This is a genomic window from Bacillus sp. FDAARGOS_527 (assembly GCF_003812125.1).
Lineage (GTDB): Bacteria > Bacillota > Bacilli > Bacillales > Bacillaceae_G > Bacillus_A > Bacillus_A paranthracis.
Genome location: NZ_CP033795.1, coordinates 1,138,260 through 1,253,602 on the forward strand (window position 1 = coordinate 1,138,260; position 115,343 = coordinate 1,253,602).

The window sequence follows — 115,343 nt, forward strand, 5'->3', positions numbered from 1 at the left end:
GTTTAATCGGGAATTGTTTGAAGGGAAGTTTGGGTATTTTAAAGGGAAGGCTTATTCTGCTATTAATGACATTGCAACTTGGCTAGACATGATGAGGAAAGGAAAAGTAGTTTATATACAAGAACCTCTTAGTTATTTTAGACAACATAGTGGACAAAATCAAAAACAAATGCATTTTATTTTAATGACAATTGAAGAATGGATTGAATTAATTATTGATGCATATAATAGTGGGTTTTTAAGTTCTGAAAGAGATTATAAAGAGAGCTTATCCTATTGTTTAGAGAATGCGGGATTTATAGTTAAGGATGCAGTAAGAAATGGAGAACTAGATCAAATTTATAATGAAAAGATTAAAAAGGGGTTAAACAAACTAGTTGCCCATATGTTTGAGAAAGAATGTTGTTATTGTCAATATTGCAATCAACAATTTGAAAAATTTTCACCTTGGCCGGCAGATTATGATTTTCCAAAATATAAATTTGAGATGTGGAATAAAGATACAGGGATATGTCCAGTTTGTAGTTCGATGGATCGTGAAAGGTTGTATCGTGTGTACATTGAAACGGAAACGGACTTGTTAAGTAGAAAATATACTATGCTTCATATTGCACCTGAAGCGAATGTAAGAGATTGGTTTAACGAGTATAAAAATATTACGTATGTATGTGGGGATTTAGAGCCAAAGGATCCATTAATGAAGGAAATTGATGTTACAAGCATTACATATGATAGTAATACTTTTGATGTAATTTTATGCAGCCACGTATTAGAACATGTTCTTGATGATGGCAAAGCAATGCAAGAGTTATATAGGGTTTTAAAACCAAATGGATGGGGAATTATTCAAGTACCCATCGTAATGAATGTGGATTCTATTATAGAGAATGAATTAATTGTAACTCCACAATTGAGGAAATTAGCTTTTGGTCAAGAAGATCATGTGAGAATTTATAATCAATCAGGGTTCATTCAACGATTAATGAATGCGGGATTTAAGGTGGAATTATATAACATAGCTGAAAAACAAGGGATGAAAAGTGCTAGGAAATTTGGCTTATCTGAAACAGATATGCTCTATATTGTCCGAAAATGATAGGAAGGAATAGATAGATATGGAGAATATTCCTTTTTTACGTGCTTCAACTGTACCTGTAATTGAGTATTTGGATGAATTGAAGGAAATTGATACATCTCACATATATACGAATTACGGACCTATAAATCAACGTTTTGAACAAACAATTATGTCGGGATTTTTTCAGAACAGGGGAGCTGTTACAACAGTAGCAAACGCAACGTTAGGGTTAATGGCGGCCATTCAACTTAAGAAAAGAAAAAAAGGAAAGTATGCCCTCATGCCTAGTTTTACATTCCCTGCGACTCCATTAGCAGCTATTTGGTGTGGATTGGAACCTTATTTTATTGATATTTCAATAGATGATTGGTATATGGATAAAACAGTACTTTTGGATAAGATTGAAGAATTAAAAGAAGAGGTTGCGATTGTTGTCCCGTACGCAACGTTTGGATCATGGATGAACTTAGAAGAATATGAAGAATTAGAAAAGAGGGGTGTTCCGGTTGTCGTAGATGCGGCACCGGGATTCGGATTAATGAATGGAAGTGTGCATTATGGACAGGGTTTTAGTGGAATGATCGTATATAGTTTTCATGCAACAAAGCCTTTTGGGATTGGTGAAGGAGGGCTTATATATAGTAAAAACGAAGAAGATATACAATGTATTAAAAGGATGGGTAATTTCGGATTTGATACAAACCGTGAATGTACGATGATGGGGTTTAATTGTAAAATGTCTGAATATGCAGCCGCTATTGGGATTGCAACTATGAAAAAATGGGATGACAAATTAAAAGAACGCACCCGTATTTCTGAATGGTATAAACAATTGTTACAAAGTAATGGATTCATAAAAAAAGGGTGGCAACTCCAAAAGACAGAAGCAGTTATTCAGCAATTTATGCCTATTCTTTGTCCAGAAGAAGTTCGCAACAAACAAGTAATAGAAGACCTGAAAAAACAGAAAATAGAAGCTAGATTATACTTTTCGCCCTCTTGCCATCAACAAGTTCTTTTTAAAAATTATAAGTCTACAGATTTAACAACAACGAATAAAATAGCAAAACGAATAGTAAGTTTACCTTTATGGGAAGGAATGACGAAAGAAATAGTAGAACAAATTGTAAGATGTTTAGGTCAGAGGGCGGTGTTGGCAGATGAATAGTTTTTATAGTCAAGAAGAGCTAAAGAAAATTGGATTTTTATCAATTGGGAAGAATGTATTGATTAGTAAAAAAGCAAGTATATATAATCCAGGTGTTATATCAGTAGGTAATCATGTAAGGATTGATGATTTTTGCATTTTAAGTGGCAAAATTACAATTGGAAGTTATTCGCATATATCAGCGTATACAGCGTTATATGGAGGGGAAGTTGGGATTGAAATGCATGACTTTGCAAATATCTCAGCTAAAACCTTAGTATATGCGGTACTTGATGATTTCAGTGGAAATACTTTAATGGGGCCAACTGTCCCGAATCAATATAGGAATGTGGAAACAGAAAAAGTTATTTTTAAAAAACATGCGATTATTGGTGCTGATTCTATTATTTTTCCAAATGTAACTATAGGAGAAGGTACGGCAGTCGGTGCGATGAGTATGGTGAAAGAGAGTTTAGAAGATTGGTATATTTATGCTGGAGTTCCCGTAAGAAAAATAAAACCTCGTCAAAGAAAGATGCTAGAGTTAGAAATTGATTTTTTAAAAAACATTCATTCTTAACAAAAAGAATGAATGTTTTTTATTTTTATGGTGCAGCAGAGTGTGTATCTTAACTTATTATGTTTTAAATTTTGCTGACCAAGGCAATACTGAGCCATAGTGAATGTAAAGTTGGAGGGCGAGCGTATATGTTTGATGAGGATGGGATTGTTTTAATTATGGAACCGGCTGATGAAAGAAATTTGAGGAGATTTATTTTTTCAGTACCAAAGTCAGTGTATGAAAAGAAGGGGCTTACATTACACTATGGAACAGCTATAGGACAAGGATATACGGATATAATTGAAGATATTATTAGCATACATATAGAAGTAGATGTTGTAACAGTAATCGGGCATGTAAGAGGGTAAATAGCTATTTGAAAAAAGGTTATAAGTAATGTAGCTAGAAGTTAGGATAGAGAAACTTACAGACAATTATAAAGACGAAGGGAGCCTAAAATGAAAATAAAATCAACTTTAGTAGTATTTATAGTTACAATTGGTTTAATGGGATGTTCACTAGTAGAACAAGGAAAGAACTCCATAGATTATGCTCAAAAAGCGACAGACTATATAAATGAAATAAGTGCGTTTGCAAATGATGCACCAGCATTAGCTGAAAAGGCTGTTAATGATAGTGAAGCTCGAAAAGAATTAGAAGCGAAGCTTAGTGAAATTAAACAAGATATACCCGCTTTCAATGAATTAACACCGCCTGATGTAGCAAAGGATCTTCATCAGCAAATCGTCGGATATAACGAAAAGTTAAATACGTTAATTGATACGGCAATGACAAAGATAGAAGAAGGGAAAGTGAATGTAGAAGAGTTTAAAAACTCGGAGCTTATGCAGACGGTAGATCAAGTTCGAGATTTGAAAGAGAAGGTGCAAAATTTAGGTCAATAGTAAAAGGCTCCGTTTGTGATAAACGGAGCCTTTTACTATTGGATACAATAAACGATTACACCAACGATAATAATCATGTTGCCGATGAGTTTACGTTTCGTTATTTTTTCTCCTAGGAAATACCAACCGAAAATTAATATGATGATATAACTTAAGGATTCTAATGCTGATGCTTGTTTTAATGCCATGCCCTTCATGGCGATAACATTTAATCCAGCGTTAATTACAAATAAAGAGTAGCCGATAATAACATAAGGATTCACATATTCTTTTATTCTAGAATCGTATTGTTGCAAAGTAGCTTTTTTTAATAATATTTGTGAGTAATTAGCTAAAATTATCCCGAAAATAAATAATAACATATAACTATTCATCTTTTGTCACCACCACAATTCCGACGATAATAATAGCTGCACCAAGTAAATGATTCCACTGAATCGTATCTCCAAATAGAAATACTGACCAAAGCATTGACCATAGTATAATAATCCCGCGATGTGAATATGCTTTTGATATTTCGAAATGTTTAATTACTTGTTGCCATAAAATTGCATATCCAAATAAAAGTATAACTAGTCCGAAATAAGCAATAAAAAATGAGATGGAAGCAATGGGAAATTTAGCTGCCCATTTCATGTAAACCATAATGATAGAATATATCAAAAAAGCTACATGTAAAAATAAGTAATTTTTAATAGTTGGTTTCATTTATTCACTCTCTTTTGCATATAAATATAATATTTATACCTAATTTTTCTAATGATAGATATTGGAACGTATTTAGTTTAATCTTTCACATTCCAAATTATATAGTATCATGGCTTTTATTGTAAAACAATAAAAGCCATGTATTCATTTTTTCCAAGGTTCTACAATATGTATCGTTTTATTTGTTGCATCTGAATACCCAATCATTATTTTAGGGTTATTTAGAAAAGCATCATAATCAATATAAGGCAATAAGGAATTTGAATTCATGCCACCAATTGTTGACATGATACAAGAAACATTAGGGTTTCTTATTAAAGCATTTAGTTCCTCAGCACGCTCTTGTATACTACCCGAACGATAATAATCATATCGACCTGTTAGTGAACCTTCTAATATATGAAATCCTTTCTGTTGTAAGTAAGATTTCGCTCGTTCAAATCTTTTAGGAGAAGTGTAGGTTACTGGAGAAGAAGGTGAGTAAATCCCAATTGTGTCTCCGTATTTTAATGATTTTGGAAGTGGCATTTGTATGAATCCCTTCTATTAATAGTTTTATTCATAAGGTTTATCATTGAATATTCTTATATTTCGGTATTGTTATTGTAACATACATGCATTGAAATAATAATTGCTGTAGATGAATAAATATGCTTTTTACCTTGACGATATAAAGGGAAAGTTGTTATGGTTAAATGTGAGTGTATAAAAGGTTTGTTAAAGGAGTTTTGAAATGAAGCGGTTAAAATGGGGAAGGCTGACAGTCCTATTAGTCATTGTTTTAGGGATATGTTGGTTCTTATTCCAAGGAACTCAAAAGAGTGCAACAAGTATAGAGGGACAACCTTTACAAGTGGCAGAACTACCTAAAACAGGATTAGTTGAAAAAGTAGTCCCACCAAAGTACATACCACCGGAAATTGATGCAAAAGCAGCTATGATTATTGATGCGAGTAATGGAGATATTATTTATCAACATAATGAAAATGAGGCTTTTGCGCCAGCAAGTATGTCTAAGATGATGACAGCATATCTTCTATTAGAAAATGTACATAATGGGAAAGTTCGCTGGGAAGATCCGGTGAAAATGAGTGCGAAAGCGGCACAAACAGAGGGAGCGAGAATCCCAGTACAAGTTAATGACACATTAACTGTTAAAGATTTATATCATGCATTAATGATTGAGTCAGCTAATAATTCAGCTGTGGCTTTAGCAGAACATATGGCAAAATCGGAGAAAGATTTCGTTCAGCTTATGAATGCAAAAGCGAAACAGTTAAAAATGTCGGAACATGCTAAATTTGCAAATGCTTCTGGATTACAAGAGCCCGATGGAAGTGAAACAAAAATGACGGCTGGTGATGTAGCAAACTTGGCGTATCATCTTATAAAAGATTACCCAGAAATATTAGAAGTGACTCACTTACGTCAAAGTCAGTTAGCATTTAATAATATTAATGTTATAAGTACAAATGATATGTTAAACAAAAATAATAAAGCTTTATATATAGAAGGAATAGACGGATTAAAAACAGGATTTACAGATAGCGCAGGGTATTGTTTTACGGGTACAGCAAAACAAGGTGATACTCGTATTATTACAGTTGTTATGGGGACAAAAGGTAAAACAAAGCGTTTTACAGAGACGAATAAGCTAATGTCTTATGCATTTGGCTTAGTTAATTAAGTGAAATACTGAGTTGGATCATCATATAAGAAAGGCAATTTGTTGTTACGTACTATCGGTAACAACAAATTGCCTTTTATTTTTTAGCACTAATAAAGTAAAAAGGTAAAAAATGTGAGTGTTATTATTTGAGTTTATTATTGTTTGTTTATATTATAAAGTTAGAAACTTATTAATGATAAGTTTTGAGGGGCATATGATGTGTACATAGGAAAAAGCCTCAAATGAAAATTGGAGGGAATTATGATGGCAAAAGATTTTTACTCAGCAATTGAAGACAGAAGATCTATTTACGCAATTAGTAAAGAACAAGTAGTTTCTGATGAAAAAATTCAAGAAGTGATTTATCATGCTGTAAAACATACACCTTCAGCTTTTAACTCTCAGAGTGCTCGCGTTGTCGTCTTGCTTGGAGAACAACACGATAAGTTATGGGATATTACGAAAGAAACGTTACGAAAAATTGTACCTGAAAATAACTTCGCTTCTACGGAAGAAAAAATGAATGCATTTAAAAGTGGTTATGGAACAGTTCTATACTTCGAAGATAGTGAAGTGGTGGAAGAACTGCAAGAAAAATTTGCATTATACAAAGAGAACTTTCCAATTTGGTCTCAGCAATCCTCTGGAATGTTACAATTTGCAATTTGGACAGCTTTGGAAATTGAAGGGTTTGGTGCTACATTGCAACATTACAATCCATTAATTGATGAAGAAGTGAGAAAAGAATGGGGAGTTCCAGAAAATTGGAAGCTTATTGCGCAAATGCCGTTTGGTAAACCGGTTGTACCTGCAGGTGAAAAAGAATACCAGCCTTTAGAAAACCGTGTAAAAATTTATAAATAATGTAGGAACGAGTGGGGGGATTGTTTATCCCCCACTAATTATTATTTGAACCAATCGGGGTTTTGCTACTTATAAAAAGGTGAACAGGGATACAACCTGTTCACCTTTTTATAAGTAGTAAGGATTTTTTTGATAGGAATTTTTCATCTGATTTTTTAATTCGTTTTTACGTGTTTCAATAGTTGATATTTTTTGTAAGGTAATAATTGAAACGAATTGAAAAAAAGCATAGTACAGTTCTATATTTTTATTTATAGGATCATCTATTATGTTATTCATAAATATACCTCCCTTTTGATTCCACTATTTGCAAGCAATAAAACGCTCATCTTAAAATTCAATTGCTTTCCGTGTAGGGTAAATAAAATGTGTATAGATTAAGACGCTACTATATATATGATAATATAAATACCCTATAAATTCCATAGACGGTTAAAAATGGGTAGCGGAATGTGTACTTTCGTCAAATTAGAACAGAATTTTTGAAGTTAAATCTTACAAATCGTCAAATCTTTTAAAAGTGATAGATAGTATCAAAAATAGTTTTCTAAAAATATTATACTATTGATAAAAAAAGTGTTTTTTGTCATGATAAGAGTATACTTCATAGGAGGAGCTATACTAGGAAATACATTCTTTGCATTGTGTTAGATGAATAGAATTTTTTTAAGTGGATAGAAAATATATACTAAGATAATGAATGGTATGTCGAATTTTCAATAAAATACATAAGAAATATAAAAAAAGCATTGCAAAAAGAGTAAGTTTAATGGTAAAGTTCACATGAAGTTCACACGGATTTCACTTCGCTTGTTTAAAATGAACTCTGTGTGAAAAATAAAACTCTTGTTAAAAAATGGAACTTAATGAATATTTTACTTTGATAATATTGTAAAGTATTAAGTTTATAAGTTTTTTTTAAGAGGATAGTAGGGAAAGGAAGTAAAGACAACTTATGAAAAAAGTAATTGCAGGTTTAGCAGTAGCTTCAGTAGCAGGTGTTGCAGTTCCAGGTATGGATTCTGCTCATGCACAAGTTTCAAACGAAGCGCTAAAAGAAATTAATGGACAAACTCAAACACAAACGACTGTAACTGAAACAAAAACTGTAGAAACAAAATCCGACTTAAAATACACAGTAACTGCTGATGTATTAAATGTTCGTTCAGGTGCTGGTACAGGACATAGCGTTATTTCTAAAGTAAAACAAGGTCAAGTACTACAAGTAATTGGACAAGAAAACGGTTGGTTCAAAGTAACTGTAAACGGTCAAACTGGTTATGTAAGTGGTGACTTCGTAACGACTGGTGGTAAAACAGGAACTACTGTTCAACAAGGAACTGGTACTTACACAGTAAACGTTTCTTCACTTAACGTACGTACAGGCCCAAGTACATCTCATACAGTATTAGGCTCTGTAAATAAAGGTAAAACAGTACAAGTTGTTGGTGAAGTACAAGATTGGTTTAAAATCAACTTCAATGGTGGAACTGGATACGTAAGCAAAGACTTCGTAACAAAAGGTGGTTCTGCTGTATCTAACCAAACACAACAACCAACTACAAACAACAATACTACTACAGTTCAAACTGGTGGTTCTTATGTTGTTAACACTGGTGCTTTAAAAGTACGTACAGGCCCAGCTACATACAACGCTGTAATCGGTGGTGTAACAAACGGTACAGTATTAAACGTTACTGGCGCTGAAAATGGTTGGTACAAAATTAACCATAACGGCCGCACAGGTTACGTAAGTGCAGACTTCGTTAAGTTTGTAAAAGGCGGAGTAAACAACGTTACAAATAACAATAACGTTACAAATAACGTTCAACAACCAGGTAAAGACGTACAAAAACCAACAACTGGTGGAGATACATCTTCAATCGCTGGATTCGCTAGATCATTAAATGGTTCACCATACAGAACAGCTGGTACAACACCTGCTGGTTTTGATTGCAGTGGATTCATTCACTACGTATTAAATCAAACTGGTCATAAAGGCGCTCGTCAAACAGTTGCTGGATACTGGAGTTCTAAAACAAAAACTAGCAATCCACAACCAGGTGATTTAGTATACTTCCAAAACACTTATAAATCAGGTCCTTCTCACATGGGTGTTTACTTAGGAAACGGTCAGTTCATTAGTGCAGAAACTGATGCAACTGGTGTACGTATTAGTTCTGTAAGTAACTCTTACTGGAGCAAGCACCTATTAGGTTACACAAAAGCATACTAAGAAAAAGTAAATTATATACTTTTCGTATAGAGAAAAGGCTTTCCAGGGAAACTTGGGAAGCCTTTTTATAGTTTAATAAATTGGGATGTAATAGTTTTTACTGTAACTTCCCGTTTAAAAATCGAGCGTATAGATCATGAAAGTAGTTGGGGCGGAATAAGTTTGCTGCATGTCCTGCTAACGGTATTTCTTTATATAAAACGTTAGGAAGAATGGACTTTAAATCAAAAAGACAAGATTTATAGAGATGATCATGTTCGCCCATTACCCATAGAATAGGGTGGGGAAGTGATTTTAATTTAGATTTTAAATCGAATTCTAACCGATGACGTAATGATTGAGCAATAATTGATGAATGTAATTGCAATCCGAACCGATAATAAATATTTCTTGAAATGACTGCGAACGGACTTGCCTTTAGTATGCCACTTGGAAAAATGGTATTTGCGTATTGAGAGAGCCATTTAGAGTAATCGTCTCCTCGCTTCTCCCAAAACTTTTGAAATACGTTATATAAAAGGGAAGGGTTATTATAATGTCCACCAATATGACAAATGCTCAAAACTTTTTCTGGATGCATTTGTGCAAAAATGGTAGAGATATAGCAGCCGTAGCTTAAAGCGCAAATATGAGCTTTTTGAATGCCTTCTTTTTCGTATAAATTCAATAATTGATCAACGAGACGCTGTAATGAAAATTCGATAGCTTCTCCTTTATCATCGCCGTGACCTAATAAGTCATAAGTGATAATGTTGTAAGAGGCGGAAAATCGTTTATGTTCTTTTTTGAAAGCACGACGATTGCCGACTAAACCATGAATAAAAATAATTGTTTCCTTTTTAGAATGTATATTTGTTTGCAAAAAGGATACTCCTTTCAATAACTGGAGATTTATATAGTATTGTAAATTAGTTATTTATCATTCACATAGAATAATATTAAGTACCAGGTAATAATATCAGATGTTTATATCTGTTGTAAAGATGAGTTTTTATGTATATTTTGTAAAAACAGAAAAAGTGTGTTTACATTCAGTTTACATTCGTATTGTATTCTATTTTTAGAAAGAACAGTTTTGTTTAACACGAGGAGATGACAGAAATGGAAGTTAGAAATGAAATAAAGAAAAAAGGGAGTTGGAGGCAGTTTTTACGCCTTATTCAAGATACAAATCCTCCGAAAGGGATTCTTGTTTTTGCGTTATTCATGAGTTTGCTTTCTACGGGAGCGAGTTTATTTATTCCGATGTTAACAAAAGGATTAGTAGATAATTTTTCACTTTCGTCAATTAGTACAGGACAAATTGTTGGGCTAGTCGCATTCTTTATTATGCAAACTATAGCTGCAGGATTATCTATATATTTACTAAATTATATCGGGCAGAAGATTGTAGCCGGACTGAGAGAACGTTTGTGGAAAAAGGTACTTATATTGCCAGTATCTTATTATGATCAAAATAGAACAGGCGATACAATTAGCCGAATGACAAATGATACAGGTGTTGTGAAGACATTAATTTCTGAGCATTTGTCAAATTTATTAACAGGCGGTATTTCAATTGTCGGATCATTAATCGTATTATTTGTTTTAGATTGGAAAATGACACTTTTACTTTTAACGGTTATTCCATTATCAGTACTGATCTTAGTTCCACTAGGACGAAAAATGTATAAGATTTCAAAAGCACTTCAAGATGAAACAGCTTCTTTTACAAGTGTGCTAACGCAAGTATTATCAGAAATTCGTTTAGTGAAATCTTCGAACACAGAAAAAAGAGAATATGAAACTGGAAATAAAGGTATCGAGAAGTTATTGCAATTTGGTTTGAAAGAGGGAAAAGTGCAAGCGTTAATTTCACCAGTTATGTCGTTTGTTTTAATGGCATTGCTTGTTATTATCGTAGGATATGGTGGGATGCGAGTTTCTAGCGGTGCATTAACAACTGGGGAACTAGTAGCGTTTATTTTATATTTAGTTCAAATTATAATGCCGATGAGTCAATTATCTATGTTCTTTACACAATTCCAAAAGGCAATTGGTGCAACGGAAAGAATTAATACAATTTTAGAATATGAAGTAGAAGACCATGAAACTGGTGTGAAAGTCACAAATGCTAAGCAACCAATTGTTCTTGAAAATGTACATTTCGAGTATAACGAAGAAGAGCAAGTGTTAAAGAATATTGATTTCACAATTGAATCAGGAAAAGTAACAGCGATCGTAGGGCCAAGTGGTAGCGGGAAAACGACATTATTTTCACTATTAGAACGTTTTTATGAGCCAACTAGCGGTGCTATTAAATTAGGGAAAGATACAATTACGAACTATTCATTACAGTCATGGCGACGTCAAATTGGTTACGTTTCACAAGATAGTCCGTTAATTGATGGAACGATTCGGGATAACATTTGTTACGGCGTTGAGGGAGAAGTGACAGATGAAGAAATTGAAAAAGTAGCGGCGATGGCATATGTGGATGCATTTATTCATGATTTGCCAAATGGATATGCAACAGAAGTTGGAGAACGTGGTGTGAAACTTTCTGGAGGACAAAGACAGCGAATTGCTATTGCCCGAGCGTTACTTCGAAATCCACAAATTCTTATGTTAGATGAAGCAACTTCTAGTTTAGATAGTAAATCAGAGTCTGTCGTTCAAAAGGCATTAAATAACTTAATGAAAGGCAGAACAACGTTAGTTATTGCACATAGACTTTCTACTGTAGTAGATGCAGATAAAATTATCTTTATAGAAAAAGGGAATCTTACAGGTAGTGGTACACATGATGAATTGTTACGCACACATGACATGTATCGTGAATTTGCAACGCAACAATTGAAAATTAAAGAGGGCGTATTATAAAATGAATCATCAGTGGGGCTTATACTCCGCTGGTGATTCATTTTTAAAAGTTATATAAAAGATGCTACGTAGAAAGGAGAGGTTTTCTTTGCTACCAAAAATTTTAATAGTAGATGACGATCCACATATTAGAGAACTTGTTTCTGTATTTTTAGAGCGGGAAGGATTTCAAACATATGAAGCAATTGATGGTCTAGATGCACTTCAAAAAATAGATGAAGTGAAAGTTGATATGGTTATTCTTGATATCATGATGCCGAATATGGATGGATTTGATGTATGTTTTGAATTAAGGAAATACTATGATATTCCGATTTTGATGTTAACTGCTAAAGGAGAAACGTCTCAAAAAGTAAAAGGATTTCATCTTGGAACGGATGATTATCTTGTAAAACCATTTGATCCGATAGAACTAGTAGTGAGAGTTAAGGCGTTATTGAAACGTTACCAAATTACAGTATCGCAATCAATTCAAGTTGGAAATGTACTGTTAAATCGTAAAACATTTGAAGTTACAATTGGAGAACAAACAGTTACGTTACCACTAAAAGAATTCGAATTGCTCTTTACTTTAGGCTCTAAAACGGGGAGAACTTGTTCGAGAGAGCAATTAATTGAAGATGTATGGGGATATGATTTTGAAGGGAATGAGCGTACACTAGACGTTCATATAAATCGGTTACGTGAGAAGTTCCAAGAAGAGAAGTCGAAATTTAGTATTAAAACGATAAGAGGCTTAGGATATCGCTTAGAGGTAAGTAAATGAGAAGAAGAGAGCGAATGAATAAGGTGAAGATACTGAAAGTGATTGGAGCGGTACTAGCTCTCTTTTCTTTTCTCACAATAATTTGGTCTATAGCCTTTTATGTATCATCAAGTGTAATAAATGCTCTTGAAATACGAGTATCACCTTTTGTTACTTTTTTAATTAGTGATATGGTCGGCTTTGTATTTATTGTTCTTATTTGGGTGTTGATTGGAGTATTAATGAGACCGAAGCGAGAGGCGATGATTTGGACTATTATTGAACCGATACAAAAAATTGCAAAAGGGGACTTCTCCGTAAAAATACGAAATGAAGAGAAATATAATGGAGAAATTGGTGTGCTCGTAAAAAGTATAAATGATATGACAGATGAACTAAATGCGATGGAGAAAATGCGCCAGGAATTTGTATCGAATGTTTCTCATGAAATACAGTCACCATTAACTTCTATAAAAGGATTTGCTAGAGCGCTACAAGATAACAATCTTTCCGAGGAAAAGAGAGAGCATTACCTGACCATTATTGAAACGGAAACGACGAGATTATCTAAACTAAGTCAAAATTTACTGAAGCTTACCCTTTTAGAGTCGGAAGAATATACACCAGAAAGAGTAACTTATCGATTAGATCAACAGTTAAAACAAATTGTATTAAATAGTGAACCGCTTTGGGCTGAGAAAGAAATTGAATTAGACCTTGATTTAGAAAAAGTGCATATAACTGCTGACCAAGAAAGTATGAGTCAAGTTTGGATTAATTTAATTCATAATAGTATTAAATTTACTCCAAGTAGCGGTACGATTTCAATCAAGCTAAAAGAATATGAGACATTAGTAGAAGTACGTATACGTGATACGGGAATTGGTATATCCGAAGAACAGAAGCAACATATTTTTGAGCGTTTTTATAAAGCAGACTCTTCACGAAATCGTGCTTATGGAGGGAGTGGCTTAGGTTTGGCTATCGTAAAAAAAGTACTCGACCTTCATCAAGGAGAAATAAAAGTCGAGAGTGAGGAAGGCAGTGGTACGGAATTTATTGTACGTATTCCGAATCATGAAGAGAAATAGTGTTAGAAGGGGGAACCTTCTAACACTATTTTTCTTTAAAAATACATTTCCCATTACTGCAACTATATTGATAAGCTTTTCCTTCATTATTCATACCGTATGAATAATCTGATTTTTTATCTTTCTTAAAGTCAACGCATGCTTCTGCACCGTTTTTATCATCATCTATATCAATGAAATGAACGTGTCGTATAGAATAATCCTTTTTTCACTTAAACCTCTTTCTTGTAAGTTCGTATGAATCCCTTGTATTAGTTGATCGAACAGTGACCAATTTAAATTAAGATGCTCAAATGATTCAGTATGTCTTCCTAAAATGCCATTGTCTCGTATTATTTTTTTATTATTATTGTATGTATAAGGGTATGTAAAATAAGGTTCGTCTTTATATACTACCTTTGCATAATAGTCGATATTATAAAGGTAAGTATATTTTCCGGTTATGCTTTGTATTTCTTTTTGCTTATATCCTTTTATAGTATGGAGATATTCGTTAGTTTCTTTTTCTATTACTTTATAATATAGTGGATTACCAAATATAAAGTACATAGCCAAAAATATGATACATAGTCCGACTGCAGTTAGTAGCAAGTATCATTTTTTTCTTTTCATACATAAACACTCTCCTGTGTGGAATTTATTTCTATTTTACATTAATTATGGAAAAAGTATGAGGATTATAAATAAAAACTTTTATAGTTACCTAGAAGTAACCTACGCACATGAAAGTGCATCATTGCCTTTTTACATAAACATAGATACAATTTTAATATAATACATAACAGAGATGATTAAGGAGTGTTATACTTGGCAGAATTATTACAAGGCAAAAATGCTTTAATTACAGGAGCAGGTAGAGGGATTGGTCGCGCTGTAGCGATCGCATTAGCGAAAGAGGGCGTAAATGTAGGTCTTTTAGCTCGCTCAGAAGAAAACTTAAAAGCTGTAGCGAAAGAAGTAGAAGCAGAAGGCGTAAAAGCAGTTATTGCGACTGCTGATGTTTCTTCATATGAAGAAGTGACTACTGCAATTGAGACGTTAAAAAACGGTTTAGGATCTATCGATATTTTAATTAATAACGCTGGTATTTCTAAGTTCGGTAAGTTTTTAGAACTAGACGTTGCTGATTGGGAAAAAATCATTCAAGTAAACTTAATGGGTGTATACTATGCAACTCGTGCAGCTTTACCAAGCATGATTGAACAACAATCTGGTGATATCATTAACATTTCATCTACAGCGGGACAAAAAGGTGCACCTGTAACAAGTGCATATAGTGCTTCTAAATTTGGTGTTCTTGGCTTAACAGAATCGTTAGCGATGGAAGTTCGTAAACATAATATTCGCGTAACAGCTTTAACACCAAGTACAGTAGCAACAGATATGGCTGTAGATTTAGGATTAACTGACGGAAATCCTGATAAAGTAATGCAAGCAGAAGATATTGCAGAGTTTATCGTAGCGCAGCTGAAATTAAATAAACGTACATTTATTAAATCAGCTGGACTTTGGTCTACTAATCCATAGGAATTAAATTTATATTTAAAAGAAGGGATATCTATTCTGTAAGGAGTAGATATCCCTTCTTTATATTTGTGTATAAAACAGAATTTTCGGTATAATCAAAAGTGAATGGTAGAAAAGCATTGAGAAATTGAAGGGGATGGTATTTCCATGAGTATGATTGAGAAGTGGACGGCTGTTGATCAATATATGAGTGATGTATTAATACCGAAAGATTCTACATTAGAAGAAGTTCTTCAAGAAAATGCTACAGCTAATTTACCGGCACATGACGTATCACCGACGCAAGGTAAGTTTTTACAATTATTAGTACAAATTCAAGGAGCTCGAAATATTTTAGAGATTGGTACTCTAGGTGGATATAGCACCATATGGCTTGCAAGGGCATTGCCATATGGTGGTCGGATTGTTACATTGGAAGCGAGTGAAAAACATGCTGAAATTGCACGTAGCAATATTGAACGTGCCAATTTGACTGATAAAATTGAAATACGAGTAGGATTAGCTTTAGATTCTTTACAGCAAATAGAAAATGAGAAGTATGAACCATTTGACTTTATCTTTATAGACGCTGATAAACAAAATAATCCTGCTTATTTTGAATGGGCGCTGAAACTATCACGTCCAGGGACTGTAATTATTGGGGATAACGTAGTACGTGAAGGAGAAGTTATTGACAATACGAGTAATGACCCTCGCGTACAAGGAATACGTCGTTTCTATGAGCTAATAGCTGCTGAGCCGCGTGTAAGTGCTACAGCGCTTCAAACAGTCGGAAGTAAAGGGTACGATGGATTTGTAATGGCAGTCGTAAAAGAATAACGAAAGGAGATAAATAGAATGAAAAAGATGTTTGAAAAATTATAACATGTATCGTATACAACACAGTTAGCCCGTGGACCTCCAACATACTTAAAAATATAAGTTTATATAAAAATTGGAGGTTAGGAATAGATGAGAACTGAAAAAGAAATGTTAGACTTAATTATAAATACAGCAAAAGAGGATGAAAGAATTCGAGCTGTCATTATGAATGGATCGCGTGTAAATCCACATGTGAAAAGAGATTGTTTTCAAGACTTTGATATTATGTATGTTGTAAAAGATATACAATCCTTTACGTCTAATCATAATTGGATTCATAGGTTTGGAGAAATAATGATTGTACAAATGCCAGAAGAAATGTCATTAGTTCCACCAGATGGAGACGGGAAGTTTCCGTATTTAATGCAGTTCATGGATGGAAATCGGATTGATTTAACATTAGTTCCGGTTGATTTAACAAAAAAGTTCGTTGGACAAGATAGTTTAAGTAAATTACTTCTCGATAAAGATAATTGTATGGAAGAATTCCCGCCAGCAAGCGATAAAGATTACTTAATAAAAAAGCCTACAGAAAAAGAGTTTTTAGGTTGCTGTAATGAATTTTGGTGGTGTAGTACGAATGTGGCAAAAGGGTTATGGCGAGAGGAACTTTCTTATGTGAAATGGATGCTTGATGGCCCAGTGCGAGATATGTTCATCATAATGCTAGAATGGCATATTGGTATGAAAACAGACTTTACAGTTAATGCAGGTAAATTTGGAAAGCATTTTGAGCAATATTTTGAAGGGGAAATGTGGGAGCAATTTAAACAGACATTTTCTAATGCAGAATATGAAAACATATGGGAATCATTCTTTGTCATGGGTGATTTATTTAGGGAAGTGGCGAATGAAATTGCTAACACATATGGGTATCGATATCCGCAAGATGATGATGATAAAGTGACGAACTATTTAAAACACGTGAAAGCTTTGCCGAAAGGTAGTACATCAATTTATTAATAATAGTAAGCAGTAAGACTGTCCAAATTACGGACAGTCTTATTTTTGTTTATGAATAACAATTTCTCTAACAAAGTGTAGAGGAATCACATATGAAATTTTAGGGAGGTTTTTATCATGTATTATTTTTATTCGCCACAAATGTTTGCTCCATATCAATGGGGACTAGAACGAGATGTTTCGTATGCTTATATGCCATATAACTCATTTTACTATGGAGACTATATAAACTCATTGCCATACGCATATATCCCTCAAAATTATGAAGTACAAATGAAAGCAGATGAGCGTGGATCGTGGACGCCATTTTCTTGGGTTGAAAAATATGCGTACGCATTTTCAGGACCGTACAATAAAGCGGAAGTTGCTCTTACATTTGATGATGGACCGGATTTAGAATTCACGCCAAAAATATTAGATAAGTTAAAACAACATAATGTAAAAGCGACTTTTTTCCTGCTTGGTGAAAATGCTGAAAAGTTTCCAAATGTAGTAAAGCGTATTGCGAATGAAGGGCATGTAATTGGTAATCATACGTATAGCCATCCTAATTTAGCGAAAGTAAATGAGGGTGAGTACCGTAATCAAATTATAAAAACGGAAGAAATATTAAAACGTATAGCCGGCTATGCTCCTAAATTTATACGCCCGCCGTATGGTGAAATACTTGAAAATCAATTGAAGTGGGCAACTGAGCAAAATTTTATGATTGTACAGTGGAGTGTTGATACGGTTGATTGGAAAGGGGTAAGTGCTGATACGATTACAAATAATGTGTTAGGGAACTCATTCCCTGGTAGTATCATACTTCAACATTCAACTCCAGGTGGACATTTGCAAGGATCTGTAGAGGCGCTAGACAAAATGATTCCGCAGTTAAAAACGAAAGGAGCACGTTTTGTAACACTTCCAAGCATGTTTCAGACATCGAAAGAGCGAAAGTGAATGCGTTGTAGAATTGGAAAAAACAGGATTGCATCGTATAATGAAGCTGTTAGGAGGGGATATAATTGATGTATACACTAATAAACATAGGAATGAGTATTTTAATAGGTATTATATTTATACTAGCGGCAATTGTCCTTCAAAAAAATCCACCGACAGATATTAATGCGGCATATGGTTATCGTACGAAACGATCTATGAAAAATAAAGAATTATGGGATGCAGGTAATAGGTATAGCGCAGAAGTGATGAAACAAAATGGATTCATTATGATGTTGATAGGAAGTTTTATTAGTATACTGTTTAAATATCCCCATACAACGTTAGCGATAATGATCTTTATGCTAGTACTAATCATTCGCTTATTCATACGAGTAGAGAAAACGTTGAAGACACTTGAGCAATAATGAAAAATAGGACTCCCGACCGATATTAGTAGGGAGTCCCATTCTATTTACAAATCATTATTTTTTAGTAATTCTTTTCCTTGCTCTATAACAAATTCATAGTATGCAATATCATATGGATAAATATCTTCAAATGTTATCGTTATCGGCTTATTGTTTAAAACAGAAATAGCTGTAAAAGATGAAATCTCTCTTTTTAATAGCTGTAGAAAAGAAGTTGCATGTATTTTCATCACATCGTCTACTTCTTCACCTGGTGCGAATGGAAGTGGGTTAATGACATTGTGGAAATACATATGGCAAAACTCGCGATCTGTAAGATTTGAAATTTCATAATTTATTGTAAAGATTCCTGTATATGCTAGATCAGTAGTTTGAAAGGAAAGCCCTAATTCTTCCTCGATTTCACGAAGACCGCCAATTTGTACATCTTCATCATGCATTATATGTCCAGCTGAAGTAATATCCCATATAAGTGGAGCTTCTTTCTTATTTTTAGAGCGTAATTGGAAATATAAAAACATATCTTCAGCATCTTTTTCTACAAACCAACAATGAAATGTTTCGTGCCAATCACCGTCACGATGCACTTCATCACGTAATTTCTTCCCAAGTGTATTTCTTTCAGAATCAAATATCGTTAACCACTCTGTCATTTTAATTCCCCTTTCTGCAAACTTTATTATACAATATTTGTATTGAATTTTGGGAAAATAAAGAAAAGAGAGGTCGGTATTAGTGGGAATAGAGAGTAAGGAAATAAAATCGATTATTTCAACTGAGGTAGAATTACGGAAAATATTAGGGGAACCAAGTGAGCGAGCTTTGAAAAAGGTTATTTCATCATTAGACTACCATTGCGTAGATTTTCTGTCTAAATCTCCTTTTCTAGTATTATCTACAGCAAATAAATTAGGAGAGTGTGACGCTTCGCCGAGAGGAGATGCAGCTGGATTTGTATACGTATTCAATCATAATAAAATTATCATTCCAGAAAGACCAGGCAATCGTCGTATAGACTCCATTTTAAATATTATTTCCAATCCACGTGTAGGATTAATCTTTTTTATCCCAGGCCTTGGGGAGACACTCAGAATAAATGGCCGAGCGTATATAACAAACGACGAAGAAATTTTGCAAGAAATGCAGGTAAATGGACGCAATCCGCTACTTGGAATTGTTGTTGAAATAGAAGAGTGTTATATTCATTGTGCAAAAGCTTTTATTCGTTCTAAAATGTGGGATCCGGAATCTTGGTTACATAAAAAAGAGTTACCTTCAGCAGCAAAAATGTTGCTGGAGCATGCGAAAGTGAATGCTTCAGAAGAAGATGTTGCACGTTCTTTAGAAGAAAGTTATAGGGAAAGATTATATTAAAAAAATACTTTTTAAATATAGTGTTGAGGTGTGAAACTCTAAACGTTTTAGAATGAGACTTTAATATCAATCTTGTTAGTTTGTAAGTGATGAATACATGTGCAAGAGTAGAAATCTATATTAGATGATTTGTTATTTTAAAATAAAATGATTCGTATTTTTAAAAATAATGAACAAAAATAGGCTTGCTTTTTAAAAGATTGATAACTATAATAAGTTAACAAATAGACATGAACGAAAAAGTAATGATAAGGACACGAAATCATTTTTACGGTTTACAGAGAGGGAAGTCAAGGGTGTGAGCTTCCTAACACGAGAAATGATTTTACCACCTTTGAACTTCAATAGTGAACGAGTAATCTAGTAATTATTGACGGTATCAGCCGTTATCTGAGCTTGAGCAATCTAGGAGGAAATATGTCTGGATTGGAACAAGGGTGGAACCACGAAAACACATTCGTCCCTTTCCTAGGGATGAGTGTGTTTTTTTATGGCTTGCAGATTGAAAATTTAAAATAATTAAAAAATGGTATTGATTTTGTTTTTTATGCGAGTATAATGAGTTAACAAATAAACATGAACGAAAAAGTAACGATAAGGACACGAAATCATTTTTACGGTTTACAGAGAGGGAAGTCAAGGGTGTGAGCTTCCTAACACGAGAAATGGTTTTACCACCTTTGAACTTCAATAGTGAACGAGTAATCTAGTAATTATTGACGGTATCAGCCGTTATCTGAACTTGAGCAATCTAGGAGGAGATACGTCTAGATTGGAACAAGGGTGGAACCACGAAAACACATTCGTCCCTTTCCTAGGGATGAGTGTGTTTTTTTACTTTGAAAGGAGGTGCTGTAACATGAAACGATTTGTACGTACGGAAATAAACACCACCTGCATGATTGAAAAGCAGAGTAAGGTGATTGATAAAGATAAAAAATAAAATTGTAGGAGGAGATTAGAAGATGAATAATGTTGTTAATGTAGGGGTGTTAGGATTAGGTACGGTCGGAAGTGGTGTTGTCCATATTTTGAAAGAACATTATAAAAAAATTACCCTTGATACAGGGTATGAAGTGAAGGTGAAGACAGTCGCCGTACGTGATGTAGAAAAAGAACGTGATGTTTGTATTGATGGAATCGTAGTAACAAGTCATGTTGATGAAGTTCTAAATGATTCAAATATTGATATTGTAGTAGAGGTAATGGGCGGAATTGAAGAAGCGAAGCAGCATATTGTTAAAGCTTTACGAAATAAGAAACATGTCGTAACAGCAAATAAAGATTTAATGGCTGTTTACGGTGCAGAACTTCTTCAACTGGCGAACGATAATGATTGTGATTTATGTTATGAGGCAAGTGTAGCGGGCGGTATTCCGGTGTTAAGAGGGTTAACAGACGGATTAGCATCAGATCAAATTGAAAAAATAATGGGAATTGTAAATGGTACAACAAATTATATGTTAACAAAGATGAGTCAAAATGGATGGTCATATGAAGAGGCTTTACAGGAAGCACAAAAATTAGGTTTCGCAGAATCAGATCCGACAGCGGATGTAGATGGGCTAGATGCGGCAAGAAAGGTAGCTATTCTTGCAAACTTAGGTTTTTCGATGAATGTTTCTTTAGATGATGTGCAAGTAAGAGGGATTCGAAAGGTTGAAAAAGAAGATTTACAAATGGCCGAAAAGTTAGGGTTTACTATGAAATTAATTGGGAAAGCGGAGAAACAAGGATCAGCCATTCATTTAAGTGTAGAACCTACTCTATTACCAAGTCATCATCCATTGTCGAATGTAAATAATGAATTTAATGCGGTATATGTTCACGGTCAAGCAGTTGGAGAAGTAATGTTTTACGGACCTGGAGCTGGGAAGTTACCGACTGGTTCTGCTGTAGTAAGTGATATTATTTCAATCGTTAAAAATATGAATCAAGTTCAGAAAAATAAAAGTGCGTTAAAAGAACCGGAACCGTATGAATTACAAAGGGATGAAGAAGTCGTTTCGAAATATTTCTTACGTATCTCATTACGAGATGAACCTGGGATGTTGCAAAAAATAACAGAATGTTTCGTTAATTATTCTGTAAGTTTAAAAGAAGTGATTCAATTACCTTTAAATCGTGAACTTGCAGAAGTCGTTGTTGTGACACATCAAACTTCAAAGTATCAATTCGAACGAGTTTTAGGAGCGATAGAAGATGTCGCAAGTGAAATAAACAGTTACTACATTATTGAGGAGGAAAAACAATATGTATAAAGGACTATTAAACGAATATGCTTCTTATTTACCGGTAAATGAAAACACACCTGATGTGAGCTTAATGGAAGGAAATACACCCCTTATTCCGTTATTAAATATATCAAAACAATTAGGGATTCAGTTATATGGTAAGTACGAAGGAGCGAATCCGACAGGTTCCTTTAAAGATCGTGGTATGGTAATGGCAGTCGCAAAGGCAAAAGAAGAAGGTTCGGAGGCCATTATTTGCGCATCGACAGGCAATACATCAGCATCGGCTGCCGCATACGCGGCACGCCTTGGAATGAAATGTATTATCGTAATACCGGAAGGAAAGATTGCACATGGGAAATTAGCGCAAGCAGTTGCCTATGGTGCTGAAATCATTTCAATAGAAGGAAATTTTGATGATGCACTAAAGGCTGTAAGAAATATTGCTGCAGAAGAGCCGATTACGTTAGTAAACTCTGTAAATCCTTATCGAATTGAAGGGCAAAAAACAGCAGCATTTGAAATTTGTGACCAGTTGCAACGTGCACCAGATGTATTAGCGATCCCTGTTGGGAATGCCGGGAATATTACAGCATACTGGAAAGGGTTCTGTGAATATGAGAAAGAAAAAGGCTATAAGAAGCCAAGAATTCATGGATTTGAAGCGGAAGGAGCAGCTGCTATTGTAAAAGGACACGTCATTGAAGAACCTGAAACAATTGCAACTGCGATTCGCATCGGTAACCCAGCAAGTTGGTCATATGCAGTAGAGGCTGCTGAGCAATCTCACGGCGAAATAGATATGGTATCAGATGAAGAGATTTTACATGCATATAGATTATTAGCAAAATCGGAAGGGGTTTTCGCTGAGCCAGGATCAAATGCTTCATTAGCTGGCGTAATGAAACATGTTCAATCTGGAAAAATCAAAAAAGGAGAAACAGTTGTTGCAGTTTTAACTGGAAACGGCTTGAAAGATCCTGATATCGCAATCTCTTCTAATACATTAGATATTGCAAGTGTTTCAAATAATATAGAACAAATTAAAGAGCATATTAAAGGGGTGATTATGTCGTGATACCATTAAGTATTCGTGTTCCTGCTAGTACAGCGAATGTTGGACCTGGATTTGATTCAGTAGGAATAGCTTTGTCATTGTATTTACATGTAGTAGTAAAAGAGGAGTCTGATAAATGGCAAGTGATCCATTCCTTTGAAGATTCAATTCCGACAGACGATAAAAATTTAATTGTGAGCACGGCATGTAAAGTATGTCCTTCTTTATCACCCCATATAATAGAAGTTACTAGTAACATCCCGCTAACAAGAGGGCTAGGAAGTAGCGCATCAGCAATTGTAGCAGGAATAGAGCTTGCAAATCAACTTGGCAATTTGAACTTAACGACTGATCAAAAAGTTCAAATTGCTACAAATTTTGAAGGACATCCAGATAATGTTGCTGCTTCTATATTAGGAGGAACTGTAATCGGAGCACTTGATGGAAAAAATGTTTCGGTTGTAAGAATTGAAAGTAAGGAATTAGGTGTAATTTCTCTTATTCCAAATGAAGAGTTAAATACAGAGGAAAGCCGATCTGTATTACCAGATGTGTTTCCGTTTCATGAAGCAGTTAAGGCTAGTGCAATCAGCAACGTATTAGTAGCTGCGTTGTGTCAAAAGAAGTGGGAAGTTGTAGGGGAAATGATGGAAAGAGATCATTTTCACGAGCCATTTCGTTTAGAACTGGTCCCGTTATTACCATCTATTCGTAAATGTGCAAAAGAATTCGGTGCATACGGTACAGCGCTTAGCGGTGCAGGGCCGTCTATTTTTATATTAACGCCGTATGAGAAACGTCAAGAAATTGCTGAGCAATTAGCAAGAGTATTTACGTCTATGAAGGTGTGTGAGCTAGAAATTGATCATAGAGGGATTACTGTAAATAAGGAAGAACATATTGGATTATAAAAAAAGCTAGCATCGCTAGCTTTTTTTATGTTGTAAATATGTTTGCGTATAAAAGAAAAATATTAATGTATAATTTAGTAAAGAGTGTATTCATTTGGAGGTGATCGTATGAAGAAAGAGTCACCGGAAGAAAAAAGAGAACGTATAAGGCAAAGTGAATTGAAAAACAATCCTACCGGTTCTTTACATGATGGCCTCAACAAAGCTGAAACGGGAAGTCCAGTTGATATGACGGGTGGTATGAATTGGAAAGGTACAGCGCTAGTAATTTTATTGCTAGTTTTAGCGTATATTATATACACTTATTTTTTTAGTTAAGAAATGCATGTTAAAGCTTTGAATGATTTGTTTTTATAATTAGTGAGGATGAAAAAAACACGGTTATTGTACTACATATATTAAGCAGATTATAGTTGTCCATATATATTTATTTTTAATACCCAAAATAGAGCTAGCATTATGCTGGTTCTATTTTTTTGCCACATTCCTGTAACAAAGCCTCTGTATATTCAGTGGTGGAGGTGCAGAAGATGAAAAAAATGATAGCAATATGTCTTCTTACAACGATATCATTGTCGACTTTAGTCGGGTGTGATGTAAAAGGTAGCAATACTGTTCAAGAGTCTAAAATAAAGAAAGCGACGTATAAAGAGTTTACTTATGATGTAAATCCAGAGACTTTCACGTTAATTGTAGAACATGATGGCGTAAAGGAACTGGCATCACAGCCTTTGCCGAAAATGAAGGTGGCGAATGTAAAAAAAGATAAGGATCGTACATCTTGGGAATATCCAGATCAAAAAGTAAAAGTGAATCTAGAGAAGAAAAAAGATCACTTAAATATTGAAGTGGAATCGACTGGTGCAGAAAGCTTTACTTGGCCGAAAGTACAAGCTGAAAATTATACACTTCCGTTATGGGAAGGGAAACAAATTCCGAGTAATGATGAAAATTGGAAGAAGTTTTTAAAGGATGATGCCTATTCATTTGCTGAATCATTTTCTATGAAGTTTTTCGCGTTAAATGGTTCGAAATATTCGATTGTATATATTTCGAACAATATGTTTAATAATGAATTGAAATTTCATTCCGATCCGAAAATAGGATTTGATTTTATACATGAATTTCCGCGTATAAATAAAAATAAAACATATGGATTTCAAGTATATGTGACAAATAATGATGCAGTAAGTATTGCTAAACTGTATAAAGACAATATCGCTCGAAAAGGTGAATTTAAAACATTAAAAGAAAAGGCTAGAAAAAATAAAGAGATAGAAAAGCTTTACGGTGCAGCTCATTTTTATTTTTGGAATCAAAATGGCTTATCAGAAAGTAATGTAAATTGGCCAAAGCTAAGCGAGAAAATAAATAGCCCTTTGTTTAGCCATATAAAAGAGCTTATTCAAAAATATAGTTCAGAGCCTGGGGAATTGAATGTATTAGATCAAGTAAGTAAACAAGATTTCATTGATAAGTATCAAAAAAATGTTATTTTACGTTATATAAACGAAGTGTTATCAATGAAAGAATTTTATAAAGATGATATTTTTCAAAACGTTAATCAGGAAGCTAGTGTGCTATTAAAGAAAGGTGTAGGTCACTTAACGAATACAGAATTGTATAGCTTAAATAAGCATTTATTAAAGTCGCTACTTGGTGATGTGGTTGAAGAGGTAAGTAAATGGGGTAATGCAGATGGAACGGACATACTAAAGGAAATGAAAGAGGCAGGAATAGAAAAAGCGTGGATTGGTCTGCCAAACTGGGAACAAGGATTTATGCAACCTAATTTCGTGACAGAAGCTAAGGAAATGGGGTATTTAGTTGGTCCGTATGACTCATATCATTCTATTCACGAAAAAAGTGATAAAAATTGGAACACAGCATCCTTTAATGACCCATCATTATACGAAGAGGCTACTGTAACGAAGAAAAATGGAGAAAAGGTGCAAGGGTTTTTAGGTAGAGGGCGAAAATTAAATCCAACTTTATCTCTGCCTAGTGTAAAAGAACGCATGAATGATATATTACAAAATGGTCCTAAATATAATTCATGGTTTATTGATTGTGATGCGACAGGTGAAATTTACGATGACTATTCAGCGAAACATATAACGACACAAGAGCAAGATTTAAAAGCACGTTTAAAACGAATGGACTACATTGCGCAAGAAAAGGGTATGGTAGTTGGTTCTGAAGGCGGAAATGATTTTGCTAGTAGTACGATTGCATTTGCTCATGGTATTGAAACGCCTGTAATTAAATGGGACGATGAAGATATGAGGAAAAACAAAACAAGTCCGTATTATGTAGGCGGATATTGGTCACCGAATCAAAATGTTCCAGAAAAATATGCGAAACAAGTACCGTTAAAAGAAGAGTATAAACAAGTATATTTAAATCCTGCATATTCAGTACCATTATATAAATTAGTATACAATGATTCTGTAATTACAACGCACCACTGGGAATGGGGAAGTTTGAAAATAAAAGATGAGGTTGGAAACCGTATGTTATACGAATTATTGTATAACGTTCCGCCGTTGTACCATTTAGATGAAGTAGAGTGGAATAAGCATAAACAAGAAATTACGCAGCACCTGAAAGTTTGGAATGAAGTTCATGAAAAGGCAGTAAAAGAAGAAATGACGAACTTTGCATATTTGTCAGAAGATAAGTTAGTACAATCAGCTTCGTATGGAAAAAACATTGAAATTATTGTGAATTTCTCAAATGAAGAGATAGAAACACAAAAGACGAAAATAAAAGCAAAATCAGCTTTCATTATTAATAATGGAAAGCAAACTATGTATACACCAAACTAATAAAATTATAATATATGAATTTAAAAATAATTTTATATAAATAGTGACTTGCCAAAAATAAGCACGAGAGTATAATGTGAAATGGAGTACATATTGGATTTGCGCAGTAACCTTACAAAATTGTAAGGTAATTGAAAGGAAATTCAATATGAAGGTTAATAGACTTGCATTATAATTAGGAAAGAGAAAGAGAGGCGAATGGATATGAGCTCTGAATTAGAACAGAATACGAGAAGCAGTAAAAAACGTTCTAAAAGAAAGTCAATAAAATGGTTCATTTTAATTCCGTTTTTCCTACTTATTTTTGGTGGAGTAGGATATGGATCGTTAATATATAATAAAGCAAAAGCAGTAGTAAGTGATGCATATGCACAAATTGATAAATCATCGAAGCGTGATAAAGAAGTTGAACCTTTAAAGGATAACATTTCAATTCTAATCATGGGTGTTGATGGTAGTGAAATGAGAAAAAGTCAATACGGAGAAGCTGTTCGAACAGATGCACTTTTATTAGCAACAATTAATAAAGATGATAAATCAGTTAAATTAGTAAGTATTCCGCGTGATTCACGTGTATATATTCCATCTAGAAAGAAATTAGATAAAATTACACATGCACACGTATTTGGTGGTGTTGAAAGTACACGCGATACAGTGGAAAGATTTTTAAATGTTCCTGTTGATTATTATGTGAAGTTTAACTTTGAATCATTCGTACAAATTGTCGATTCACTTGGTGGTATTGATATTGATGTACCAGTTACTTTCACTGAACAAGATAGTAAAGACCAAGCAGGTATGATTCATTTAGAGAAAGGCTACCAACATTTAAATGGAGAACAAGCACTTGCGCTTGCAAGAACGCGTAAAATTGACAGTGATGCAATGCGTGGTCAAAGACAACAACTTGTAATTGAAACAATTGCTAAAAAAGCGATGTCTGTTCAATCTATTAGCAAAATGGGCTCTTTACTTGATGCGGTTGATAAAAATATGAAAACGAACTTAACTTTCGATGATATGCTTGCTATTACGAAAAATATGGCAGGATCTAATTTGGAAATGGAAAAAATGCAAGTGGAAGGTACAGATAAACGTATCGGCGGTATTTATTATTACATTCCAAATGAAAAAAATGTGAAAGATATTTCGAAAAAATTAAATGAACATTTAGGTGTAACACCAAAGCCAGTTCGAAATGAATAATAAAAAAAGATTGGCCTTTGCCAATCTTTTTTTATCGAGATGGATTTGTAACTTTTCTGTAACGATTTTTTTATACTTAAATCATTTCAATTTATATAAACAAAAGGTGCAATTATACGATATACTAGAGGAGAAGATTTGGCAATTAACTCCTAATGCTGAAGAGAAGCAAATGCAATTCATCAAAACTATAGAACGAATCGAATTGATAGGAGATCGAAATAGACTAAAGCAAATTTTCTTGAATATTGTTCAAAATGCCATTAAATATTCACATAAAAATGGTAAAGTATATATTGAAGTGACTAAAAATAAAGGACAAGCAGTGATAAAGGTGAAAGACGAAGGGATTGGAATTGCTAAAGAGCATTTACCGCATATAGAACAGTCATTTTACCAGATTAATAATTATGCTACAGGTGCGGGTCTTGGTTTAGCCATCGTTAAAAAAATGGTGGAGCTTCATGGAGGTACAATAAATATTATAAGTAAAGAAGGAATAGGAACGACCATTTTGATAAAACTCCCATTATAATACATATAAAATCTGTTTATATAGTGTAATAAAATAAATAGATGTATAATTATATTGGGTGATTTATATATAAGATTAATAGGGAGAGGAATTCGATAGAATGGAAAAAGCTTTTAAAATTAAACGAGTAGTATTCGTTTTAATAGCGATTGCAGCAGTAGCTATTGGGTATTTCATGTTTCAATCCATTACTTCACCAGCAAAGGCTGTTGCAAAACAAGAAAATGTAGTACAACTCGCAAGTGAACAACCGAAAGTAGAAATGAATAAAACGGCACCAAGTCGTTTTAATGGCAAGGAAAGAAAAGTTGCTTATCTTACATTTGATGATGGCCCGGGGAAATATACGGCTGAATTATTAAATACGTTAAAACAACATGATGCGAAGGCGACATTCTTTTTAATTGGAGCGAATGTAAAAGAGTTTCCAGATTTAGTGAAACGAGAAAATGCAGAAGGTCATTATGTAGGAATGCATAGTATGACGCATAATTTTGCAAAGTTATATAAAAATGGCGAGTATGTAAATGAGATGAAAGAAGATCAAAGCTTAATCGCCAATATTATTGGGAAATCACCTAAATTAACACGTCCACCATACGGTTCAATGCCTGGATTAAATGAAAGTCTTCGAAATAAAGTGGTAGAGGGCGGCTTTAAAGTGTGGGATTGGACAATTGATTCATTAGATTGGAAATATAATAAAATGCAAGTTGATGCAGCTGCAGCACAAATTGCTCAAAATGTATTAACAAATGCAACAAAACCACAAGAAGTCATTTTAATGCATGATATTCATCCGCAATCAGTTGCTGCTGTGCCAGCAATTTTAAAAGGGTTAAAAGAAAAGGGTTATGAGTTTGAAGCATATCATGAAGAGAGTCACTTCCCAGTGAATTTCTGGCATGATAACCGTATGTAATGGAGGAATGAACGTTGAAGTATGGAAAAGTAGCAGTAGTTGGAGCACTATCAGTAGGACTATTAACAGGTTGTTTCGGTGAAAAACCAGAAGAAAACCTATATACAGCTTTTGAAACAGCGGCGACACAAGAGAAATCATTAGTTGATGAAGCGAAAAAATTAGAGAAGTTAGAGAAGGAAGGCCAAGAACTATATTCTCAAATTTTACAAGAAGGTAAAGATCATAATGACGCTGTTATGAAGAAAATAGAGCAGGCTACTGCCAATGTAGATGATCGTGAAAAAACTTTGAAAAATGAGAAAGAAATGCTAGAAAAAGCTCAGAAAGAAACGAAATCTGTTCAAGGAAATATAGAGAAGCTTGAAGATAAAAAGTTACAAAAACAAGCGAAAGCAGTAGAAGAGTCGTATAAAAATCGTTATGATGCATTCCAAAAGATGAATGAAAATTATACGAAGGCGTTAGCGACCGAAAAAGAATTGTATGAAAAATTAAAAGTAAAAGAAACGAAATTAAAAGAGATTGGTGAAAAAGTTAAGGCTGTTAATGAATTAACTATGGAAGCACAAAAATCAAAAGAGCAATTTAACAATTTTACAAAAGAGTATAATGACAGTAAATTAGCATTCTACAAAGATGCAGAGATTAAGATTAAAGATAAGAAATAAAGAAGAGTTTTAAGCGTAATAAAAAGCCGGAGAAACATCGTCACAAATGTTTTTTCGGTTTTTTACGTTAAATGAATAGAAAAGACTGGAATTGATATCATAAAAGAGTTATAGTGAATTATTCCAAGGGAAACATTGTAAAGTAAGGAGACTGGAAATATGTCATATGAATTTTTACTCAAATTAGGTTTAGCACTCTTTTTAGGATTATTCATCGGGATAGATAGGCAGCTAAAGAATAAACCACTTGGTGTGAAAACAAGTATGGTTATTTCTGTAGCAAGTTGTTTAATTACGATGGTTTCAATTGAATCTGTACATGTATATTCTGTTCCAGGGCATACAAATATGGATCCCATGCGTTTAGCTGCTCAAATTGTGAGTGGAATTGGTTTTCTTGGAGCAGGTGTTATTTTACGAAGAAGTAATGACGTTATTTCTGGATTAACGACCGCCTCTATGGTGTGGGCTGCTTCAGCTTTAGGTATTGCGATTGGAGCAGGATTTTATTTACAAGCGACGGTTGCTATGATTTTAATTATTTTAGCAATTAATGTACTTCCGCAACTTGTGAAAATTGCAGGACCGTATTCATTAAGACAAAAGGACTTGTCTATTAAAATTACTGTAAAAGAGCATCATGAGTTAGATGGTATATTTAAGCAGATTAAAAATTTAGGAATGCATGTAAAACGCGTGAAGATTAAAGATATAGATAGTGGAGCATTTCAGCAATTAGAGATGGTTATTTTAGCTCCAGAAGATTTATATACAACTGAGCTATATAGTTCACTAAAAGAGATAGATCGTGTTGTTTCAGTTGAAGTGGAAAGTAGATAATTGTAAGAAAAAAGAGTGAAGTTGAAGTGAATTCACTCTTTTTTTGTTTGGATTTTTAAGGAAGTAAATTGATATAATGATGAGTAAGCAAGGGGGGAGAAATGATGGAAATACATATTAGAAGAGCGATAAAAGATGATATACCAGGTATAGCAAAGGTACACGCTGATAGTTGGAAAACGACATATAAAGGCATATTCCCTAACGAGATTTTAGAAAATATAACATATGAGAAACGGGAAAAACAATGGGAAAACATTTTTCAAAAAGAAAGTAACCATCAATTTAGATTTGTAGCAGAGACGTTAAATGGAGAAATAGTTGGATTCATCGATGGAGGAGTAGAAAGAACTGGTACATACAATTGGGAGGGAGAATTATATGCGATTTACCTTTTACAAGAGTATCAAGGAATGAAAATAGGACAAAAGTTATTTCAAGCTTTCTTATCGGATTGTAAAAACAATGATATGCAATCGCTATTAGTTTGGGTTGTTACGAATAATCCTTCTAAAAAGTTTTATGAAAAATTTAATCCAGAAAAAATGGATACGAAATTTTTAGAGCGAGTACAGGTGGAAGAGACAGCGTATTATTGGAAAGATATTAATAATATTATTATGTAAAGTGTATGTTTGAAAGAGGTATACCAATTAAAGTATACCTCTTTTGTTTCACTCGAATGGTTTGGACATAATGCGAAAGATATATGAAAAGAAGAAATGAAAGTACTAACAAATAGAAATTTAGAAGTAGTAACTTCTTAGTATAAAATGATGTAAGAGTCTCTCATTGTAGAGACTCTTTTTTAAAAATAAAAATAACCAAAAATTACCATGTATTTAAATTAAAATTTAACACAATTTATATATAAATAAGGAGGTGATTGGTAATGGCTAGAAATCGTAATTCTAATCAATTAGCATCACATGGAGCACAAGCGGCTTTAGATCAAATGAAATATGAAATTGCACAAGAGTTTGGTGTACAACTTGGCGCTGATACTTCTTCACGTGCAAACGGTTCTGTAGGCGGTGAAATTACAAAACGCCTTGTAGCGATGGCAGAACAACAACTTGGTGGCGGATATACTCGCTAATTGTAGAAGGTTATAGGAGAAAGGAAGGATTCTTCCTTTCTTTTTTTTCAATTAATTGGTATGGATATATTGTGAACTGGATTCAAAGAATAGGAATAATACTATATTTTCCCCAATTTCTTTTGTTGTGAATGGGAAGTAGTAAAAATGTAATAGCCCTGGTGGAATGAAAAGTTACGTTCCAGCAGGGCTATTATATGGTAAGAAATATATGATGAAAGGTTTCGAAGCCAACATGTTAAAAAAAGAAAACTGTTGTTTGATTGCGCTTGCATCAGTTCCACTTGTTATGACATTAGGGAATTCAATGCTCATTCCAATTCTGCCGACTATTGAAAAGAAATTACATATTTCATCGTTTCAAGTATCCATGATTATTACCATTTATTCTATCGTAGCCATTCTACTTATACCGATTGCTGGTTATTTATCAGATAGATGGGGACGAAAGATGGTAATGGTTCCGAGTTTGCTGATTGCGGCTATAGGAGGAGCGATAACTGGTTGGGTATCTTGGAAAGTTGATAATCCCTACACTTGGATATTGATCGGTAGAGCGATTCAAGGTATTGGTGCTGCTGGTGCAATGCCAGTTGTTATACCGTGTGTTGGTGATTTATACAAAGATGAAAAACAAGTTAGTACAGGTTTAGGAATCATCGAAACATCCAATACATTTGGGAAAGTGTTGAGCCCTATTTTAGGGTCTGCTCTGGCTGCCATTGTATGGTTCTTGCCGTTTTGGGCGATTCCAGTTTTATGCGTAGTATCAATTGTTTTATTACTTGTTCTAGTAAAGGCAAAGAAACAAGAAGGAGAAGTACCACCGCTTAAAGAGTTTATAAAATCAATTCTTGCTACGTTTCGAGAAAAAGGAAGATGGTTAATTGCCATTTTTGCATTAGGTGCAATTATTATGCTTATTTTATTCGGAATTCTCTTTTATTTGTCAACTATACTGGAATCAAAGTATGACATTCATGGTATTTGGAAAGGGTGTGTACTTGCAATCCCGTTACTTGTACTGTCACTTAGTTCATATATGGCTGGCAAAAAAATTGGAGATAACCAAAATGTGATGAAGAAGTGTATTTACATTGGTTTTTTAATGGCTGCTGCATCAGTCATCATTCCTTTATTTATAAAAGGAATTTATTTACTACTCCTTTGTCTCGTTATTATGGGGGTAGGAATTGGTATGGCACTCCCATGTTTAGATGCTCTCATTACACAAGGAATTGAAAAGGAGCAAAGGGGGACGGTTACGTCATTTTATAGTTCTATGCGATTTATCGGTGTAGCAGCTGGACCACCTCTCTACTCTTTTTTCATGAAAGGTGCTGACCATGAAGTGTTTTATGTAACAAGTATTCTCGCTGGGATTGGTGCTGCTATAGCAATCATTTGGATTAAACCAGCAAAAGATGCAAAGAACGTAAAAAAGAAACCAGAACCTACTTCATAATTTGTAAGAGAATTGCATGATGTTTTCAGTAACATGCAATTCTCTTTCGTTCATTAGGAATAAATAACTTGTTTTAACATATAAAGTGCGACACTCCATATGATGAGACCAGAAAATTTATTTAATAATACGATTGTCTTTCCGGTTGAGTCTAGCCTTTTTAGAAATTTCCCCGCTAAAGCTAAGCTTATAAACCAAATCCAAGAAACGATAATAGTTGCAAGTGTGAAAGCCCATTTTTCACTTCCTATGTATTGAATCGAATTTGTTCCAATTACACCGATCGTATCTAAAATTGCATGTGGATTTAATAATGAAACCGATGCAGCGAAAAGTATTTGTTTTTTTACTGGCATACTTTTTTCTTGTTTTACATCGTTGGAAGGGTTACTTCTCCAAATAACAAAGCCCATGTATAGGAGAAAGAAAAATCCAATTATATATAACGAGTTAGTTAGCCAAGAAAAAGTAAGGAGTACAAGGGAGACACCTTGTACCGCTATCAATATGAGTAACGTATCACATATAGAGGCAGTTAATACGACAGGGGCTGCCCTCCAAATGTTTGGTTGGCTCGCACCTTGGTTAAAGACGAAAACATTTTGGACGCCTAATGGAATGATAAGACCAAATGCAAGAATGATACCATGAATAATTGCTTCACTCATCATATTTCCTCCTATTTAAATTTATTATGATAGTGTATATTGTATAGAAGAAATGAAAATTTGTATCCATCCATATGGTTGGGGAGGTTACCAACCAAAAAGAATATAAGGTGATATGATGGAAAGATTCGTTTGGAAACCGAATATGTCTCTAGCGACTCCTCTATATAAACAAATAGAAACGTATATTAAGGAAAGAATCGTTAATGGTGAATGGACTGTTGGAACGAAATTACCTTCGCAAAGAGATTTGGCACATATATTTGGTGTGAACCGGAGTACAATTGTAATGGCTTTCGATGAACTAGCCGCAAAGGGGTATATTGAAGGGAATGGCAGAAAAGGAACAATTGTTGTAAATAATAATGAGAATGCTTCAATATACGCACCCCCGCCTAATTGGCAGTCTTATGTAGAAAAAGGACTTCATTATCCAAATCTGCCTGCTATTCAAGAAATTAATCAAGCTGAATTTTATCCGCATGTAATTCGTTTAGGAACAGGTGAACTCGCGCCAAGTCTTTTACCTGAAAAAAAGATGAAAGATATTATGAATAAGCTTTTAAAGTCGAACATGATACTTGGATATGAAGAACCGAAAGGGAATTTTTATTTAAGGAAGAAAATTGCGGACTATTTAAAAGGACATGGTGTATATGTAACTCCTGATTCTATATTAATTGTTTCAGGGGCAATTCAAGCGTTGCAACTTATTTCTATGGGGCTTCTACCAAAAGGGGCATCTATCTTATTAGAAAAACCATCTTATTTATATTCTCTTAATGTTTTTCAATCAGCAGGAATGCGATTAATTGGTATGCCGATGGATGAAAACGGTTTACATGCATCATATATTCCAAAATATAAGAAGCAATTTAATGCATCTATTTTATATACAATCCCGTCTTTTCATAATCCGACGAACTTTAGTATGAATGCGAAGAAACGGATAGAAGTAATGGAAATATGTAATGAAATTGGATTGCCTATTATAGAGGACGCGGTATATCAAGACTTATGGTTTGATAAGCCTATTTCAAAGCCTTTAAAGGCATATGATAAAAACGGAATTGTACTACATATTGGGAGTATGTCTAAAGTCATTAGTCCAGGATTAAGAATCGGATGGATTGTTGGATCAGAGCCAGTCATTCAAAGATTGGCGGATATAAAAATGCAAACGGATTATGGCTCGAGTTCAATCTCCCAGCAAATTGCAGCGGAATGGTTTACAAATGGATTGTATGATGAACATTTACTGTTTGTAAGAACTCAGTTGAAAAAACGTAGAGATTTTATGTTAAAAATGTTAGAGGAATATTTTTGTGATATAGCAACTTGGTATGAACCAGTAGGTGGTTTTTATATTTGGTTACATATGAATGTACCCGTTTCAAACCGTAGCTTATTTGACAAAGCTTTGAAAGAAAAGATTTTATTAAATCTAGGTACTTTGTATGATAGAAGTGCAAATCAATTTTTGCGCTTATCATATTCATATGCAACATTAGAAGAAATTGAAATAGGTATAAAAAAACTTGCACAACTAATGAAAAAGTAAGAGGAGAAAGTAATGAAACAATATGTAATTTGCCAAATTATCAATGGAGAAAAATATTTAGCTGCTTATGCGGAGACGAAGCAGGAAGCAATTGAAAAAGCAGAATTGTTAGGATTACGAACGGGAAATCGATACACCGTTATTGCTGCAGAGGAAGCAGAAGGGTTAACTTATCCTTAAACAACGTATAATAATGATGCAGAAAGTAAATAAGCTTAGTAATATATTATATTACTAAGCTTATTTTTTGAAAGCGTTACGTGTTCTCGTATAAAAGATAATAATATTATGAGTCAAGTTGACGGAAATAACGATTTGATTTTCGATCCTGATTTCCGTTTCTATAGTTATCAATATATTGTCTGAAATTCCACGATTGTAAAAACTTATTTGCGGCGTTATAACCAGAATTGTATAGCCACTCTTTTTCTTCCATTGTTAACTCAAAGTTTGTACTAGTAATGGATCCTGTTGGGATTGTAATTGTTCTTGCTTTTGATTCCTTGTCTAAATGACGTAAATCATGGGCTTGCATCATTGTTTTAAAAAGTCCTTTGAACATGGAGATAGGCTCGTTGTAGTGGGCTGGGTCAGCTTGAATCTCATCTTTTACGAAATGAAACCCAAAAGTCGGCCAGCGGGGAGAGGTAGGGGAGTCGAAAATCCAAATTGGATAATTGCTTAAAATTCCTCCATCAACCATATAACAAGGCTGCTTCCATTTTGGGGTTCTCCATTTTACCGGTTCAAAAAAGAAGGGGATTGTACTACTCATTCGTACAGCCTTCGCAATAGAGAAGCGATAATTTAAAAATCCGTAGTTCGGTAAGTCATCAGGAAAGATAACCATTTTACCATTACTTATATCAGAAGCGATAATTTTAAGCTTATTTAAATCAGGTAAATCTGTAAATAAATGAACTCCTTTTTTTCGAAGTAATTCTTCAATCCATTCTTCTATAAAAATATTAGAGTAAATACCAAGAGTAGTCCATGCGCTTAATCCTTTTCCAATAAACGGGATTCTGTCAATAAAGGTTCTCTTCGTAAATTTATCATAATCAATATTTGTTATAATCGTTTTTAGCTCTGAGCAAGAGTATCCTGCTGCTAGGAGCGCAGCGATAATCGAACCAGCTGATGTTCCAGCTACACGTTCCCATTCATAGCCTTTTTCAGCTAACGCGCAAATTGCCCCTACATGCGCAATTCCGCGTACACCGCCTCCTTCAAAAACACCATCAATCTTCATAAAGTCATACTTCCTTTCACATAAAATATTTGAAAATGGCAAAAAAGCACGTATTATACGTGCTTTTTTACAATAGTTTTTAAATTTACTAGCAGCCTACAAAGCCGCCCCAACAGCTAGCTCCGATGATGATTAGAAGGATAAATAAAACGATTAATAAAGCGAAGCCTCCATAACCACATCCACCACAACTACCGCCGCAACTATATCCGTAACCCATGTGGAATTCCTCCTTAAATTAAAAATAAAAATGAACGAGGGGAAAATGTACTGGAAGAAATAATGAACTATCGTGTTTGTAGGAACAATGTATACTATGCTTTTTTTAACTTGTTCGCGTATGGAGGATGAGCCCGTTTTTTTGAAGGCTTGTTGTTTTTGCAAAGAATGGAGTATAATTTTTGTGCGATGATACAAATAAGTATGTAAATATAAGGAGAATGTATGAATAAACAAATTGAAGTTTTAATTGATAAATATGGGCTGACGCATTTAAAAGAGGAACTTATTAACACTGTATTTCCTTGTGTGAAAGTTGTGCCAAAGCAGGAGGAAACAGTAGCGATAGGTAGTTCGAAAATGGGAGGGGTTCCTGACTTGCCATTTACATTTGAATATCCAACGCATAAAGGAAATCCGCTACAGTTTATCGCTCAATTTAATTTAAATGATTTACAAAATATTGGTATGAATCACGATCTTCCTAAGACGGGGATGTTATATTTCTTTACCGTGGAAAATTACTTTGAAGAAGATGTGAATCCAACTGGAGCGGGGCGTGTGCTTTATTATGATGTTCCTGTAGAGCAATTACGAAGAGGAGATGAATTGCAAACGAATTATAACCAGTGTGCAATTACTTTTGAATTAACGTATAAATTGCCAGAGCTTTTCATTGAAGATGAGGCTGATTCGGACCGTTTCTTGCAATTACTTGAAGAGCTAATCCCAGACAACTATGATAACCATCAAATATTTGGTGAGCCATTTTCTGTACAAGATGAGGTATTATACGAGACTGGACAATATATGGACATAGATCCGCAGCAAATGACGCTTTTATTCCAAATTGATTCAGATACTAAAAATTGTAATATGATGTGGGGAGATTTAGGGATGCTTTATTTCTGTATAGGAAATGAAGACTTGAAAAATCGACGTTTTGAAAATGCATGTTGTGTATTACAAACTTGTTAATGAAAAGGGTTGTTCTTGTAAAAAGAACACCCCTTTTACAATGTTAAATATGCATAATCTCATATGACCTATACGAAAAAGTATTGTATACTCTGAAACTATACGATACTTTTTCGTATAGTTATAGAATGTAAGGAGTGACGAGATGGGAAAGACAAGTAAGTATGTGACAGCTGCCGCACTTTGTTCAACTATAGTAATGGGGGGCTTACACGCGTCATCTGTATCTTATGCAGCTACAAATCAAACTGTAGCGACATCGCAATCAGATACAAAGTTGTTAAATGATTTCAAAAAAGAATTAAAAAAACAGATTGATAATCGAGAAGAAAATATTACAATCACATATAAAACAAAAGATAGAAATGCTAGAAGTATTATGGATCAATTGTATGGCGAGTTTAATAAAATTGTAGATGCAGATGAGTATGTAAAATATAATGTAGCGTCTACTAGATATTCCATTAAAGGGTTACCAGGAAACTATACATTTACACTGCAAGTGAAGTACCGTGAATCGAAAGAGCAAACACAATATGTAAAATCTCAGGCAAAAGCGATTATCGGCTCGATTGTAAAATCAGGGATGGATGATCATGAGAAAGTAAAAGCTATTCATGATTACGTTGTAAAACATGTATCATATGATAAGTCTTATCAAGCGTATACAGCATATGAAGCATTAGCGAATCGCTCTGCTGTTTGCCAAGGATATACGTTATTAACATATGAATTGCTAAAAGAAGCAGGTATCCAAAACCATATTGTAACAGGTACAGGAAATGGACAAGCTCACGCATGGAATTTAGTGAACATTGAAAACAAATGGTATCATCTTGATACAACATTCGATGATCCAGTACCAGATAAAGCTGGGCGCGTAACATATTCATATTTTAATATGTCTGATGAACAATTAAGTAAAGACCACGATTGGGATCGTAGTAAATATCCAGCAGCAACTACAAGTTACTTTGGGGAATTAACAAACAAAATAAAAACGGGTAGTCAAAAAACTGCTGCATATGAACAAATATTAAAAGAAACAAACTTAAAATATTTATCTGCACAATACGGGGCAGAAAATTACAGTGAATTTAAGAAAAAACTACAGCAACAGTTTGCAGCTAAACCAGAAAAAGTAGAAGTGCGATATAAGCAGTCTATGGATGGGACGATGCAAGATATAAAGAAAGTATTAAATGAAATAAATTGGCCAAAGGGTGCAAAGCGTGTATCTTATCAAGTAGCACCTTATAGTGCGATGGCAGATTATTCATTAGCGACAATTACATTTACGTATTAAGCAATGAAAAAGAGCATCTGTAAAAAGGTGCTCTTTTTATATTTGTTTACCACTTTAAAATATTGGGAATTATGTGATAAAATAACTGGGAGAGGATGTGAATGCTGAATGAACTTCTTCGAAAGTAATATATTTACATTGATATATACTTGTTTAGTAATCGGACTTATCGTTTTGTTTTTCCTATCATTTACTTTGTTTATTAGAAGAGTATTACAAAGCAGTGCTGCAAAGAAACACCACGCGATTAATATGAACCAGAAGCTAGATCGAATTATTGAATTGCTTGAAAAAGATAGGAAATAGCAATAGAAGAAGTATGAAAAGGGGAAAGAGAATGGCCAATTATATAAAAGAATTACGTGAAAAAGTAGGACATGATTATGTTTTCTTAAACTTTGCCGGTGGTTGTGTATTTAATAAAGAAGGAGAAGTATTACTGCAAAAAAGAGGAGACTTTAACGCTTGGGGCTTTCCAGGTGGCGCAATGGAGATAGGAGAATCGGCTGCGGAAACTGCAATTCGAGAAATAAAAGAAGAAACCGGGTATGATGTAGAAATAAATGAGCTTATTGGAGTGTATACAAAATATTTTCAATCATATCCAAATGGAGACAAGGCGCAGTCAATTGTGATGTGTTTTTCATGCTCAATAGTTGGAGGCGACAAAAAAGTAGATGGTAATGAAACATTGGATTTGAAGTTTTTCCCGTTGGACGACATGCCACCGTTGTTTTGTAAACAGCATGAAGATTGCCTGCAAGATTTATTGGAGAAAAGAGTAGGGGTATATCGTTAACATATAAAAAAGAAGCTAAATGAGATTAGCTTCTTTTTTATGTTTTACTTACTTCCACCAATCATCAAACATTGATGCTGGTACTTGTCTTTTATGCTCACTCACTGTGTAACGTTTTTCAATTTTTTCTGCAACGTCAGTTGGAACTGCTTTACCTTCTAAATAGTCATCAAGTTGATCGTACGTAATACCTAACTCTGTTTCATCAGCTTGACCTGGTTTTTCATCTAATAAATCAGCTGTTGGCATTTTTAAGTAAAGTCGCTCATCCGCACCTAATTCTTGTAATAAGGCACGTCCTTGACGTTTCGTTAGTCCCGTTAATGGTAATAGGTCTGCACCACCATCTCCGAATTTTGTAAAGAATCCTGTGACAGCTTCTGCAGCGTGATCTGTTCCGATAACAAGGAGACCGTTTTGTCCACCGATTGCATATTGTGTAACCATGCGGATACGTGCTTTCACGTTACCTTTATTGAAATCTGTTAATGATTCACCTAATAAGTTTTCGTATTGATTTGAGAAAGCATCAACTGTTGACGCGATATCAAATGCAACAGATTGATCAGCTTGAATAAATTGTAATGCTAATTGTGCATCGTCTTCGTCTTTTTGCACTTTATAAGGAAGGCGCACGGCGATAAACGTTGCGTTACCACCTTCATTACGAATTTCCTCCACTGCAAGCTGAGCTAAACGTCCAGCTAATGTAGAGTCTTGTCCGCCACTAATTCCAAGTACAAATCCTTTCGCACCTGTTTTTTTTACATAATCTTTTAAGAAATCAACACGTTTACGGATTTCTGCTTTCGGATCAATTACAGGTTGAACGTGTAATGCTTTCATAATCTGTTCTTGCAATGTCATTATGTTTTCCTCCTATTCATATTAAAGCGGTAAATAAGTTTATATGTATATTGGTACATACTTCTATCCTTTATTATTTCGCAAAATTAACGAATATACAATAGGATGTGTGTATGAATATGAATGTAGTCATTATAATGAAACTGCATCGTTTAAGCAATTTTTTTGAAACCTTTCAATAATGTAAGGTTTTTGTCATTTGAATCGATGGAAGGGATTTCCGTACTTTACTAATATAAGAACATAGTTAGTAGAAGGGCGGAGAAGTAATATGAATATTAGAGAACTCGCATATCGGAATGTGACGCGAAATAGACGAACATATTCAGCATATTTTTTAAGTAGTGCATTTGCTATTATGGCCTTTTTTGTTTATTCGTTTTTTGCGTTTCATCCGGCATTAAGTGCTGGAGAATTGGGACGATATGTGTTCGTAAGTATGTCTTTTGCACAGTCCATTATTTACTTATTTACATTTTTCTTTATTTTATATTCGATGGGAATGTTTTTAAAAACGAGAAAGCGTGAACTAGGAATTTTAATGATGTTAGGTATGACGAAATATCAATTAAAGCGTCTTATCTTTTTTGAAAATATTATGATTGGAATAGGGGCAATTATTTTTGGGATACTTGCTGGAATGCTATTTTCCGGAATATTACTATTTATAGCTCCAATGATATTAAAGTTAGATATTTCCTTACCTTATTACATTCCAATGAAAGCCATTGTTGTAACGAGTATTATGTTTTTCGTATTATTTATGATCATTTCATTGTTTAGTGCAGGAATGATTCGAAAAAATAAAATTATGAAATTGTTTAGAGGATCGGCAGAAGCGAAGCCGGAACCGAAAGCATCCATTATTTCTTCTATATTAGCAGTTATATTGCTTAGTGCCGGATATGCAGGAGCGCTTATGTCACACGGTGCAATGGTATTTATCATGATGATTCCTGTTACAACGGTAGTCATTATTGGTACGTATTTGCTGTACAAGCAGTTGAGTGTTTTTATTATTAGACTATGTAAAAAAAGTAAACGTTTTTATTGGACACAGACAAATATTATTACGTTGTCAGATTTAGCTTATCGTATGAGAGATAACGCAAGAATGTTCTTTATTGTAACGATAATTTCAACTGTAGCATTTTCAGCAATAGGTACATTAGTTGGCTTTACATCAATGACAAAGGCGGTTATGGAGAGACCAATTGCGTTTCACTATCATTCTAAGCAAGGAAATAGTAATGAATCACAGCATTTGAAGATGATTGACGAAGGGTTAAAGAAGCATAGTATAGCAGCTTCAAAAACTAATATTTCAACGAAGAAAACGGAGGAGCAGTCGTTAAGAAGCGCCACGTTTATAAAGGAATCAGACTATAAGGAATATGCGAAGTTAACAGGAGAACCCTTTCATGAGGGATCCAAAAAAGAAGTTTTATTTTTGGCAGTTGATATACCAGGACCACCGATGAAAGAAAGAAAAGAAATTACGTTGCCACATTTGAATGAACCTTTAAAAGTGAAAAAAATTAATACGTCTTCATTAAGTAAAATAATAAGAGGTAACGTTTATGTAATCTCTAACAAGCAGTATGATGCATTACAAGATGGATTTAAAGAGGAAAAAAATTATGTATACAAAACAGAGGGAACGAAAGATGAAATTGAGGTTGGGAAAGAACTAACGCATCAGATGAAACCTTATGAAGAACATGCAACGTTTAGTGCAGAAGAGTACGCACAAAACCAAAGTTTACAAATTGCAGGACCAATTCTATTTGTAGGTTTCTTTATCGGTATTGTATTTTTCGTATGTGCAGGAAGCTTCCTTTATTTCCGTTTGTTTTCTGACTTGGAGGATGATACTCGTTTGTTTGAAATGATTCGAAAAGTAGGCTTAACAAGTGGAGAATTATCGAAAGTAGTTACAATTCGATTGGCGCTTTTATTCTTTGTTCCAATAGGTGTTGCAACATTACATGGGGCAGTAGCGTTAACTGCACTCGGACAGATGTTTGAGTACTCACTATTTAAAGAAAATGCGATTGTATTAAGTATTTTCGTAGGAATTCAAGTTGTATATTTCTTACTGATTCGATCTCGTTATTTAAAACAATTGAAAGAGAGATTACGTATTCGTTAAATGTGTTTTTTTAACTTGAGTACAAAATTTTCTAAAAAGAGGCAGGTATTACCAAAAAGTGATAAAATGGAAAAAGCGAGGTGAAAAAATTAATAAATAGTAAGGGAGGAAGTAATATGAAAGCAACAGGAGTTATTCGAAAAGTAGACGAATTAGGACGAATTGTAATTCCTAAAGAATTACGTGATGTATTGGGAATACAAATTAAATCACCGCTTGAAATTTTCGTAGAAGAAGACAAAGTCATTTTACAAAAATATCAACCTTACAATGCTTGTCAAATAACAGGTGATGTTTCAAATCAAAACATATCATTAGCAAATGGAAACATTACTGTTAGTATAGATGGAGCGAAATATTTAATAAAAGAAATAGAGAAGTTTTTAAACAAGAGTGAGGCTTAGTCTTAATTTATATTATTTTAAAAATTTCATATCATTCTTGAAAGACAATAAAAGGACCAATTTAGTGGTCCTTTTATTTTGGTTATTGGTTGTACCAATCGGATTTTTAATGTCTACAAATTACGAGATAAATAAAAGAGTAGTATAAATTTCGTAAGCCTTATTGAGAAATATTTTTAAGGAAGGAAAACGAAACAACTAAAACGAATGTTACATGTAAGTGTTTTCAAAAGTGGTCTGAAATGAAAATAATATATTTTCAGGAGGGATTACGATGAACAGTAGTACAGCGAATAAACAAAAAGGTATACAATTGATTCCTTTTACAGTAGATAAGGTAGTTGAACAAGTAAATGAAATTCCACCAGGTGTACAACTCATTCATGCTCCACAAGTATGGGAGAAGAGTGCAAAAGGAAAAGATATTGTTGTTGCCGTATTAGATACAGGGTGTGATATGAATCATATAGATTTAAAGGATCGTATTATCGGTGGAAGAAATTTCACGAAAGATTACGAAGGAGATCCAAATATATATCTTGATAATAACGGACACGGTACTCATGTAGCTGGGACAATTGCAGCGACTGAAAATGGTGTCGGTGTTTTAGGGGTCGCACCACTCGCTAAAATGTTAGTGTTAAAGGTTTTAGCAGGAGATGGTTCTGGAAGTTATGAGCAAATTATTGAGGCAATTCATTATGCTGTAAATTGGAGAGGGCCTAATAAAGAAAGAGTTAGAGTCATTTCCATGTCACTTGGTGGCCCACAAGATGTTCCGGAATTACATGAAGCAATTCAAAATGCGGTAAAGCAAGATGTTCTCGTCGTATGTGCTGCTGGGAATAATGGAGATTGTAATGATAATACGGAGGAACTAGATTTCCCAGGTGCATACTCAGAAGTAATTGAAGTCGGTGCCGTCAATTTAGAGCGGAAAATCGCATGTTTTAGTAATTCAAATCAAGAAATTGATTTAGTGGCACCAGGCGATGGAATATTATCTACGTATCCTGAGGGGAAATATGCGGTATTAAGTGGAACTTCTATGGCCACACCGCATGTCGCTGGAGCGCTGGCATTGCTCATAAAGCAGTGTGAAAGGGAATATGGTAGAAAGTTATCAGAACCAGAAATATATGCACAACTTATTAAAAGAACTGTACCTTTAGGATATGAACGTACATCTGAAGGGAATGGTTTATTAGATTTATTAAAAGAATAGAAAATACTAAAAAACATTTCATATTCATATGAGATGTTTTTTAGTATGATTCTGTCGCATGTAACGGGAAATCTAGTCTTGCATTCTTTTTCAAGAAATGTTTGTCGCAGCTACATCTATTTTTTTTGAAGTAGAAGTTATGCATACATTAAAAAGGAAAAGATTAATTTACTTACGGGACAATTCTATCCGGATTTTTTAAAAGACATTCGTCAATTATTACGTATACGTTGTTCAGTAGTGATATCGAAAAAGTGTGCTTTCGCTAAACTAAAAGCTAATGGGAGTGTATCGTTAGTTTTAATCTCGGAACGAGCGTTAATTCGCGCAATAAAGTTTTGGTTTGAAAGTTTTCCATGAATCATCGTTTCAGCACCTAATAATTCAGCAACTTCTACTGTAATTTCGACTGTGGATTCAGGAGAAGATTGAAGAACGATAGGTTCATCATGAATGTCTTCAGGACGAATACCGAGTATGATTTTTTTTCCATTATACCCTTTTTGCTTTAATGTCTTTAGTTGACCATCTGGTACTTTGAAGCGTATATTTTCCATGTGAAAATAGCTATCTTGTAATGTCCCGGTAAAGAAATTCATAGCTGGAGAACCAATGAATCCGCCAACAAATATGTTCTCAGGAGTATCATATACTTCTTTTGGAGTTCCAACTTGCTGGATGAGCCCATCCTTCATAACAACAAGGCGTGATGCCATTGTCATTGCCTCTGTTTGATCATGTGTCACATATATAGTGGTCGTATTTAAACGGCGGTGAAGTTTAGAAATTTCTGAACGCATACTTACGCGTAATTTTGCGTCTAAATTCGATAGAGGCTCGTCCATTAAAAATACTTTTGCATCCCGGACTATAGCTCTTCCTAGTGCAACCCGTTGGCGTTGTCCACCTGATAATGCCTTTGGTTTTCGTTGTAAGTAATCTTCTAGCCCTAAGATTTTTGCCGCCTCCGTTACCCGGCGATTAATTTCATCTTTTGGAAGTTTGCGTAACTTTAAGCCAAACGCCATATTATCATACACAGTCATATGCGGATAGAGTGCGTAATTTTGAAATACCATCGCAATGTTGCGATCTTTTGGAGCGACATCATTCATACGATCCCCATCAATATAAAACGAACCATCAGAAATGTCTTCTAGCCCTGCAATCATACGTAGAGTTGTTGATTTTCCGCACCCAGAAGGACCGACAAATACAATAAACTCTTTATCTTTAATATGTAAATTAAAGTCAGAAACGGCAGTGATTTTATTATCATAAACTTTAAAAATATGATCTAATACAAGTTCGGCCATAAATATCCACTCCTTTTTGTAATTGATAGAATTATAAGATTATTAAAGGCGTAAGTAAATTGGCATTGTGCACAAAAGAATGAGGAGCTTTTATGCAAGTTTACACATTTAAGATACGAGAAAGCTCCTGTAGAACTTAAGTTCATCTATAGATATGGGAAGAAAGTATTCTTTTCTCGTAGAAAAATAAGTTTATAGAGTTTCCCAGTCACACAAGAGACTATAAAACGATGATGATATAAGAGAAATGAATATTGTATCGTCTTTCACGAGATATCTAAAGAAAGAAACGCCATATAAACTGCTACTGCACCCTCAAAGGTTTTTATATTAATCCCTGTTTTTTCAATGAATTTATCAATTCGATACTGCAAAGTATTACGATGTAAATATAATTGCTTAGCTGCAAGAGAGACATTTAAGTTACACTGGAAGAATACTTTAACGCTATCTATTAGTTCTTTATCTTTTGAAATATTTTCTAATAATTGATTCGTGTATTTTTTTCTTTCTTCTTTTGGTAATGAAATCATTAATTGATAAGGGAGAAGTTGTTCAATGTATGTAATTTTTTTTGATAAATAGGGAGAAAGAACAGAAAATAATGTTCGTTCCCATTGATACAGGTAAGTAAATTCAGTTGTTTGCGAATAACGTCTTCCAACAAAGAAAGATAGGGATATAAAAAAATCTGTTTCTAGTGTATCTAAGGCTGTTTGCAATACAGATTCCGTTATGTTTTCTTCTAAGATGAGGACACCGGCTTGCGAAGTTTCCCATAACATTGTAGTAGTAAAAGAAAACATAGACTGTAAAGCATCTTGAAATTCTTCTCTTTCTACAATAGATTGTGTTGTGAAGAAGTGTAAAAAACGAACTGATCGTATAGGGATATTGTTATTTCTGTATAATGCTTCGTACCATGATTTTTCTTTTTCCGTTTTATAAAATGTATCAGCATGAATGGGTGTTAAGATGGATGAAAGCAATTGATGTTCCTTTTGATGTAATCGAATTTTTCGAATCCCGACTTTATTTCCTTCAACTAAAAACCAGCTATAATCTTTTGACAACACAGCTTCATTGATTTTTATATCCTCACCATAATATGTTTTTAATTGTTGAATCATAGGAACACTCTCTTTCCAAAATAGTAGTAACAATATATTAAAGAAGTATAGATTCATTGCATTTATCTTTAAATTTTTGCACTAGAATCTAGTTTGTTTTTGCTAGAATTTATAGCGTTTCTGTATTGTGAAGGAGATAGATTCGTTTCTCGTTTAAATGATTGTGCAAAGAATGATTGTGAAGAAAAACCGGTAATGGTTGAAATATTAGAAATCGAATAGTTAGTAGTTTCTAACAAAATTTTACTTTCTCTAATACGAGTTTGAATTAAATATTCAATAGGCGACACACCGACGAATTTTCTAAAGGAATGGGATAGATAATATTTATTAATATGACTAATGCTTGCTAATGTATCTAGGCTGATATTTTCGTGAAAATGCTGCTTAATATAGTTTTTAATAAATTCAATATCTTTATTAATTTTTTGAGTAGATGTTTTCTCTACATTAAAAGATTTTTTTCGCATCATCTTAAGTAATAAAATTTCCAGAATATTTTGTATAATTAAATCATAATCTTCTTGATGGTTTTCCACTTCTTCGACCAATTGCTGAAGGTAGAAGAGGAAGTTTTTTTGATCCTGTTTATAGTTATGAATAGTGACAGGACTAGGATTTTCTATGGATGAAAAGGACAGGCCTTGAATACCAAGTGCAATATATTCGAGTGGATGATTTGTATCAGACTTTTCCGTGTGTTCGATATTTGGATTGACGATAATCAAATTGTGTTCTTGAACAGGGATTTCTTCTTTGTAAAATATAAAAGTGCCTTTGCCCTTAGTAATATACAATAGCTCTGTAAAGTGGTGAGCATGAATGGTACTATGCCAATCTTTATCGTATTTTGATTTTGTTATATAAAGAAGTTTTACTGGAAGATGGTTTCGTTGAAATTGTGGAATCTCATATACTTCATTGGACAAATGAATCCCTCCTTCTTAGAATTTTTATCTATTTTATAAAGATTTTAGTGGGATATTCAGTAAAAAGCAAGATATCTAAAAAACAGAACAAGATGTTTATTGTGAAAGCGTTATCTATTTTGTATTCTTTAATTATGAAAGGAAGATTAGGAGATGGGGGTAAGATAAAGATGAAAAAAAAGTTATTGTTGTCTGGAATGACAGCTTTGTTATCTTTTAGTTTAATAGCTTGCCAAAGTAATACTACAAAAGTTGATAACGCTAAGGATGGTAAAGGCTCCAGTGAAAAACAAACCCTTCATGTGGCAACACTTGAATCGGCTTATGGTAAAGAGATGTGGAACAAAGTGATTGACGCATATGAAGCTGCTAATCCAAAAGTTGATGTTAAATTGACAGTGGACAAAAATCTTGAGGATGTCATAGGCTCAAATATGAAAGCAGGAAAGTATCCGGATGTTGTGTTGTTGGCAACTGGGAGAAAACAGGCGCTAACAGAAACTTTGATTAAAGATAAAGCATTAGAAGACATTACTGATGTTTTTGATAAAAATGTTTATGGTGAAGATGTTAAAGTCAAAGATAAGTTAGTACCAGGGCTTACTGGTACACCTGCAACTAATCCTTATAATGACGGTAAAATTTATATGGCACCGATGTTCTATAGTCCAACTGGATTATTTTATAATGCTAGTTTATTAAAAGAAAAAGGTTGGGAAGTGCCGAAGACTTGGGACGAAATGTGGGCTTTAGGAGATAAAGCGAAAGCAGAAGGGATTTCATTATTTACTTATCCTACTACAGGCTACTTTGATACATTCTTCTATTCTTTACTACTAGGGGTGGGCGGGCCTGAGTTATTTAATAAAGCTATGAAATATACAGATGGTGTTTGGGTAACTTCTGAAGCAACAAAATCTTTTGAAATTATCGGAAAATTAGCAAAATATACAGAACCAACTACTGTTGCGAATGCAAATGATAAAGACTACAAGAAAAATCAACAGTTGATTCTCGATAACAAAGCTTTGTTTATGCCAAATGGTACGTGGGTAGTTGGTGAAATGAAAGAAGCTCCTCGATCTAAAGGGTTTGAATGGGGCATGATGGCTTTACCAACACTTGATGCTAATAGGGACCGTTATGCATTTACTTTCTTTGAACAAATGTGGATTCCATCGGCAGCTAAAAATAAACAACTTGCTAAAGACTTCATGACGTTTGTTTATTCGGATAAGGCAGCTGAAATTTTTGCTGAGTCGAGTGCGATCCAGCCTATTAAAGGTCTTTCTAATAAACTGACAGGTGAAAATAAATCATTCTATAGTATCTATGATAATGGAGTGAAAGTGGGAATAGGTGGATTTGCTGCAACGAAAGCTGTTGAAGGTGTAAGTATGCCAGATACATTATTTAGAACGATTGACAGTGTTGTTTCTGGTGATAAAAAGGTGAAAGATTGGCAAAGCTCTGTTGAAAAAGTGAGTGACCAATTACGGTCTGCATTAAAATAAATTCGTTTTCACTATGTACAATGGTGAGTCGCCTAGTCTCACCGTTGTACTTATTAATTGAGGTGATGGCATGAATAAGACGACAGAAAAAAGAATTTTTATTTTTGTTTGTACTGCACCAGCACTAATCCTGTTAGCCATTTTTATGATTGTTCCTACGATTGAGGTATTCAGGATGTCCTTATATAAGTGGGGAGGATTTTCTAATAATAAGGTATTTGTTGGGCTCGAAAACTTCAAGATTTTATGGAATGATATGAACTTCTTTCGGTCTCTCCAAAACAGTATAGTTTTGATTGTTATCGTCACACTCATCACGATGGTGATGGCGATCTTGTTTGCCACTTTGTTAACAAGAGAAAAAATAAAAGGAAAAAGCTTCTTTCGAATTATTTTTTATATCCCTAATATTTTATCGGTTGTAGTTATCGCGGGAATATTCTCTGCAGTTTATGACCCAACTACAGGGTTGTTAAATAATTTACTTGCTTTATTTAACCTGGAACACCTACAAAAGATGTGGCTCGGAAATCAGAAAATTGCCATTTACAGCATTGGCGGGGCGCTCATTTGGCAAGCAATTGGCTACTATATGGTCATGTATATGGCGGCAATGGCAAGTATCCCGGAAAGTTTTTATGAAGCATCTGCTTTGGAAGGTGCTGGACGGTTCAGACAATTTTTTAGTATTACTTTACCGTTAATTTGGAACAACATTCGGACGACGTTAACTTTCTTCGTTATTAGTACGATTAATTTAAGTTTTCTTCTCGTTCAAGCAATGACTGGCGGCGGACCTGATGGATCGACGGAAGTGTTTTTAAGCTACATGTATAAGCAGGCTTACACGAATTCTTCTTACGGTTACGGTATGGCTATTGGGGTGGTCATTTTCTTATTCTCATTCGCATTATCTGCAATTATCAGTGGTGTTACTAAAAGGGAAGTGTTGGAGTATTAAGGAGGTCCAAAAACGATGGAAACACAAAAAAGAATGACTACAGAAACAGCTTATCGAGATCCAAAAACGATAGAAACACAAAAAGAAGTGACTGTAGAATCAGCTTATCCAGCCCCAAAAACAATGAAAACACAAAAAGGAATGACTACAGAAGCAATGTATCGCTGCTTTATCTACGTAGCACTTATTACGTTAGCAATTTCAATTGTTATTCCTGTTGCATGGGTTTTCTTAGCCTCAGTGAAGCAAAATTCGGAGTTTTATGGAAGCCCTTGGGCCATGCCGAAAAGTTTCTATTTTCAAAACTTTATCGATGCTTTCCAAAAGGCAAACATGGGTACCTATATGTTGAATTCAGTCATGGTAACTGCGTTGGCCCTTCTTATTTTATTGATTGTGGCTTTACCAGCAGCTTATGTGTTGGCAAGATATACCTTTAGAGGAAGTAAATTAATAAATACTTTTTTTAAAGCTGGATTATTCATCAATGTGAACTACATTGTTGTGCCAATTTTCTTGATGTTATTGGACGGAGATAACTTTTTACGAGGCCAACTAGGTGATGGATTGCTATTAGACAATTTATTTATTTTAGCTGTGGTATATGCGGCGACGGCGTTACCATTCACGATTTACTTGCTGTCTAGTTTTTTTCAATCGCTTCCATCCACGTATGAGGAAGCGGCGTTGGTCGATGGTGCCGGATATTTCAAAACAATGATTTCAGTTATGATTCCGATAGCTCGTCCAAGTATTATTGCCGTCATTTTATTTAATTTTCTTGCCTTTTGGAACGAATACATTATAGCTTTAACATTAATTCCAGGGCCGAATAAGACGTTACCTGTTGGGTTAATGAACTTGATGGCAGCTCAAAAATCTGCTGCAAACTATGGTCAAATGTATGCAGGAATGGTTCTTGTCATGCTGCCAACTTTGATTTTATATATCATTGTTCAAAAAAAATTAACACAAGGAATGACCCTTGGTGGTTTAAAGGATTAGAGGAGGATTTACATGAAAAGGAAAACAGGTCGAGTTACTTTACCGAGTGAAGAAAATTTTCTTAAGGAAACGAAAGAATTAATGGAACGATGGGGTGCGGATGCGATTCGCGATAGTGATGGAACGAAACTAGATAATGATATTAAACAATTGGATGCGAAAATTTATACGACCTATTTTGTTGCTCGAGCTCACAATGAGTTCGCAGAGAAGCATATGGATGAATGCCAGCAACTTTATTTAATGAGCTTGTTCAATACTGCGATTACTGACACCCTCGAAATTGATTTTATGAAAGGCTACTTTGAGGAACAATTAAAACCGGATTACGTTCACAGTCCAAAAAAATACTGGGAGGTTATTGATCGGACAACAGGAGAAGTTGTTGACGTTAATGATTGGGAAGTAAACGAAGATCAAAATCGTGTTTTGATTACGAAGGCGATTCCTTGGCATGAATATACGGTTTCATTCCTAGTCTATGCGATTTGGGATCCAACCCAAATGTACAATCATATTACTAATAATTGGGGAGATAAGCCACATGATATTCCTTTTGATGTCAGGCAGCCACATTCTAATGAATTTATGAAAACCTATTTAAAACAATGGCTGACAGAAAATCCGGATACAGATGTGGTCAGGTTTACAACGTTTTTCTATCATTTTACCCTTGTATTCAATAATCTTGGCAAAGAGAAGTTTGTCGATTGGTTCGGATATGGTGCTAGTGTTTCAGTTGCTGCTTTGGATGCTTTTCAAAAAGAAAAAGGCTATCGCTTAAGACCAGAGGATATTGTTGATCAAGGTTATTATAATACTTCGTTTCGAATTCCAACCCCAGCTTTTTTAGATTATATAGATTTTGTTCATAAGTTCGTTGCTGAAGAAGCAAAGAAACTTGTGGATATTGTCCATGAAAGTGGAAAAGAAGCAATGATGTTCCTTGGTGATAACTGGATTGGTACAGAACCATATGGAAAATACTTTAAAAATATCGGATTGGATGCAGTTGTAGGCAGTGTGGGCGGTGGAGCCACATTGCGTATGATTGCAGATATACCACATGTTCGATATACGGAAGGGCGGTTCTTACCTTATTTCTTTCCAGATACTTTTTACGAAGGTAACAACCCGACGATTGAAGCGAATGAAAATTGGCTAACGGCGCGTAGAGCTATACTGCGTAATCCTGTTGATCGTATCGGATATGGGGGGTATTTAAGTCTAGCGTATCAATTTCCAGAATTCATCTCCTATATTGAAAAAGTTACTGAGGAATTTCGTGAAATTCATGACACAATCAAAGGTGTGAAACCATATAGCGGTCTTAAAGTTGCGATTTTGAATTCTTGGGGCAAGTTGAGAACTTGGCAAACACATATGGTTGCTCATGCACTATGGTATAAACAAATTTATTCTTATTTAGGCGTTTTAGAGTCCTTGAGTGGGGCTGCCGTGGAGGTTTCGTTCATTAGTTTTGATGATGTCATGAATGATGGGATACCAGAGGATATTGATGTAATCATTAATGCCGGAGATGTGGGCACAGCTTTTTCAGGGGGGGCTAATTGGATTAATGAAAAGTTAGTCACTACAATCAGAGCTTGGATGTATAATGGCGGAGGATTCATAGGTATTGGGGAACCTACAGCTTATCAGCATGAAGGACATTATTTTCAATTGGCAAATGTCTTAGGCGTTGACAAGGAACTCGGATTCAGCTTATCAACAGATAAATATTTTATTAATCCTGTTGAAAATCACTTTATTTCTGCTGACAGCACCCAATTTAATTTTGGTGAAGGAATGAAAAATATTTATGCGTTATCAGAAGAAACCGAAATAATCGAATATTCAAATGGAGAAGTTCATCTTTCTGCTCATCCGTTTGGAGAAGGCAGAGCTGTCTATATAGCAGGGCTTCCATACAGCGAAGAAAATACACGTCTGCTGATGCGTGCGTTATACTATGCTGCCCATAAAGAAGAAGAATTTCAAAAGTATCATGCGAGCAACATTTATTGTGAAGTTCATGCATATCCATCCATCCGAAAAATGGCGATTGTTAACAATTCGATGGTCGAACAAATGACGTTTGTCTACGATGGACAAGGAAACAGGATAGAAGTGACGTTGGCACCTAGTGAAATCAGGTGGGAGGATTTTTCAAATGAAGGCTAATATCGTATTCGTTATTAAAATTGTTGTGTTTATCGTATGCCTGTCTTTAATTATCATCTACCAAAAGACAGCTGGTAAATTTGAATTAGGTATGATGTTGATTGGATTAGCTGGTCTCTTAGGGCTACTTTATGACTACAATCGGAAATATGTATAAATCAATCAGGACAAGTGAATTGATCAAGGAATCACACATATATGTTCAACGATAACAATGATAGAAAATTACTCAATACTTCAAATATAAACCTAGGGGTGCGGACAAATGAAAAAGGCAGTCGGCATTGATATTGGGGGAACGAAGATTGCGGCGGGAGTCATTTCGGAGACGGGCGAGCTGCTTGAACGTGCGGAAATAAAAAGCGATCCTTCAGATCGAGAAAAAATGTTTGGTAAAGTTGTAGAAGCTATGGAGCAAGTTCTCAGAAAATCATCGATTTCCATCGCTGATATCGAGGGTATTGGAGTTGGGGTACCGGGAAAAGTAGATTTCGAGAAGGGAATTGCCGTTTTTCAAAACAATTTACCTTGGAGGCAGTTTCCTATTTCGGTCCGTTTGCAAGAGCAATTTGGTATTCAGCGGATTAAGATTGACAATGATGTCTATATGGCGGCTTATGCTGAATGGAGAGCAACACATGTAAAAGAGGATAAAACCTTTGTCTACGTGACTATAAGTACGGGAATATCTTGTTCTATCATTCATAGAGGCTCATTTTTTAGGGGGGCAGGATTTGCTGGAGAACTGGGTTTGATTCCTGTCCTCACGAGAGGGGGCAATGAACGATTAGAAAAAATTGCTGCTGGGCCAGGGATCCAGAGAATAGCCGAAAGAGATTTACAGGTAGGTACGATTTCAACAAAAGATGTTTTTGCTAGTTATATAAATGGGGTACCAGAATATCAGTCCATTATCAATGAGGTAACTGATTATTTAGCTCAAGGTCTTTATAAGATTTCCTGTTTATTAGATCCACATAGAATGGTTTTTGGTGGCAGTGTCATTGTGAAAAATCCATTTCTACTGGAGTTGATCAAAGTGAAGCTAAAGAGTTTTCAGCTTCCTGAGCAACAACATCTTTTGGAGCAGATGAGCATCAGTACATTGGCACAAAATAATGGAGTTGTTGGTGCGGGATTACGAGTATTTGAAGGTATGTAATGAGGCGGTGCTGGTCTTCTTTTCTTTTATGGAGAGAATGATGGCAAATAGGTAGAGGAGTGACGAATATGTTTACATTAAGTCAAGAAAAATTAGTTTCGTTAGGCGCATCGATAACAACGGCGGAAATAAGACGGCAGCCTGATTTATGGATTGAAACCTTTGCTTTGTATATGGAGAAGAGCGAGAGAATTGCTGCGTTTTTGCAAAAAATAGTAACGAAACATAATCGGGTTCGAGTTATTTTTACAGGCGCTGGAACGTCTGCTTATGTCGGTGATACAGTCACACCTTATGTAATAGAAAAAGTAGATGAACAACAGTGGGAAGTACTAAGTATCCCGACAACTACGTTAGTTTCAAATCCTTACCAATTTTTCAAAAAGGATTTTCCAACCTTACTCGTTTCATTTGCTAGAAGCGGGAACAGCCCAGAAAGTGTCGCTTCCGTACAATTAGCTGAGCAAATAGTAAGCGATTTGTATCAAATAACAATTACTTGTGCGAAAGATGGAAAATTAGCTAAACAGGCTGTGAATAATGACAAAAACTTATTGCTATTGATGCCCGAAAAATCAAATGACCATGGTTTTGCAATGACAGGGAGTTATACTTGCATGGCGTTAACGGCATTACTTGTTTTTGATTCTATATCGACTGAAGAAAAATCAAAGATAGTGAAAGAAATTTATCAAATGGGTGAAAGTGTCATTCAAAGAGAAGACGCTATCCAAAAGATAGTAGATTTGCATTTTGACCGAATTATTTACTTAGGTTCTGGTAGTTTAGAAGGTTTAGCGAAAGAATCACAATTAAAAATATTAGAACTGACAGCTGGAAAAATTGTCACCGCTTTTGATTCACCACTAGGATTCCGGCACGGTCCAAAATCATTTGTAAACGAAAAATCATTAGTTTTTGTGTTTGTTTCTAACAATCCGTATACACGTCAATATGATTTAGATATGTTAAACGAAATGCAACAAGACAACATTGCCAGCTATATATGTGCCATCGAGGTTAATGGAGAAACGAATTACGCTGGGAATAGGTTTGTATTTGGTAGCGAGGCACAGTCTGTACCAGATGCTTACTTAGCATTACCTTTTGTTATGATTGGGCAAACAATATCACTGTTAGCCTCCGTGAAAGTAGGTAATACACCAGATACACCTTCACCGACAGGAACGGTGAACCGTGTCGTTAAAGGTGTTACTATCTACGAATATGAGTAACTAGGGTAGGGGAAACATACATGTCTATTTTTATCTTTGCAGATAAGTTTTTTCTTGAGGGGAAGGTCGTAGGTCCTGGTTTTTTGGAGATAAAAGATGGAAAATTCGGTATCTTTTTAGAGAACAGGCCAGAAGAAGTGGAAGAAATCATTGATTATGCAGGATATTGGATTGCTCCTGGTCTAGTGGATACACATATTCATGGTTTTAGAAATCACGACGTTATGGACAATAATTTTGAAGGACTAAATCAAATATCGGTAGGACTCCTTTCTTGCGGCGTTACATCCTTTTTACCGACAACTTTAACATCCTCAATAGAATCGTTGAATAATGTCGTTGAAATGATTGGTGCCAATTACAAGAAAGTACAGGGCGCAAAAATTAAAGGGATCTTTTTAGAAGGGCCGTTTTTTACTGAAAAGCATAAAGGAGCACAAAACACGAAATATTTTTGTGACCCATCAGTTGATATGTTGAAAGGTTGGCAGAAATTATCAAATGATTCTATTAAAAAAATTGCGATTGCACCTGAAAGAAAAGGAGCAGCGGAATTCATTGAATATGCTGTAGGAGAAGAGATTATAGTAGCATTGGCCCATAGTGATGCAACTTATGAAGAAGCCAAGCAAGCTAGTGAAAAAGGCGCATCCGTTTTTGTTCATACTTTCAATGGTATGAGTCCGCTGCACCATCGTGAGCCAGGGATGGTTGGAGCAGCCATGAATTTAAAAGATGTTTTTACCGAAATCATATGTGATGGACATCATGTTCATCCTGTTGCTTTAAATATTTTAATGAATGTCCGTGGCAGAGAAGAGGTTGTAATGGTATCCGATTGTATGATGGCCGGAGGTATGACTGAAGGAACGTATCAACTTGGAGAATTTCCTGTGAAAGTAAAAGGTGGGATGGCTCGTTTGGAAAGCGGAAGTTTAGCAGGTAGCATTTTGCAATTAAAAGATGCTGTCAAAAATGTCGTCGATTGGGGAATTGCCGCGCCCGAGCAAGCAATTTACATGGCGAGTACTGCACCAGCTAAAAGTATTCAACTAGATGGCGAATGTGGGAAAATCGCTGAGGGGTATGCTGCTGACTTTATAGTACTGACGCCAGCGATGGATTTAGCAGCTACCTATCTTGATGGTGTGTGCCGTTTTCAAGCTTAAATATTTTTCTGAAAGAGGGATTTCAAATGATTTTATCTGTCACCATGAATCCATCTGTCGATATTTCCTATTCGACTCATGAATTAAAGTTAGATGTTGTTAACCGTGTGGAAACAGTTCACAAAACTGCTGGTGGAAAGGGATTGAATGTGGCGCGAGTGATTGCTCAAATGGAAGAAGCTGTTCTAGCGACAGGTGTGATTGGTGGTACGATTGGCGAATACATTATTCAAGAATTAAATAAAAACAATATTCCAAATGACTTTTTAAAAATTAAAAAAGAATCAAGAAATTGTATTGCCATTCTTCATGAAGGGATGCAAACAGAGATTTTAGAATCAGGGCCGACATTATCCAATGAAGAAGGGATAACTTTTTTAGAAAAATTTGAATGTTTGCTTACAACAGCTTCACTTGTGACAATTTCAGGTAGTTTGCCGAAAGGGTTACCGACTAACTTTTATTATCAAATGTTAGAAATCTGTAATAACAATGGAATTCCAGTGATTATAGATTCATCAGGGAAATCTTTGAAAAACGCCTTGGTGCATAAAGAAAAACCATTTGCCATCAAACCAAATAAAGCAGAATTATCTCAGTTGTTGGGCATTAACATGGAAATGGGAATCATAGATTTGAAGCAAGCATTAAACCATGAACTATTTACTGGAATTGAGTGGATTATCGTGTCATTGGGTAGTGAAGGTGCCTTTGTCAGGAATGGTGAGGACTATTACCAAGTTACGGTTCCAAAAATAGAAGTGGTCAATCCGGTTGGATCTGGTGATGCGACAGTTGCAGGGCTAGCTGTGGCATTATATCAAAATCAAACGGTTGAGACTGTTCTTAAAACGGCGATGACTACAGGAATATTAAATACGATGGAAGTTGGTACTGGTTATATTAATATAAATAAGTTTAAACAATACTTTGATCTCATTAAAATTGAAAAAATAGATTAGTAGAGGAGAATGTTGATGTTAGAACTAACCAAGAATAAATTGGAAGCTCTAAAACGTTTATCTGCTGAAAATGGCATAATTGGAGCATTGGCTATTGATCAACGCGGTTCATTGAAAAAAATGATTGCGTCTGGCGGTGCAAGTCATGTTGGAGATGAGGGCATTATCCGTTTCAAAGAATTGGTTTCTGAGGAATTAACACCATTTGCAACAGCAATTCTTTTGGACCCGGAATACGGACTGCCAGCGGCAAAGGTCCGACATAAAGAATCAGGCTTAATAGTAGCGTATGAAAAAACCGGATACGATGCGTCAGAAGTAGGACGGTTACCAGATTTATTATCGGAATGGTCAGTGAAACGATTAAAGGCAGCAGGTGCCGATGCTATTAAATTCTTACTCTACTATGATTTCGATGAAGATGAAAAAATTAATAACTATAAACATGTCTATATGGAACGTATCGGATCTGAGTGTGCTGCTGAAGATATTCCATTTTTCTTGGAGATTGTTACTTATGATGCTGAAAATGATGATGCGAAAAGTAAAGAGTACGCAAAAATAAAACCACATAAAGTGATTGAGGCTATGAAGGAGTTCTCGAAATCTCAATACCAAGTAGATGTTTTAAAAGTAGAGGTTCCGGTGGATATGAATTTTGTGGAAGGGTATACGACAGGTGAATTCGTTTACAGAAAAGAAGAAGCTGCTTCTTTTTTCAAAGAACAAAGTGAAGTAACTGAGCTGCCGTTTATCTTCTTAAGTGCAGGTGTAAGTGCTAAATTATTCCAAGAAACATTGAAATTTGCTAAAGAATCCGGTTCTACCTTTAACGGAGTGTTATGTGGTCGGGCAACCTGGAAGGACGGTGTGGCACCTTTTGCTATAAGCGGTGAACAAGCAGGTCGTGATTGGTTAAAAGATACTGGTAAAAGGAACGCTGAAGAACTAAATCTCGTGTTGAAAGAGACAGCCAACTCATGGTTTGCTAAAGTAAAACAAACAGCGGATCTTCAAAGTTAGTACGATATCTTTCCTTCTATATGTCCTTTATTTCTTTCTAGCTTTAAGTGATAATTGCATCAGAATCAATTTTTAAACGGAATGACAAATTAAGAGCAGACATTCGTCTGCTCTTTTTTTAGTGTGTCCAACATGGTGAAAACCCTAGAATGAAAATCGAGAACAGCAAGGGCAGTAGTAACTATAGCTTCGGGTAAAGGTATATGGGGACCCTTTATATATAAAGAAAATGGTAAGTACTAATAGCCATGTACAATCAAACTAATTGAATTTTAGTGGGGTTTTGCCAAAAAATACACTTGAAAAAGCTAACAATATCTTTGTATTGTAAGCGTTTTTAAAAAGACAATATACCTAAAAAAAGAAACAATATCTTTATTGTGTAGGCACTTTAAAAAAACTATTCTAAACATAAGTGAAAGCGGTGCCTTTCAGGTTTTTGTTTATTTAAAAATTAATGTGCAGGTATCGTCTTTAACCAAAATTTTAAATTCAAGGGAGGAAAAGAATTGGAAAATAAGCATTTCAAGAGAGTTTTTAATACCCTTCTTGCATGTATGTTGATTGTGCCAACACTTTTAGCAAGCATGATTGTGCCGCGGCATGTAGGGGCAAATACGTCTAATCCATGGGTTACAATTTCATCTGTTGGAAACGAAATCAATGCATTAATAGAACAAAATGGTAAGTCATATGCAAGGCTTGGAGCAGGTGCTGGCAACGATAATGGGGCTAAAGCTGCAGTTTTTCAAGAGCAGAATAAAGTCGCTAAAGAATCAGGAACGATGGAATATAGTTTTATTCCAGAAACAAAGGGACAAGATACTAGATTCGGTTTCTATCCTCATTATATTGACAATAATAATTTCGTTTTTGTAGGCTACGACTCACTTGGATGGTTCTACGAATACAAATATCAAGGGAAAGGTGAATGGCTAAAAACTAGACCTAATGTTCCACTTCCAGAGGCTGGAACTTCGCACTCTATTAAAATTGATTATAATAAAACCACTTTGAATATTACGTTAGATGGAAAAGATTTATTTGGACCGGTTACCTTATCTAATGATGTAAATAACCTTCTTACAGGTAAGGAAGCGATTAAACTTGGGGCTTATGGAGATAAAAATAGTCAAGTACTCATTGAATTAGGAAAGGCGCCTGGGGATGGAGGCACAGATCCAGGAAATGAAAAACTTGTCGACATTACGGATAATAAATTGGAAGAAGGTGATTTGAAAATTATCTCAGGTGACGGAAAAGTTACCTATAATGAAGATGGTTCAGCCACTTTCGGTGTTACATCTACCCAAAAGAATCGAATTGTCTACAACCAAATGAAGGCGATTAAAAATGGTGTTTTTGAAGCGGATGTTACTACTAATACTGATAAGATGAATCGTTTTGGATTTATCTATCGTGTTCAAAATTCATCTACATACACATATGTAGGAACAGGGGATACGAACGATCAGTATTTTGGAGAAACTTTTGGCCCTATAAACAATTGGACGTCGATGACTTCAAACGTGCCGTTAAAAGCAAAACAAACATACCATTTACGTTTAGTATTCATGGACGATGTTGCGACGTTATACATTGATGATAAAAAGGTAGATTCTTGGACTTTAACAGGTGGTGTAGATCAAGCTGGCTTACTAGGATTTGAAAAAAGCCGAGGTGCTGCCGATATTACGATTTCAAATGTCAAAATAAAGGAATATAGTGCACCAAAGCCTCCAGATACTCAACCAGTAGAAAATATAATAAAGTCAAAGTATATGGACGTCACAATTGACCAAGTATTCCCGCGGATTGTGAAATACAAAGTGGGCGATAAAGTAATGAGCGGACAGGAAGCTCCTGTTTACGGATTGAAAGTAAATGGTGGACTATACTATCCTAAAGTAAAATTTGAAAAGTTAAACGATAGTGAAGCACTATATACATTAAAAGTTGTAGATGAAATGAAAAACCTTGATGCGGTATTTAAGGTATCTGTAAAGGTGAATGATAATAAGGTTGTTTATAGCTTCGATGAAATTAAGAATAATGGTAGTGCCAAAATCGAGACGGTTGAGTTTGCTGATATGAACTTTATATCGGTAAATTCGGAACAAAAAGGTGCAAAAGCTAAATTAACGAATATTAGTACAGATGTTAGGAAAACAGGTGATGTAGATGTAAGCGTAGATTCTTCTATGGGAGAAATAGGTACATCTACTAAAAATTATACAGCATTCTTGTCAGCTGACGAATTGAGCGCAGGTGTATGGTCTAGTTCAGAAGTGGACGGCTATAAAAATTTAGTTGCAAATCGATATGTAAATAAAAATGGTGCTAAAGCAATGGGAATCGGTTCTAGTGCACTTTATTATCAAAGAGATTTTATGCCAGAACCACAAAAAGATAAACCAACTATTAAAATAGCTATTGCTAAAGATTTGAATAATGATAATAAGGCAGACTGGCAAGATGCGGCGATTGCATACCGTGATATTATGCAAGACATTAAAGGATACCAAGATGTAAACAATAATGTTGGAATGCGTATTGCAATGAATTTCGGCTCACAAGCGCAACAACCATTCTTAAAAACATCCGATAATGTGAAAAAGGTTGCTCTTGCTACAGATGAATTGGGGCAAGCGGTCATATTAAAAGGATATGCAAACGAAGGGCATGATAGTGGTCATCCAGATTATGGTGATGTGGGCGAACGTATGGGAGGCGTTAAAGATTTAAATACGCTTATTAAAGAGGGACATAAGTATAATACCCAATTCGGTGTCCATATAAATGCTCAAGAAACTTATCCAGAAGCGAAAGCTTTCAATAATGATTTTATTGATCGTCCAAGTTCATTAGGATGGGGATGGTTAGATCAATCTTATACAATTAATAAATTAAAAGATTTGTATTCTGGATCGCGTGCGAAGAGACTAGATGAATTGAAAACGACTGTTCCTGATCTTGACTTTATTTATTTAGATGTATGGTATCAAAATCAATGGGAATCAAATAGAATAGCAGATCAATTTAAAGATAGAGGTTGGAGATTAACAACGGAATTTGGTGGTTCTATGGCCAATTACTCAACGTGGCAACATTGGGCTACTGATAAAAACTACGGTGGACCGGAAAGTAAAGGGATTAACTCAGAAGTACTGCGTTTTATTAGTAATCACCAAAGAGATTCTTGGGTGTTGAATTGGCCTGAAGTAGGTGGAACTGCTGACCATCCATTACTTGGTGGATTTGAATTAGCTGGTTTCGAAGGATGGCAATCTGATAAGAATTTCGATAACTTTATTCGTATGACATTTGATACGAATTTACCTACTAAATTCCTACAAAAATATTATATAACGAACTGGACAAATGTAGAAGGGGATAAGAGCAAGACGAACTTAGAAAAGGAAATAAAATTGAAGGACCCAAGCAATGGGGATGTTGTCGATGTAACTAGAAAAGACAATGCTAGAGAACGTGTTATTAAGCTAAATGGAAATGTTATACTTGATGGCCATGCGTATTTAATTCCTTGGGTGAAACAAGACTTTAAAAATCCAACTGCTGATTCAGAAAAATTATATCACTGGAATTTGGAAGGTGGTACAACGACTTGGACACTTCCAGATGAATATAAAAATGCCACTACTGTTTATGTATACAAATTGACAGATCAAGGTAGAACAGATGTGAAAGAAGTAAAGGTCGTAAATAATAAGATAACTTTGACAGCAAGTGCCGCAACTCCTTATGTTGTCGTACCAAAAAGAGATAAGGGTTTGGAAATCTTTGACTACAATTGGGGCAAGGATGCTCATATATATGATGGGGGATTCAATACAGGAAAAGTAAGCGCATATACAACTATTGAGGGTGATAATAAAGCAGTAAGCGTCATCAGAACGAATCAAACTGGAAACAACCGTAATGTAAGTAGTGGAGATTACTACTTAAACATTGATAGTCCATCAAAAGATACAACTGTTTCCCGTGTCCTTACTGGTTTGGAATCAGGTAAAAATTACGTAGCAGAGGTATATGTTGAAAACAATAGTGATGTAAAGGCCGGAATTACAGTAACAGGTGGGAAAGAAGATGCTAGCAATTACACACTTCGCAGCCTGCAAAAGAACTATGTTAAGGCAGATTCACATGCCACAAATGATGGATACAACAGCAAAATGCAAATCATGCAAGTGAGCTTTACAGCTGTATCTAATAGGGCTAAATTAACTCTAAGCCGTGATTCTGGGAAAGGGAACACAAAATTTGATGACATTCGAATCGTTCAAAAGTCTTTAAAAAATAATGTCTCACCGACGGAATTTAAACAAGATTTTGAATCGGTAGTACAAGGTATTTATCCGTTTGTTATTGGTAATACAGAAGGTGTAGAAGACAACAGAATTCATTTGTCTGAATTGCATGCTCCATATACGCAAAAAGGATGGGCAGGTAAAAAATTAGTCGATGATGTATTAGGTGGGAATTGGTCCGTTAAAGTGAACACCGGAAATAAAGGTTTGCTGTACCGTACTATTCCTCAAAATTATCGTTTCGAACCAGGCGTAACTTATAAAGTATCATTTGACTACCAAACAACAGCAAATGCATTCCGCTTTATTTCAGGGGATCAAGAAATTGATGTTCGAGACATTGCGAGTGCAAAGGGATTGAGTGTGAATAACACTCTTACTGCATCTACTGACACAAAAACAGCAGAGTTTACTGTGACAGGTTCTGAGAACGGTCAAACTTACGTTGGAATTTTCAGTGATGGAACGAATTTAAATGGAGATACCGGAGCAGGTACGTTTATTTTAGATAATTTACGTATTGAAAAGGTGACTACAGGGGGAGAGACACAGAGGTAAAAATCTCAAATTAAGATAAAGCGAGTTTTATCGTTCGTGTAATATCGTGAAAGAAAAGAGGTTGACCAAAAGGTAGCTGAATAGCTATAAAGGTTAACCTCTTTTTCATATAAGTATGTCACCACAACGAAATTACGGGCAGAAAGGAAGGATTCTCTTAGGTTTGTAGAGTATAAAAAGAAGTTGTCACCAAAAGATCAATTTTAAGGATCCTTTGAGACAACCTCTTTCAATTTAAAGCAACTAATTCTATTTATCCCGCTTTAATGGGCAGTAAGACCCCCACCTCAAAATGCAGCGAAAGCAAGAAGTTAGGTGGGGGATGAAGAAAACCCCCATTGATTAAAGTTTCACTTTATTTGGCACTACTTCAATAACTAGATTATCAATCATAATATCTTTATAACCGTTAAAGTTAGCTTGTGAGCCTTTCACACCATTAGTATTAGCTGCTTTATTAGTGGAATAAATGCCAAACCAGCTTTGCCCGGATTTATCTCCTGTTAAAGTAAAGGAATATGTGCCAGCTCTTGTATTCTTATCACTACTTGCGGTCGATTTTAATTCCTCCTTCGTTAATACTCCTTTTTCTTCAAATGGAGCATTACCTGTCACCACTGAATACGTTCCATCACTACCTGCTTCATAATCAAAAGTAATTTTATAGGTTACTTCTGGTTTAAATGTGAAGTTTTGAGGGATCGTTTGATACACAAGAGCATCACCTTCTGTTAATCCATTCGTTTTAAGTGACCATTTACCTGCGATAACATCATTTACTATTTTTTGGTTCCAACCTCTTTGTGTATATGGTGCATGTAATTCAGACAGGTGTGTTCTATTATCTTCTACGCCTTCAATATTACCAATTACAAACGGATAGATGCCTTGTACTACGTTTTCAAAGTCTTGTACGAATTTATGATCGCTTACTTGGTTTTCGGCATTACTTTCCACGATGCGAATATCATCAAAGTAACTTGCGCCATTTCCACTATCTCTAGATAAATCGATGGTTACATCTGATGTTCTATTGCCAGTTTCAAAAAACACATACATATTTTGAAAGTAACTTGTTCCATCCACAGTTGAAGTCATTTGACCATCAGCTTTTGCTTGCTCAGAGCCTAGTGTATTATGTGCGTATGCTCTTACATAGTTTTTAGCAATAGATTTACCAGTACTATTTGTGTACTCTTTGTCGTTAGAAGTAATTGTTAAGCTTGCTTGTGCTTCACTTCGGTTGTCTATACCCACATATGCAGCATACCTTGTATTAGGTTTTAGGTCTGTTAATTTTTGAGTTACATGTACTTTCTTTTTATTATTGGAGATTGTTAGCATATTATTATTACCTTCACTCTTCGTGATCTTAACAGCTTTTGAGTCTCCTTTAATTTTCCAATCTTTTAGGGAATTGCTATTAAATCCAGTATCTATAAGGTGCATTCCTTCACTCCATTTAACATCTTTATTGGACTTTGGCCCTTTATAAATTACATATGGAGTAGATTTTTTTGCATCTAATGTGATTTTTCCATTTTCAATTTTAACATTTTTCATTTTCTCTTTACCTAATTCTGTTAACTCATACACTTTAACGGTACCTTGCCAACCAGTAGGGACAGTCCACGTTGTTTTTCCACCGTTTGTGTTCCAGTGATATAATTTTTCATTCTCTGCTGATAATTTTTTACCATTTTGATCCCAAGACCATGGAAATAAATATTTTTCGTCACCAGGTTTACCTTCAAATATTTGTTTACCATTTAATGTCATAGTTCTTGTTCGATAGCCATCTTGATCATTTGCAAAATTATTTGATTTTCTTTCAATTGTAAGTGTATTTTCACTAGATTCATCCTTTAATACTGTCTTCATACCTGGTACCCAGTTGTAAGGTTGTTGCTTATCATCTTTCATTTCAACTGCTTTACCATTTTCCCACTGTGTGACTTTATAATGTTGAATGAATTTGGTTGGAATATTTACCGCAAATAAATTATCAATATACGCTTTGTAGTCACTCCTACCTTGCCAACCTTCAAAGTCTTTCATACTGTATCCACCTAATAATGGAGCATCTGCATCGCCTCCATACTTAGGATAGTTACCAATCCATGCATCTTTTTGATGGTTTTTAATGAAACGGGTGATTGTACTATTAATGCCTTTTAGCGTATACCCGCCATAAGTTAAATCGGCTGCCCAGTGTTGGAATGTAGAATCATACTCATTTGCATATCCCCACTCACTACCTAAGCGCCAACCTAAACTGTTTATTTCTTTACTTAATTGACGGCTCGGCCATGTGCTATTATCACCTGACTGTCCATTACCCCAAACATCTACATAAATAAAATCTAAATCATTTTTTTTACCACCAAGAACATCATATAAATCTTTGAATCGTTGTGCTCTACCATTTCTTAAATCATAATCAGCGTTAATGTTTATTCCTTGGTCAATCCAGTTCCAACCATATTTATAAGTTCCATCTGGATTTTTTAATAAACGATCTTCTTGGAAATATTTTGACTCTGGATATGTTTCACTTGCATTCACATGAACACCAAAAGATGCCCCATATTCTTTCCCCTTTGTTAGCAATGCTTTCATGTCCTTTGCACCGCCAATTCGGGTTCCAATATCAGCATAATTTAAATGACCAGAATCATGTCCTTCACTACCATAACCTTTTAGTAGAATAGATTGTCCTAGTCCATCAGTATTTAAATAAAACTTTTTTACTCCGTCTAAAGCCATTAAGAAAGGATTTTGGGCTTGACTGCCAAAGTTCATATTAACACGGTAACCAACTAAGTCTGGAACCTTTTCTGCCCCTAGAGGTTCGTTCATAATTTTTCTATAAGCAATTGCTCCGTCTTGCCAGTTTATCTTTTTATCATCATTAGCGTCAGCAGTAATGATTACTTTCACGGACGGCATTTCATCAACCTTATTAACTGTTCCATCCTTTAGCTCTAGAGTGCCATCTTCTTTACGATGTCCTTCTGACTTTTGATACGTCCAGAAGGTACTACTTAGACCAAGTGTTTTTTTTCCTGTACTATTAGTCGTAGCAGTTGCCGTAATTCTTTGAGCATCGGTCTTTGCAGCATAAGAATCTGGAGTCAATTTTTTTGCTAAACTATTCTCTGTATTCGACCATATACTTGCACTTAATTCATCAGTAGAAAGAAAGGCATACATATATCCTTTTTGCTCTTCATCTTTCGTAATTAAACTTTCATCAACCTTTACCTGTCTATCACCATTAATACGTGTATTTGTTGACATCTGTACGCCATCTAGCACTGCGTTTTTTTGACTGTTATTTACAGAAATTAAATTATGATTTGGAATTTCGATAGTTTTTACGATTTTGTTGTCGACGATCTTTGTAATATTGAATTCTAATATATTCTCTTTAACAGCCAACTCAGCAGTAATAACCGCAGAGATATTGTTGGGAGTATCTATTACCGTCATCTCATATACAACTTTCTCTGAGGAAACTTTTGTTTTTACTTTTGGTTTTACTGCTACATCATTTATAAGGATTGTATTTAATGTCTCAGTCTGTCCGTAAAAAGTCTTTCCTGCTCCATTTCCGGATTTTAAATCGTATTGAATGACTCTTGGAAAATTCACATCAACGAGAACATTCATTTGATTAGATGAAATAACCGCATTTGGGCTTTGAGAAATGATTTGATTTTCAGCTTGTTTAGTTTGTTTAGTATCCGTGGTTCCTTCGGCTTGGATTAGGGAACCATTTGTAAAACAAGTAGAACCTACGACACAACTTGTTACAAGTGTTGCAATCTTCCTCTTGAATTTCCTTTTCGATTTTTTCATATGTACCCCCTCGTTTCCATTTTGGCAATTTTGATATGGATGGTTTTTCACAGGTATAGATTACTTTATGATCTTTTAAACTTAATATTTTGATAGAATGTGAAGCTTGTATAGTAGTTGAGAATCTATTAAAACCAGAAGTAGTTTCCAGTATCTATCTGTACCCATAGATTACTTTTTGTGAAATGCTTACACAAGTGAGATATTGCTATGTTTTTTAGAAATATTGTTTTTTGTAATGTTGAAAATAAGATAAATAACAAATAATCCTGGTTTATAAAGCTAGGGTTATTTTATTGCTAGTGTAATATTGTGGATGAAAGGTCTATCTCGGTGGAGGTAGGCCACATTGTGTTCATTGAATCGTCGGAAATCGTTCTTCAAAACATGTACTTTTTTATGTTTTTAGTGAGATGTTAAAAATGAAAAGCAACATGTCTAAAAAATACGACAAGATGTTGATTGTAGAAGTGTTTTTACGTACGTATAATGTAACAAAATAGCTTGCTAAACGGGTGATTCTAGTATGCTAATAGCTTCTTCGGAGAAAGCAAAACGTATATTCGAATGGTGGTTATCCCATACATCCGTTCATAAAATGATAAAAGGTACATAGAACTTGCATCGTAACAACCTAAAACGCTATGAGACTAGAGGAGGTAAATGATGATGATATATCAAGCTATCCAGCAGTTAATTGATCGTGCTATCAAAATTCAATTAATTGAACAAGAAGATGCAATATATACAAGGAATAAAATCCTTGCCTTACTTCGTTTAGATGACTTTGTAGTGGAAGCACCAGCTCCTGGGCCTGCAAAGAAAGCAATTTCGGAGCTGTTGGAAGAGTTAATAGAATATGCTTGTATGCATAAAGTCATTGAGGAAGTACTGGATGAGAAGGAGATTTTAGCAAGTGTAATTATGGATGTTTTTATGTCCAAACCGTCCGTTATCAATACTCTATTTTATGAAAAATACGAACAAAATCCGAAGGCTGCGACAGATTACTTCTATGAATTAAGTAAAAACAGCAACTATATCCAAATGAAGCAAATTGCCAAAAATATAAATTATAAAGTAAATACGGAATACGGTGCCATTGATATAACAATTAATTTATCAAAACCAGAAAAAGACCCTAAACAAATTGCTAAAGAAAGAGTATTGGAAAATACAAATTATCCAAAATGTTTACTCTGTATAGAGAATGAAGGATATAGGGGCAGAATTGGACATCCTGCACGCTCGAATCATCGTATGATTCGAATGAACATTACAGATGAAAGCTGGTTTCTACAGTATTCTCCGTATATATACTTCAATGAACACTGTATTGTATTGTCCTCAGACCACCGGGAAATGAAAATTGATCGTCAAACATTTTTACGTTTATTAAAATTTGTAGAAAAATTCCCGCATTATTTCCTTGGTTCCAATGCAGATTTGCCAATTGTAGGAGGGTCTATTTTAACACATGACCACTATCAAGGTGGAAACTATGAATTTGCTATGGCAAATGCATCGAACGACCTAATTTTTGAACTAACTAACTTTCCAAAAATGCAATGTTCGATTATTAAATGGCCTATGTCAGTTATTCGCTTAAGAAGTAACGACATAGAACAAATAGTAAATGCAGGGGAGTACATATTAGAGAGTTGGAAGGGATATAGTGATCCTTCTGTTAATATATTTGCATTTACGAATGATGTTCCGCATAATACGATTACTCCTATTGCTCGTTACCGGAATAATATGTACGAATTGGATCTAGTTTTACGGAACAATTATACAAGTGAGGAACATCCACTGGGTATTTTCCACCCGCATGCGGAAATACAACATATTAAAAAGGAAAATATCGGTCTGATTGAAGTAATGGGGCTAGCTGTACTTCCTGCTCGTTTAAAAACAGAACTTCAGGAAGTGGGGAAATTCTTACTTAATATTCCAAATAATATTCCAGCACCTCATATACAATGGGCAGAACAATTAAAAACCAAATATGAAAATAGGATGAATGAACAAAATATACAGGAGATTATCAGAGAAGAATTGGGACAGAAATTTATTCAGGCGCTTGAAGATGCTGGTGTTTTTAAACGAGATGAAGAAGGGATATCAGCGTTCAAACGTTTTATTCAAACTTTAATTTAGGAAGGGATTTGGTAGTTATAGTGAAGAACAAAAGCCTCAATGAATAAAGCTTCACAGTATTAAAAAAATAGAAAAAACTAAACAACATCTCATATTCCTATGAGATGTTGTTTTAGTATGGTTCTGTTGCATGTATTATGACATCTAATAAACCGGGGAATCTAGCATTTAAGTCATCTTCACGAATTGAAATGAAACGTTGTGTGCCTTCAAGGCGTGTATACATAACACCAGATTCACGTAAAACTTTGAAATGGTGAGATAAAGTTGATTTCGCAATTGGAATATTTAACGCACCACAAGATTGTTCCTTTTTCTCTAGTAGCATAGTTACAATTTGTAAACGAATTTGATCACTAAGTGCATATAAAATAGAAGAAAATTGAATTTCTTCTCGATTTGGATGATAGAGAGTACGCATTTTTTCACCTGCTCGTATAAGTTAATATATTTGCACTATAACATATAAAGTGATATATTTCTATTGTTCGAATATATTCGAACAATAGAAATATAGGGGGAGAAAAAAATGAAGTATACAAAATTGCAAAAGGCAGGACTACATATTTCAAAGTTGGGGTTAGGAACAAACGCTGTAGGGGGACATAATTTATATGCTGATGTGAATGAGGAAGAAGGAAAACAATTAATAGAAGAAGCTATGGGGCAAGGGATTACCTTTATTGATACAGCAGATTCATACGGTTTCGGCAGATCAGAAGAATTGGTAGGGGAAGTATTGAAGGGAAAACGCCACGAAGTTGTACTTGCTACAAAAGGTGGAATACAACCGTTATTAAATGGAGAGGTTTATATGAATAATGAACCGAGCTATTTAAGAAATGCTGTAGAAAATAGCTTAAGAAGATTACAAACTGATTATATTGATTTATATTATTTACATTTTACAAACCCAGAAACAAGTTACATAGATTCAATTGGAGAACTTACTCGCCTAAAAGAAGAAGGGAAAATTCGTTCAATTGGAATATCTAACGTAAACGTAGAGCAATTAAAAGAAGCGAATCAGCATGGGCACATAGATGTTGTACAATCACCGTATAATATGTTAGATCGTACTGCTGGGCAAGAACTTTTGCCATATTGTATAGAATCAGGTATTTCATTTATTCCTTACGGGCCTCTTGCTTTTGGGATACTAGGTGGTAAATATACAGAAGATTTCAAATTGAATAAAGGAGATTGGCGTCAAAGTGTAAATCTATTTGAAGAGAATACATATAAGAGCAACTTTAAGAAAGTTGAAAAGTTAAAAGACATAGCTAAAGAAAAGGATCTCGAATTATCACATTTAGCTTTAGCATGGTTATTAAACCAAAAAGGAATTGATACTGTTATTCCTGGTGGGAAACGAGCGGAGCAAATAAGAGAAAGTGTAAGAGCGGTGGAAGTTTCATTGAATGAAGATGTCATGAAAGAGATTGAATCTATTTTAGAAGATTAGTTGAAAGGAGGGATAATTCCCTCCTTTTATATAAAAGGAGAAGATTTAAATGAAAAGAGTACTAGCTGTATTCTTTACAATCATGTTTATGATCGGTACAGATACTTTCTTAATTTCACCACTGTTACCCACATTACAACAGGTGTATCATATTTCAACTGAGTTGTCAGGGTGGATGGTGAGTTCATATGCTTTAGGATACGCTGCATTTGCACTTATCGCTGGTCCTATATCAGATAGTTTAAACAGAAAAAAAGTGATGGTAATAGGAATGAGTTTTTTTGCGTTAAGTACGTTTTTATGTGGAATTGCACCGAGTTTTCTATGGATGTTAACATTTAGATTTTTAGCAGGTGTAAGTGCAGCCTTTGTATCTCCACAAGTGTGGGTATCTATTCCACTGCTTATAGAGAAGGAACAAATTGTAAAGGCAATTGGGATTGCAACAGCAGGATTGTCACTCTCTCAAATTTTAGGACTGCCAGTTGGATCATATTTAGCAATGATACACTATACAACACCATTCTTCGTCATTGGTATATTATCAGCATTACTTGTCATTCTTATTTATGTAGTATTACCAGAAATACAACCGGTTCATATAAGGGAAAATAAAACAAATATCTTAAAGCGCTATAAACAATTACTTTCAGATTCTAAGGTTTCACTTTCTTATTTTGCATATTTTGTTTTTCAAACTGGTAATTTTGCTACATTTTCATTCTTTGGTGTGTGGCTGTCTATTCAATTTGGCTTGCAAATTCATGAAATAGGCACAGCTATGCTCGTATTAGGATTAGGAAATTTAACTGGTAATATTTTTGGACCTAGAATCGTAAATAAAATTGGTTATAACCTTTCATTCTATGGTGGAATTATATTTACAGCAGTGCTATATGTATTACTTCCCCATGTAAATAACATTATATTGGTGGAGTTATTGTTCTTTGTTTTATTTTTTGTAACAGGAATTTTGTTTGTATTAATGATGAGGCACTTACAAAATATGTCTAGTGTAGCAAGAGGAACAGGAGCCGCGCTTGCAAATGCTTCTATGTATATTGGTCAAATGATTGGAGCGGCAATAGCAGGAATGTTATTTGCAGCATCTCACAATTTTATATTTGTAGGTAGTTTTACTGCAATATTATATATTATAGCTGTATTTCTGTTTAGAAAAAGTGAAAAGCTTACTGAAAATAGTGAAATAGGAATTGCGTCATAAAGTCTTTACAAATAAAAAAGAGCCCAAAAATAAAAATCCCTATAGAGATAGGGATTCATATATCGGCATATAGCTCCTTGGAAAAGGATATACTGAGTATAACATATAGGACTACTTGTAATTGTGAAATAGTTGTGAAAGTAATGTGAAAAATAACATAATAAAAAGCACTGTTTTAGCTAATGAACTAAAACAGTGCTTTTCTCTTTGATTGAACAGTTGCTGCATTTTCATCATGTATGCCTGCATCTTTAATAATTCGTTGTTTAGCTTTATTTAATAGATGGTTTACTGCTTCTCCAAAATAGTTAGCTTCGCTTTTTGTGCGGGCTTCTCGTAAACATTTATAGTTTTCTAGCAGTTCCTCTTTTTCAGTGTCTGTTAAGAAATCTTCTATTTTCTTTTTTGTCATACGAAACACCCTTTCTTCTGACAAACGACGCAATAGAAAATATTTATTGTTTATTATAGCAATAATTTTCAAAAAAAGTATAGACTAACGTCGCAATAATTTGTCAATTTCTTGAATCTTCTCATCAGCTTTCCCGATTTGCGTATTTTTAGCCTGTTCGCCACCAAGAGCTTGATGTAGTAAAAAAGTCTGACCGGAAATAGCAGTCACAATGGATACTTTAATAATTTCTTTTATTAAGGTGACATCAAATAAAACGAGTCCAAGAAGTGCAGCTAGACTACCAGTGAAAATATCAGTCAAAAACCCAAAGTGAAAAAAAGTCTTCAAACGGCGTGGAAGCAATAACTTACCTTGGTTATTGATTAGATGGGAAACGAAACCGGTAATGCCACCAACGAGTATAGCAGTTAGCCATTGATACATTTCCATCGAATCCACTCCTTTTAGTGAATAAGATTCGATTATTTTATATTGATTCCTTTTAATATTTCATAGAAGCATATTGAGAAAGTTTGTTTGGGGGTATTACGTATTCAATTTAATTATAACAGAAAAATCTGATATATTTCAGTCTATTATATGAAGCTGTTATTCCTTAATATGAATACAGAAAAGGGTGCGTGATATGAATATAGATTACCGAATAAGAAGTGTGGATGGTTATACAAAAAATATAGGGGAATTAGTAAGCATGCTGGAGCATACGAGGGCTGTAACATTACAGGAAATAAACGATCTATCAGTTGAGCAATTAGATTCAATTATGTCAAGTGGTGGGAATTCTATCGGAGCTTTATTAAAGCATATAGCAGCTATAGAAAAAGCTCACCAACTTATTTCATTTCAAGAACGTGACTTTACAAAAGAAGAATTAGAAATATGGGAAGACGCACTCTATTTAGGGGAATCGGGGAGAACGATTCGTGGACATGAAATACAGTATTATGTACAACTTTTGCAAAAAGTTCGAGAAGAATCTCTGAAGTATTTGAGTGAACAAGATGATGCATGGCTAATGTCAGAAAGAAAGTGGCCTAACGGTGTAGCGCATAACCAGTACTATCTATGGTTTCATGTGCTAGAAGATGAGATTAATCACCGTGGACAAATTAGAATGATGAAAAATAAAATGTTTGAAAATTACGTTAAATAAGGTAGCTTTTTAAATAAATATTCCATATAATGAGAGTAATTAAAAAGAGAACGGGGTGATGTATTATGGCGAAAATAACTTATAGGAATAATAAACCAAATACAAAGGTGGATGGAAAGGGCGAGACTATATAAGGGAGCGCACGATCCTTCCGCTTAGCTTACACTAGGGAGGATATCAATTTGAATCAAAATATTTTAGAATCGTTCGGCTGGGATTCTTTTTTTGAGGAACAAGCTGTTGAGAACTTTGAAGTAGGACGAATTTTACTTGAGCATAAGCATATATATCGAATTATTTGTAATGATGGTGAATATATGGCAGAGCTGTCTGGAAAGTTTCGACATGAAGCAGTAACGAAGGGAGATTATCCAGCAGTTGGTGATTGGGTGTATATAAAGAAAATAGAGAATGAAAAGAAAGCAATTATTCATCGTATTTTTCCAAGAAGAAGCTCTTTTTCTAGACAAGAGGCTGGTACTCGAACGGAAGAACAAGTAATAGCAGCAAATGTAGATTATCTATTTTTAGTGAATGCACTTAATCATGATTTTAATGTAAGAAGAATGGAACGTTATTTACTATTAGCGTATGAAAGCGGTGCAATGCCTGTTATTGTTTTAACAAAGAGTAGTTTATGTGAAGATGTGGAACAGAAAATTATAGAAACGGAAGCTGTGGCAATTGGTGTTCCAATCTTCGTCGTTGATAGTGTAGAGCATACCGGTATTGAATCGTTGCAGCAATTCGTTACTTCAGGAAAAACAATTGCTTTAGTCGGGTCATCAGGGGTTGGAAAATCCACTTTGTTAAATGCACTTATAGGAATTGAAGTAGCAAAAACGGGAGATATTCGTGAGGAAGATAGTAAAGGAAGGCATACGACAACTCATCGTGAATTGTTTCGATTACCGAGTGGTAGTTTAGTTATTGATACTCCTGGTATGAGGGAGTTGCAGCTTTGGGAAGGAAGCGATGCAATTCAAACAACATTTTCTGATATTGAAGAACTAGGAAAAACGTGCCGTTTTAGGGACTGCAAGCATGAAAATGAGCCAGGGTGTGCAGTGCATAAGGCAATTGATAACGGAATGATTACGATAAATCGTTTGCAAAGTTATAAAAAATTACAAAGAGAACTAGCATATTTTATGAGAAAACAAGATGCTATTCTTGCAAGAGCAGAGCGTGAGAAGTGGAAGAAGATTTCCAAACAACATAAAAAAATGTAAGAAACCAAAGGAATATTCCTTTGGTTTTTTACATTTGTAAATTTTATAATAATATTATTCAAATATATAGACAAATAGAATTTATTTGTTTAAACTTTACAAAGTATTCATCATAATAGGTTATGAAAATAATAATTCGGGAATGGAAAATATTTACGATTAACGAGATTTACCTTATAAAATTGAAAAGCAGGAGGTTTGTAATGGGTAGACTATTAAATTGGTTTCGTGATATGAAAGTAGCAAAAAAACTATTAATTTCATTTTTTGTCATTTTAATTGCAGCTGTCTCTATTATTGGAGGCATGTCTTATCAAACAGCTAAAAAGAATTTTGAATCACAAATTACGAGTAGTGCTCACGACAATATAAAAATATTAGATAATTTAATCAATCAAATGATTGAGGCAAAATTTAATGATATAAATAATTTTGCGCGAGTGATTCAAGGGAATATGTATCAAGGGGAAAATCAAGATGAATTAAGAAAGATGTTATCTCAATATATTAATTTAAATAAAGATGTTGAACAAGTATACGTTGCTGGAAATGATAAGAAATTTGTGCAAGAACCAAATATACAAATGGCAGCGGACTATGATCCAACAGAACGTTCTTGGTATAAAGATGCAGTGGCAAAACAAGGTGGTATTGTAATTACTGAGCCGTATAAGGCAAAAGGAAATGGACATATTGTCGTAACGATTGCAAAACAAGCAGAAGATAAAAACGGTGTTGTAGCGATAGATTTAAGTTTAGATAATTTATTAAAAACAACGAAGTTAATTAATATTGGTAAAAAGGGATATGCTTTCATTTTAGATGGGAAACAAAAAATAATTGCACATCCTCAAGAGAAGTCAGGAGAAAAAGCATCTGATTCTTGGGCGAGGAAAATTTATGAAGATAATCATGGTGCTTTTTCATATATGTATGACGGTAGCGAAAAACAAATGGTATTTGCTACAAATGTAAAAACAGGTTGGAAAATCAGTGGGACGATGTACTCAAATGAAGTAATTGAAGCTGCGCAGCCTGTATTTTATAATATGTTAATTGTTATGTTCATTTCATTAGTTATAGGCGGGGCACTTATTTATTTTGTGACACTTTCTATAACGAAGCCATTAAAAAGATTAGTTGTCACTTCTAAAGAAATAAGTGAGGGAGATCTAACGCAAACCATCGAAATTCATTCTAATGATGAAATTGGTCAACTTGCAAAAGGATTTAATGAGATGACTGATGCATTGCGAACATTAATCGGAAGAATTAATACTTCGGCTGGACATGTTGCAGCAGCATCAGAAGAGCTAACGGCAAGTGTAAGACAAGCGAGTGAAGCGACTGAGCAAATTACAATGGCAATGGATGAAATATCGAGTGGGGCAACAACACAAACAACAAGTGTAGAAAATGGTGCAATGTTACTATTTAATGTAACAGAAGGAATTCAACATGTAGCAAATAGCTCATCATCAATTAGTACGGCTTCTGCGCATACTCGTGAAAAAGCAGAAGATGGTGGAAAACTAGTAGGAAAAACAGTAAATCAAATGCAGTCTATTGCAGAATCTGTTTCACAGTCAGATGAAGTTATACAGTTATTAAATAATAAATCAAAACAAATTGGTGACATACTAGAAGTCATTCAAAATATTGCAGATCAAACAAATCTTCTAGCTTTGAATGCGGCAATTGAAGCTGCAAGAGCAGGAGAGCACGGAAGAGGATTTGCAATCGTTGCAGATGAAGTACGTAAATTGGCGGAGAAGTCTAGCGTATCTTCTAGTGAAATTAGTAAATTAATAAGTGAAATACAAGATGACATGAGTAAGACGGTAAAATCAATGGGGCATGTAAATGAAGAAGTTCAATCTGGACTTGTAATTGCGAATGAAACGAAGCAAAACTTTACTGAGATTTTACAATCTACAAACGAAATTGCCGATCAAATTAAAACGATGGTTGAAACGGCTAACGGGATGTCAAAAGGTGCAAATGAAGTGTCTATTTCGGTAGGACAAATTGCAATGACAGCGCAGAATAATGCGACGAGTACTCAAAACGTTGCAGCATCAGCGGAAGAACAATTAGCTTCGATGGAGGAAATTGGTTCTGCAGCTGGTACGCTTTCTCAAATGGCTGAAGAGTTACAAGTATTAATTGAAAGATTTAAAGTTTAATAGAGAACAGACTACTCCAAGATAGCAGTATGCTATTGGAGTAGTCTATTTTTTTTGTAAAATTAAATAGAAATACACAATACTTTTATGAGGTTTAAATATATATTTTGTATAATATTTGTCGAAAAATAAAGGTATTTGTTAACTTTGTGTATAATTATAATCATATAGAATACAAATAAAAGGAGATTCGTATGGGAGTGTATTGGGGGACAAAAAGACATTCTTGGCTTAGTTATGTCTCATTTTGGTTAAGTATTTCATTTTTTATTGTTTTTCTCATTGAAGTGTTTATTTTTAAAACACTTTCAAATAGTTCAGTGCAAATTGTTAAATATTTTTATTTTATATTTGTACCAGTAAACATCTTTCTTAGTTTAAAGTTACTCTTTAAGAAGAATGAAAAGAAAGCATTACCTATTTTTAGTTTTATAGTATCATTATTATTTACAATTCTAATACTAGTATTAGCGTTAGCAGCTACTGGGAAATTCTTTTAAGGAGAGTGATGTAAATCACTCTCCTTTTTTGATGTGAGCAAATAATGATTGGGAATAGGTTTAAAATTTAAGGAGGATTAAGTAATAAAGTAAGCCACATAATAATGAAGACTGAATAAAGTGTTTTTATATACTTATGAAGCAAATGAATACGGTTAGAACGTTGATATATGGTACAATACATATGGATAGTGATAGAGATAAAGAGTATATAAAATACTCATCGTTTTTTAGTAAGAGAGGGGTTATCTTATGCTATACGAGGATTTGATGACATTATTTCAAGCAGCTCCGAAAGAAGAAGGTAGAGGCGCTTGGAAATATATAATCCAGGAACGAAATGATAAATATGAAATTGTTAATGAAATGTTGAAAAATCAAATGAGTGTTGAATTGTATTTTAATGAATATGATGAGGTGAAAATCACTTTATATAAAGATGGAATGCCTATTTCGACGATGCAAAGAATTGCGATTTCAAAAGTTGAATTAGATGAAGAAGAAGAAGGGATTCAATTCGTTTTAGAACGTATGCCTAGTCGAATGATTCGGTTGCAATTAAAGCCATATTTGGCACTCGAAATGGGGCCGTACTGGGAAGTATGTGATGATTGTGAGTAAATATATATAAAAAGCATCCAATAACATGGATGCTTTTTATGTTTTTTGAAGTTGTTTAAAAGCAATAATCGGAAGTAAAATGATGCTAACCCACCCGATTACTGGATATAGAATATGGAGTAATTCACTGTAACCAACGTAACTAAAGCAATAACTTATTAGTAAAATGAAGAAAATAATATTGTTATTTTTCCAGCCAGTGATGGATTGCATTTGTTTTGTCATTCCGAACACATTGCCAACTAAAGTTGTGAATACTTCACCGAAAATGATAAGAACAAAGAAAAAGTGAAAAGTGGCATTGAATTTTCTTATGACTTCAGCCATTGGAATGTTATATTGATAAAATTGGTCGACTGATAAGATAGCTAAATGGCTACATAATAATATTAAAGAAAGTCCTGCCCCACCTAAAATACCGCCCCATAAAATGGCCTTTCGATCTTTTACTTCGCTGGCTAACGGAACGAGGACGCTTTGGGCGAGAGAAAGATTTAAGGCGACATATGTAATAGGACTAGTTATCCACTTCATATTCCAGCTTTCTGCAGGAATAGTGTTACTAATAGGAGTTGTACCGTGAAAAAACGTTGTAATAGCAAGTCCGATAATGAAAATCATCATAATAGGTACGACAAGTGTATTAACTTCAAAAACCCCTTGTAATCCGCGACTACCTATAATGAGACAGGCGATTACTGTAATGAAAATACCGAGTTGTCTTGGTAAACGAAGTTGCTCTTCGAATACCGCCCCAGCTCCTGATAACATAACGCTCGTTACACCAAATAATACGAGCAATAATAATGTGTTTACGACATTTCCAAATACATCCCCAAATAAATATTTGTTAAATTCTTGCGCTGAAAATGCACCGATTTGTGAGGAGAGTAACATCATTTTTGTACCGAGCCAAATAAAAAAAAATCCACTTATACATATGCCAATTGTTCCATAAAAGCCATTCACTGTAAAAAATTCAACAATTTCTCGTCCAGTAGCAAATCCAGCTCCAACGACTGTTCCAATATAAGTAGCAGCGACTTTCTTTGCTACTTGCCATTGTTGATTGTCCATGTTATCCCTCTTTCTACTACGATGAGCTTGATTTACTATTATGCATATGTATGAGCTTGGACAATTAGACGTATGAAGTGTTTGAAAACATACATGAATTAATACATATTAGGGAAATATTAAAGGTGTTAAAACTTTGTTACATATAAGCTAATCGTTCGAAAGGATAGGAAATGTATGGTAACATGTAACTAGGTTATGAAAAGATAATCATTACAAAATGATAAGAGGAGTGGATTGTATGAGTACGAAAACAAATGTTGTTGAAGTATTAAACAAGCAGGTAGCAAACTGGAATGTGTTATATGTGAAACTACATAATTATCACTGGTATGTGACAGGACCACACTTCTTTACATTACATGAGAAATTTGAAGAGTTTTACAATGAAGCTGGAACGTATATTGATGAATTAGCAGAACGTATTTTAGCATTGGAAGGTAAGCCGTTAGCGACAATGAAAGAATATCTTGCAACATCTAGTGTGAATGAAGGGACAAGCAAGGAATCTGCAGAAGAAATGGTGCAAACATTAGTAAATGATTACTCAGCACTTATTCAAGAACTAAAAGAAGGCATGGAAGTTGCTGGTGAAGCTGGAGATGAAACATCAGCGGACATGTTGTTAGCAATTCATACAACATTAGAACAACATGTATGGATGCTAAGTGCGTTCTTAAAATAAAGTGAAACTTTAATCAGTGGGGGGCTTACTGCCCATTAAAGCGGGATAAATATAAGAATATAAAGAAAAAAGTCATTGAAAAATTCTTTCAATGACTTTTTTGTGATTTTTCAGTTTTCTTTTATGCTATAATATAGTAAAAAGGAGGCGATGCGATGTTTCGCTTTTTCAAAACTGGAAAAGAAGAGCGTGAAATTACGAAAGATGAATTGGAACAAGCGATGGCCAAGTTTCTAGAAAAGAATGCTAATATCGTTTATACAGTATTAGTAAATGATGATTATACAGTGAATTATGATTTGTTAAAGCCGTATTTACCTGCATTTCCAACAAACCATTTTCTTATTACGAAGGAAACGCTTGAGGTATTTGAACATACAGAAGAAAACTTAAACCTAGTGAAAGAAATTGATATTGTACAAAAGGCAGTAGATCAGTATGTAACAGAAAAAGAAATGTTTCCAATTGTAGAAGGTAGTGAAGATCGCCTCATATGCGGAATGAAACTAGGACCTTACTTAGATCGTATATTAAAAAGAGACTTATATATTTCAGAAAAACATTATTTAGTTTCAAGTAAACCAGATAGAAAAAAACAAAAGAGTGGGTAGATGTATTGAGAACAACAATAAATATATTGTTGTCTTTTTTTGGTTGTAAAAATATTCATTTTTCAGTCTATTTAACTTTATACTAAATTTATTGGGTAAAGAGGAGTAATAATTGAGTATCATTTTAAGAATAAAGTTATTGTTAGCTTGAGTTATATAACGATTACAGAATGATATAAAGGTTTGAGACATAAATATTATAACAGGTTACGGGGGAGTAGATGTATGAAAAATGGTATGACTTACATTCAATTATTAAATGAAACGTTACATTGCTATGCAAGTAAAGGAAGTTTAGAAGCGTACACTTATATAATGGAGCATGCTAAAGGTATAGTAGGGAATGAGGCTCAAATATATAATTTTAAATATGCATTAGCGAGTGCAGCAGGACTTGAAGAAGAAGCGTTGCATTTAATGAAGGAAGCTATTATAGAAAAAGGTTTTTGGTATGGATATGAGTATTTAATTTCGGACGATGATTTAAAACCACTACATAAATTTGAAGGGTTTCATCAAATGGTTCAATTATGTAAAGAAAGAGAAGAGTTAGCAAAGAAAACAGAACGAGCAGATGTGAAATATATAGAAAGTAAGAAAAAAGAAAAACTATTTATTGCAATGCACGGTGATCAAGAAAATATAGGAATAATAGAACCATATTGGAAATCTGTTTTGGTACAAAATTATACGTTAGCTTTACCACAGTCTTCGAAAATCCAGTTTTCAGATGGGTTTGTATGGGATGATTTACATAGAGGGAAAGAAGAATTAAAAGAGCATTACGATAAGCTTATAGAGAACCGTACAGTAGAACATGTAATAATTGGCGGTTTTTCTGCTGGAGCAAGAGTAGCTCTATATACAATTTTACAAAAAGATATAGCTGTGGATGGGTTTATTTTTATGGCACCGTGGCTTCCAGAGGTTGAAGAATGGAATGAGTTGCTGGGAGTACTACAGGATAAACATATAAAGGGATATATAGTCTGCGGTGATCAAGATGAAGATTGTTTCGAATGCACACAGCAATTTGTACAATTATTAAGAGATAAGAATATAGAACATAAGTATAAAATTATACCTAACTTAAATCATGATTATCCTATTCACTTTGAAGAGGTATTGAAAGAAGCTATTGAATATATAGGGAATGAAAACAATAAGTAGTAAGAAAAGGAGATGCATCATATGTGATGTATCTCCTTTTTAAAATTATAAATTAAAAGCATTTGCCAATAAGCGATAAGAATTCAATTTATCTTCAAATCGATGAGTAATAGTGACAATCATAAATTCTTCAGTATTGTACGCTTTGCTTAAGTTTATGATTTTTTCTTTTACAGAAGACGGATCGCCTACTATCATACGTTGACGATTTTCTTTTATACGGAATAAATCATACGTGCTATATGAATAATTTTGAGCAGTTTCGATAGAAGGAGTACCAGTTGTACGCTTTCCTTGTTCTAGTAATAAGATTGATAAATCTAAACTAGAAGCAATTTTTTCCGCCTCTTCATTTGTTTCTCCGCAAATAACAAAAATAGCTACGATTGATTTTGGTTTATCTCCTAAATAGGAAGGTTGGAATTGTTTTTTATAGGCCTCCATTACCTCGGGTCCACCGTATCCGTTTATGAACTGTGCGAATGCAAAGGAAGCACCTTGTTGTGCGGCAATCTTTGCACTCTCTCCGCTAGAGCCAAGCAACCACATGTCAGGAGATGTGGGAATTACAGGAGTAGCCTTTAAATTTGCATAATGATGGTTTTCTGGTACTTGATCATGTAAGTACATTGCAACATCTGCAATTTGCTCTGGATATTGATCAAGTGAGACCATTTTTCCTTCTTGAAGTGCGCGAGTTGCAATGGGCATACCACCAGGTGCTCTGCCGACACCAAGGTCAATACGATTTGGATAAAGCGCTTCTAAAACGCGGAAATTCTCAGCAACTTTATAAGGGCTATAGTGAGGTAACATAACACCACCTGAACCAACTCTCATACGCTCCGTTTTTGCTGCAATATGAGAAATAAGTATTTCTGGACTTGAACCAGCAAGGCTTACAGAATTGTGATGCTCTGATACCCAAAAGCGTGTATATCCGAGTTTTTCAACTTCTTGCGCAAGCGTAACTGTATGTGAAAAAGCTTGGGCTGCCGTACTACCATCTGAAATAGGGGATTGGTCTAATACACTTAATTTGATCATAGAATATACCTCTCAATCTTAATGTACATCCTATTATATATTTACTTACAAAAAATGCGTAATGAAATGCTCAAAATAAAAAATGGATAAATTATATATCCACTTTTAATGTGAAAATCCTCGTTCATAATGATTCATTTCGACTACATTTAAAATATATTCGTAGTTATCAATCTCAAGTTTTATTTGTTCACGCTCTTTTTTAGATAGATGCATATTACTAAGTTTGTTGCATAGCTGTTGTTTCTTTTCTTCTAAATACTTTTTTGTAGCATTGTAGTCGTAAGTTGGTTTCATTTTTAACCACTCCTTATTTGCTGTTGCTATATTATACGAAGCGTGAAGAGATGTGAGAGCGATCTCTTATGTATTTTCAGTGAATATTCAACTTGCTCTGTTGTTATGTTTATGGAAATTTATGAATAAAATGCACTAAACGACTAATGCCCATTTGATGAAGTAAGGGGTGGAATTGTGCAGAAAGATATAATGTATAACACGGAGATGGATGAAACGTTAAAAATTATAAATAAAGGATTAAAGAAGACGACGAGTCCGAAGCAAATTATTGTAGTAGGGGCTGGCATGGCTGGATTAGTTTCGGCATCTTTATTAAAAGCTGCGGGACATGAAGTGAAGATTTTTGAGGCAAACAACCGGGTAGGTGGCCGCATAGAGACAGTTAGAATGGAAGATACCGGTTTATATTTGGATGTAGGGGCGATGAGAATTCCGTATTCGCATACATTAACGATGGCATATATAAGAAAATTTGGGCTACAGGTAAGCCCTTTTATTAATAGGAATGAGACTGATATTATTTACGTAAACGGCCGAAAAACGACATTAAAACAATATGAAAAAGAGCCAAGTATATTAAAGTATCCTGTGGAAATGAATGAAGTTGGGAAAACGTCTGAGGAGCTATTATTGTTAGCGGTACAGCCTATTATAAATTTTATTAAAAAGAACCCAGAGAAAAATTGGGATGTTGTAGTAAATGATTTTGGCAGATACTCTACAGGACAATTTTTAAAGTATCACCCTTATCAATATAATACTTACTTTTCACCAGTAACAATTGAGATGATTGGCGTTTTGTTGGATTTAGAAGGTTTTTTAGAAAGGTCATTCGTTGAGACATTACGTTTTTTATACATTATGCAAGAGGAGAGCGGATTTTGTGAAATAATAGGCGGTAATGATAGATTGCCAAAATCTTTTTTACCACAATTAGAGGAAGATATTATATATAATCAAAAATTAATGAAGCTACATCAGCATGATAATGGTGTGACAGCTTTCTATCGAAACGAAGAAACGTTTGAATATAGTAGTATTACAGGGGACTTAGTTATTGTTACCATTCCGTTTTCGACAATGCGGTTTGTAGAAGTAGATCCATTTGATTCTATATCTCATGAGAAATGGAAAGCAATTCGTGAATTGCATTATATGCCAGCGACAAAAATAGGAATTCAATTTAAAAGTCGATTTTGGGAAGAACAAGGACAGTTAGGTGGCAGAATTATAACAGATTTGCCAATTCGTTACGCCTATTATCCAAGCTATGGAATTGGAGAGAAGGGACCAGCTATGATGCTAGGAAGCTATACATGGTCTTATGATGCGTTGTTATGGGATGGCTTATCAAAGGGTGACCGTATTTATTACACATTACAAAACTTAGCAACGATATTAGGTGGCCAAGTATATGATGAATTCTTATCTGGTATATCAAAAAGTTGGACGTTGGATCCATATGCACTTGGAGGGTTTGCTCTATTTCAGGCCGGTCAAGAATCAGAGTTGCAACCAGCGATTGTCAAACCAGAGGGAAGAATATTCTTTGCTGGAGACCATACAACGTTATATCACGGATGGATACAAGGGGCAATTGAATCTGGCGTTCGTGTTGCGGTAGATGTAAATGAATTAAATGTATAAAATTCAGAAATTTCTTTACTGTATAGTTTGAGATGGATATTATTATATATAAAAGAATTATAGGGAGTGTTTACAGTGAATCCGTTATTATTCGATTTTCCTTCTGAATTTTATACTGAAAGGTTATTGATTCGAATGCCGAAACCAGGTGATGGTAAAGTTGTATACGATGCCATTCAAGCTTCTATGAAAGAATTAAAACCATGGATGGTTTTTGCGCAAAAAGAGCAAACAGAGGAAGAAGTAGAAGTGAGCATTAGAAAATCGCATATTCAATTTTTACAGCGTGAGGATTTAAGGTTACTAGTATTTTCGAAAGAAACAGGCGAGTTTATCGCATCTAGCGGATTGCATCGCATTAATTGGGATATACCCCAATTTGAAATCGGGTATTGGATTGATTCGAGGTTTAGTGGAAAGGGCTATATGGTTGAGGCTGCAAAGGGGATAACAGATTATGCTTTTTCTGAACTGAAAGCAAACCGCGTAGAAATTCGTTGTGATTCTTTAAATAAGAAAAGTAGAGCGATCCCTGAGAAATTAGGTTTTAAATTAGAGGGTGTTTTAGAAAGTGCGAGTGTTGCAGTAGATGGAAATGGATTAAGGGATATGTGTGTATTTGCGATGACTAGAAATACATATGAAAAAGAAGAGCTGTAGAGAAACGGCTCTTCTTTTTGTGTATTATGGTACAGGATGTCCGTTAGAGCTTTCGAAAATTGTAAACCATTGTTGACGGTCTAAGTTAACTTTTGTAGCAAGAGCGGCTGTTTTAACACGATCTAATTTACCAGAGCCGATGATTGGCAACATTTTAGCTGGATGTGCAAGTAACCAAGCATACATAACCGTATCGATACTAGAAACACCTAGCTCAGTAGCAACTTTTTGCGCAGTTTCACGTACACGTACAGCACGTTCTGATTGACCAGTAAAGATTTCTCCGCCAGCAAGAGGTGACCAAATCATTGGATTGATTCGTTTTTCCTGACATAAATCAATTGTTCCCTTTTCAAAATGCTCAAGCTGCAGAGCTGATACTTCAATTTGGTTCGTAATAAGCGGGAAATCTAAGTATGAACTTAACATATTGAATTGGGAAGGTAAAAAGTTAGATACACCGAAATGACGAACTTTTCCTTCTTGTCTTAAGCGTGAGAACGCTTCTGCCACTTCATTTGGATCCATGAAAGGATCAGGACGATGGATAAGTAATACGTCAATATAATCTGTATGTAAATTTTTAAGTGAAGCTTCTGCACTTTGAATAATATGTTTTGCACTAGTGTTGTAGTGAGCAACATAACGCTCTGGAAATTTCGGTGATGGGGGAGCGATTCCACATTTTGTGATGATTTGCATGTTTTCACGTAAGGAAGGCTTTAGTTGTAATGCCTCTCCGAACAGTCCTTCACACGTATAACCGCCATAAATATCAGCATGATCAAAAGTAGTAATTCCCATATCCATACAATCTTCAATGAAAGAAAGTAATTCTTGTTTTGTCATATTCCATTCTGCTAAACGCCAAAAACCTTGAATCATACGAGAAAATTCGAGTGTTTCGGCCATTTGAACTCGTTCCATTATAAGTGCCCCCTTGATGAATGAATAATATTTTGAAAAGGCTTTCTTGCTACATATTATTATATAGTTACAGTGTCGTACATACAATAAATATGTTTTGCTACAAAAACGATTTTTTCTATATGCTATAATGTAGAAACATATAGCTATAAGGAGAGGTACAAAATGATTCCAGTAACAATATTAACTGGTTTTCTTGGATCAGGGAAAACGACATTATTAAATCGCATTTTATCAGAGAATCACGGTCAGAAATTGGCGGTGATCGTAAATGAAATCGGGCAAATTGGTATTGATAATCAGTTGATTATGAATGTTGAAGAAGAAATTATGGAAATGACAAACGGCTGTTTATGCTGTACTGTACGTGAGGATTTACTCGTTGCGTTAAAACAATTACTGGACGTAAAAGCAGAAGGGAAAATGGACTTTGATGGATTAGTAATTGAAACGACGGGTCTTGCAAATCCAGGTCCTATTATTCAAACATTCTTTTTAGATCCTGTTATTCAATCTGCATACCAAATTAATGGTGTTGTAACAGTAGTAGATAGTTATCATATACATAAACATTTTGAAAAAGGGCTAGAAGCAAAAGAACAAATTGCATTTGCTGATGTTGTATTAGTGAATAAGTTAGATTTAATTGAAGAGAGTGAAAAAGAAAATCTCTTACATGAATTGCAAGGAATAAACCCGACTGCAAAGTTAATTCAGTCGACTAATTGTGATGTGGATATTCCATCGTTACTACAAATTCAAACGTTTAAAACGAAAGATACGTTACAAATTTATCCTCATACAGAGCATAATCATTTAGAAGGTGTAAAATCGTTTGTACTACGCGAAGAGCGTCCGTTAGATTTACAAAAACTAAATGAGTGGATGTCAGCTGTCGTTCAAGAACTAGGAGAATATTTATATCGCTACAAAGGAATTTTATCGATTGATGGAGTGGATAAACGTATCGTTTTCCAAGGCGTACATACGTTATTTGCTGCTTCGTATGATAGAGAGTGGCAAGAGGGCGAAGATCGAGTAAGTGAAGTTGTTTTTATCGGAAAAGATATTAATAAAGAATGGTTCCAAGCACATTTCGAGGAGTGTGTGAAATAAGTCTGCGTTTATTGCAGGCTTATTTTTTGGACTTAACTAAGTGTTTTGTAGAAAAATACTAGATTGCCAAAAACGAAGGACTAAAAAAACCTGTTTTCACAGGTTTGTATGTTCATCTAAAAGTAACTCCATTACAACACCTACAACAGGACCTTCATCATCAATATCGCCATTTAAACGGAAGCCAAATGACTCATATAATCCCATTGCAAGTTTGTTGTCTGGGTGTAAACTTAAATAAATTGTTTTACATTCAAATTTATTTTGTAAGAATTGAATAAGCAAGCGAAGGAAACGTTTTGCGTATCCTTTTCCTTGATATTGTTGGTCAATCATAAAGCGGTCTAACCATATGCTTTTACGTTTTTCACAATACCATCCATACATTGCATATCCTACAAGTGTTTCTCCATCATATAAACCTACTGACGTTCCGTTCCCCTCATATAATGATTCTGCTAAAGAAAATGCATTGCTTTCAATAAATTGCTGCTGGTCTTTTGCGACGTTTAAAGCAGATACCGAACGCCAATTTTTTTCTGTTACTTCACAAATGTGAAGAGTCATAATTCCAACTCACCTTCTAAATTAATATAGCTTAAAAGCTAATATGGATAATTTTACTTGTTATTTTGGTCAAGTCAAGCAGAAACACATAAAAAAGAAGCTGAATGTCGTATTCAGCTTCTTATCAAAAGTTGGTTAGTTAGTAGCTTCTTTCAATGTGTTTACGTTTTCTTCCATTAAAGTGAAGTAATCTTTATTATTTTTCGCATCGTCTTCAGAAATAGTAGCTAAGTGATTTAAGCGTAAAATCTTTGTACCTGTTTCTTTTTGAATAACGGATGCTACTTTTGGAGTAGAAAATGTTTCAAATAAAATATATTTTAGATTATGTTCTTTTACTGTTTTTGTAATGTCAGCAAGTTGTTTTTGAGATGGTTCATCAGAAGCTGAAATACCGGCGATAGCAATTTGTTTCAGGCCATAGCGTTGTTCCCAGTACCCATAAGCCGCATGAGAAACTAAAATATCTTTCGTTTTTGCATTCGCAACTGCTGCTTTAAATTGATCATCTAAATCAGTAAATTTTGTTTGAAGTGCTGCAAAGTTTTTTTCGAACTCTTGTTTATGGTCAGGTTGTAGTGCTACAAGTGCATTTTTAATTTTTTCTGCTTGTTTCATTGCTAGAGTAGGGTCTAACCAAATGTGTGGGTCTTTATCGTGATGATGTTCATCCTCTTTATGGCCGTCTCCGTGATCATGATGCTCTTCTTCAGTAGAAGTACGCAGTTCAATACCTTTTGATGCATTTACAATTTTAACGTTTTCTTTTTGTAATGTTTTTTCCATTTTTTCAGCAAATGGTTCTAATTCAGCACCGTTATAAACGAATAAATCGGCTTTTGCAACTTGTACTGTTTGTTTCTGACTTGGCTCAAATGTATGAGAATCGGCACCAGGCGGATAAATTGCTTCAACAGTTACATAGTCGCCACCAATTTTTTTTGCGAAATCTGCAAGAGGAAAAATAGTTGTATAAACAGTTAGCTTTCCTTCTTTCTTGGCATTACCTTCTTTTGTATTTGAGCAGCCAGTAAAAATTAAAGTGAAAATAAGTAAGAATGAAAATATAGTCAATCTTTTAGGCATGAAGTTCTCCTCTTTTCTTTTTTTACGGATATATTTTCCCCAATTATAGAAGAAACATATCATTTTAATACAAAACGGAATAATTACGTTTTAGTTTGCGAACTTAGTATAATACATCTTTTATAAAGTTGCAATAAATAATAATCATTCCGATTTGATTTTGTTATAAAGTTGTCAAATATAGGTGTGTTATTTTTGCGAATACATGCATATGTGACAACGCTGTGTTCATATATATGAAAGGAGGGTGTAGAGGGGGCTGAGTGTTTGGGTTACTTAATGGAAGCTATTTTATTGATATTAGCGGTAGTATTACCATTAGCCGTAGTCTTAATTTTTTTAAGAAGATTAATAAGTAATTTAGGAGATGCATCAACCGTAACAAAATTACGAGAGAAAGATGAGAAAAAAGAGTGAGTAAAGCACTATGCGTACGCATAGTGCTTTACTTGTGGTAAAATGAGAGAAGGAAACTCCTAAAAGTTGTATGTTACTAAAGGAGAGAAAAGTAAAATAAGAGGTATATGCATATATGAATAAGCGAACAGCGTTAGTGCTTGGTGCAAGTGGTTTAGTTGGGCAAGAGATAACGCGTCTATTACTTGAATCAGATTACTACGATTCGGTTACTATTTTTGTAAGAGAACCAATGCAATGGCAACATGAAAAGTTACAGCAAAAGCAAGTAGATTATTTGGCATTAGAGGAATATAAAGAGTTCTTTGCTGTAGATGACGTATTTAGTTGTCTAGGAACAACAATCAAAAAAGCAAAAACGAAAGCTAATTTCAAAAAGGTAGATTATGAATATACGTTACGAGCGGCTTGTTTAGCTGAAAAACAAGGGGTGCAAAATTTCCTTGTTGTGTCCTCAATGGGAGCGAATCCTAAATCGTTTTTCTTTTATTCACAAGTGAAAGGAAGAATGGAAGAGGAATTGCAAAAGTTAGTAATTGGTGGTATTCACATTTTTAGGCCATCTTTATTAGTAGGAAATCGACAAGAATTTCGCTTTGGTGAAAGAATGGCGGAAAAATTATCTCGTATGATTCCTTTTATATTTAAAGGAGCCTTCAAAAAGTATAAACCAATTTCCGCTAAAGATGTGGCAAAAGGGATGTATATAACTGCATTGCGAGAAGAATCAGGTATCCACATTTATAATTCGAATGAAATTACAACGATAGAATAAATAAAACCGAGAAGAAGAGCTTCTCGGTTTTATTTATTTGTACTGATTTTCCCAGGCGCTCGCTCGTATTGATACGGTTCTTCTAATTCAAAGCCAAGTTCATTGGCGGCTATTCTTGAGAAGTAAGGATTGCGAAGTAACTCACGTCCGATAAAAATTAAATCTGCTTCGTTATTATTTAAAATTTGCTCTGCTTGTGCCCCGGTCGTAATCAATCCAACTGCACCAGTTGCAATGTTAGCATGCTCTTTAATATGTTTAGCATATTGTACTTGATACCCAGGGTAAACATCGATGCGCGCAGGTACAACAGCCCCAGAGCTACAATCGATTAAATCTACTCCTTGTTCTTTCATCCATTTTGTATATTGTACATAATCTTGAACTGTTAACCCGTCAGGATGATAATCATTTGCTGAAATACGAACAAATAGCGGTCCGTTCCAAACTTCATTTATCGATTCAATGATTTCGCGTAAGAAACGATATCGATTTTCAGGTGAACCACCATATTCATCAGTCCGCTTATTGGTAAGTGGAGAAAGAAATTCATTAATAAGATAACCGTGAGCACCGTGTATTTCAATAACGTCAAATCCAGCTTGTTTGGATCGTACTGCAGCTTGCTGAAAAGCTAATACAGTATCTTTAATTTGGTGTTTGCTCATTTCTATTGGCATTTTCATTGTTTCATTAAATGGAATGGCTGAAGGAGCTAACGCATCTGTTTCTAATTCTGCTTTTCTTCCAGCATGAGCGAGTTGAATGGCAGCTTTTGCACCATTATCGTGTATAAAAGTTGTCGCTTTATGTAAGCCTTCAATTAAACTGTCATCCCAAATGCCTAAGTCTTTATTTGAAATTCGACCTTCAGGTAACACGGCTGTTGCTTCAATCATAACTAAACCAACTTGACCAGCAGCTCTTGTTCCATAATGAATAAGATGGAAATTCGTTATTTGGCCATCCTCGTTTTTCGATGAATACATGCACATAGGTGACATAACAATCCGGTTTTTTAATGTAACGTCTTTAATTGTATAAGGTGAAAAAAGTTTGTAATTCATCCAATAGCCTCCTAGATTGAATTTTCTTACATTGTATCATTCTCGTTTTTGTTTCTCGAATAAAACGCTTATACGAAAAATTTTGTCTATTCGTGTTACAATAATGAATATGAATTGAATTGGAGGATGACATATGTACCAAGCTTATTATGAAAGTGAATTAGGCTTGCTAGAAATTACAGCGAACGATAAAGGAATTACGTCTGTTATATTTGTTGATGAGAGACAAGAAGAACATAAAAATGAAATGATAGATCAATGTATAAATGAGCTCGATGAATATTTTAAGGGGAATAGAAAAGAGTTCGCAGTCCCGTTGTCTCCTGAGGGAACAGCATTTCAAAAAAATGTATGGGATGCGCTCTATACGATTCCTTATGGCGTAAGTGCTTCATATTTAGATATTGCAGAGAAAGTCGGAAATACGAAAGCTGTACGAGCAATAGGAGGAGCAAATAGTCGCAATCCGATTTCAATAATCGTTCCGTGTCATCGTGTAATAGGAAAGAGCGGGAAACTTGTTGGGTATGCGGGCGGTTTATGGAGGAAAGAGTGGTTATTAAAACATGAAGGTATTTTGAAATGACGTATGGATGGGAAGAGGGATTGTTTTGAAATGTATAAATTGTGGGCAACTTTGCGAGGGAAATCAGCTGAATTGTGAAAGTTGCCAGCGGACTTTGCATACTGAACAGAGTGAAGGAAGTTCGCTAATAGACAAGGAATTAGAAGTATATGTAGGGAGACAATATCCGTATTACAAAAGGAAATGGGAGCTTGAAGAAAAGCGGATTGCTAGGTGGAGCTGGAATGGTTGGGCAGCTATTTTCAATGTAGGTTGGCTCGGATATCGTAAGTATTATTTACCTGCAGCTTTATTTGTAGTGTTATTATTAGCGTGTGATGCGTTTTCTTATTATATGGGCTTCAACGTAGCATTGCCGATCATTAATATGGTGCCTCTTACGTTTCTATTACTCGTTTTTATTTTATTTGGAATGGCGATTTTTGCGAATGGATTATATTATCAATTTGCAGAAAGGCGTATATATCGAATAAAAGCAAGAGAAATTCAAGATGAATCGGTTGAAAAGTACCTTATTCGTGATAGGGGGGGGACGAGTAAAATGGGAGCAACAATCGTTACGATTTTAGCGGTTGCTAGTATTTTTTTTAGCCATTTCTTTTTCCCGACTGATCGAGATATTATTCAAAAAGTTCGTACAAGCTCGCTATATGAATATCCGTTCTTTTCCATTGGTGAATCGTTTGAAAATTATTTTAGAAATCCGGGTTGGGCATATTATCGTGGCACGGAAGGATTAGAATTGGTAGAATTCCAAGGGGATAGTCCGGATATGTCGAAGAAAAAGGTTACGATCCAATTTATTGTTGATTATAAATTGGGTGAGGTTGAGCCGTACTCACTTATGATTAATGGCGAATCTAAAAATGAGGAAGAATTTTTAAAGATAATGGACGAAATATTTAAAGTTCAAAATCCATTTGACATAGAGGATGGATTACAAGTAAAAGAAGTGGATAGTAGAGCTCTCTATCCGCTTCTTTTTTTGTATATACGAAAATAATATTTGAAATAATATGAATCTTTTGTATAATAATATGTATTATACTGGCTTTCATTTATACATATAGATTGGGGGAAGGAACAATGAAGAGAAAGGTAACAACGATTGCTGCAGTTGCATTATCGACTAGTGTATTAGTTGCAGGTTGCGGAAATGGGGAGAAGGCATCTACAACGAAGAAAGAAGCAGGTAAGGGAGCAGCGGATAAGCAAGTATTAAACTTACTAGAAACAGCAGAAATTCCTTCAATGGATACGTCAAAATCAACAGACTCTGTATCATTCCGTGCCTTTGTAAATGCAATGGAAGGATTATATCGTTTAGATAAGGATAATAAACCAACTCCAGGTATGGCAAAAGACGTGAAAATTAGTGAAGATAAAAAGACATATACATTTGAATTACGTGATGCAAAATGGTCAAATGGTGATCCAGTTCGAGCGCAAGATTTTGTATATGCATGGCAACGTACATTAGATAAAGCAACGGCAGCTGAGTATGCATTTATTTTATTTGATGTGAAAAATGCACAGAAAGTAAATAAAGGAGAGTTACCGTTAGATCAATTAGGAGTGAAAGCGAAGGATGATAAAACGTTAGTAGTAGAATTAGAACAACCAGCACCATATTTTCTTGAGCTTACTTCATTCCCAACATTCTTCCCTTTAAATGAAAAATATGTGAAAGAACAAGGAGATAAATACGGATTAGAAGCAGATAAATTATTATATAATGGACCGTTTACGATGAGTGAATGGAAACATGAAAGAAGTTATCAGTTAAAGAAAAATCCTAATTATTGGGATAAAGATACTGTGAAGTTAGAAGAAATTAATGTGAATATTGTGAAGGAAACAAGCACAGGAGTAAATTTATATGATAGTGATCAAGCGGACCGTGTTATTTTAACTTCTGAATTTGTTGATAAATATAAAAAGAATAAGCCAGATGAATTCAAAACGAAGTTAGATCCGCGTATGTATTTCTTACGATTTAACCAAAAAAATGCAACGTTTAAAAACCAAAAGGTTCGTGAAGCAATTGATCTAGCATATGATAAAAAAGGAATTGCAAATGTTATTTTAAATGACGGATCATTGCCAGCATATTTCTTAGTACCTGAAAAATTTACGACAGGACCTGATGGCAAAGATTTCCGTACTGTAAATAAAAATTTCCGTGACAGTAAAGATAATGCAGCAAAAGCGAAAAAATTATGGGAAGAAGCAAAGAAAGAACTTGGCCAAGATACAATTACAGTCGAATTACTAAATGATGATAACGGTAGTCGTAAAAAAGTAGGAGACTTTATTAAAGAAGAGTTAGAGAAAAATTTACCTGGTATTAAAGTGAATTTAAAACAACAGCCATATAAGCAGAAGTTGGATTTAGAAAAGAAATTTGAATATGAATTTTCGTTATCTGCATGGAGTCCAGATTATCCAGATCCAATGACTTATATTGATATGTTTGTTACTGGAAGCTCATTTAATGAAATGGACTATTCTAATCCGAAGTATGATGAGTTAGTAGCGAAATCAAAAGGAGAACTATTAAAAGATGATAAAGCACGCTGGAATGCACTTGCAGAAGCGGAAAAAATCTTAATTGGTCAAGATGCTGCCATTTCTCCTACGTACCAACAAAGTACCGCATACTTAGAGAAACCATACGTAAAAGGTATTGCAAATCATACGTTTGGTGGGGACTTCAGTTATAAATGGGCATATATTACAAAAAAATAGTATAATAAAAGATGAGTGAATTTTCGCTCATCTTTTATTTGTATAGGAGGAATTAGAGTTGTTAAAAGGAATCAATCATCTTTGTTTTTCAGTATCTAATTTAGAAGATTCTATTACATTTTACGAAAAAGTATTGGAAGGAGAATTATTAGTTAGAGGAAGAAAACTTGCATATTTTAATATATGTGGAGTATGGATAGCGCTTAATGAAGAAATACATATTCCAAGAAACGAGATTCATCAATCTTATACACATATTGCGTTTTCTGTTGAACAGAAAGACTTTGAACGTCTACTGCAGCGATTAGAAGAAAATGATGTTCATATTTTACAAGGAAGAGAACGTGATGTAAGGGATTGTGAATCTATCTATTTTGTTGATCCTGACGGCCACAAATTTGAGTTTCATTCAGGGACATTGCAAGACAGGCTTAATTATTATAGGGAAGGTAAACCTCATATGACGTTTTATTAAGGGGGCAAAGAAAGTTGCATGCGCTAGTAATTGGTGGAACAGGAATGCTAAAGAGGGTTTCTATATGGCTTTGTGAGCAAGGGTTTCATGTTTCTATTATTGGAAGAGATGAAGTGAAATTAGAAAATGTTAAACGGGAGAGTACTACACCTGAAAGTATCACATGCCTTCCGTTAGATTATCATAATGATGACGGTGTAAAGTTAGCTATTAAAAACACAATTGAGAGGAATGGCCCAATAACATCGGTTGTCGCATGGATACACTCAAGTGCAAAAGATGCGTTATCACTTATTTGTAGAGAATTAGACTTGTTGTCTGAAACATACGACGTTTTTCATATTTTAGGCAGTAAAGCGTCGAGAATAGCCTCACACAAAATAGGGGGTAAGCGATGTAGCTATCATAGAATAATTTTAGGTTTTATATTAGAAGATACATACGGAAGATGGCTTACTCATGAAGAAATATCGGATGGAGTAATAAAAGGAATTGAAAGTAAATGTGATGAATGGATTGTAGGACGAGTAGAACCGTGGGAATTACGGCCAACATGGTAAGGGGGAATTGAAGTGAAGACAACGGTATATGTAACAAGGCATGGTGAAACGGAATGGAATGTAGCGAAGCGAATGCAAGGACGAAAAAATTCTGCTTTAACTGAAAATGGTATACTGCAAGCTAAGCAATTAGGAGAGCGAATGAAAGATTTATCTATTCATGCGATCTATAGTAGTCCGAGTGAAAGAACCCTTCATACTGCAGAGTTAATAAAGGGAGAACGTGATATACCGATAATCGCGGATGAGCATTTCTATGAAATTAGCATGGGTATATGGGAAGGACAGACAATTGATGATATAGAAAGGCAATACCCAGACGACATACAGTTATTTTGGTATGAACCACATCTTTTTCAGTCAACATCAGGAGAAAATTTTGAGGCTGTTCATAAAAGGGTAATTGAGGGGATGCAGCTTCTTTTGGAAAAGCATAAAGGAGAAAGTATATTAATTGTCTCCCATGCGGCAGCAGCAAAATTACTTGTAGGACATTTTGCGGGTATTGAAATAGAAAATGTGTGGAATGATCCATTTATGCATAGTGCTAGTCTCAGTATAATAGAATTTGAAGATGGTAAAGGTGAAGTGAAGCAATTTGCAGATATAAGTCATTTTCAATAAAGCGGGATAAACGTAAAAAAGGCCGCAAAACGGCCTTTTTTTGTAGGCATAAAAACTAACAATTACGTTTTTTATACCAGAAGTGATCAAATTTCTTGTGTTTGCAAGATGGGAATTTATGTCCGCCTTTGCAATCATTCCATTTGTGTCCATCATCGTGACAGTCTTTACCATGATCGCATGAATCATCGCAAGAGCCGCCGTGTCTATGCGGGAAGAATTCGCACTTTTTACAGAAACTTCGTTTAGTCCAGAAAAATTTCTTTTCAAAGCGTATGCATTTTGTAATGAATGTACAATGTTTTCTGCGAGTACGTTTTGTAACTAAAACGCATTCTTTTCTACGCGTCACTTTCGTAACGAACGTCCATTTTTGAACGCGAACACGCGTACATTTTGTAACAAATGTCCATTTTTTCACATGCGTACATTTTGTAACGAACGTACAATGTTTCACGCGAGTACATCTTGTTCTTGGACATTTACCCCCAGTTGTACATTTACATCCAGTTGTACAAGTATGATGAGTGAATTTATCATCATCGCATTCAAAAGTACTTGGATCTTGGTGTAAGAAATCCTCCATCCCAGCACTTTTGATTTCTTCAACCGCTTTTCTAATATCACGTTTCATAGAAATCCTCCTTATCATGTATTAAGTTGAAAAGGTATTCTTTTTCCTTAACAGGATATGTATGTAGGTATCTTTCTGAACAGGACAAGAGTGTAATTTTATATAAATAGATGATAGCGGATGTATGGACAAGGCGAGTTGCATACATTGAATGAAGAGAACTGAGAAGGGATGAGAAAACATGCTACCTTCATATGATTTTTTTATTCATCCAATGTACTTAGTGGAATTGAAAAAAGACATTTGGTCAGACAGTCCAGTACCAGCAAAATTAACTTATGGAAAAAAGAAGTATGATATTGATATCGTATACCGTGGTGCTCATATTCGTGAATTTGAGAAAAAATCTTATCATGTTATGTTTTATAAGCCTAAAAAATTTCAAGGTGCGAAAGAGATTCATTTAAATTCTGAGTTTATGGATCCGTCTCTCATACGAAATAAATTATCTTTAGACTTTTTTCATGATATTGGTGTACTTTCACCGAAATCACAACATGTGTTTATAAAAATTAATGGTCAAATTCAAGGTGTATATTTACAGTTAGAATCAGTTGATGAAAATTTTTTGAAAAATAGAGGATTACCGAGTGGTTCTATTTATTATGCGATAGATGATGATGCGAATTTTTCTCTAATGAGTGAGAGAGATAAAGATGTTAAGACCGAGCTCTTTGCGGGTTATGAATTTAAATACTCGAATGAAAATAGTGAAGAACAGCTGAGTGAATTTGTATTTCAAGCGAACGCTTTGTCGAGGGAATCTTATGAAAAAGAAATTGGGAAGTTTTTGCATGTTGATAAATATTTACGATGGTTAGCTGGCGTTATTTTTACACAAAACTTTGATGGTTTCGTTCATAACTATGCACTATATCATAATGATGAAACAAATTTATTTGAAGTAATACCGTGGGATTATGATGCGACTTGGGGGCGAGATGTACAAGGGAGACCACTTAATCATGAATATATTCGTATTCAAGGTTATAACACGTTAAGTGCAAGATTGTTAGATATACCTGTATTTAGAAAGCAATACCGAGGTATTTTGGAAGAAATATTAGAAGAACAATTTACTGTTTCATTTATGATGCCGAAAGTAGAAAGTTTGTGTGAGTCGATTCGTCCTTATTTACTACAAGATCCATATATGAAAGAAAAATTAGAAATATTTGATCAAGAAGCTGATATGATTGAGGAATATATAAATAAAAGAAGAAAGTATATACAAGATCATTTACATGAATTGGATTAATTTTGAAAGAGATTGGAACATTATCAATCTCTTTTTTTGTATAATAAAGATGTATTGGTAGAATTGGCTTAATATACACTTAAATAAAGGATGGAGATGTGGAAACATGACGGTAAAATGGATTGATTGGGTAAAACAAATACAATCTATAGCTCAAGCGGGTTTAACGTATTCTAAGGATGTGTATGATATAGAACGTTTCCAACAATTACGGGATATTTCCATTTCGATGATGTCACATTATACAAAGACAGATTGGGAAGTTGTAGAGAAGCTATTTGCAAGCGAGACAGGCTATCAAACACCTAAAGTCGATATAAGAGCAGTCGTTTTTCAAAGTGAAAAGTTATTATTTGTGAAAGAAAAAAGTGATGGGAAATGGGCATTGCCAGGTGGATGGGCTGATATCGGTTATACGCCGACAGAAGTAGCAGCAAAAGAGGTTTTCGAAGAGACAGGTTATGAGGTAGGTCATTTTAAGTTACTCGCTATATTTGATAAAGAAAAACATCAACCATCGCCTTCAGCAACGCATGTATATAAAATTTTTATTGGCTGTAAAATTATTGGTGGTGAAAAGAAAACTAGTATTGAAACAGATGATGTGGAGTTTTTTGGTGAGGATGAATTGCCTAATTTATCGATTGCTAGAAATACAGAAGAGCAAATTAAACAAATGTTTGCCTACATAAAAGAACCTCAGAAAGAAATAGTAATAGATTAATAATGCTTATGCCGATAATAATGTTGGAATGAAGATATTGGCAGAATGCAACCTTTATGTAATAATGGGATGGTATGTGAAGAAAAAAGGAGATAGAAAATGAAATGTTAGCAAATATAATAGAACAGTTATTGCAGTTCTTTGCAAGCTTAGGTTATTTTGGGGTAGCGCTCGGTTTAATGATTGAAATTATCCCAAGTGAAATTGTACTTTCATATGCCGGTTTTTTAGTGGCAGAGGAGAAAATTAGTTTTGTTGGTGCTGTTATTGCAGGAACGATCGGTGGTACGCTAGCACAGATTTTTTTATACTGGCTTGGATACTACGGAGGACGTCCAGTTGTAGAGAAATATGGGAAATATCTGCTTATTAATAAACACCATTTAGACATAGCGGAAAATTGGTTTAAGCGTTACGGAGCAGGAGTAATCTTTTCGGCACGTTTTATCCCAGTCGTACGTCATGCAATTTCTATTCCAGCAGGATTAGCAAAGATGCCATTAAAATTATTCACACTGTATACAGTAGTTGCGATTATTCCGTGGTCAATACTATTTATATATTTAGGTGAAAAGCTTGGTGGAAATTGGCGACATATTAAAGAGTATGCATCTGATTACACACATTACATAATTATAGGAGCGGTTCTCTTTGTTGCTCTATACTTCGGTTTAAAGTATTTCAAAAAGAAAAAAGCAGCGCGTTAAAGTCAATGATTTTTCATTGGCTTTTTTATTTGTTTTGGTTCTAAAAAAAAGGAGTTGTCCATAATGTGTAATAATAAAGCGTAGCGGAGGAATGTGATGAAAGGGTCACCGTTTATACGTGGAACGATATTTTTAACAATGGCAACGATGATATCTAAAATGTTAGGGTTTATATATGTTATACCATTTACAGCTATGGTCGGTACGAGTGGGTACGTTTTATACACGTATGCTTATCGTCCATATACAATTATGCTTAGCATTGCGACGATGGGACTACCACTTGCAGTTTCAAAGATGGTATCAAAATATGATCAATTAAATGATTATCATACGGTTAAGAGAGTGTTGAAAAGTGGAATTGTTTTTATGTTTATAATGGGAGTTATTTCGTGTTTTACGTTATATATGCTAGCTCCGCATTTGGCTAAACTTGTAATCGATGGAAATGATCAAACGGGGAATAGTGTAGCGGCGGTCACTACTAATATTCAAATTGTAAGTTTTGCGTTAATACTCGTACCAGTAATGAGTTTATTAAGGGGCTTTTTTCAAGGGTTTCAATCGATGGGGCCTTCTGCTCTAAGTGTAGTTGTAGAGCAATTTTTTCGGGTATTAACCATCTTGATAGGAAGCTTTGTCGTTTTATATGTTTTAAAAGCTTCTATCTCACTAGCTGTTGGTATTTCAACGTTCGGTGCTTTTATGGGAGCGATAGGTGGACTAACTGTTTTAAGTGCGTATTACATAAGGAGGAGAAAGCACTTAAAGAAAAAAGAAATGGCAAGTATACCGCAAACAACGAAATCTTTTTTTTCACTATATAAGGAGCTCTTTACATATTCAATACCATTTGTTGTGGTTGGTTTAGCAATTCCGTTGTATCAGACGATTGACACATTTACAATTAATAAATTACTTATACAAATAGGATATATGCAAGGAGAAGCGGAGAAGATTAATGCGATAATTGGACTTGTTCAGATGGTTGTACTTATCCCAGTTTCCGTTGCGACTGCTTTTAGTATGTCACTCGTACCTGAGATGACAAAAGCTTATACAGCAGGAAATGTGAAGTTACTGTACAAACATTTTACGAGGACGAATCTATTAGTAGTAGGTATTACGGTACCCGCGGCAATTGGAATGATGGTGTTAGCAAAACCAGTGTATACTCTTTTATTTGGTGCCGGAAATGATCCGGATATGGGAAGCGTTATTTTACAGTATTACGCTCCTGCTTGTATACTATTTTCGCTTTTTACAGTAACGGCTGCAATGTTGCAAGGAATTAATCAACAACAGAAAACAGTGCTAGGGTTAGTGATTGGCATTATTGTGAAGATCGTTTTAAATATTGTATTGCTTCCGTATTTTGATTATGTAAGTTTTATTATTTCAACATACGCTGGTTATACGATTTCAGTTGGCTTTAACTTGTGGATGCTTTCTAAATATGTTATAAAGGCAACATAAGCTTTTTAAGGCAGAGAGCACTCTGTCTTTTTCTTTGTTTATCCCGCTTTAATGGGCAGTAAGATCCTCACCTCAAAATTCAGCGAAAGAAAAGAAGTTTGGTTGGGGGCGGGCTGCCCGTAAAAGCCCGATTGGTGAGGGCTGAAAATCAGTGGGGGGATGAAGCCCCCCACTGATTAAAGTTTCACTTTATAATATTTTTCTTATAAAAACGTTTTCAAAATAATTTTTCTATTGAAATTTAAACGTATGTTTCATATGCTGAGAATGGCGGTTCAAAAACTGTTATGTAAGAGAGGTAGATTCCTACATGTAAAAAGAATCGGGGTGATAGTATGTTAAATATTTATTTAACAGACCGAAACGGAAAACTACAAGAGGTTGAGGAAATGCAAAAGGGTTGCTGGATTAATGTACTTCATCCAACGGAAGAAGAAATTCAATATCTAGTACAAACTTTAAATGTAGACTTAGATTTCATTAAAGACCCTTTAGATGATGAAGAACGCTCTCGTATTGAAAAGGAAGACAATAATACTTTAATAATCGTGGATATTCCAACAGTTAGACATGATGAAGAAGGAAATTCGATTTATGACACGATTCCAATAGGTATGATTGTAATGCCAGATTGTTTTGTGACAATTTGTTTAGAGGAAAATCCAATTTTTGAACGTTTTATTAATCAACGTATTAAAGAATTTTATACGTTTAAAAAGACACGCTTTGCACTTCAGCTCTTATATACGATTTCTACTTACTATTTAAGATACTTAAAGCAAATTAACAGAAAGACAATCGATTTAGAGCATCAATTAAATCAGTCGATGAAAAATAAAGAGATTTTCACATTGCTAGGCCTTGAAAAAAGTTTAGTATACTTTACAACATCATTGAAGGCGAATAAAATTGTAATTCAAAAATTAATGCGTAACAGTACATTTTTAAAAATGTATGAAGACGATCAAGATTTATTAGAAGATGTATTAATTGAAAATAAACAGGCTATTGAAATGGCGGAAATATATAGTCATATTCTAAGTGGAATGATGAATACTTTTAGCTCTGTTATATCGAATAATTTGAACAGTGTTATGAAACTGTTAACGTCTATTACAATCATTTTATCATTACCAACAATGGTCTCTAGTTTCTTCGGAATGAACGTAAAGGTTCCATTTGAAGGTGAGGCTCAAGGTTTTGTAATTGTACTCATAATATGTGCAACATTATCTTGCGCTTTAGCATTTGTATTTTGGAAGAAACGTTACTTTTAACGATAAGAAAGCTGCTCTAGCATAGTTGTGTAACTGCGCTAGAGCAGCTTTTTTGCTATGAAATCGAAAGTTTTGAATAGAATATAACTTATAAAATGTAATGTATATGGTAGAAGGGAATTCCGTATAAGTCTTGTCCAATTAATAAAATGGGGTTAAAATTACATATTGTTAATGAAAAGTTGGAGGAAATACATCATGGAATTGTTTCAATTACCGAAAGCATTCCTGCAAATGAATACAATTTTTATCTCCATATTAATCGAAGCACTTCCTTTTGTGCTCATTGGTGTATTTATTTCAGGATTCATTCAAATGTTTGTGACAGAAGATATGGTAGCAAAATGGATGCCGAAAAACCGATTTCTGTCTGTTTTAATGGCTACTTTTTTAGGGATGATGTTTCCAGGTTGTGAATGTGGAATCGTTCCGATTGTTAGGCGATTAATTGGAAAAGGGGTTCCGCCATATGCCGGGATTGCATTTATGTTAACTGGTCCAATTATTAATCCGGTCGTATTATTTGCAACATACGTTGCCTTTGGAAGTAGTATGCACATGGTATGGTATCGTTCTATTGTAGCGATTATCGTAGCAATCATTGTTGGAATTATATTATCATTTATGTTTAAAGAACATCAATTACGAGATGATCACTTCCCAGAAGTGAATCATAAGCGTCCATTACGTAAAAAAATGTGGGATGTATGTACGCATGCTGTTGAGGAATTTTTCTCGATGGGAAAATATTTAGTATTAGGTGCATTAATTGCAGCTGCAGTTCAAACGTTCGTACAAACTTCAACACTTCTTGCTATAGGACAAGGTCCGTTTTCTTCACCAGCTGTTATGATGGGACTTGCTTACATTTTATCACTTTGTTCAGAAGCAGATGCATTTATTGCTTCGTCATTCCAAAGTACATTTTCAACAGCATCACTTGTCGCGTTCCTCGTATATGGACCGATGGTGGATATTAAAAATATGTTTATGATGCTTGCGACATTTAAAACAAAATTTGTAATTGTCGTTACAGTTACAGTTACAGTTGTTGTTTATGCAAGCTCACTACTCATTTATGCGATGGGGTGGTAGGTTATGTTTCGAGCATATATATTATTAGGTTTTACAATCTTAATCGCGCAGCTTCATATTTCAGGTAATATTACGAAGTATATTAATATGAAGTATGCCTACTTATCAAAAACAGCAGCTATTATATTAGGTTTTTTAACTGTTGTTCAAATTATAATCGTTTTCCAAAAAGAACATCAAAAAGAAAGAGAACAGCATAATTGTGGTTGTGATCATAGCCATTGCGGGCATGATCATTCGAAAGATGAAAATACTTGGTGGAAAAAAGCATTTTCGTACACATTGTTTTGTTTTCCGATAGTCTCAGGTTTGTTTTTCCCGATTGCAACGTTAGATTCAGATATTGTTAAGGCAAAAGGGTTTCATTTTCCAGTAGCACAAGCAGAAAGTAAAGATCCATTTATGACAAGGCAATTTCTAAGACCTGATACGAGCATTTATTACGGGAAAGAAGGATATCGTGGTGTAATGGAAAAAGGGAAAAAAGAGTTTGTTACGAAAGATAGTATTGCTTTAAAAGATGAAGATTTCTTAAAAGGGATGGAAACAATTTATAATTATCCTGGCGAGTTTACTGGGAAGAAATTATCTTTTAAAGGGTTTGTTTTCAAAGATGATTCTTCTAAAAAAGAACAATATTTCTTATTCCGTTTCGGTATTATACATTGTGTAGCGGATTCTGGTGTATATGGTATGTTAGTGAAAAAGCCAGAAGGGGTAGAATGGACCAATGATGATTGGATTCAAGTTGAAGGAGAAATATCAACGGAGTTTTATCAGCCATTCCATGCGAACATTCCTGTTTTAGAAGTAACGAAATGGAATAAAGTTGAACAACCGAAAGAGCAATATGTATTTAGAGGAGCCGATTGATAACATCGGTTCTTTTTTATGGACTAAGAGTTCTGAATGTTGTTAATATTAAACGTGTAGTTCATTTAGTATAGTGATTATTGAGATATTAGGGATACATCATTAAAGGGGTGATAACAATGACAGAAGTAAAGGGGAAAACAGCCAATGAATCAAGGGTGTTCAAAACGAGCCGAGTATTTCCAACAGATTTAAATGATCATAACACGTTATTTGGTGGAAAGATATTAGCCGAGATGGATATGGTTGCTTCTATTTCAGCAACGAGGCATGCAAGAAAAGAATGTGTAACAGCCTCTATGGATTGGGTTGATTTTTTACATCCAGTTCGCTCTTCAGATTGTGTTAGTTATGAATCCTTCGTAATTTGGACGGGTAGAACTTCTATGGAAGTATTTGTGAAGGTAGTAGCGGAAGATTTAATTTCAGGTGAGAAGCGTATCGCAGCAACGTCTTTTGTTACTTTTGTTGCACTGAGTAAGGAAAATAATCCAGTTCCTGTGCCGCGAGTAATCCCTGAAACAGAAGAAGAGAAAGAATTACATCGCATTGCAGTGTTACGTGCAGAACAACGTCATATACGTAAGGCAGAGAGTAAGAAAGTAGCTACATTACTAACTTTTTGAATTGAATATTTAGTTGTTAAAGGTATTATAACAGAGCGAAATGTTCTTCATATGAAAAGCGGACACCTAAAAATAGGTGTCCGCTTTTATAGTTTTTCTATCCGCATATCATGTGACAATAACTACTTAGCAGAAGCAAGCAGCACCGACGATGATTAAGAGGATAAATAATACGACTAATAGCGCGAATCCATTACCATGTGCGAAGCCCATTGTTATTTCCTCCTTTTATTTTAAGATACAACATACAATATGCAAATAAGCTATCGTTTGATATGGACATATATCATGCAATGACATATTTTCTTGAATGATATTGTATTAAAAAAGGGAAGATATAGAAATAACAGTAAGTGGAGAAAGGAAAATATCCATGAAACACTTTTTCGTTGTAATCCTTTGTGTAATAGGTGTATTCATTTGGATGAACATCGATGTGGAAATGGGGAAAAAAATGGCTAGTGAATATGAAGTAGGACAAGTTAGATTAGGTGAATTTCAACTGTATACGAACGGTGAAGAGTTATATACGAATTTATTTGAGGATATACGTAATGCGGAGAAGTACATATATATCCATTTTTATATTGTAGGTAAAGATGAAATAAGCAAAGAGTTTTTGCAGTTGCTCGAGAAAAAGGCATCTAGCGGAGTAGAAGTGAAATTGTCAGTCGATCGAATAGGTGGATATAAGCTGAAGAAAAAGGTAATTCGTCAACTACAAAGCAATGGTGTCCAGTTTACGTTTAGTAAAAAACCTAAATTGAAACATTTATTCTATTCGTTGCATCAGCGAAATCATAGACGAATTGTTACGATAGACGGAAAAGTATCATATATCGGCGGCTTTAACATCGGAAAGGAATACCTTGGACAAGATCCGAAATTTGGCCAGTGGCGTGATTATCATGTGCGAGTTAAGGGGAATGGTGCCACGGATATGGAAAGAAAATTTGCTGCTGACTGGAAAGAAGATACGGGAGAAAAAATGCCTGTACATGAAAGTCTACCTGCAATTGGGAATGTAAAATATCAATATTTATTTTCAGATGGAAAAGGGTTATGGGAAAAATATGGAGCGTTTTTAAAGCAGGCTAAAAAGTCTTTAATTATTGCTACACCATATTTTGTACCAAGTAAAGAAATGATGAAAGAGTTAAAAGGTGCATTAAACCGCGGTGTCAATGTGAAAATTCTCGTACCATTTAAAAGTGATGCAGTATTGTTAAAACAAGCTGCCTATCCGTATTTGAGAGAGATGAACCATGCTGGAGCGGAGATCTATCAATATCGGAATGGTTTTTTTCATGGGAAAGTGACAATCATTGATGGAGAAATTGTTGATATAGGTACGGCGAATTTTGATAATAGAAGTTTTTATTTAAATTGTGAATCTAACTGTGTCATATATGATAAAACAGTTGTTGCTGACGTATGGAACCGATTAAAAGAAGACTTCCATAAATCAAAAAGATTTTCGGAAGAAGATTTTGAGAAAATTAGTAAATGGGATTGGTTTTTAGCAAGAATAGCAAATGTTATAGCATCATATTTATAACATATAGACAAAAAGAAGGGAGGTACTTTCATGGATTGTATGAAAGAATTGATGAGGTATAGTTATATGCTTATATATAAGGTTGGGGAGTATACAGGACAGGTAAGAGACGAAGAATTAAAGGAGCTATTACAGCATCATTTACCATATATGTTGCAAGCATATAATGAACAAGTGAATTTTCAAGAAGGAGAGAATGTACAGCATATAACTTGTGAACCAATTTCATTTCATTTTCATGAAATGGAAAAGGAAACTGATAGTAAATATACAGGTGATATGTATATTGCAACTTGTTATATTTCGCATTTGAAACGGTTAGCGTTAAAGTTTGCTCAAGTGGCAGTTGAAGTTGCAAATCCAGAATTTCGCTCGTTTTTAGAAAACTGCTTCCTGAAAATGAATCGTTATGCCTATAGTGTATGGCAATATGTCGTGAAGAAAGAGTATAAGATTAAACATGTATATGAAAATGAGAAATTTGCATAAGAGACTAAGGCGGAAAGATAGGCGCCTTAGTTTTTTACTTTTCGTGGAGAAAAATGAGTATATGTACATATTTATTATCAGAAAATTTACAAATATTTACCGTTTATTTACTATTTTTCAATCTTTCCTTTAAAAATAGAGAGTAATATGGGATTGTACATATTCTATCAAAAGGAGGAAACGCAAATGAACAAATGGGTTAAATCATTAACTGCTATGGCACTTGCAAGTTCTTTATTAATGGTAGGTTGTAGTAAAGGTGAGGACAAGAAGAAAGAGGACGATACAACAACACAACAAGAGGATAAAAAGGATAAAGAAACAAGTGGAACTGAGAAGTCTACGGATTCTAAAGAAAAGAAATAATGTAATAATAGAGCTTCCTCTTTTATGTGAGGAAGCTTTTTTGTTGTAAATTGATTGAGATTATTGAAAAATAGAGAAAGAATGAAAGAGGGGGAAAACAAATGAAAGTATGTATATTGGGAGCAACAGGGCGAGTAGGTTCAAACATAATTAAATTAGCATTAAAAGATTCAGCAGAAGTGACTGCATTAGCGCGTGATTCAAGTAGAGTAGAAATAAATCATGAAAGATTACGAGTTATAGAAGGTAATGTATTAAATGAAAATGATATAAAGAAAGCGATAAAAGGAAGCGATATAGTAATTAGTGCACTTGGAACGGATCAAAATGGGACGTTAGCGAAGAGTATGCCACAAATTATAAAGAAAATGGAAGAAGAAGGAGTTCGTAAAATCATTACAATAGGAACAGCCGGTATTTTACAAGCAAGAACAAATCTAAATTTATATCGTTTTCAATCAACGGAATCAAAGAGAAAGTCGACAACAGCAGCAGAAGATCATTTAGCTGCATATAAGATACTTAGTAGTAGTAATTTATGCTGGACGGTCGTTTGTCCGACGCATTTAATTGACGGTGATGTGACAGGTATATATCGAACTGAAAAAGATGTATTACCAGAAGGAGGAGTAAACATAACAGTTGGTGATACAGCGCAATTTACATGGAATCTGTGTAGTGAAAACAAATATGAGAATAGCCGGGTAGGTATTTCATATTAAAAAACCATCCCGAAATTGGGATGGTTAAAAGACGATATAACATACAAATATGATAATCATAATGATTTGGAGAATGGCTTTCGCTACTGTACTGCTTAAAAAACCAACTACAGTAGCAACTCCTACTAGAAAAGCGTCTTTTGGCGCTTTTTTATGCATTAATTCGGTTATAAATACCGCTAAGAACGGTATGATAATAAGTCCGAATGGTGGGAAGAAGAAAGATCCGGCAATGATCGAAATCATTCCGACACGTTCGCCCCATTTAGAACTACCGTATTTCTTTAAGAAATATCCATTTGCAATAAAATCAGCAACGAAAATGAATAGTGTGAAAATAGCTTGAATAATCCAAAAAGAAATCGTTAGTTCTCCGCCATTTATACCAAAATGGTAAATGAAATATCCAGCCCAGACAGCTAGGATGCCGGGGATAATAGGATAAATAAAAGCTAGAAATGAAATAATGAAACAGGCAATGATACAGATTGTTAAGAAAACAGTCACTTTATAACTCCTTTTGTATATCTAATTTATGTACAGCAATTTTTTTGACTTGATGTCCATCAAGTTCTAATGCCTTAAATTGAAAACCGGCATATTCGATGGAGTAGCCAGCTTCAATATTTACGTCAACTGCTTGCGATAATAGCCAGCCTCCAATTGTATCTAAGTCGCTCTCATCAATATGTAGGCCAAACATATCATTTACTTCAGAAATAAGTACTTTTCCATCTAGAACAGTAAGTTTAGGTGTACGTTTTTCAATCATAGGTGATTCATCTGCATCAAACTCATCTTGAATTTCTCCAATGATTTCTTCAAGAATATCTTCCATTGTTAAAAGTCCAGCAGTACCACCATATTCATCCATAACGATTGCCATCTGAACGCGATTCTTTTGTAGATGTACCAGTGTTTTACGAATTGGAACAGTTTCAAATACAGTTAGTACTGGATGTATGTAAGATTCAAGTGGCTTATGAATGCCTTTCGTTTGATCGTGAAATACTTCTTTCGTATTGATCATACCGATAATATCATCTTTATCTTTTTCGATGATAGGGTAGCGTGTATACTTTTCAGTTGCGACGATATCCATATTTTCTTCTAACGTATTTTCAGTAGATAAGCAAATCATTTCTGTACGAGGGACCATAATTTCTTTCGCAACTCGGTCGTCAAATTCAAAAATATTATTTACATATTTATATTCGGTTTGATTTATTTCGCCGCTTTTGAAACTTTCACCTAAAATGAGTCGTAGTTCCTCTTCAGAATGGGCAAGTTCATTTTCTTTCGCAGGTTCTAAACCGAGTAGTTTTGTGAAAAAGATAGCAGTACTATTAAGTAACCAAATGAACGGGTACATAATTTTATCAAATAAAATAAGTGGTCGTGCAAACTTAAGCGTAATCGCCTCTGCTTTTTGAATTGCGAATGACTTTGGAACTAATTCACCTAATACAACATGGAAAAATGTAATCACACTAAAAGCAATAATAAATGATAAAGTATTTGCCATTGTTCCAGTAATATTAATCTTTTCAAAGAGCGGTCGTAGTAAATGTTCCACAGTCGGTTCACCAAGCCAACCAAGCCCTAAAGAAGTAATTGTAATCCCGAGCTGACAAGCTGATAAATAAACATCTAAATTAGAAATGACACTTCTTGCAGCTAAAGCTTGTTTATTGCCTTCGTTTGCAAGCTGGTCAATTCGGCTTTTTCGTACTTTTACAACAGCAAATTCTGATGCAACGAAAAAGCCGGAAATAAGGATAAGAACAAAGATGAGAAAAATATTTAATATGTCCAAGTGTATTCTCTATTCCGTCGTTTGGAATAAAGATGTCACCTCCTGCAATTATGTTATACTTTTATAATAAATCCAAATGAAAAGAATAGTCAAAGAAAAAGGGTAAATATTGGTATGTTTCTGCAATGGTTTTTGAATTTGCTGTTATTTTGTCCGCTATACAAAAGGAATAATCCTCTACTTTCAGATTCTAGAGGGCTATTTCAAATTAAGGTTTTGGAATACTTCTCGTTAAAGCGTATGATTGTTGTTTAAAGTAGTTTGTCGTCCATAGTGTTTGAAGGAATGAGAGTATACAATACGGGATATACAAAAGTAATAAGCTAATTGTAACAATAATCGGTGCATTTCCGCCGAATTGAACGATAAATTGCAATAGTCCACTTGCGTGAAAAACGCATTCCATAAAAACGAATGAAAGAATAATGGAACCTAAAATAGATTTATGATTCGAAGTAAGCGCTAAAAACAATGTATCTACAAGGAAAGAAGCTTGTTTTATTTCATATTCATTTGTATTACTTAAGAAAGGAATCCATTTTTTTATTGCTTGCATAACGATAATCATGGAAGTACTACAAACGATGATAAAAGATGAGTAGTAAGGAATCTTTATAAATTTTGTGATGTATAGGAGTAGTAATAAGACTGCGCATTGTAATAATACAGTACATAAAGAATAAGGAATCCATCTTAATAAAGAAGCGAACTTTTTAACCGATTGAGGTGCTTTAAAAAATAAATGGCCAATCCCTAAGCTGATGAAGAATCCGATTGCAAGAGTAAAGGTAAAACGAACAATCGATAAAAAATATATTTCCCACATGTAAGGGAATAACGGTGTTGATTGATTAGCAGTATGTACCATCTGATTTGCTGAGAAAAAGATAGATTCGTGCATCCAATCAATCTTTGGAATTGTCATCGAAGAAAGTTGTGCGAAGTTATGGAAAATGCTTATAAAGCCGGTGATGTATGAGTATTTATGTGTAATGAATAAAGTTGGAATAGGACTAATGATAAATATAATGAGAACACCAACGATAAATTTATATATATGTGAGCGCAATAAAGACATGTAATCACCTACTCTTTGAATATTCAGAAAATTCTTATTCTTATTTTAGCTTTTTTCGGAGTAAGTTACAATATATTTTTCTTAAAGAAGTTTAGTATTGTAGTGGATAGAATTGAATGAAACGTGAATAAATTATGACAAGAAAATGAATAATTTTCAGAAAAATAAAATAAATTATTTATTTTTTTCTGAAAATATAATATAGTTATGGCACAGAAAGTATTTTAACATAAGGAGGCTGTTTATGAGGATTAAAGGGAATTATGTGCCGAAAAGGGAAGTTTTATTTTGCTCAAGTTCAATTACAGTAGGGGAAGCGCTAGAGCATTTAAATAAAACTGGTTATCGTTGTGTACCAGTTTTAGATGAAAAAAAAGAGAAATATTTAGGGAATATATATAAAGTAGATATTTTAGAATATAAAGGTTCAATGGAAGAGAGTGTATTACAACTATTAAACGATAAAGAAGGATATGTCAGAGAAGATTCTTCGTTCTTTAAAGTATTTTTTACAATAAAAAAATTACCTTATTTATCAGTAGTTGATGAAAAAGGAGTCTTTCTTGGGATTTTAACGCATAAAAAAGTTTTTGAGCTATTAGAAGATGCTTGGGGCGTTCATTCTAGTAAATATTCTGTCATGATTGGGACACAAGATTATAATGGGGCTATTCAAAAATTATCGACAGTATTAAAAAAATATACAGGTATCCAAAGTTTAATGACTTTTGATAATGATGCCTTATTAGTTCGTAGAATTATGTTTACATTAGGAGAAGAGTTTAACGATGGTGAATTAGAGACGTTATTGAAAGATTTAGAAGATCACGGATTTAGAGTGGTGTATGTGGAAGAGATGAAAAATCCACGTGAAGTTGAAGCGATAGAATAATATGCAAAAGCCGTCTAATTATGTTGGATGGCTTTTGTTATGTTACGTGTATAAAATTATTTGAAAATAACGATAGGATAATAAGTGAGTTTGAAACAATATTTGTGCAAAAGAATAAAAAATGTAGATAATTTTGATTTTCAAAAAAGTCAATTTGAAAATATGTTTTTATTTTTCAACTAAATATGTTACTATATGTGTGATAAAAACAAAGAGGTCTGACAACTATACTCCGCGCAATACCACTCTAATGATTTAAAAATTCAAAAAAATCAAAAATTAATAATTAGAGTAAAAATAAGGGGACTGGAGAAATTATGGAGAAAGACACTGCTTTGTAAGGGGCATATTTTATCAGCTTGAACAGAGAGGAGGATGCATAGCATATTGTGAAAATAGAGATAAACAATGAAAAAGTGCTATGCAAATGAAAAGCATGAAGGGACGTTTAAGGCCAGGTGATACGGTAGCAATTGGTTTAATGTTATTTGCACTATTTTTAGGAGCAGGAAATTTAATTTTTCCACCAGTTTTAGGGCAACAAGCTGGAGAGAATGTTTGGGTTGCTACAATTGGATTCCTTGTAACGGGAGTCGGATTACCCCTATTAGCTGTAACAGCTGTCGCGTTTGTAGAGGGGGACTTGAAAGCGCTATCTTCTAGAGTTCACCCTATATTTGCGTTTGTTTTCCCATTAATTAGTTATTTAGCGATTGGACCTTTTTTCGCGATTCCGCGTACGGGAGCCGTTTCATTTGAAATGGGTATGAAGCCATTTTTATCAGAGGCATTAGTTTCCGAATGGTACATGCTATTTCTTTTCACTATAATTTTCTTCGGAATAACTTGGTATTTATCTTTAAATCCATCAAAATTAGTGGATTGGTTCGGGAAATTTCTTACACCATTGTTAGTATTAATTGTTGCTGTAATTGTCGGAAAGGCAATTGTTGATCCGATTGGAGAACCAGCTGCACCGCTAGAGGCATACAAGGAAAATGCTTTCTTTGGTGGATTTATTCAAGGATATTTAACGATGGATGCAATTAGTGCGCTTGTATTTGGAATTGTAGTTGTACAAGTTATCCGCTCTAAAGGAATAAAAGAGAGTAATCAAATTGCAAAAATAACAGTAGTATCAGGTATTATCGCTGTACTTGGTTTAACGTTAATCTATTTATCACTTGCTTATCTTGGTTCAACAAGTACATCACTTGGGGTATCAGAGAATGGTGGACTTATTTTAACGAATGTTGTAAATGAGTTATATGGAACAAGTGGTAAAATTTTATTAGGACTTGTTATTGTACTCGCTTGTTTAACAACTTCTGTTGGATTAACATCAGCCTGTGCTGGCTTCTTTACAAACTTATTCCCAAAACTTTCGCATAAAACGATTGTAACAATGGTATGTGTATTTAGTTTAATTGTATCTAACCTAGGTTTAACACAATTAATCGCAGTTACTTTACCAGTGTTAATGATTATTTATCCAGTTGCAATTGTATTAATTGTACTTTCTTACTTCCATAAATGGATTGGGAAGCGTAATACCATTTATATTGGAGCTATTTTAGGTGCGTTGTTAATTAGTTTCTTTAACGGTTTAGAAAGTGCGAATATTAAAATTGACGCGATTTCTAACGTACTACAAATGTTACCATTATATAAAGAAGGAATAGGATGGTTAATCCCATCATGTATTGGCGGGATCCTCGGTTTCTTCTTCTATAAATCAAATGAATCAAGTGAATTACAAAAGAAAGGTGCTTAGGCGCCTTTCTTTTTTTAAAGGGGATTTTTTTGTTTTGTCTAAGTAATAAATGAAAGGAGTGATAAAATGGCTAATTTTGAAGATTTTTTAACTTTGGATTTACGGATTGGGACTGTAACACATGCAGAGGAATTTAAAGAAGCGAGAGTTCCAGCGATTAAACTAGAAATTGATTTTGGAGAGCTTGGAATGAAGCAGTCAAGTGCTCAAATTACGAAGAGATATAACCCAGAAGGTTTAATCGGTCAGCAAATCGTTGCTGTTGTAAATTTTCCGCCAAAGCGTGTAGCGGGATTTAAATCAGAAGTACTTGTTTTAGGAGGAGTACCTGAAGAGGGTGATGTCGTATTACTGCAGCCTAATATGGAATTACCAAATGGAACAAAAATTAGT

At 34.5% G+C, this 115,343-nt stretch carries 115 protein-coding genes, 3 pseudogenes and 2 other annotated features (2 of these 120 cut by a window edge); of the genes and pseudogenes, 88 read left to right on the plus strand and 30 right to left on the minus strand.

The annotated features are described in order from the left end of the window. The 5 genes from EGX95_RS08190 to EGX95_RS08210 form a co-directional block, all read left to right on the plus strand. Positions 1–1,096, plus strand: partial view of a glycosyltransferase gene (locus tag EGX95_RS08190; protein WP_000857385.1) — the end only. It extends 1,466 nt beyond the left edge of the window; the window shows 1,096 of its 2,562 coding nt (coding positions 1,467–2,562); its start codon lies off the left edge, out of view; it ends in the stop codon at positions 1,094–1,096. A 19-nt stretch (positions 1,097–1,115) separates the two neighbouring features. After that, positions 1,116–2,246 (plus strand): DegT/DnrJ/EryC1/StrS aminotransferase family protein, encoded by a 1,131-nt coding sequence (locus EGX95_RS08195; protein WP_000427957.1) that lies wholly within the window; start codon positions 1,116–1,118, stop codon positions 2,244–2,246. Beyond that, the gene (locus EGX95_RS08200) at positions 2,239–2,805 is read left to right on the plus strand and encodes an acyltransferase (protein WP_001084170.1); all 567 of its coding nucleotides are present in this window, start codon (positions 2,239–2,241) and stop codon (positions 2,803–2,805) included. The genes EGX95_RS08195 and EGX95_RS08200 overlap by 8 nt, the downstream gene beginning before the upstream one ends. 128 nt (positions 2,806–2,933) lie before the next feature. Next, on the plus strand, positions 2,934–3,155 hold the full coding sequence (locus EGX95_RS08205) for a hypothetical protein (protein ID WP_000459103.1): 222 nt from the start codon (positions 2,934–2,936) through the stop codon (positions 3,153–3,155). A gap of 90 nt (positions 3,156–3,245) precedes the next feature. Next, complete coding sequence (locus tag EGX95_RS08210) at positions 3,246–3,692, plus strand: DUF6376 family protein (protein ID WP_000695301.1); 447 nt, start codon at positions 3,246–3,248, stop codon at positions 3,690–3,692. Positions 3,693–3,727: 35 nt separating this feature from the next. Here EGX95_RS08210 and EGX95_RS08215 read toward each other — a convergent pair whose 3' ends face one another. The 3 genes from EGX95_RS08215 to EGX95_RS08225 form a co-directional block, all read right to left on the minus strand. After that, the gene (locus EGX95_RS08215) at positions 3,728–4,066 is read right to left on the minus strand and encodes an EamA family transporter (protein WP_001089868.1); all 339 of its coding nucleotides are present in this window, start codon (positions 4,064–4,066) and stop codon (positions 3,728–3,730) included. Next, positions 4,059–4,400, minus strand: coding sequence for an EamA family transporter (locus EGX95_RS08220; protein ID WP_000805122.1), 342 nt, complete (start codon positions 4,398–4,400; stop codon positions 4,059–4,061). The genes EGX95_RS08215 and EGX95_RS08220 overlap by 8 nt, the downstream gene beginning before the upstream one ends. A gap of 144 nt (positions 4,401–4,544) precedes the next feature. Then, a complete protein-coding gene (locus tag EGX95_RS08225; RefSeq protein ID WP_001130819.1) occupies positions 4,545–4,928 on the minus strand; it encodes an LD-carboxypeptidase in 384 nt (127 codons plus the stop codon). Between the two features lie 205 nt (positions 4,929–5,133). Between EGX95_RS08225 and EGX95_RS08230 the strand changes: the two genes are divergently transcribed. After that, a complete protein-coding gene (locus EGX95_RS08230; protein ID WP_000825886.1) occupies positions 5,134–6,087 on the plus strand; it encodes a D-alanyl-D-alanine carboxypeptidase family protein in 954 nt (317 codons plus the stop codon). A gap of 243 nt (positions 6,088–6,330) precedes the next feature. Then, positions 6,331–6,933, plus strand: coding sequence for a nitroreductase family protein (locus EGX95_RS08235; RefSeq protein WP_001993708.1), 603 nt, complete (start codon positions 6,331–6,333; stop codon positions 6,931–6,933). Between the two features lie 108 nt (positions 6,934–7,041). Here the strand turns inward: EGX95_RS08235 and EGX95_RS08240 are convergent, their stop codons facing one another. Further along, a complete protein-coding gene (locus EGX95_RS08240; RefSeq protein ID WP_001059583.1) occupies positions 7,042–7,212 on the minus strand; it encodes a hypothetical protein in 171 nt (56 codons plus the stop codon). Positions 7,213–7,888: 676 nt separating this feature from the next. Here EGX95_RS08240 and entFM point away from each other — a divergent pair. Further along, entirely contained in the window at positions 7,889–9,169 is a 1,281-nt protein-coding gene (entFM, locus tag EGX95_RS08245) for an enterotoxin EntFM (protein WP_000755553.1), read from the plus strand. 97 nt (positions 9,170–9,266) lie between these two features. Here the strand turns inward: entFM and EGX95_RS08250 are convergent, their stop codons facing one another. Continuing rightward, positions 9,267–10,031, minus strand: a complete 765-nt coding sequence (locus tag EGX95_RS08250; RefSeq protein ID WP_001194312.1) for an alpha/beta fold hydrolase — start codon at positions 10,029–10,031, stop codon at positions 9,267–9,269. A gap of 239 nt (positions 10,032–10,270) precedes the next feature. Between EGX95_RS08250 and EGX95_RS08255 the strand changes: the two genes are divergently transcribed. The 3 genes from EGX95_RS08255 to hitS all read left to right on the plus strand — a co-directional run bounded on the left by EGX95_RS08255 (position 10,271) and on the right by hitS (position 13,867). Further along, positions 10,271–12,031, plus strand: a complete 1,761-nt coding sequence (locus EGX95_RS08255; RefSeq protein ID WP_000453859.1) for an ABC transporter ATP-binding protein — start codon at positions 10,271–10,273, stop codon at positions 12,029–12,031. A gap of 88 nt (positions 12,032–12,119) precedes the next feature. After that, complete coding sequence (gene hitR, locus EGX95_RS08260; RefSeq protein WP_000937026.1) at positions 12,120–12,797, plus strand: envelope stress response regulator transcription factor HitR; 678 nt, start codon at positions 12,120–12,122, stop codon at positions 12,795–12,797. Continuing rightward, positions 12,794–13,867 carry an envelope stress sensor histidine kinase HitS gene (hitS, locus tag EGX95_RS08265; RefSeq protein ID WP_001254317.1) on the plus strand — a complete coding sequence of 358 codons (1,074 nt, stop codon included), beginning with the start codon at positions 12,794–12,796 and terminating at the stop codon, positions 13,865–13,867. Before hitR ends, hitS begins: the two co-directional genes overlap by 4 nt. Positions 13,868–13,892: 25 nt before the next feature. On the opposite strand, the pseudogene EGX95_RS08270 reads toward hitS, so the two are convergent. Further along, positions 13,893–14,458, minus strand: a pseudogene (locus EGX95_RS08270) (DUF3139 domain-containing protein). A 216-nt stretch (positions 14,459–14,674) separates the two neighbouring features. On the opposite strand from EGX95_RS08270, the gene EGX95_RS08275 reads away from it, so the two are divergent. The 5 genes from EGX95_RS08275 to EGX95_RS08295 all read left to right on the plus strand — a co-directional run bounded on the left by EGX95_RS08275 (position 14,675) and on the right by EGX95_RS08295 (position 18,570). Beyond that, on the plus strand, positions 14,675–15,394 hold the full coding sequence (locus EGX95_RS08275; protein WP_000818985.1) for a 3-ketoacyl-ACP reductase: 720 nt from the start codon (positions 14,675–14,677) through the stop codon (positions 15,392–15,394). A gap of 147 nt (positions 15,395–15,541) precedes the next feature. Beyond that, positions 15,542–16,213 (plus strand): O-methyltransferase, encoded by a 672-nt coding sequence (locus EGX95_RS08280; protein WP_000061722.1) that lies wholly within the window; start codon positions 15,542–15,544, stop codon positions 16,211–16,213. A gap of 132 nt (positions 16,214–16,345) precedes the next feature. Further along, positions 16,346–17,218: an aminoglycoside 6-adenylyltransferase gene (locus EGX95_RS08285; protein ID WP_001258509.1), complete on the plus strand. Its 873-nt coding sequence runs from the start codon at positions 16,346–16,348 to the stop codon at positions 17,216–17,218. A gap of 117 nt (positions 17,219–17,335) precedes the next feature. Beyond that, positions 17,336–18,163 (plus strand): peptidoglycan-N-acetylglucosamine deacetylase, encoded by an 828-nt coding sequence (locus EGX95_RS08290; protein ID WP_000291221.1) that lies wholly within the window; start codon positions 17,336–17,338, stop codon positions 18,161–18,163. 68 nt (positions 18,164–18,231) lie between these two features. Further along, complete coding sequence (locus EGX95_RS08295) at positions 18,232–18,570, plus strand: SdpI family protein (protein ID WP_000288317.1); 339 nt, start codon at positions 18,232–18,234, stop codon at positions 18,568–18,570. Positions 18,571–18,617: 47 nt separating this feature from the next. Here the strand turns inward: EGX95_RS08295 and EGX95_RS08300 are convergent, their stop codons facing one another. Further along, entirely contained in the window at positions 18,618–19,226 is a 609-nt protein-coding gene (locus tag EGX95_RS08300) for an NUDIX hydrolase (RefSeq protein ID WP_000141373.1), read from the minus strand. A gap of 82 nt (positions 19,227–19,308) precedes the next feature. Here EGX95_RS08300 and EGX95_RS08305 point away from each other — a divergent pair, with 82 nt between their 5' ends. From EGX95_RS08305 to EGX95_RS08375, 14 genes and pseudogenes are all read left to right on the plus strand, one after another. Then, a complete protein-coding gene (locus EGX95_RS08305) occupies positions 19,309–19,947 on the plus strand; it encodes a pyridoxamine 5'-phosphate oxidase family protein (RefSeq protein ID WP_000510754.1) in 639 nt (212 codons plus the stop codon). A gap of 236 nt (positions 19,948–20,183) precedes the next feature. Further along, positions 20,184–20,415 (plus strand) — a binding site (T-box leader). A gap of 114 nt (positions 20,416–20,529) precedes the next feature. Next, positions 20,530–20,761: a binding site (T-box leader), on the plus strand. A gap of 151 nt (positions 20,762–20,912) precedes the next feature. Next, positions 20,913–22,208, plus strand: a complete 1,296-nt coding sequence (locus EGX95_RS08315) for a homoserine dehydrogenase (RefSeq protein WP_001067139.1) — start codon at positions 20,913–20,915, stop codon at positions 22,206–22,208. After that, positions 22,201–23,259 (plus strand): threonine synthase, encoded by a 1,059-nt coding sequence (thrC, locus tag EGX95_RS08320; protein ID WP_000276448.1) that lies wholly within the window; start codon positions 22,201–22,203, stop codon positions 23,257–23,259. The genes EGX95_RS08315 and thrC overlap by 8 nt, the downstream gene beginning before the upstream one ends. Then, complete coding sequence (thrB, locus tag EGX95_RS08325; protein ID WP_000612666.1) at positions 23,256–24,149, plus strand: homoserine kinase; 894 nt, start codon at positions 23,256–23,258, stop codon at positions 24,147–24,149. Before thrC ends, thrB begins: the two co-directional genes overlap by 4 nt. Before the next feature lie 108 nt (positions 24,150–24,257). Further along, positions 24,258–24,467: a DUF6366 family protein gene (locus EGX95_RS08330; protein WP_000712280.1), complete on the plus strand. Its 210-nt coding sequence runs from the start codon at positions 24,258–24,260 to the stop codon at positions 24,465–24,467. Positions 24,468–24,679: 212 nt separating this feature from the next. Further along, positions 24,680–26,977: a glycoside hydrolase gene (locus EGX95_RS08335; protein ID WP_000738094.1), complete on the plus strand. Its 2,298-nt coding sequence runs from the start codon at positions 24,680–24,682 to the stop codon at positions 26,975–26,977. 204 nt (positions 26,978–27,181) lie between these two features. Beyond that, positions 27,182–28,183 (plus strand): LCP family protein, encoded by a 1,002-nt coding sequence (locus EGX95_RS08340; protein WP_002081367.1) that lies wholly within the window; start codon positions 27,182–27,184, stop codon positions 28,181–28,183. Between the two features lie 70 nt (positions 28,184–28,253). Further along, a pseudogene (locus EGX95_RS08345) lies at positions 28,254–28,718 on the plus strand (sensor histidine kinase); the annotation flags it as partial. A 100-nt stretch (positions 28,719–28,818) separates the two neighbouring features. After that, positions 28,819–29,640, plus strand: coding sequence for a peptidoglycan-N-acetylglucosamine deacetylase (locus tag EGX95_RS08350; RefSeq protein ID WP_000409387.1), 822 nt, complete (start codon positions 28,819–28,821; stop codon positions 29,638–29,640). Between the two features lie 14 nt (positions 29,641–29,654). Next, complete coding sequence (locus tag EGX95_RS08355; protein WP_000873554.1) at positions 29,655–30,311, plus strand: YkyA family protein; 657 nt, start codon at positions 29,655–29,657, stop codon at positions 30,309–30,311. A gap of 159 nt (positions 30,312–30,470) precedes the next feature. Then, entirely contained in the window at positions 30,471–31,151 is a 681-nt protein-coding gene (locus tag EGX95_RS08360) for an MgtC/SapB family protein (RefSeq protein WP_000119508.1), read from the plus strand. A gap of 101 nt (positions 31,152–31,252) precedes the next feature. Beyond that, on the plus strand, positions 31,253–31,777 hold the full coding sequence (locus tag EGX95_RS08365) for a GNAT family N-acetyltransferase (protein ID WP_001992773.1): 525 nt from the start codon (positions 31,253–31,255) through the stop codon (positions 31,775–31,777). Positions 31,778–32,043: 266 nt separating this feature from the next. Next, a complete protein-coding gene (locus EGX95_RS08370; RefSeq protein ID WP_000113545.1) occupies positions 32,044–32,250 on the plus strand; it encodes an alpha/beta-type small acid-soluble spore protein in 207 nt (68 codons plus the stop codon). 235 nt (positions 32,251–32,485) lie between these two features. Beyond that, on the plus strand, positions 32,486–33,715 hold the full coding sequence (locus EGX95_RS08375) for a bacillibactin exporter BcbE (protein ID WP_033670231.1): 1,230 nt from the start codon (positions 32,486–32,488) through the stop codon (positions 33,713–33,715). Between the two features lie 53 nt (positions 33,716–33,768). Here EGX95_RS08375 and EGX95_RS08380 read toward each other — a convergent pair whose 3' ends face one another. Continuing rightward, on the minus strand, positions 33,769–34,383 hold the full coding sequence (locus tag EGX95_RS08380; RefSeq protein WP_001287304.1) for a LysE/ArgO family amino acid transporter: 615 nt from the start codon (positions 34,381–34,383) through the stop codon (positions 33,769–33,771). A gap of 118 nt (positions 34,384–34,501) precedes the next feature. On the opposite strand from EGX95_RS08380, the gene EGX95_RS08385 reads away from it, so the two are divergent. Together EGX95_RS08385 and EGX95_RS08390 are read left to right on the plus strand one after the other, a co-directional pair. After that, positions 34,502–35,944 carry an aminotransferase-like domain-containing protein gene (locus EGX95_RS08385; RefSeq protein ID WP_000439404.1) on the plus strand — a complete coding sequence of 481 codons (1,443 nt, stop codon included), beginning with the start codon at positions 34,502–34,504 and terminating at the stop codon, positions 35,942–35,944. A 12-nt stretch (positions 35,945–35,956) separates the two neighbouring features. Beyond that, positions 35,957–36,124, plus strand: coding sequence for a DUF3933 family protein (locus tag EGX95_RS08390; protein ID WP_000816379.1), 168 nt, complete (start codon positions 35,957–35,959; stop codon positions 36,122–36,124). Positions 36,125–36,230: 106 nt separating this feature from the next. Here the strand turns inward: EGX95_RS08390 and EGX95_RS08395 are convergent, their stop codons facing one another. Both EGX95_RS08395 and EGX95_RS08400 read right to left on the minus strand, forming a co-directional pair. Continuing rightward, entirely contained in the window at positions 36,231–37,196 is a 966-nt protein-coding gene (locus EGX95_RS08395) for a patatin-like phospholipase family protein (protein WP_000686816.1), read from the minus strand. 88 nt (positions 37,197–37,284) lie between these two features. Further along, complete coding sequence (locus EGX95_RS08400) at positions 37,285–37,416, minus strand: YjcZ family sporulation protein (protein ID WP_123805485.1); 132 nt, start codon at positions 37,414–37,416, stop codon at positions 37,285–37,287. Between the two features lie 224 nt (positions 37,417–37,640). On the opposite strand from EGX95_RS08400, the gene EGX95_RS08405 reads away from it, so the two are divergent. The 4 genes from EGX95_RS08405 (at position 37,641) to EGX95_RS08420 (ending at position 40,498) form a co-directional block, all read left to right on the plus strand. After that, on the plus strand, positions 37,641–38,393 hold the full coding sequence (locus tag EGX95_RS08405) for a YwqG family protein (protein WP_001041256.1): 753 nt from the start codon (positions 37,641–37,643) through the stop codon (positions 38,391–38,393). A gap of 145 nt (positions 38,394–38,538) precedes the next feature. Then, entirely contained in the window at positions 38,539–39,699 is a 1,161-nt protein-coding gene (locus EGX95_RS08410) for a transglutaminase domain-containing protein (RefSeq protein WP_063246787.1), read from the plus strand. Between the two features lie 108 nt (positions 39,700–39,807). Continuing rightward, the gene (locus EGX95_RS08415; protein WP_001008785.1) at positions 39,808–40,005 is read left to right on the plus strand and encodes a DUF4083 domain-containing protein; all 198 of its coding nucleotides are present in this window, start codon (positions 39,808–39,810) and stop codon (positions 40,003–40,005) included. A 31-nt stretch (positions 40,006–40,036) separates the two neighbouring features. After that, on the plus strand, positions 40,037–40,498 hold the full coding sequence (locus EGX95_RS08420; RefSeq protein WP_000024998.1) for an NUDIX hydrolase: 462 nt from the start codon (positions 40,037–40,039) through the stop codon (positions 40,496–40,498). A 48-nt stretch (positions 40,499–40,546) separates the two neighbouring features. On the opposite strand, the gene nadE is transcribed toward EGX95_RS08420, so the two are convergent. Next, positions 40,547–41,365, minus strand: coding sequence for an ammonia-dependent NAD(+) synthetase (nadE, locus tag EGX95_RS08425; protein WP_000174881.1), 819 nt, complete (start codon positions 41,363–41,365; stop codon positions 40,547–40,549). A gap of 271 nt (positions 41,366–41,636) precedes the next feature. Between nadE and EGX95_RS08430 the strand changes: the two genes are divergently transcribed. The 3 genes from EGX95_RS08430 to EGX95_RS08440 all read left to right on the plus strand — a co-directional run bounded on the left by EGX95_RS08430 (position 41,637) and on the right by EGX95_RS08440 (position 45,146). Continuing rightward, positions 41,637–43,517 (plus strand): FtsX-like permease family protein, encoded by a 1,881-nt coding sequence (locus EGX95_RS08430; RefSeq protein WP_001026020.1) that lies wholly within the window; start codon positions 41,637–41,639, stop codon positions 43,515–43,517. Positions 43,518–43,633: 116 nt separating this feature from the next. Further along, positions 43,634–43,921 carry an AbrB/MazE/SpoVT family DNA-binding domain-containing protein gene (locus EGX95_RS08435; RefSeq protein WP_000648330.1) on the plus strand — a complete coding sequence of 96 codons (288 nt, stop codon included), beginning with the start codon at positions 43,634–43,636 and terminating at the stop codon, positions 43,919–43,921. A 274-nt stretch (positions 43,922–44,195) separates the two neighbouring features. Continuing rightward, positions 44,196–45,146 carry a serine protease gene (locus tag EGX95_RS08440; RefSeq protein ID WP_001089039.1) on the plus strand — a complete coding sequence of 317 codons (951 nt, stop codon included), beginning with the start codon at positions 44,196–44,198 and terminating at the stop codon, positions 45,144–45,146. A gap of 212 nt (positions 45,147–45,358) precedes the next feature. Here EGX95_RS08440 and EGX95_RS08445 read toward each other — a convergent pair whose 3' ends face one another. The 3 genes from EGX95_RS08445 to EGX95_RS08455 all read right to left on the minus strand — a co-directional run bounded on the left by EGX95_RS08445 (position 45,359) and on the right by EGX95_RS08455 (position 48,521). Further along, on the minus strand, positions 45,359–46,462 hold the full coding sequence (locus tag EGX95_RS08445; RefSeq protein WP_000829433.1) for an ABC transporter ATP-binding protein: 1,104 nt from the start codon (positions 46,460–46,462) through the stop codon (positions 45,359–45,361). A 266-nt stretch (positions 46,463–46,728) separates the two neighbouring features. Then, entirely contained in the window at positions 46,729–47,592 is an 864-nt protein-coding gene (locus EGX95_RS08450; RefSeq protein ID WP_000615942.1) for a PucR family transcriptional regulator, read from the minus strand. Positions 47,593–47,660: 68 nt separating this feature from the next. After that, positions 47,661–48,521, minus strand: coding sequence for an AraC family transcriptional regulator (locus EGX95_RS08455; RefSeq protein WP_000064378.1), 861 nt, complete (start codon positions 48,519–48,521; stop codon positions 47,661–47,663). Positions 48,522–48,691: 170 nt separating this feature from the next. Here EGX95_RS08455 and EGX95_RS08460 point away from each other — a divergent pair, with 170 nt between their 5' ends. The 11 genes from EGX95_RS08460 (at position 48,692) to EGX95_RS08505 (ending at position 64,622) form a co-directional block, all read left to right on the plus strand. Then, the gene (locus EGX95_RS08460) at positions 48,692–50,035 is read left to right on the plus strand and encodes a carbohydrate ABC transporter substrate-binding protein (protein WP_002081360.1); all 1,344 of its coding nucleotides are present in this window, start codon (positions 48,692–48,694) and stop codon (positions 50,033–50,035) included. Between the two features lie 70 nt (positions 50,036–50,105). Further along, positions 50,106–50,996 carry a carbohydrate ABC transporter permease gene (locus EGX95_RS08465; RefSeq protein ID WP_001044589.1) on the plus strand — a complete coding sequence of 297 codons (891 nt, stop codon included), beginning with the start codon at positions 50,106–50,108 and terminating at the stop codon, positions 50,994–50,996. A gap of 15 nt (positions 50,997–51,011) precedes the next feature. After that, positions 51,012–52,001 (plus strand): carbohydrate ABC transporter permease, encoded by a 990-nt coding sequence (locus EGX95_RS08470; RefSeq protein WP_000449885.1) that lies wholly within the window; start codon positions 51,012–51,014, stop codon positions 51,999–52,001. A gap of 12 nt (positions 52,002–52,013) precedes the next feature. Next, complete coding sequence (gene gnpA / locus EGX95_RS08475) at positions 52,014–54,185, plus strand: 1,3-beta-galactosyl-N-acetylhexosamine phosphorylase (RefSeq protein ID WP_000824199.1); 2,172 nt, start codon at positions 52,014–52,016, stop codon at positions 54,183–54,185. Continuing rightward, a complete protein-coding gene (locus EGX95_RS30285; RefSeq protein WP_000646586.1) occupies positions 54,175–54,342 on the plus strand; it encodes a DUF6903 family protein in 168 nt (55 codons plus the stop codon). Before gnpA ends, EGX95_RS30285 begins: the two co-directional genes overlap by 11 nt. A gap of 108 nt (positions 54,343–54,450) precedes the next feature. Beyond that, entirely contained in the window at positions 54,451–55,347 is an 897-nt protein-coding gene (locus EGX95_RS08480; RefSeq protein ID WP_000710425.1) for an ROK family protein, read from the plus strand. Positions 55,348–55,415: 68 nt separating this feature from the next. Further along, positions 55,416–56,582 (plus strand): SIS domain-containing protein, encoded by a 1,167-nt coding sequence (locus EGX95_RS08485; RefSeq protein WP_000494693.1) that lies wholly within the window; start codon positions 55,416–55,418, stop codon positions 56,580–56,582. Positions 56,583–56,602: 20 nt separating this feature from the next. Further along, positions 56,603–57,751 carry an N-acetylglucosamine-6-phosphate deacetylase gene (gene nagA, locus EGX95_RS08490; RefSeq protein WP_000021539.1) on the plus strand — a complete coding sequence of 383 codons (1,149 nt, stop codon included), beginning with the start codon at positions 56,603–56,605 and terminating at the stop codon, positions 57,749–57,751. Positions 57,752–57,777: 26 nt separating this feature from the next. Continuing rightward, complete coding sequence (locus EGX95_RS08495; RefSeq protein ID WP_000603957.1) at positions 57,778–58,713, plus strand: hexose kinase; 936 nt, start codon at positions 57,778–57,780, stop codon at positions 58,711–58,713. 15 nt (positions 58,714–58,728) lie between these two features. Next, positions 58,729–59,736, plus strand: a complete 1,008-nt coding sequence (lacD, locus tag EGX95_RS08500) for a tagatose-bisphosphate aldolase (RefSeq protein WP_000891851.1) — start codon at positions 58,729–58,731, stop codon at positions 59,734–59,736. 509 nt (positions 59,737–60,245) lie between these two features. Continuing rightward, entirely contained in the window at positions 60,246–64,622 is a 4,377-nt protein-coding gene (locus EGX95_RS08505) for an endo-alpha-N-acetylgalactosaminidase family protein (protein ID WP_000428203.1), read from the plus strand. A gap of 342 nt (positions 64,623–64,964) precedes the next feature. Here the strand turns inward: EGX95_RS08505 and EGX95_RS08510 are convergent, their stop codons facing one another. Then, a complete protein-coding gene (locus tag EGX95_RS08510) occupies positions 64,965–68,483 on the minus strand; it encodes an endo-alpha-N-acetylgalactosaminidase family protein (RefSeq protein ID WP_002081353.1) in 3,519 nt (1,172 codons plus the stop codon). A 669-nt stretch (positions 68,484–69,152) separates the two neighbouring features. On the opposite strand from EGX95_RS08510, the gene galT reads away from it, so the two are divergent. Beyond that, positions 69,153–70,643, plus strand: a complete 1,491-nt coding sequence (gene galT, locus EGX95_RS08515) for a UDP-glucose--hexose-1-phosphate uridylyltransferase (RefSeq protein ID WP_002081352.1) — start codon at positions 69,153–69,155, stop codon at positions 70,641–70,643. A 112-nt stretch (positions 70,644–70,755) separates the two neighbouring features. Here galT and EGX95_RS08520 read toward each other — a convergent pair whose 3' ends face one another. Next, positions 70,756–71,064, minus strand: coding sequence for an ArsR/SmtB family transcription factor (locus EGX95_RS08520; RefSeq protein WP_001259892.1), 309 nt, complete (start codon positions 71,062–71,064; stop codon positions 70,756–70,758). 108 nt (positions 71,065–71,172) lie between these two features. Here EGX95_RS08520 and EGX95_RS08525 point away from each other — a divergent pair, with 108 nt between their 5' ends. Both EGX95_RS08525 and EGX95_RS08530 read left to right on the plus strand, forming a co-directional pair. Then, the gene (locus EGX95_RS08525; protein WP_000877937.1) at positions 71,173–72,108 is read left to right on the plus strand and encodes an aldo/keto reductase; all 936 of its coding nucleotides are present in this window, start codon (positions 71,173–71,175) and stop codon (positions 72,106–72,108) included. Between the two features lie 49 nt (positions 72,109–72,157). Next, entirely contained in the window at positions 72,158–73,333 is a 1,176-nt protein-coding gene (locus EGX95_RS08530) for an MFS transporter (protein WP_000832295.1), read from the plus strand. 187 nt (positions 73,334–73,520) lie between these two features. Here EGX95_RS08530 and EGX95_RS08535 read toward each other — a convergent pair whose 3' ends face one another. Next, the gene (locus tag EGX95_RS08535; RefSeq protein WP_000162601.1) at positions 73,521–73,745 is read right to left on the minus strand and encodes a hypothetical protein; all 225 of its coding nucleotides are present in this window, start codon (positions 73,743–73,745) and stop codon (positions 73,521–73,523) included. Between the two features lie 84 nt (positions 73,746–73,829). Continuing rightward, positions 73,830–74,177, minus strand: a complete 348-nt coding sequence (locus EGX95_RS08540) for a DUF4257 domain-containing protein (protein WP_000426313.1) — start codon at positions 74,175–74,177, stop codon at positions 73,830–73,832. Positions 74,178–74,373: 196 nt separating this feature from the next. On the opposite strand from EGX95_RS08540, the gene EGX95_RS08545 reads away from it, so the two are divergent. The 6 genes and pseudogenes from EGX95_RS08545 (at position 74,374) to EGX95_RS08565 (ending at position 79,440) form a co-directional block, all read left to right on the plus strand. Then, a complete protein-coding gene (locus tag EGX95_RS08545) occupies positions 74,374–74,901 on the plus strand; it encodes a DinB family protein (protein ID WP_001019113.1) in 528 nt (175 codons plus the stop codon). A gap of 182 nt (positions 74,902–75,083) precedes the next feature. Then, a complete protein-coding gene (gene rsgA / locus EGX95_RS08550) occupies positions 75,084–76,133 on the plus strand; it encodes a ribosome small subunit-dependent GTPase A (RefSeq protein WP_001073061.1) in 1,050 nt (349 codons plus the stop codon). Between the two features lie 398 nt (positions 76,134–76,531). Next, positions 76,532–77,377 (plus strand): annotated as a pseudogene (locus tag EGX95_RS31110) (cache domain-containing protein); the annotation flags it as partial. A gap of 123 nt (positions 77,378–77,500) precedes the next feature. Next, positions 77,501–78,319 carry a methyl-accepting chemotaxis protein gene (locus EGX95_RS31115; RefSeq protein WP_406566173.1) on the plus strand — a complete coding sequence of 273 codons (819 nt, stop codon included), beginning with the start codon at positions 77,501–77,503 and terminating at the stop codon, positions 78,317–78,319. Between the two features lie 194 nt (positions 78,320–78,513). Then, positions 78,514–78,819 carry a hypothetical protein gene (locus EGX95_RS08560; protein WP_000539566.1) on the plus strand — a complete coding sequence of 102 codons (306 nt, stop codon included), beginning with the start codon at positions 78,514–78,516 and terminating at the stop codon, positions 78,817–78,819. A 252-nt stretch (positions 78,820–79,071) separates the two neighbouring features. Further along, complete coding sequence (locus EGX95_RS08565; protein WP_000965078.1) at positions 79,072–79,440, plus strand: DUF3979 family protein; 369 nt, start codon at positions 79,072–79,074, stop codon at positions 79,438–79,440. 36 nt (positions 79,441–79,476) lie between these two features. Here EGX95_RS08565 and EGX95_RS08570 read toward each other — a convergent pair whose 3' ends face one another. After that, positions 79,477–80,517 carry a YkvI family membrane protein gene (locus EGX95_RS08570; RefSeq protein ID WP_001990330.1) on the minus strand — a complete coding sequence of 347 codons (1,041 nt, stop codon included), beginning with the start codon at positions 80,515–80,517 and terminating at the stop codon, positions 79,477–79,479. 241 nt (positions 80,518–80,758) lie between these two features. Here EGX95_RS08570 and EGX95_RS08575 point away from each other — a divergent pair, with 241 nt between their 5' ends. The 3 genes from EGX95_RS08575 to EGX95_RS08585 all read left to right on the plus strand — a co-directional run bounded on the left by EGX95_RS08575 (position 80,759) and on the right by EGX95_RS08585 (position 82,983). Further along, a complete protein-coding gene (locus tag EGX95_RS08575; protein ID WP_000105198.1) occupies positions 80,759–81,202 on the plus strand; it encodes a Dps family protein in 444 nt (147 codons plus the stop codon). A gap of 155 nt (positions 81,203–81,357) precedes the next feature. After that, complete coding sequence (locus EGX95_RS08580; RefSeq protein ID WP_000488187.1) at positions 81,358–81,813, plus strand: DUF3939 domain-containing protein; 456 nt, start codon at positions 81,358–81,360, stop codon at positions 81,811–81,813. Between the two features lie 225 nt (positions 81,814–82,038). Further along, on the plus strand, positions 82,039–82,983 hold the full coding sequence (locus EGX95_RS08585; protein WP_000788437.1) for an alpha/beta hydrolase: 945 nt from the start codon (positions 82,039–82,041) through the stop codon (positions 82,981–82,983). A gap of 45 nt (positions 82,984–83,028) precedes the next feature. Here EGX95_RS08585 and EGX95_RS08590 read toward each other — a convergent pair whose 3' ends face one another. Both EGX95_RS08590 and EGX95_RS08595 read right to left on the minus strand, forming a co-directional pair. Next, the gene (locus tag EGX95_RS08590) at positions 83,029–84,030 is read right to left on the minus strand and encodes an LLM class flavin-dependent oxidoreductase (protein ID WP_000594051.1); all 1,002 of its coding nucleotides are present in this window, start codon (positions 84,028–84,030) and stop codon (positions 83,029–83,031) included. Positions 84,031–84,135: 105 nt separating this feature from the next. After that, positions 84,136–84,327: a DUF3896 domain-containing protein gene (locus EGX95_RS08595; RefSeq protein WP_000805515.1), complete on the minus strand. Its 192-nt coding sequence runs from the start codon at positions 84,325–84,327 to the stop codon at positions 84,136–84,138. A gap of 177 nt (positions 84,328–84,504) precedes the next feature. Between EGX95_RS08595 and EGX95_RS08600 the strand changes: the two genes are divergently transcribed. Together EGX95_RS08600 and EGX95_RS08605 are read left to right on the plus strand one after the other, a co-directional pair. Then, a complete protein-coding gene (locus EGX95_RS08600) occupies positions 84,505–85,977 on the plus strand; it encodes a flavin monoamine oxidase family protein (RefSeq protein ID WP_001168144.1) in 1,473 nt (490 codons plus the stop codon). A 75-nt stretch (positions 85,978–86,052) separates the two neighbouring features. Next, entirely contained in the window at positions 86,053–86,637 is a 585-nt protein-coding gene (locus EGX95_RS08605; protein WP_001068767.1) for a GNAT family N-acetyltransferase, read from the plus strand. Positions 86,638–86,661: 24 nt separating this feature from the next. Here the strand turns inward: EGX95_RS08605 and EGX95_RS08610 are convergent, their stop codons facing one another. Then, positions 86,662–87,564 (minus strand): aldo/keto reductase, encoded by a 903-nt coding sequence (locus EGX95_RS08610; RefSeq protein ID WP_000442812.1) that lies wholly within the window; start codon positions 87,562–87,564, stop codon positions 86,662–86,664. A 165-nt stretch (positions 87,565–87,729) separates the two neighbouring features. Between EGX95_RS08610 and EGX95_RS08615 the strand changes: the two genes are divergently transcribed. Next, positions 87,730–88,680 carry a CobW family GTP-binding protein gene (locus EGX95_RS08615; protein ID WP_000613439.1) on the plus strand — a complete coding sequence of 317 codons (951 nt, stop codon included), beginning with the start codon at positions 87,730–87,732 and terminating at the stop codon, positions 88,678–88,680. A gap of 96 nt (positions 88,681–88,776) precedes the next feature. Here EGX95_RS08615 and EGX95_RS08620 read toward each other — a convergent pair whose 3' ends face one another. Both EGX95_RS08620 and EGX95_RS08625 read right to left on the minus strand, forming a co-directional pair. After that, on the minus strand, positions 88,777–89,247 hold the full coding sequence (locus EGX95_RS08620; RefSeq protein ID WP_000172435.1) for a GNAT family N-acetyltransferase: 471 nt from the start codon (positions 89,245–89,247) through the stop codon (positions 88,777–88,779). 135 nt (positions 89,248–89,382) lie between these two features. Beyond that, complete coding sequence (locus tag EGX95_RS08625; RefSeq protein WP_001126176.1) at positions 89,383–90,333, minus strand: metal ABC transporter substrate-binding protein; 951 nt, start codon at positions 90,331–90,333, stop codon at positions 89,383–89,385. Between the two features lie 279 nt (positions 90,334–90,612). On the opposite strand from EGX95_RS08625, the gene EGX95_RS30290 reads away from it, so the two are divergent. Together EGX95_RS30290 and EGX95_RS08630 are read left to right on the plus strand one after the other, a co-directional pair. Further along, a complete protein-coding gene (locus EGX95_RS30290; protein WP_001997329.1) occupies positions 90,613–90,750 on the plus strand; it encodes a hypothetical protein in 138 nt (45 codons plus the stop codon). 115 nt (positions 90,751–90,865) lie between these two features. Continuing rightward, complete coding sequence (locus EGX95_RS08630) at positions 90,866–91,525, plus strand: oxidoreductase (protein WP_001042754.1); 660 nt, start codon at positions 90,866–90,868, stop codon at positions 91,523–91,525. Positions 91,526–91,554: 29 nt separating this feature from the next. Here the strand turns inward: EGX95_RS08630 and namA are convergent, their stop codons facing one another. Then, positions 91,555–92,592: an NADPH dehydrogenase NamA gene (namA, locus tag EGX95_RS08635; RefSeq protein WP_001107022.1), complete on the minus strand. Its 1,038-nt coding sequence runs from the start codon at positions 92,590–92,592 to the stop codon at positions 91,555–91,557. A 133-nt stretch (positions 92,593–92,725) separates the two neighbouring features. Between namA and EGX95_RS08640 the strand changes: the two genes are divergently transcribed. From EGX95_RS08640 to EGX95_RS08665, 6 genes are all read left to right on the plus strand, one after another. After that, positions 92,726–93,178, plus strand: a complete 453-nt coding sequence (locus EGX95_RS08640; protein WP_000283890.1) for a methylated-DNA--[protein]-cysteine S-methyltransferase — start codon at positions 92,726–92,728, stop codon at positions 93,176–93,178. 25 nt (positions 93,179–93,203) lie between these two features. Then, complete coding sequence (locus tag EGX95_RS08645) at positions 93,204–94,181, plus strand: DUF2628 domain-containing protein (RefSeq protein ID WP_002081340.1); 978 nt, start codon at positions 93,204–93,206, stop codon at positions 94,179–94,181. 83 nt (positions 94,182–94,264) lie between these two features. Then, positions 94,265–95,926 (plus strand): peptide ABC transporter substrate-binding protein, encoded by a 1,662-nt coding sequence (locus EGX95_RS08650; protein WP_000824546.1) that lies wholly within the window; start codon positions 94,265–94,267, stop codon positions 95,924–95,926. A gap of 58 nt (positions 95,927–95,984) precedes the next feature. After that, positions 95,985–96,401, plus strand: coding sequence for a FosBx1 family fosfomycin resistance bacillithiol transferase (gene fosB / locus EGX95_RS08655; protein WP_000911693.1), 417 nt, complete (start codon positions 95,985–95,987; stop codon positions 96,399–96,401). 14 nt (positions 96,402–96,415) lie between these two features. Continuing rightward, entirely contained in the window at positions 96,416–96,961 is a 546-nt protein-coding gene (locus EGX95_RS08660) for a short-chain dehydrogenase (RefSeq protein ID WP_000543144.1), read from the plus strand. 12 nt (positions 96,962–96,973) lie between these two features. Continuing rightward, positions 96,974–97,585 carry a phosphoserine phosphatase 1 gene (locus tag EGX95_RS08665; protein ID WP_000859181.1) on the plus strand — a complete coding sequence of 204 codons (612 nt, stop codon included), beginning with the start codon at positions 96,974–96,976 and terminating at the stop codon, positions 97,583–97,585. 55 nt (positions 97,586–97,640) lie between these two features. Here the strand turns inward: EGX95_RS08665 and exsB are convergent, their stop codons facing one another. Further along, complete coding sequence (exsB, locus tag EGX95_RS08670) at positions 97,641–98,219, minus strand: exosporium protein ExsB (protein ID WP_000817501.1); 579 nt, start codon at positions 98,217–98,219, stop codon at positions 97,641–97,643. Positions 98,220–98,400: 181 nt separating this feature from the next. Here exsB and cotH point away from each other — a divergent pair, with 181 nt between their 5' ends. From cotH to EGX95_RS08710, 8 genes are all read left to right on the plus strand, one after another. Continuing rightward, positions 98,401–99,477, plus strand: a complete 1,077-nt coding sequence (gene cotH / locus EGX95_RS08675) for a spore coat protein CotH (RefSeq protein ID WP_000937984.1) — start codon at positions 98,401–98,403, stop codon at positions 99,475–99,477. Positions 99,478–99,583: 106 nt separating this feature from the next. Continuing rightward, positions 99,584–100,201 (plus strand): NUDIX hydrolase N-terminal domain-containing protein, encoded by a 618-nt coding sequence (locus EGX95_RS08680; protein ID WP_000216925.1) that lies wholly within the window; start codon positions 99,584–99,586, stop codon positions 100,199–100,201. Between the two features lie 104 nt (positions 100,202–100,305). After that, positions 100,306–100,908: an undecaprenyl phosphate transporter UptA gene (locus tag EGX95_RS08685; protein ID WP_000880695.1), complete on the plus strand. Its 603-nt coding sequence runs from the start codon at positions 100,306–100,308 to the stop codon at positions 100,906–100,908. Positions 100,909–101,004: 96 nt separating this feature from the next. Beyond that, positions 101,005–102,384: a putative polysaccharide biosynthesis protein gene (locus EGX95_RS08690; protein WP_000678836.1), complete on the plus strand. Its 1,380-nt coding sequence runs from the start codon at positions 101,005–101,007 to the stop codon at positions 102,382–102,384. A 335-nt stretch (positions 102,385–102,719) separates the two neighbouring features. Then, positions 102,720–103,661: a magnesium transporter CorA family protein gene (locus EGX95_RS08695; protein WP_000932396.1), complete on the plus strand. Its 942-nt coding sequence runs from the start codon at positions 102,720–102,722 to the stop codon at positions 103,659–103,661. Between the two features lie 198 nt (positions 103,662–103,859). Next, on the plus strand, positions 103,860–104,756 hold the full coding sequence (locus tag EGX95_RS08700; protein ID WP_000418725.1) for a permease: 897 nt from the start codon (positions 103,860–103,862) through the stop codon (positions 104,754–104,756). A gap of 3 nt (positions 104,757–104,759) precedes the next feature. After that, positions 104,760–105,629 (plus strand): TIGR03943 family putative permease subunit, encoded by an 870-nt coding sequence (locus tag EGX95_RS08705; protein ID WP_000488036.1) that lies wholly within the window; start codon positions 104,760–104,762, stop codon positions 105,627–105,629. A 119-nt stretch (positions 105,630–105,748) separates the two neighbouring features. Beyond that, on the plus strand, positions 105,749–106,255 hold the full coding sequence (locus tag EGX95_RS08710; protein ID WP_000141167.1) for an acyl-CoA thioesterase: 507 nt from the start codon (positions 105,749–105,751) through the stop codon (positions 106,253–106,255). A gap of 126 nt (positions 106,256–106,381) precedes the next feature. Here EGX95_RS08710 and EGX95_RS08715 read toward each other — a convergent pair whose 3' ends face one another. Continuing rightward, entirely contained in the window at positions 106,382–106,468 is an 87-nt protein-coding gene (locus EGX95_RS08715; protein WP_000505094.1) for a YjcZ family sporulation protein, read from the minus strand. A gap of 160 nt (positions 106,469–106,628) precedes the next feature. Here EGX95_RS08715 and cls point away from each other — a divergent pair, with 160 nt between their 5' ends. The 4 genes from cls (at position 106,629) to EGX95_RS08735 (ending at position 109,390) form a co-directional block, all read left to right on the plus strand. Further along, positions 106,629–107,813, plus strand: a complete 1,185-nt coding sequence (gene cls / locus EGX95_RS08720; protein ID WP_000680140.1) for a cardiolipin synthase — start codon at positions 106,629–106,631, stop codon at positions 107,811–107,813. 30 nt (positions 107,814–107,843) lie between these two features. Next, positions 107,844–108,302, plus strand: a complete 459-nt coding sequence (locus tag EGX95_RS08725) for a spore coat protein (protein WP_000340560.1) — start codon at positions 107,844–107,846, stop codon at positions 108,300–108,302. 186 nt (positions 108,303–108,488) lie between these two features. Continuing rightward, a complete protein-coding gene (locus tag EGX95_RS08730; RefSeq protein ID WP_001045960.1) occupies positions 108,489–108,668 on the plus strand; it encodes a hypothetical protein in 180 nt (59 codons plus the stop codon). Positions 108,669–108,769: 101 nt separating this feature from the next. After that, a complete protein-coding gene (locus EGX95_RS08735; RefSeq protein WP_000861634.1) occupies positions 108,770–109,390 on the plus strand; it encodes an NAD(P)-dependent oxidoreductase in 621 nt (206 codons plus the stop codon). Positions 109,391–109,414: 24 nt separating this feature from the next. On the opposite strand, the gene EGX95_RS08740 is transcribed toward EGX95_RS08735, so the two are convergent. The 3 genes from EGX95_RS08740 to EGX95_RS08750 all read right to left on the minus strand — a co-directional run bounded on the left by EGX95_RS08740 (position 109,415) and on the right by EGX95_RS08750 (position 112,284). Continuing rightward, a complete protein-coding gene (locus EGX95_RS08740; protein ID WP_000215659.1) occupies positions 109,415–109,897 on the minus strand; it encodes a DUF456 domain-containing protein in 483 nt (160 codons plus the stop codon). Position 109,898: 1 nt separating this feature from the next. After that, entirely contained in the window at positions 109,899–111,206 is a 1,308-nt protein-coding gene (locus tag EGX95_RS08745) for a hemolysin family protein (protein WP_000353728.1), read from the minus strand. Between the two features lie 208 nt (positions 111,207–111,414). Beyond that, positions 111,415–112,284 carry a hypothetical protein gene (locus tag EGX95_RS08750; RefSeq protein ID WP_000055303.1) on the minus strand — a complete coding sequence of 290 codons (870 nt, stop codon included), beginning with the start codon at positions 112,282–112,284 and terminating at the stop codon, positions 111,415–111,417. Between the two features lie 244 nt (positions 112,285–112,528). Here EGX95_RS08750 and cbpA point away from each other — a divergent pair, with 244 nt between their 5' ends. From cbpA to csaA, 3 genes are all read left to right on the plus strand, one after another. Beyond that, positions 112,529–113,176 (plus strand): cyclic di-AMP binding protein CbpA, encoded by a 648-nt coding sequence (cbpA, locus tag EGX95_RS08755; protein WP_001220515.1) that lies wholly within the window; start codon positions 112,529–112,531, stop codon positions 113,174–113,176. A 436-nt stretch (positions 113,177–113,612) separates the two neighbouring features. Continuing rightward, complete coding sequence (gene brnQ4, locus EGX95_RS08760) at positions 113,613–114,950, plus strand: branched-chain amino acid transport system II carrier protein BrnQ4 (protein ID WP_014297788.1); 1,338 nt, start codon at positions 113,613–113,615, stop codon at positions 114,948–114,950. Positions 114,951–115,016: 66 nt separating this feature from the next. Continuing rightward, positions 115,017–115,343 carry the 5' portion of a chaperone CsaA gene (gene csaA / locus EGX95_RS08765; RefSeq protein WP_001263034.1) on the plus strand. 3 nt of this gene lie beyond the right edge of the window, so 327 of the gene's 330 nt are visible here — the first part of the coding sequence; the start codon lies at positions 115,017–115,019; its stop codon lies off the right edge, out of view.

Bases quoted from the DNA above. Each gene is read 5' to 3' on its own strand.
- EGX95_RS08230 (WP_000825886.1), top strand. From the start codon at position 5,134: ATGAAGCGGTTAAAATGGGGAAGGCTGACAGTCCTATTAGTCATTGTT.
- EGX95_RS08510 (WP_002081353.1), bottom strand. From the start codon at position 68,483: ATGAAAAAATCGAAAAGGAAATTCAAGAGGAAGATTGCAACACTTGTA.
- EGX95_RS08575 (WP_000105198.1), top strand. From the start codon at position 80,759: ATGAGTACGAAAACAAATGTTGTTGAAGTATTAAACAAGCAGGTAGCA.
- EGX95_RS08360 (WP_000119508.1), top strand. From the start codon at position 30,471: ATGTCATATGAATTTTTACTCAAATTAGGTTTAGCACTCTTTTTAGGA.
- EGX95_RS08210 (WP_000695301.1), top strand. From the start codon at position 3,246: ATGAAAATAAAATCAACTTTAGTAGTATTTATAGTTACAATTGGTTTA.
- EGX95_RS08730 (WP_001045960.1), top strand. From the start codon at position 108,489: ATGAACAAATGGGTTAAATCATTAACTGCTATGGCACTTGCAAGTTCT.
- EGX95_RS08430 (WP_001026020.1), top strand. From the start codon at position 41,637: ATGAATATTAGAGAACTCGCATATCGGAATGTGACGCGAAATAGACGA.
- EGX95_RS08445 (WP_000829433.1), bottom strand. From the start codon at position 46,462: ATGGCCGAACTTGTATTAGATCATATTTTTAAAGTTTATGATAATAAA.
- exsB (WP_000817501.1), bottom strand. From the start codon at position 98,219: ATGAAACGTGATATTAGAAAAGCGGTTGAAGAAATCAAAAGTGCTGGG.
- EGX95_RS08285 (WP_001258509.1), top strand. From the start codon at position 16,346: ATGAGAACTGAAAAAGAAATGTTAGACTTAATTATAAATACAGCAAAA.
- EGX95_RS08695 (WP_000932396.1), top strand. From the start codon at position 102,720: ATGTTAAATATTTATTTAACAGACCGAAACGGAAAACTACAAGAGGTT.
- EGX95_RS08580 (WP_000488187.1), top strand. From the start codon at position 81,358: ATGTTTCGCTTTTTCAAAACTGGAAAAGAAGAGCGTGAAATTACGAAA.
- EGX95_RS08705 (WP_000488036.1), top strand. From the start codon at position 104,760: ATGTTTCGAGCATATATATTATTAGGTTTTACAATCTTAATCGCGCAG.
- EGX95_RS08485 (WP_000494693.1), top strand. From the start codon at position 55,416: ATGTTTACATTAAGTCAAGAAAAATTAGTTTCGTTAGGCGCATCGATA.
- EGX95_RS08380 (WP_001287304.1), bottom strand. From the start codon at position 34,383: ATGAGTGAAGCAATTATTCATGGTATCATTCTTGCATTTGGTCTTATC.
- EGX95_RS08235 (WP_001993708.1), top strand. From the start codon at position 6,331: ATGATGGCAAAAGATTTTTACTCAGCAATTGAAGACAGAAGATCTATT.
- cls (WP_000680140.1), top strand. From the start codon at position 106,629: ATGAAACACTTTTTCGTTGTAATCCTTTGTGTAATAGGTGTATTCATT.
- EGX95_RS08570 (WP_001990330.1), bottom strand. From the start codon at position 80,517: ATGGACAATCAACAATGGCAAGTAGCAAAGAAAGTCGCTGCTACTTAT.
- thrC (WP_000276448.1), top strand. From the start codon at position 22,201: ATGTATAAAGGACTATTAAACGAATATGCTTCTTATTTACCGGTAAAT.
- EGX95_RS08395 (WP_000686816.1), bottom strand. From the start codon at position 37,196: ATGAAGATTGATGGTGTTTTTGAAGGAGGCGGTGTACGCGGAATTGCG.
- EGX95_RS08535 (WP_000162601.1), bottom strand. From the start codon at position 73,745: ATGACAAAAAAGAAAATAGAAGATTTCTTAACAGACACTGAAAAAGAG.
- EGX95_RS08370 (WP_000113545.1), top strand. From the start codon at position 32,044: ATGGCTAGAAATCGTAATTCTAATCAATTAGCATCACATGGAGCACAA.
- EGX95_RS08465 (WP_001044589.1), top strand. From the start codon at position 50,106: ATGAATAAGACGACAGAAAAAAGAATTTTTATTTTTGTTTGTACTGCA.
- EGX95_RS08615 (WP_000613439.1), top strand. From the start codon at position 87,730: ATGATTCCAGTAACAATATTAACTGGTTTTCTTGGATCAGGGAAAACG.
- EGX95_RS08330 (WP_000712280.1), top strand. From the start codon at position 24,258: ATGAAGAAAGAGTCACCGGAAGAAAAAAGAGAACGTATAAGGCAAAGT.
- EGX95_RS08200 (WP_001084170.1), top strand. From the start codon at position 2,239: ATGAATAGTTTTTATAGTCAAGAAGAGCTAAAGAAAATTGGATTTTTA.
- EGX95_RS08480 (WP_000710425.1), top strand. From the start codon at position 54,451: ATGAAAAAGGCAGTCGGCATTGATATTGGGGGAACGAAGATTGCGGCG.
- EGX95_RS08680 (WP_000216925.1), top strand. From the start codon at position 99,584: ATGACGGTAAAATGGATTGATTGGGTAAAACAAATACAATCTATAGCT.
- EGX95_RS08385 (WP_000439404.1), top strand. From the start codon at position 34,502: ATGGAAAGATTCGTTTGGAAACCGAATATGTCTCTAGCGACTCCTCTA.
- EGX95_RS08290 (WP_000291221.1), top strand. From the start codon at position 17,336: ATGTATTATTTTTATTCGCCACAAATGTTTGCTCCATATCAATGGGGA.
- cotH (WP_000937984.1), top strand. From the start codon at position 98,401: ATGCTACCTTCATATGATTTTTTTATTCATCCAATGTACTTAGTGGAA.
- EGX95_RS08280 (WP_000061722.1), top strand. From the start codon at position 15,542: ATGAGTATGATTGAGAAGTGGACGGCTGTTGATCAATATATGAGTGAT.
- EGX95_RS08195 (WP_000427957.1), top strand. From the start codon at position 1,116: ATGGAGAATATTCCTTTTTTACGTGCTTCAACTGTACCTGTAATTGAG.
- EGX95_RS08400 (WP_123805485.1), bottom strand. From the start codon at position 37,416: ATGGGTTACGGATATAGTTGCGGCGGTAGTTGTGGTGGATGTGGTTAT.
- EGX95_RS08630 (WP_001042754.1), top strand. From the start codon at position 90,866: ATGAATAAGCGAACAGCGTTAGTGCTTGGTGCAAGTGGTTTAGTTGGG.
- EGX95_RS08700 (WP_000418725.1), top strand. From the start codon at position 103,860: ATGGAATTGTTTCAATTACCGAAAGCATTCCTGCAAATGAATACAATT.
- namA (WP_001107022.1), bottom strand. From the start codon at position 92,592: ATGAATTACAAACTTTTTTCACCTTATACAATTAAAGACGTTACATTA.
- EGX95_RS08530 (WP_000832295.1), top strand. From the start codon at position 72,158: ATGAAAAGAGTACTAGCTGTATTCTTTACAATCATGTTTATGATCGGT.
- galT (WP_002081352.1), top strand. From the start codon at position 69,153: ATGATATATCAAGCTATCCAGCAGTTAATTGATCGTGCTATCAAAATT.
- EGX95_RS08390 (WP_000816379.1), top strand. From the start codon at position 35,957: ATGAAACAATATGTAATTTGCCAAATTATCAATGGAGAAAAATATTTA.
- EGX95_RS08365 (WP_001992773.1), top strand. From the start codon at position 31,253: ATGATGGAAATACATATTAGAAGAGCGATAAAAGATGATATACCAGGT.
- EGX95_RS08650 (WP_000824546.1), top strand. From the start codon at position 94,265: ATGAAGAGAAAGGTAACAACGATTGCTGCAGTTGCATTATCGACTAGT.
- EGX95_RS08225 (WP_001130819.1), bottom strand. From the start codon at position 4,928: ATGCCACTTCCAAAATCATTAAAATACGGAGACACAATTGGGATTTAC.
- EGX95_RS08715 (WP_000505094.1), bottom strand. From the start codon at position 106,468: ATGGGCTTCGCACATGGTAATGGATTCGCGCTATTAGTCGTATTATTT.
- EGX95_RS08215 (WP_001089868.1), bottom strand. From the start codon at position 4,066: ATGAATAGTTATATGTTATTATTTATTTTCGGGATAATTTTAGCTAAT.
- EGX95_RS08415 (WP_001008785.1), top strand. From the start codon at position 39,808: ATGAACTTCTTCGAAAGTAATATATTTACATTGATATATACTTGTTTA.
- EGX95_RS08495 (WP_000603957.1), top strand. From the start codon at position 57,778: ATGATTTTATCTGTCACCATGAATCCATCTGTCGATATTTCCTATTCG.
- EGX95_RS08585 (WP_000788437.1), top strand. From the start codon at position 82,039: ATGAAAAATGGTATGACTTACATTCAATTATTAAATGAAACGTTACAT.
- EGX95_RS08525 (WP_000877937.1), top strand. From the start codon at position 71,173: ATGAAGTATACAAAATTGCAAAAGGCAGGACTACATATTTCAAAGTTG.
- EGX95_RS08750 (WP_000055303.1), bottom strand. From the start codon at position 112,284: ATGTCTTTATTGCGCTCACATATATATAAATTTATCGTTGGTGTTCTC.
- EGX95_RS08375 (WP_033670231.1), top strand. From the start codon at position 32,486: ATGTTAAAAAAAGAAAACTGTTGTTTGATTGCGCTTGCATCAGTTCCA.
- EGX95_RS08470 (WP_000449885.1), top strand. From the start codon at position 51,012: ATGGAAACACAAAAAAGAATGACTACAGAAACAGCTTATCGAGATCCA.
- EGX95_RS08350 (WP_000409387.1), top strand. From the start codon at position 28,819: ATGGAAAAAGCTTTTAAAATTAAACGAGTAGTATTCGTTTTAATAGCG.
- EGX95_RS08710 (WP_000141167.1), top strand. From the start codon at position 105,749: ATGACAGAAGTAAAGGGGAAAACAGCCAATGAATCAAGGGTGTTCAAA.
- EGX95_RS08640 (WP_000283890.1), top strand. From the start codon at position 92,726: ATGTACCAAGCTTATTATGAAAGTGAATTAGGCTTGCTAGAAATTACA.
- EGX95_RS08315 (WP_001067139.1), top strand. From the start codon at position 20,913: ATGAATAATGTTGTTAATGTAGGGGTGTTAGGATTAGGTACGGTCGGA.
- EGX95_RS08625 (WP_001126176.1), bottom strand. From the start codon at position 90,333: ATGCCTAAAAGATTGACTATATTTTCATTCTTACTTATTTTCACTTTA.
- EGX95_RS08545 (WP_001019113.1), top strand. From the start codon at position 74,374: ATGAATATAGATTACCGAATAAGAAGTGTGGATGGTTATACAAAAAAT.
- EGX95_RS08300 (WP_000141373.1), bottom strand. From the start codon at position 19,226: ATGACAGAGTGGTTAACGATATTTGATTCTGAAAGAAATACACTTGGG.
- hitS (WP_001254317.1), top strand. From the start codon at position 12,794: ATGAGAAGAAGAGAGCGAATGAATAAGGTGAAGATACTGAAAGTGATT.
- EGX95_RS08255 (WP_000453859.1), top strand. From the start codon at position 10,271: ATGGAAGTTAGAAATGAAATAAAGAAAAAAGGGAGTTGGAGGCAGTTT.
- entFM (WP_000755553.1), top strand. From the start codon at position 7,889: ATGAAAAAAGTAATTGCAGGTTTAGCAGTAGCTTCAGTAGCAGGTGTT.
- EGX95_RS08420 (WP_000024998.1), top strand. From the start codon at position 40,037: ATGGCCAATTATATAAAAGAATTACGTGAAAAAGTAGGACATGATTAT.
- brnQ4 (WP_014297788.1), top strand. From the start codon at position 113,613: ATGAAGGGACGTTTAAGGCCAGGTGATACGGTAGCAATTGGTTTAATG.
- nagA (WP_000021539.1), top strand. From the start codon at position 56,603: ATGTCTATTTTTATCTTTGCAGATAAGTTTTTTCTTGAGGGGAAGGTC.
- gnpA (WP_000824199.1), top strand. From the start codon at position 52,014: ATGAAAAGGAAAACAGGTCGAGTTACTTTACCGAGTGAAGAAAATTTT.
- EGX95_RS08540 (WP_000426313.1), bottom strand. From the start codon at position 74,177: ATGGAAATGTATCAATGGCTAACTGCTATACTCGTTGGTGGCATTACC.
- EGX95_RS08240 (WP_001059583.1), bottom strand. From the start codon at position 7,212: ATGAATAACATAATAGATGATCCTATAAATAAAAATATAGAACTGTAC.
- EGX95_RS08340 (WP_002081367.1), top strand. From the start codon at position 27,182: ATGAGCTCTGAATTAGAACAGAATACGAGAAGCAGTAAAAAACGTTCT.
- EGX95_RS08595 (WP_000805515.1), bottom strand. From the start codon at position 84,327: ATGAAACCAACTTACGACTACAATGCTACAAAAAAGTATTTAGAAGAA.
- EGX95_RS08205 (WP_000459103.1), top strand. From the start codon at position 2,934: ATGTTTGATGAGGATGGGATTGTTTTAATTATGGAACCGGCTGATGAA.
- EGX95_RS08520 (WP_001259892.1), bottom strand. From the start codon at position 71,064: ATGCGTACTCTCTATCATCCAAATCGAGAAGAAATTCAATTTTCTTCT.
- EGX95_RS08690 (WP_000678836.1), top strand. From the start codon at position 101,005: ATGAAAGGGTCACCGTTTATACGTGGAACGATATTTTTAACAATGGCA.
- lacD (WP_000891851.1), top strand. From the start codon at position 58,729: ATGTTAGAACTAACCAAGAATAAATTGGAAGCTCTAAAACGTTTATCT.
- EGX95_RS08685 (WP_000880695.1), top strand. From the start codon at position 100,306: ATGTTAGCAAATATAATAGAACAGTTATTGCAGTTCTTTGCAAGCTTA.
- EGX95_RS08735 (WP_000861634.1), top strand. From the start codon at position 108,770: ATGAAAGTATGTATATTGGGAGCAACAGGGCGAGTAGGTTCAAACATA.
- EGX95_RS08440 (WP_001089039.1), top strand. From the start codon at position 44,196: ATGAACAGTAGTACAGCGAATAAACAAAAAGGTATACAATTGATTCCT.
- EGX95_RS08460 (WP_002081360.1), top strand. From the start codon at position 48,692: ATGAAAAAAAAGTTATTGTTGTCTGGAATGACAGCTTTGTTATCTTTT.
- EGX95_RS30285 (WP_000646586.1), top strand. From the start codon at position 54,175: ATGAAGGCTAATATCGTATTCGTTATTAAAATTGTTGTGTTTATCGTA.
- EGX95_RS08335 (WP_000738094.1), top strand. From the start codon at position 24,680: ATGAAAAAAATGATAGCAATATGTCTTCTTACAACGATATCATTGTCG.
- EGX95_RS08435 (WP_000648330.1), top strand. From the start codon at position 43,634: ATGAAAGCAACAGGAGTTATTCGAAAAGTAGACGAATTAGGACGAATT.
- EGX95_RS08410 (WP_063246787.1), top strand. From the start codon at position 38,539: ATGGGAAAGACAAGTAAGTATGTGACAGCTGCCGCACTTTGTTCAACT.
- EGX95_RS08450 (WP_000615942.1), bottom strand. From the start codon at position 47,592: ATGATTCAACAATTAAAAACATATTATGGTGAGGATATAAAAATCAAT.
- EGX95_RS08220 (WP_000805122.1), bottom strand. From the start codon at position 4,400: ATGAAACCAACTATTAAAAATTACTTATTTTTACATGTAGCTTTTTTG.
- EGX95_RS08405 (WP_001041256.1), top strand. From the start codon at position 37,641: ATGAATAAACAAATTGAAGTTTTAATTGATAAATATGGGCTGACGCAT.
- EGX95_RS08725 (WP_000340560.1), top strand. From the start codon at position 107,844: ATGGATTGTATGAAAGAATTGATGAGGTATAGTTATATGCTTATATAT.
- EGX95_RS08590 (WP_000594051.1), bottom strand. From the start codon at position 84,030: ATGATCAAATTAAGTGTATTAGACCAATCCCCTATTTCAGATGGTAGT.
- EGX95_RS08295 (WP_000288317.1), top strand. From the start codon at position 18,232: ATGTATACACTAATAAACATAGGAATGAGTATTTTAATAGGTATTATA.
- EGX95_RS31115 (WP_406566173.1), top strand. From the start codon at position 77,501: ATGGATGAAATATCGAGTGGGGCAACAACACAAACAACAAGTGTAGAA.
- EGX95_RS08610 (WP_000442812.1), bottom strand. From the start codon at position 87,564: ATGGAACGAGTTCAAATGGCCGAAACACTCGAATTTTCTCGTATGATT.
- EGX95_RS30290 (WP_001997329.1), top strand. From the start codon at position 90,613: ATGGAAGCTATTTTATTGATATTAGCGGTAGTATTACCATTAGCCGTA.
- EGX95_RS08565 (WP_000965078.1), top strand. From the start codon at position 79,072: ATGCTATACGAGGATTTGATGACATTATTTCAAGCAGCTCCGAAAGAA.
- EGX95_RS08620 (WP_000172435.1), bottom strand. From the start codon at position 89,247: ATGACTCTTCACATTTGTGAAGTAACAGAAAAAAATTGGCGTTCGGTA.
- nadE (WP_000174881.1), bottom strand. From the start codon at position 41,365: ATGACATTGCAAGAACAGATTATGAAAGCATTACACGTTCAACCTGTA.
- EGX95_RS08560 (WP_000539566.1), top strand. From the start codon at position 78,514: ATGGGAGTGTATTGGGGGACAAAAAGACATTCTTGGCTTAGTTATGTC.
- cbpA (WP_001220515.1), top strand. From the start codon at position 112,529: ATGAGGATTAAAGGGAATTATGTGCCGAAAAGGGAAGTTTTATTTTGC.